This is a genomic window from Cellulomonas sp. HD19AZ1 (assembly GCF_004535805.1).
GTDB lineage: Bacteria > Actinomycetota > Actinomycetes > Actinomycetales > Cellulomonadaceae > Cellulomonas > Cellulomonas iranensis.
Map to the genome: position 1 here is coordinate 230,686 of NZ_SPHX01000002.1, position 114,632 is coordinate 345,317.

At 75.5% G+C, this 114,632-nt stretch carries 103 protein-coding genes and 6 tRNA genes (2 of these 109 only partly in view); 56 read left to right on the forward strand and 53 right to left on the reverse strand.

Annotated features, from left to right (window positions below; translation table 11 throughout):
* The 8 genes from E4A51_RS04575 to E4A51_RS04610 all read left to right on the forward strand — a co-directional run.
* Positions 1–1,117: the 3' portion of an aminotransferase class I/II-fold pyridoxal phosphate-dependent enzyme gene (locus E4A51_RS04575; protein ID WP_134850995.1), read on the forward strand. 224 nt of this gene lie to the left of the window's left edge; 1,117 of the gene's 1,341 nt are visible here — the last part of the coding sequence; its start codon lies beyond the left edge, outside the window; its stop codon occupies positions 1,115–1,117.
* Positions 1,118–1,322: 205 nt separating this feature from the next.
* The gene (locus E4A51_RS04580) at positions 1,323–2,360 is read left to right on the forward strand and encodes a putative F420-0 ABC transporter substrate-binding protein (protein ID WP_134850996.1); all 1,038 of its coding nucleotides are present in this window, start codon (positions 1,323–1,325) and stop codon (positions 2,358–2,360) included.
* Positions 2,341–3,408, forward strand: coding sequence for a putative F420-0 ABC transporter permease subunit (locus E4A51_RS04585; protein ID WP_206119946.1), 1,068 nt, complete (start codon positions 2,341–2,343; stop codon positions 3,406–3,408). Before E4A51_RS04580 ends, E4A51_RS04585 begins: the two co-directional genes overlap by 20 nt.
* Positions 3,399–4,193, forward strand: a complete 795-nt coding sequence (locus E4A51_RS04590) for a putative F420-0 ABC transporter ATP-binding protein (protein WP_134850997.1) — start codon at positions 3,399–3,401, stop codon at positions 4,191–4,193. The genes E4A51_RS04585 and E4A51_RS04590 overlap by 10 nt, the downstream gene beginning before the upstream one ends.
* A gap of 50 nt (positions 4,194–4,243) precedes the next feature.
* Positions 4,244–5,227: a 2-phospho-L-lactate transferase gene (gene cofD / locus E4A51_RS04595; protein ID WP_134850998.1), complete on the forward strand. Its 984-nt coding sequence runs from the start codon at positions 4,244–4,246 to the stop codon at positions 5,225–5,227.
* On the forward strand, positions 5,224–5,898 hold the full coding sequence (gene cofC, locus E4A51_RS04600) for a 2-phospho-L-lactate guanylyltransferase (RefSeq protein WP_167748822.1): 675 nt from the start codon (positions 5,224–5,226) through the stop codon (positions 5,896–5,898). Before cofD ends, cofC begins: the two co-directional genes overlap by 4 nt.
* Before the next feature lie 48 nt (positions 5,899–5,946).
* A complete protein-coding gene (locus tag E4A51_RS04605; protein WP_070320971.1) occupies positions 5,947–6,516 on the forward strand; it encodes an HhH-GPD-type base excision DNA repair protein in 570 nt (189 codons plus the stop codon).
* A gap of 106 nt (positions 6,517–6,622) precedes the next feature.
* Positions 6,623–7,912 (forward strand): DUF418 domain-containing protein, encoded by a 1,290-nt coding sequence (locus tag E4A51_RS04610; protein ID WP_134851000.1) that lies wholly within the window; start codon positions 6,623–6,625, stop codon positions 7,910–7,912.
* Between the two features lie 19 nt (positions 7,913–7,931).
* Here the strand turns inward: E4A51_RS04610 and E4A51_RS04615 are convergent, their stop codons facing one another.
* The 6 genes from E4A51_RS04615 to E4A51_RS04640 all read right to left on the reverse strand — a co-directional run bounded on the left by E4A51_RS04615 (position 7,932) and on the right by E4A51_RS04640 (position 13,582).
* Positions 7,932–8,786: a dienelactone hydrolase family protein gene (locus tag E4A51_RS04615; RefSeq protein ID WP_240696378.1), complete on the reverse strand. Its 855-nt coding sequence runs from the start codon at positions 8,784–8,786 to the stop codon at positions 7,932–7,934.
* A gap of 131 nt (positions 8,787–8,917) precedes the next feature.
* The gene (locus E4A51_RS04620) at positions 8,918–9,427 is read right to left on the reverse strand and encodes a hypothetical protein (RefSeq protein ID WP_240696379.1); all 510 of its coding nucleotides are present in this window, start codon (positions 9,425–9,427) and stop codon (positions 8,918–8,920) included.
* On the reverse strand, positions 9,424–10,863 hold the full coding sequence (locus tag E4A51_RS04625) for an MFS transporter (protein ID WP_240696380.1): 1,440 nt from the start codon (positions 10,861–10,863) through the stop codon (positions 9,424–9,426). The genes E4A51_RS04620 and E4A51_RS04625 overlap by 4 nt, the downstream gene beginning before the upstream one ends.
* A gap of 94 nt (positions 10,864–10,957) precedes the next feature.
* On the reverse strand, positions 10,958–11,761 hold the full coding sequence (locus E4A51_RS04630) for a coenzyme F420-0:L-glutamate ligase (RefSeq protein WP_134851002.1): 804 nt from the start codon (positions 11,759–11,761) through the stop codon (positions 10,958–10,960).
* Positions 11,758–12,774: a TIGR03557 family F420-dependent LLM class oxidoreductase gene (locus tag E4A51_RS04635; protein ID WP_046528055.1), complete on the reverse strand. Its 1,017-nt coding sequence runs from the start codon at positions 12,772–12,774 to the stop codon at positions 11,758–11,760. The genes E4A51_RS04630 and E4A51_RS04635 overlap by 4 nt, the downstream gene beginning before the upstream one ends.
* Before the next feature lie 196 nt (positions 12,775–12,970).
* Positions 12,971–13,582: a uridine kinase gene (locus E4A51_RS04640; RefSeq protein WP_070319845.1), complete on the reverse strand. Its 612-nt coding sequence runs from the start codon at positions 13,580–13,582 to the stop codon at positions 12,971–12,973.
* Between the two features lie 99 nt (positions 13,583–13,681).
* Here E4A51_RS04640 and valS point away from each other — a divergent pair, with 99 nt between their 5' ends.
* From valS to E4A51_RS18675, 7 genes are all read left to right on the forward strand, one after another.
* Entirely contained in the window at positions 13,682–16,342 is a 2,661-nt protein-coding gene (valS, locus tag E4A51_RS04645) for a valine--tRNA ligase (protein ID WP_134851003.1), read from the forward strand.
* Between the two features lie 130 nt (positions 16,343–16,472).
* Positions 16,473–17,273, forward strand: a complete 801-nt coding sequence (locus tag E4A51_RS04650; RefSeq protein WP_134851004.1) for a basic amino acid ABC transporter substrate-binding protein — start codon at positions 16,473–16,475, stop codon at positions 17,271–17,273.
* Between the two features lie 70 nt (positions 17,274–17,343).
* A complete protein-coding gene (locus E4A51_RS04655; RefSeq protein ID WP_082131323.1) occupies positions 17,344–18,183 on the forward strand; it encodes an amino acid ABC transporter permease in 840 nt (279 codons plus the stop codon).
* Positions 18,180–18,956 carry an amino acid ABC transporter ATP-binding protein gene (locus E4A51_RS04660; protein WP_046528053.1) on the forward strand — a complete coding sequence of 259 codons (777 nt, stop codon included), beginning with the start codon at positions 18,180–18,182 and terminating at the stop codon, positions 18,954–18,956. Before E4A51_RS04655 ends, E4A51_RS04660 begins: the two co-directional genes overlap by 4 nt.
* 67 nt (positions 18,957–19,023) lie before the next feature.
* Positions 19,024–20,844, forward strand: coding sequence for a long-chain fatty acid--CoA ligase (locus E4A51_RS04665; RefSeq protein WP_046528052.1), 1,821 nt, complete (start codon positions 19,024–19,026; stop codon positions 20,842–20,844).
* A gap of 8 nt (positions 20,845–20,852) precedes the next feature.
* On the forward strand, positions 20,853–23,168 hold the full coding sequence (locus E4A51_RS04670; RefSeq protein WP_240696381.1) for a glycoside hydrolase family 2 TIM barrel-domain containing protein: 2,316 nt from the start codon (positions 20,853–20,855) through the stop codon (positions 23,166–23,168).
* Positions 23,060–23,836 (forward strand): hypothetical protein, encoded by a 777-nt coding sequence (locus tag E4A51_RS18675; protein ID WP_240696382.1) that lies wholly within the window; start codon positions 23,060–23,062, stop codon positions 23,834–23,836. Before E4A51_RS04670 ends, E4A51_RS18675 begins: the two co-directional genes overlap by 109 nt.
* A gap of 59 nt (positions 23,837–23,895) precedes the next feature.
* On the opposite strand, the gene E4A51_RS04675 is transcribed toward E4A51_RS18675, so the two are convergent.
* The 6 genes from E4A51_RS04675 to tig form a co-directional block, all read right to left on the reverse strand.
* A complete protein-coding gene (locus tag E4A51_RS04675; protein ID WP_134851005.1) occupies positions 23,896–25,092 on the reverse strand; it encodes a Vms1/Ankzf1 family peptidyl-tRNA hydrolase in 1,197 nt (398 codons plus the stop codon).
* A gap of 128 nt (positions 25,093–25,220) precedes the next feature.
* The gene (locus E4A51_RS04680; RefSeq protein WP_070319836.1) at positions 25,221–25,535 is read right to left on the reverse strand and encodes a chorismate mutase; all 315 of its coding nucleotides are present in this window, start codon (positions 25,533–25,535) and stop codon (positions 25,221–25,223) included.
* Entirely contained in the window at positions 25,532–26,809 is a 1,278-nt protein-coding gene (gene clpX, locus E4A51_RS04685; protein WP_134851006.1) for an ATP-dependent Clp protease ATP-binding subunit ClpX, read from the reverse strand. The genes E4A51_RS04680 and clpX overlap by 4 nt, the downstream gene beginning before the upstream one ends.
* Before the next feature lie 260 nt (positions 26,810–27,069).
* Complete coding sequence (locus E4A51_RS04690) at positions 27,070–27,768, reverse strand: ATP-dependent Clp protease proteolytic subunit (protein WP_046528048.1); 699 nt, start codon at positions 27,766–27,768, stop codon at positions 27,070–27,072.
* 41 nt (positions 27,769–27,809) lie between these two features.
* Positions 27,810–28,430, reverse strand: a complete 621-nt coding sequence (locus E4A51_RS04695; protein WP_046528047.1) for an ATP-dependent Clp protease proteolytic subunit — start codon at positions 28,428–28,430, stop codon at positions 27,810–27,812.
* Positions 28,431–28,709: 279 nt separating this feature from the next.
* Positions 28,710–30,062 carry a trigger factor gene (tig, locus tag E4A51_RS04700; RefSeq protein WP_070319835.1) on the reverse strand — a complete coding sequence of 451 codons (1,353 nt, stop codon included), beginning with the start codon at positions 30,060–30,062 and terminating at the stop codon, positions 28,710–28,712.
* Positions 30,063–30,370: 308 nt separating this feature from the next.
* On the opposite strand from tig, the gene E4A51_RS04705 reads away from it, so the two are divergent.
* Positions 30,371–30,441 (forward strand) — tRNA-Gly (locus E4A51_RS04705).
* 800 nt (positions 30,442–31,241) lie between these two features.
* Here the strand turns inward: E4A51_RS04705 and E4A51_RS04710 are convergent.
* From E4A51_RS04710 to E4A51_RS04725, 4 genes are all read right to left on the reverse strand, one after another.
* Entirely contained in the window at positions 31,242–33,746 is a 2,505-nt protein-coding gene (locus E4A51_RS04710) for a class I SAM-dependent DNA methyltransferase (protein WP_167748823.1), read from the reverse strand.
* 19 nt (positions 33,747–33,765) lie between these two features.
* The gene (locus tag E4A51_RS04715) at positions 33,766–35,352 is read right to left on the reverse strand and encodes a hypothetical protein (RefSeq protein WP_134851008.1); all 1,587 of its coding nucleotides are present in this window, start codon (positions 35,350–35,352) and stop codon (positions 33,766–33,768) included.
* Positions 35,353–35,607: 255 nt separating this feature from the next.
* A complete protein-coding gene (locus tag E4A51_RS04720) occupies positions 35,608–36,063 on the reverse strand; it encodes an iron chaperone (protein ID WP_134851009.1) in 456 nt (151 codons plus the stop codon).
* Between the two features lie 136 nt (positions 36,064–36,199).
* Positions 36,200–36,273: transfer RNA gene (locus tag E4A51_RS04725), tRNA-Pro, on the reverse strand.
* A gap of 270 nt (positions 36,274–36,543) precedes the next feature.
* Between E4A51_RS04725 and E4A51_RS04730 the strand changes: the two genes are divergently transcribed.
* From E4A51_RS04730 to E4A51_RS04790, 13 genes are all read left to right on the forward strand, one after another.
* The gene (locus E4A51_RS04730; RefSeq protein WP_179210921.1) at positions 36,544–37,197 is read left to right on the forward strand and encodes an SGNH/GDSL hydrolase family protein; all 654 of its coding nucleotides are present in this window, start codon (positions 36,544–36,546) and stop codon (positions 37,195–37,197) included.
* A 515-nt stretch (positions 37,198–37,712) separates the two neighbouring features.
* Positions 37,713–38,648, forward strand: a complete 936-nt coding sequence (gene cysK / locus E4A51_RS04735; protein WP_046528043.1) for a cysteine synthase A — start codon at positions 37,713–37,715, stop codon at positions 38,646–38,648.
* An 88-nt stretch (positions 38,649–38,736) separates the two neighbouring features.
* Positions 38,737–39,321, forward strand: a complete 585-nt coding sequence (epsC, locus tag E4A51_RS04740) for a serine O-acetyltransferase EpsC (RefSeq protein WP_046528042.1) — start codon at positions 38,737–38,739, stop codon at positions 39,319–39,321.
* A gap of 96 nt (positions 39,322–39,417) precedes the next feature.
* Entirely contained in the window at positions 39,418–39,771 is a 354-nt protein-coding gene (locus E4A51_RS04745; RefSeq protein ID WP_070319831.1) for a GntR family transcriptional regulator, read from the forward strand.
* Positions 39,768–40,760 carry a DUF1648 domain-containing protein gene (locus E4A51_RS04750; RefSeq protein WP_134851010.1) on the forward strand — a complete coding sequence of 331 codons (993 nt, stop codon included), beginning with the start codon at positions 39,768–39,770 and terminating at the stop codon, positions 40,758–40,760. Before E4A51_RS04745 ends, E4A51_RS04750 begins: the two co-directional genes overlap by 4 nt.
* A gap of 91 nt (positions 40,761–40,851) precedes the next feature.
* Positions 40,852–41,937: an LLM class F420-dependent oxidoreductase gene (locus tag E4A51_RS04755; RefSeq protein WP_070319829.1), complete on the forward strand. Its 1,086-nt coding sequence runs from the start codon at positions 40,852–40,854 to the stop codon at positions 41,935–41,937.
* Positions 41,938–42,003: 66 nt separating this feature from the next.
* The gene (locus tag E4A51_RS04760) at positions 42,004–43,929 is read left to right on the forward strand and encodes an acyltransferase family protein (RefSeq protein ID WP_134851011.1); all 1,926 of its coding nucleotides are present in this window, start codon (positions 42,004–42,006) and stop codon (positions 43,927–43,929) included.
* 311 nt (positions 43,930–44,240) lie between these two features.
* On the forward strand, positions 44,241–45,089 hold the full coding sequence (locus tag E4A51_RS04765; protein WP_134851012.1) for an ABC transporter ATP-binding protein: 849 nt from the start codon (positions 44,241–44,243) through the stop codon (positions 45,087–45,089).
* A gap of 69 nt (positions 45,090–45,158) precedes the next feature.
* The gene (locus E4A51_RS04770; protein WP_134851013.1) at positions 45,159–46,199 is read left to right on the forward strand and encodes an aliphatic sulfonate ABC transporter substrate-binding protein; all 1,041 of its coding nucleotides are present in this window, start codon (positions 45,159–45,161) and stop codon (positions 46,197–46,199) included.
* 78 nt (positions 46,200–46,277) lie between these two features.
* Positions 46,278–47,180, forward strand: coding sequence for an ABC transporter permease (locus E4A51_RS04775; RefSeq protein ID WP_134851014.1), 903 nt, complete (start codon positions 46,278–46,280; stop codon positions 47,178–47,180).
* Positions 47,177–49,210 carry an acetate--CoA ligase gene (acs, locus tag E4A51_RS04780; protein WP_134851015.1) on the forward strand — a complete coding sequence of 678 codons (2,034 nt, stop codon included), beginning with the start codon at positions 47,177–47,179 and terminating at the stop codon, positions 49,208–49,210. Before E4A51_RS04775 ends, acs begins: the two co-directional genes overlap by 4 nt.
* Before the next feature lie 61 nt (positions 49,211–49,271).
* On the forward strand, positions 49,272–50,630 hold the full coding sequence (locus E4A51_RS04785; protein WP_134851016.1) for an O-acetylhomoserine aminocarboxypropyltransferase/cysteine synthase family protein: 1,359 nt from the start codon (positions 49,272–49,274) through the stop codon (positions 50,628–50,630).
* On the forward strand, positions 50,627–51,112 hold the full coding sequence (locus E4A51_RS04790; protein ID WP_134851017.1) for a CoA-binding protein: 486 nt from the start codon (positions 50,627–50,629) through the stop codon (positions 51,110–51,112). Before E4A51_RS04785 ends, E4A51_RS04790 begins: the two co-directional genes overlap by 4 nt.
* Before the next feature lie 44 nt (positions 51,113–51,156).
* Here the strand turns inward: E4A51_RS04790 and E4A51_RS04795 are convergent, their stop codons facing one another.
* Positions 51,157–51,522: an MGMT family protein gene (locus tag E4A51_RS04795; protein WP_134851018.1), complete on the reverse strand. Its 366-nt coding sequence runs from the start codon at positions 51,520–51,522 to the stop codon at positions 51,157–51,159.
* Positions 51,519–52,667, reverse strand: a complete 1,149-nt coding sequence (locus tag E4A51_RS04800) for a PP2C family protein-serine/threonine phosphatase (protein ID WP_134851019.1) — start codon at positions 52,665–52,667, stop codon at positions 51,519–51,521. The genes E4A51_RS04795 and E4A51_RS04800 overlap by 4 nt, the downstream gene beginning before the upstream one ends.
* 79 nt (positions 52,668–52,746) lie before the next feature.
* Between E4A51_RS04800 and E4A51_RS04805 the strand changes: the two genes are divergently transcribed.
* A complete protein-coding gene (locus tag E4A51_RS04805) occupies positions 52,747–53,991 on the forward strand; it encodes a GNAT family N-acetyltransferase (protein WP_134851020.1) in 1,245 nt (414 codons plus the stop codon).
* Positions 53,992–54,099: 108 nt separating this feature from the next.
* On the opposite strand, the gene E4A51_RS04810 is transcribed toward E4A51_RS04805, so the two are convergent.
* On the reverse strand, positions 54,100–54,552 hold the full coding sequence (locus tag E4A51_RS04810) for a ribose-5-phosphate isomerase (protein WP_070319944.1): 453 nt from the start codon (positions 54,550–54,552) through the stop codon (positions 54,100–54,102).
* A gap of 60 nt (positions 54,553–54,612) precedes the next feature.
* Here E4A51_RS04810 and E4A51_RS04815 point away from each other — a divergent pair, with 60 nt between their 5' ends.
* Positions 54,613–56,607, forward strand: a complete 1,995-nt coding sequence (locus E4A51_RS04815; protein WP_070319945.1) for a M13 family metallopeptidase — start codon at positions 54,613–54,615, stop codon at positions 56,605–56,607.
* Between the two features lie 162 nt (positions 56,608–56,769).
* Entirely contained in the window at positions 56,770–58,410 is a 1,641-nt protein-coding gene (locus E4A51_RS04820) for a diguanylate cyclase (protein ID WP_070319946.1), read from the forward strand.
* A 28-nt stretch (positions 58,411–58,438) separates the two neighbouring features.
* On the opposite strand, the gene E4A51_RS04825 is transcribed toward E4A51_RS04820, so the two are convergent.
* Positions 58,439–58,933: a DUF6636 domain-containing protein gene (locus tag E4A51_RS04825; RefSeq protein WP_070319947.1), complete on the reverse strand. Its 495-nt coding sequence runs from the start codon at positions 58,931–58,933 to the stop codon at positions 58,439–58,441.
* A 35-nt stretch (positions 58,934–58,968) separates the two neighbouring features.
* The gene (locus E4A51_RS04830; RefSeq protein WP_046528026.1) at positions 58,969–59,583 is read right to left on the reverse strand and encodes a DsbA family protein; all 615 of its coding nucleotides are present in this window, start codon (positions 59,581–59,583) and stop codon (positions 58,969–58,971) included.
* Positions 59,584–59,854: 271 nt separating this feature from the next.
* Between E4A51_RS04830 and pepN the strand changes: the two genes are divergently transcribed.
* Positions 59,855–62,461 (forward strand): aminopeptidase N, encoded by a 2,607-nt coding sequence (pepN, locus tag E4A51_RS04835; RefSeq protein WP_134851021.1) that lies wholly within the window; start codon positions 59,855–59,857, stop codon positions 62,459–62,461.
* Between the two features lie 52 nt (positions 62,462–62,513).
* Here the strand turns inward: pepN and E4A51_RS04840 are convergent, their stop codons facing one another.
* Positions 62,514–63,065: a toxin gene (locus E4A51_RS04840; RefSeq protein WP_070319950.1), complete on the reverse strand. Its 552-nt coding sequence runs from the start codon at positions 63,063–63,065 to the stop codon at positions 62,514–62,516.
* Positions 63,062–65,188 (reverse strand): 4-alpha-glucanotransferase, encoded by a 2,127-nt coding sequence (gene malQ, locus E4A51_RS04845; protein WP_070319951.1) that lies wholly within the window; start codon positions 65,186–65,188, stop codon positions 63,062–63,064. The genes E4A51_RS04840 and malQ overlap by 4 nt, the downstream gene beginning before the upstream one ends.
* Positions 65,189–65,435: 247 nt before the next feature.
* Here malQ and E4A51_RS04850 point away from each other — a divergent pair, with 247 nt between their 5' ends.
* Positions 65,436–67,616 carry a prolyl oligopeptidase family protein gene (locus E4A51_RS04850; RefSeq protein WP_134851022.1) on the forward strand — a complete coding sequence of 727 codons (2,181 nt, stop codon included), beginning with the start codon at positions 65,436–65,438 and terminating at the stop codon, positions 67,614–67,616.
* Positions 67,613–68,791 carry a mechanosensitive ion channel family protein gene (locus E4A51_RS04855; RefSeq protein WP_240696383.1) on the forward strand — a complete coding sequence of 393 codons (1,179 nt, stop codon included), beginning with the start codon at positions 67,613–67,615 and terminating at the stop codon, positions 68,789–68,791. The genes E4A51_RS04850 and E4A51_RS04855 overlap by 4 nt, the downstream gene beginning before the upstream one ends.
* 67 nt (positions 68,792–68,858) lie before the next feature.
* On the opposite strand, the gene E4A51_RS04860 is transcribed toward E4A51_RS04855, so the two are convergent.
* Both E4A51_RS04860 and E4A51_RS04865 read right to left on the reverse strand, forming a co-directional pair.
* Positions 68,859–69,326 (reverse strand): PTS glucose transporter subunit IIA, encoded by a 468-nt coding sequence (locus E4A51_RS04860; protein ID WP_134851023.1) that lies wholly within the window; start codon positions 69,324–69,326, stop codon positions 68,859–68,861.
* Between the two features lie 13 nt (positions 69,327–69,339).
* A complete protein-coding gene (locus E4A51_RS04865) occupies positions 69,340–69,570 on the reverse strand; it encodes a glucose PTS transporter subunit EIIB (protein ID WP_046528022.1) in 231 nt (76 codons plus the stop codon).
* Positions 69,571–69,878: 308 nt separating this feature from the next.
* Here E4A51_RS04865 and ptsP point away from each other — a divergent pair, with 308 nt between their 5' ends.
* From ptsP to E4A51_RS04890, 5 genes are all read left to right on the forward strand, one after another.
* Positions 69,879–71,564: a phosphoenolpyruvate--protein phosphotransferase gene (gene ptsP / locus E4A51_RS04870; RefSeq protein ID WP_134851024.1), complete on the forward strand. Its 1,686-nt coding sequence runs from the start codon at positions 69,879–69,881 to the stop codon at positions 71,562–71,564.
* A gap of 99 nt (positions 71,565–71,663) precedes the next feature.
* Entirely contained in the window at positions 71,664–72,047 is a 384-nt protein-coding gene (locus E4A51_RS04875) for a globin (protein WP_070319954.1), read from the forward strand.
* 1 nt (position 72,048) lies between these two features.
* Positions 72,049–72,948 carry an acyl-CoA thioesterase II gene (locus E4A51_RS04880; RefSeq protein WP_070319955.1) on the forward strand — a complete coding sequence of 300 codons (900 nt, stop codon included), beginning with the start codon at positions 72,049–72,051 and terminating at the stop codon, positions 72,946–72,948.
* A gap of 79 nt (positions 72,949–73,027) precedes the next feature.
* On the forward strand, positions 73,028–74,020 hold the full coding sequence (locus E4A51_RS04885; protein ID WP_070319956.1) for a DNA topoisomerase IB: 993 nt from the start codon (positions 73,028–73,030) through the stop codon (positions 74,018–74,020).
* 64 nt (positions 74,021–74,084) lie between these two features.
* Positions 74,085–75,785: an SDR family oxidoreductase gene (locus tag E4A51_RS04890; RefSeq protein WP_134851025.1), complete on the forward strand. Its 1,701-nt coding sequence runs from the start codon at positions 74,085–74,087 to the stop codon at positions 75,783–75,785.
* On the opposite strand, the gene E4A51_RS04895 is transcribed toward E4A51_RS04890, so the two are convergent.
* The gene (locus E4A51_RS04895; RefSeq protein ID WP_046528017.1) at positions 75,766–76,260 is read right to left on the reverse strand and encodes a thioesterase family protein; all 495 of its coding nucleotides are present in this window, start codon (positions 76,258–76,260) and stop codon (positions 75,766–75,768) included. The genes E4A51_RS04890 and E4A51_RS04895 overlap by 20 nt on opposite strands.
* 126 nt (positions 76,261–76,386) lie before the next feature.
* Between E4A51_RS04895 and E4A51_RS04900 the strand changes: the two genes are divergently transcribed.
* Positions 76,387–77,508, forward strand: a complete 1,122-nt coding sequence (locus E4A51_RS04900; protein ID WP_134851026.1) for a GNAT family N-acetyltransferase — start codon at positions 76,387–76,389, stop codon at positions 77,506–77,508.
* Positions 77,509–77,529: 21 nt separating this feature from the next.
* On the opposite strand, the gene E4A51_RS04905 is transcribed toward E4A51_RS04900, so the two are convergent.
* The 6 genes from E4A51_RS04905 to E4A51_RS04930 all read right to left on the reverse strand — a co-directional run bounded on the left by E4A51_RS04905 (position 77,530) and on the right by E4A51_RS04930 (position 87,299).
* The gene (locus E4A51_RS04905; protein WP_134851027.1) at positions 77,530–79,122 is read right to left on the reverse strand and encodes a GTPase family protein; all 1,593 of its coding nucleotides are present in this window, start codon (positions 79,120–79,122) and stop codon (positions 77,530–77,532) included.
* Positions 79,119–81,239 carry a GTPase domain-containing protein gene (locus E4A51_RS04910; protein WP_134851028.1) on the reverse strand — a complete coding sequence of 707 codons (2,121 nt, stop codon included), beginning with the start codon at positions 81,237–81,239 and terminating at the stop codon, positions 79,119–79,121. The genes E4A51_RS04905 and E4A51_RS04910 overlap by 4 nt, the downstream gene beginning before the upstream one ends.
* A gap of 146 nt (positions 81,240–81,385) precedes the next feature.
* Positions 81,386–83,068, reverse strand: a complete 1,683-nt coding sequence (gene ettA / locus E4A51_RS04915) for an energy-dependent translational throttle protein EttA (protein ID WP_046528014.1) — start codon at positions 83,066–83,068, stop codon at positions 81,386–81,388.
* A gap of 141 nt (positions 83,069–83,209) precedes the next feature.
* A complete protein-coding gene (locus E4A51_RS04920; RefSeq protein WP_134851029.1) occupies positions 83,210–83,803 on the reverse strand; it encodes a single-stranded DNA-binding protein in 594 nt (197 codons plus the stop codon).
* Positions 83,804–83,991: 188 nt separating this feature from the next.
* A complete protein-coding gene (locus E4A51_RS04925) occupies positions 83,992–85,581 on the reverse strand; it encodes a GTPase (RefSeq protein WP_070320851.1) in 1,590 nt (529 codons plus the stop codon).
* Positions 85,578–87,299: a GTPase domain-containing protein gene (locus tag E4A51_RS04930; RefSeq protein ID WP_134851030.1), complete on the reverse strand. Its 1,722-nt coding sequence runs from the start codon at positions 87,297–87,299 to the stop codon at positions 85,578–85,580. The genes E4A51_RS04925 and E4A51_RS04930 overlap by 4 nt, the downstream gene beginning before the upstream one ends.
* Positions 87,300–87,446: 147 nt before the next feature.
* Between E4A51_RS04930 and E4A51_RS04935 the strand changes: the two genes are divergently transcribed.
* A tRNA-Arg gene (locus E4A51_RS04935) sits at positions 87,447–87,519 on the forward strand.
* Between the two features lie 19 nt (positions 87,520–87,538).
* On the opposite strand, the gene E4A51_RS04940 is transcribed toward E4A51_RS04935, so the two are convergent.
* Positions 87,539–89,020 (reverse strand): DUF2079 domain-containing protein, encoded by a 1,482-nt coding sequence (locus tag E4A51_RS04940; RefSeq protein ID WP_134851031.1) that lies wholly within the window; start codon positions 89,018–89,020, stop codon positions 87,539–87,541.
* A 185-nt stretch (positions 89,021–89,205) separates the two neighbouring features.
* Between E4A51_RS04940 and E4A51_RS04945 the strand changes: the two genes are divergently transcribed.
* The 3 genes from E4A51_RS04945 to orn are packed head-to-tail and all read left to right on the forward strand — an operon-like array spanning position 89,206 to position 90,491.
* On the forward strand, positions 89,206–89,412 hold the full coding sequence (locus tag E4A51_RS04945; protein WP_134851032.1) for a hypothetical protein: 207 nt from the start codon (positions 89,206–89,208) through the stop codon (positions 89,410–89,412).
* A gap of 54 nt (positions 89,413–89,466) precedes the next feature.
* On the forward strand, positions 89,467–89,766 hold the full coding sequence (locus E4A51_RS04950; protein ID WP_134851033.1) for a hypothetical protein: 300 nt from the start codon (positions 89,467–89,469) through the stop codon (positions 89,764–89,766).
* A gap of 47 nt (positions 89,767–89,813) precedes the next feature.
* Complete coding sequence (gene orn / locus E4A51_RS04955) at positions 89,814–90,491, forward strand: oligoribonuclease (protein ID WP_255430542.1); 678 nt, start codon at positions 89,814–89,816, stop codon at positions 90,489–90,491.
* A gap of 61 nt (positions 90,492–90,552) precedes the next feature.
* Here orn and E4A51_RS04960 read toward each other — a convergent pair.
* From E4A51_RS04960 to E4A51_RS04970, 3 genes are all read right to left on the reverse strand, one after another.
* Positions 90,553–90,628: transfer RNA gene (locus tag E4A51_RS04960), tRNA-His, on the reverse strand.
* A 150-nt stretch (positions 90,629–90,778) separates the two neighbouring features.
* The gene (locus E4A51_RS04965) at positions 90,779–91,702 is read right to left on the reverse strand and encodes a RimK family alpha-L-glutamate ligase (protein WP_167748825.1); all 924 of its coding nucleotides are present in this window, start codon (positions 91,700–91,702) and stop codon (positions 90,779–90,781) included.
* Positions 91,703–91,795: 93 nt separating this feature from the next.
* Positions 91,796–92,809, reverse strand: coding sequence for an ABC transporter ATP-binding protein (locus E4A51_RS04970; RefSeq protein ID WP_046528008.1), 1,014 nt, complete (start codon positions 92,807–92,809; stop codon positions 91,796–91,798).
* Between the two features lie 124 nt (positions 92,810–92,933).
* Here E4A51_RS04970 and E4A51_RS04975 point away from each other — a divergent pair, with 124 nt between their 5' ends.
* The 3 genes from E4A51_RS04975 (at position 92,934) to E4A51_RS04985 (ending at position 95,571) form a co-directional block, all read left to right on the forward strand.
* Positions 92,934–93,689: an ABC transporter permease gene (locus tag E4A51_RS04975; RefSeq protein ID WP_134851035.1), complete on the forward strand. Its 756-nt coding sequence runs from the start codon at positions 92,934–92,936 to the stop codon at positions 93,687–93,689.
* Positions 93,677–94,474, forward strand: coding sequence for an ABC transporter permease (locus E4A51_RS04980; protein ID WP_134851036.1), 798 nt, complete (start codon positions 93,677–93,679; stop codon positions 94,472–94,474). The genes E4A51_RS04975 and E4A51_RS04980 overlap by 13 nt, the downstream gene beginning before the upstream one ends.
* An 86-nt stretch (positions 94,475–94,560) precedes the next feature.
* A complete protein-coding gene (locus E4A51_RS04985) occupies positions 94,561–95,571 on the forward strand; it encodes a glycine betaine ABC transporter substrate-binding protein (protein ID WP_046528005.1) in 1,011 nt (336 codons plus the stop codon).
* A gap of 84 nt (positions 95,572–95,655) precedes the next feature.
* On the opposite strand, the gene E4A51_RS04990 is transcribed toward E4A51_RS04985, so the two are convergent.
* A complete protein-coding gene (locus E4A51_RS04990; RefSeq protein ID WP_134851179.1) occupies positions 95,656–97,200 on the reverse strand; it encodes an NAD(P)/FAD-dependent oxidoreductase in 1,545 nt (514 codons plus the stop codon).
* A 91-nt stretch (positions 97,201–97,291) separates the two neighbouring features.
* On the opposite strand from E4A51_RS04990, the gene E4A51_RS04995 reads away from it, so the two are divergent.
* Complete coding sequence (locus E4A51_RS04995) at positions 97,292–97,783, forward strand: DinB family protein (RefSeq protein WP_070320438.1); 492 nt, start codon at positions 97,292–97,294, stop codon at positions 97,781–97,783.
* A gap of 107 nt (positions 97,784–97,890) precedes the next feature.
* Here the strand turns inward: E4A51_RS04995 and E4A51_RS05000 are convergent.
* From E4A51_RS05000 to E4A51_RS05010, 3 genes are all read right to left on the reverse strand, one after another.
* Positions 97,891–97,966: transfer RNA gene (locus tag E4A51_RS05000), tRNA-Lys, on the reverse strand.
* Positions 97,967–98,044: 78 nt separating this feature from the next.
* The gene (locus E4A51_RS05005) at positions 98,045–98,299 is read right to left on the reverse strand and encodes a hypothetical protein (protein ID WP_046528003.1); all 255 of its coding nucleotides are present in this window, start codon (positions 98,297–98,299) and stop codon (positions 98,045–98,047) included.
* 183 nt (positions 98,300–98,482) lie between these two features.
* Complete coding sequence (locus E4A51_RS05010; protein ID WP_070320444.1) at positions 98,483–98,779, reverse strand: co-chaperone GroES; 297 nt, start codon at positions 98,777–98,779, stop codon at positions 98,483–98,485.
* Positions 98,780–98,905: 126 nt separating this feature from the next.
* Between E4A51_RS05010 and bcp the strand changes: the two genes are divergently transcribed.
* The gene (gene bcp / locus E4A51_RS05015; RefSeq protein WP_070320437.1) at positions 98,906–99,379 is read left to right on the forward strand and encodes a thioredoxin-dependent thiol peroxidase; all 474 of its coding nucleotides are present in this window, start codon (positions 98,906–98,908) and stop codon (positions 99,377–99,379) included.
* Between the two features lie 39 nt (positions 99,380–99,418).
* Positions 99,419–99,501 (forward strand) — tRNA-Leu (locus E4A51_RS05020).
* A gap of 43 nt (positions 99,502–99,544) precedes the next feature.
* Here the strand turns inward: E4A51_RS05020 and E4A51_RS05025 are convergent.
* Positions 99,545–99,913 (reverse strand): hypothetical protein, encoded by a 369-nt coding sequence (locus E4A51_RS05025; RefSeq protein WP_134851037.1) that lies wholly within the window; start codon positions 99,911–99,913, stop codon positions 99,545–99,547.
* Between the two features lie 394 nt (positions 99,914–100,307).
* Between E4A51_RS05025 and E4A51_RS05030 the strand changes: the two genes are divergently transcribed.
* Complete coding sequence (locus E4A51_RS05030) at positions 100,308–100,922, forward strand: hypothetical protein (RefSeq protein ID WP_134851038.1); 615 nt, start codon at positions 100,308–100,310, stop codon at positions 100,920–100,922.
* Between the two features lie 104 nt (positions 100,923–101,026).
* Here E4A51_RS05030 and trxA read toward each other — a convergent pair whose 3' ends face one another.
* On the reverse strand, positions 101,027–101,395 hold the full coding sequence (trxA, locus tag E4A51_RS05035; protein WP_062103346.1) for a thioredoxin: 369 nt from the start codon (positions 101,393–101,395) through the stop codon (positions 101,027–101,029).
* Positions 101,396–101,505: 110 nt separating this feature from the next.
* Here trxA and E4A51_RS05040 point away from each other — a divergent pair, with 110 nt between their 5' ends.
* Positions 101,506–102,060 carry an NUDIX hydrolase family protein gene (locus tag E4A51_RS05040; RefSeq protein WP_046527999.1) on the forward strand — a complete coding sequence of 185 codons (555 nt, stop codon included), beginning with the start codon at positions 101,506–101,508 and terminating at the stop codon, positions 102,058–102,060.
* On the forward strand, positions 102,057–102,701 hold the full coding sequence (locus tag E4A51_RS05045) for a Pr6Pr family membrane protein (protein ID WP_134851039.1): 645 nt from the start codon (positions 102,057–102,059) through the stop codon (positions 102,699–102,701). Before E4A51_RS05040 ends, E4A51_RS05045 begins: the two co-directional genes overlap by 4 nt.
* Positions 102,702–102,757: 56 nt before the next feature.
* On the opposite strand, the gene E4A51_RS05050 is transcribed toward E4A51_RS05045, so the two are convergent.
* The 8 genes from E4A51_RS05050 to clpS form a co-directional block, all read right to left on the reverse strand.
* A complete protein-coding gene (locus tag E4A51_RS05050) occupies positions 102,758–104,386 on the reverse strand; it encodes an ATP-binding cassette domain-containing protein (protein ID WP_167748837.1) in 1,629 nt (542 codons plus the stop codon).
* Between the two features lie 29 nt (positions 104,387–104,415).
* Positions 104,416–105,057 (reverse strand): RdgB/HAM1 family non-canonical purine NTP pyrophosphatase, encoded by a 642-nt coding sequence (gene rdgB, locus E4A51_RS05055; RefSeq protein WP_240696386.1) that lies wholly within the window; start codon positions 105,055–105,057, stop codon positions 104,416–104,418.
* A complete protein-coding gene (gene rph, locus E4A51_RS05060) occupies positions 105,054–105,869 on the reverse strand; it encodes a ribonuclease PH (protein WP_134851180.1) in 816 nt (271 codons plus the stop codon). The genes rdgB and rph overlap by 4 nt, the downstream gene beginning before the upstream one ends.
* Positions 105,870–106,005: 136 nt before the next feature.
* The gene (locus E4A51_RS18230; RefSeq protein ID WP_167748826.1) at positions 106,006–107,079 is read right to left on the reverse strand and encodes a hypothetical protein; all 1,074 of its coding nucleotides are present in this window, start codon (positions 107,077–107,079) and stop codon (positions 106,006–106,008) included.
* A 10-nt stretch (positions 107,080–107,089) separates the two neighbouring features.
* A complete protein-coding gene (locus E4A51_RS05070) occupies positions 107,090–107,878 on the reverse strand; it encodes an MBL fold metallo-hydrolase (protein WP_134851042.1) in 789 nt (262 codons plus the stop codon).
* On the reverse strand, positions 107,875–108,687 hold the full coding sequence (murI, locus tag E4A51_RS05075; RefSeq protein WP_070320431.1) for a glutamate racemase: 813 nt from the start codon (positions 108,685–108,687) through the stop codon (positions 107,875–107,877). The genes E4A51_RS05070 and murI overlap by 4 nt, the downstream gene beginning before the upstream one ends.
* 10 nt (positions 108,688–108,697) lie before the next feature.
* On the reverse strand, positions 108,698–109,360 hold the full coding sequence (locus tag E4A51_RS05080) for a DUF2017 domain-containing protein (RefSeq protein WP_134851043.1): 663 nt from the start codon (positions 109,358–109,360) through the stop codon (positions 108,698–108,700).
* Entirely contained in the window at positions 109,360–109,653 is a 294-nt protein-coding gene (clpS, locus tag E4A51_RS05085) for an ATP-dependent Clp protease adapter ClpS (protein ID WP_046530418.1), read from the reverse strand. Before clpS ends, E4A51_RS05080 begins: the two co-directional genes overlap by 1 nt.
* 72 nt (positions 109,654–109,725) lie before the next feature.
* On the opposite strand from clpS, the gene E4A51_RS05090 reads away from it, so the two are divergent.
* The gene (locus E4A51_RS05090) at positions 109,726–111,126 is read left to right on the forward strand and encodes a nicotinate phosphoribosyltransferase (protein ID WP_134851044.1); all 1,401 of its coding nucleotides are present in this window, start codon (positions 109,726–109,728) and stop codon (positions 111,124–111,126) included.
* Between the two features lie 133 nt (positions 111,127–111,259).
* Here the strand turns inward: E4A51_RS05090 and E4A51_RS18235 are convergent, their stop codons facing one another.
* The 3 genes from E4A51_RS18235 to E4A51_RS05100 all read right to left on the reverse strand — a co-directional run bounded on the left by E4A51_RS18235 (position 111,260) and on the right by E4A51_RS05100 (position 113,845).
* Positions 111,260–111,415, reverse strand: a complete 156-nt coding sequence (locus E4A51_RS18235; protein ID WP_156442182.1) for a hypothetical protein — start codon at positions 111,413–111,415, stop codon at positions 111,260–111,262.
* A gap of 250 nt (positions 111,416–111,665) precedes the next feature.
* On the reverse strand, positions 111,666–113,477 hold the full coding sequence (locus E4A51_RS05095) for a DEAD/DEAH box helicase (protein WP_134851045.1): 1,812 nt from the start codon (positions 113,475–113,477) through the stop codon (positions 111,666–111,668).
* On the reverse strand, positions 113,474–113,845 hold the full coding sequence (locus E4A51_RS05100) for a DUF3039 domain-containing protein (protein WP_046527993.1): 372 nt from the start codon (positions 113,843–113,845) through the stop codon (positions 113,474–113,476). The genes E4A51_RS05095 and E4A51_RS05100 overlap by 4 nt, the downstream gene beginning before the upstream one ends.
* Before the next feature lie 119 nt (positions 113,846–113,964).
* On the opposite strand from E4A51_RS05100, the gene E4A51_RS05105 reads away from it, so the two are divergent.
* Positions 113,965–114,632 carry the 5' portion of a hypothetical protein gene (locus tag E4A51_RS05105; protein ID WP_134851046.1) on the forward strand. 262 nt of this gene lie beyond the right edge of the window, so only the first 668 of its 930 coding nucleotides appear in the window; it begins with the start codon at positions 113,965–113,967; the stop codon falls past the right edge of the window.

A 114,632-nucleotide genomic window follows, 5' to 3' on the forward strand; every position in this document is an offset into this window, starting at 1 on the left:
GTCCGTGCTGCCCGGCCCCGCGAGCCGGCTGCCCCGCCGGTACCGCGAGCTCGCGCGGGTGCCCGCCGCGTGCCTGGACCTCGGCGGCGGCGGACCCGACGCCGCGCTGCTGCCCGACCTGCGGCCCGCGCTCGCGCGCGTCGCGGCACGCACGCGCGCCGCGCGACCGCCCGACTACCTCGACGACCCGGTGGTGCCCGAGCTCGAGCGTCTGCTGCGCGCGTCGTGGCCGTTCGCCGCGCAGCGGCTCACGGTCGTCGACGGCGCGGTCGACGCGCTGGGCCGCGTGCTCGAGCAGGTCGTCGGGTTCGGCGACCGGGTCGCGGTCGAGGACCCCGGCGCGCCGCCGCTCCTCGACCTCCTCGACCACCTGGGGCTCGAGCGCGTCGCGGTGCCGCTCGACGCGCACGGCCCGCGCCCGGACGCGCTGGCGCACGCGCTGCGCGTCGGTGCGCGGGCCGTGCTGCTGCAGCCCCGCGCCCACAACCCGACGGGCGTCAGCACCACGCCCGCACGGCTGCGGTCGCTGGCCGCCGTGCTGCGCCGCGCGGCAGCCCCGCCGTGGGTCGTCGAGGACGACCACGCGGGCGACGTCGCGTCGTCGCCCGCCACGAGCCTCGGGGCGCTGCTGCCCGGTCGCGTCGTGCACGTGCGGTCGTACTCGGCGTCGCACGGGCCGGACCTGCGCATCGCCGCGGTCGGCGGGCCCGCGGCCGTGCTCGACGCGCTCGTCGCGCGGCGGCTGCTCGGGCCCGGGTGGACGAGCCGTCTGCTGCAGCGCGTGCTGGCCGACCTGCTGGCCGACGCGCGCGCGGTCGCGGCGGTCGCGCACGCCCGTGACGCGTACCGCGCGCGGCGCGAGAGCCTCGCGACGGCGCTCGCGCGGCACGGCGTGGCAGTCCCGCCGGGCGACGGTCTGCACGTGTGGCTGCGCGTGCGCGACGAGGACGCGGCCCTGGCACGGCTCGAGGCCGCCGGGGTGCGGGTCGCGCGCGGGCGGGCGTTCCTCGCGGAGCCGCCGCCGCGCGGCGGGTTCGTGCGCGTGACCACGGGCGTGCTGCCGGACGCCGACGCCGAGCGCGTCGCCGCCGCGCTGGCCGCCGCGGTCCGCGCGTGAGCCACCGCGACGCACGCCACGTCCGCCCGGCTTGCCCGGCACCCGGGGGCTGCGCCTAGGGTGACGGGTCGGAACCCGGCCCCCTCTCTGGCCGGGTCGCACCGCCCTGGCCTGGGACGGTCCTCCGTGGCGCGACGTGCGCCCCACCCCCGACGTCCGCGTCCGACGACGTGCGCGGCAGCAGCCCCCGCCGGAGAGAGACCCCATGCCCCGCGCCGTCCACCGTCCGTCGTCCGTCCGCGCCCGCACGCGGCTGGTCCCGCTCGCCGCGCTGGCCGCGCTCGCGCTGGCCGGGTGCGCGTCGGGGGCGCCGGCCGCGTCCCCCTCGACCGACGGCGCGGCCGCGTCGACGGCGTCGTCGGGCGCCTACCGGCCCGTGACGGTCGACAACTGCGGCACCGAGGTCACGTTCGACGCGCCGCCGCGACGCGTCGTGACCATCAAGTCGTCCACCACCGAGATGGTGCTCGCGCTCGGTGCCGCCGACCGTCTGGTCGGCACGGCGTTCGCCGACGGCCCCGTGCCCGAGCGCTGGGCGGCCGACGTGGCCGACGTCCCCGTCCTGTCCGACAAGGTCCCGGGCCCCGAGGCGCTGCTCGGGTCGGAGCCCGACCTCGTGTACGCCGGGTGGGAGTCGAACCTCACGGCCGACGGCGCGGGCGACCGCGCGTCGCTCGCGGCGCTCGGCATCGCCACGTACGTGTCCCCCGCGGCCTGCAAGGAGCCCGGCTACCAGCCGGACCCGCTGACGTTCGACGACGTGTTCGGCGAGGTCCGCGAGGTCGGCGCGGTGCTGGGCGTGCCCGACGCGGCCGAGGCCGTGGTCGCCGAGCAGCAAGGCGTGCTCGACGCGATCGCGCCGGTCGACGGCACCACGGCCCTGTGGTGGTCGTCGGGCGGCGACACCCCGTACGTGGGCGCCGGGATCGGCGCACCGCAGATGATCATGGCCGCCGCGGGGCTCACCAACGTGTTCGCCGACGTGCGCGACACGTGGACGTCGGTCGGCTGGGAGCAGGTCGTGGCCGCCGACCCCGACGTGATCGTGCTGGTCGACGCCGCCTGGAACACCGCCGAGAGCAAGAAGGCCGCGCTCGCCGCGAACCCGGCGACGTCGCAGCTCGACGCCGTGCGCGAGCAGCGCTACGTCGTGGTCCCGTTCGCCGCGACCGAGGCCGGCGTGCGCAACGCGCAGGCCGCCGCGGACGTCGCCGAGGCCGTGCGTGCGCTCGACGCGGGCTGACGCACCGGCGGTCGCCGCGGGCGGACGCGCACCGCTGCGCCCGCCGCTCGCGGTGCTGCTCGCCGTGGGCGCCGCGGCGCTGGTGACGACCCTGCTCGTCGCCGTGACGATCGGTCCCGCCGACCTGGGCGTGGGCGAGGTCGTGCGGTCGGTCGGCGCGCACCTGGGCCTGCGCGCACCCGACGTGCCGCGCCTGCACGACGCGATCGTGTGGGAGCTGCGCTTGCCGCGCGTGCTCACCGCCGCGGCGGTCGGGGCGGGCCTGGCCGTCGCGGGCGCCGTCATGCAGTCGCTCACGCGCAACCCGCTCGCCGACCCGTACCTGCTGGGGCTGTCGTCGGGTGCGTCGCTCGGGGCGGTCGCGGTGCTGCTGCTGGGGGTCGCGCTGCTGCTGCCCGTCGCGGCGTTCGTCGGTGCGCTCGCGGCGCTCGCGGCGACGCTCGCGCTCGCGCGCACGGGCGGCACGCTGACGCCCACGCGTGCGGTGCTCGCGGGGCTTGCGATCTCGCAGCTCGCGGCGGCGGCGACGTCGTTCGTGGTGTTCTGGACGGCGACCGGCGACTCGTACCGCGAGATCCTGTCGTGGCTCATGGGGTCGCTCGCGGGCGCGACGTGGGCGTCGGTCGCCATCGCGGGCGGTGCGCTCGTGGTGGTCGGGTCGGTCGTGCTGGCGGGGGCGGGGCGGCTCGACGCGTTCGCGTTCGGCGACACCGCCGCCGCGGCGCTGGGCGTCCACGTGGACCGCACGCGCTGGGTGACGATGACGCTGGTCGCGCTGCTCACGGGCGCGATGGTCGCGGTGTCCGGCGCGATCGGGTTCGTCGGGCTCGTGCTGCCGCACGCGGTGTCCGTGGTGACGGGCCCCGCGCACCGACGCCTGCTGCCCGTGGCGGGCCTCGCGGGCGCGGTGCTGCTGGTGTGGGCGGACACGCTCGCGCGCACGGTGTTCGACCCGCGCGAGCTGCCCGTCGGGATCGTCACGGCGCTGCTCGGGGTGCCGGTCTTCGCGGTGCTGCTGCGGCGCGGGCGGGGGGCGTCGTGGAGCTGAGCATCGCCGGGGCGGGCGCACGGCTGGGCGGCCGGTGGGTGGTCGACGGCGTCGACGCGACGCCCCCGCCGGGTGCGCTGACCGGGCTGCTGGGCCCCAACGGCGCGGGCAAGACGACGCTGCTGCGCCTGGTCGCCGGGCTGCTGGAGCCGCACGCGGGCGCCGTGCTCGTGAGCGACCCGGCGGCGTCGGACCCGCGGCCCGCGGTGCCCGTGCACACGCTGCCGCGCCGCGAGCGCGCACGACGGGTCGCGCTGCTCGAGCAGGCGTCGGACGCGGCCGTGCCGCTGAGCGTGCGCGAGGTCGTCGCGCTCGGTCGCACGCCCTACCGCTCGGTGTGGGGCACGGACCCCGACCCCGGCGCGGTGGACCGCGCGCTCGAGGCCGCGGCCGCGGCGCACCTCGCGGACCGCGCGTGGGGGACGCTGTCGGGCGGCGAGCGGCAGCGCGTGCACGTCGCGCGCGCCCTCGCGCAGGAGCCCGCGCTGCTGCTGCTCGACGAGCCGACCAACCACCTCGACGTGAGCGCGCAGCTCGCGCTCCTCGGGTTCGTGCGGCGCCTGGGCGTCACGACCGTCGCGGCGCTGCACGACCTCAACCTCGCGGCCGCGTACTGCGAGCACGTGCTCGTGCTGTCGGCCGGGCGGCTGGTCGCGGCGGGGCCGCCCGTCGAGGTGCTGACGCCCGCACTCGTGCACGACGTGTACGGCGTGGCCGCGCACGTGCTGACCCACCCGGTGACGGGCCGCCCCGTCATCGCGTACGGGCCCGTGGAGGACGGATGAGCGACGCACGAGGTGCGACGCGTGAGGATCGGACGCATGAGGGTCGACGGATGAAGGTCACGGTGCTCTCGGGCGGGGTCGGTGGCGCACGGTTCACGCGCGGGCTGCTGGCGCTGCTGCGCGACCGGCTGCCGGACGGCGCGGGCGGCACGACCGCGCAGGTCACGGTCGTCGCCAACACGGGCGACGACCTGTGGCTGCACGGCGTGCGCGTCTGCCCGGACCTCGACACGCTGATGTACACGCTCGGCGGTGCGGTGCACGAGGGGCAGGGCTGGGGGCGGCGCGAGGAGTCGACGCGCACCGCGACCGACCTGGCGGCGTACGGGCTGGGCTGGGAGTGGTTCACGCTCGGCGACCTCGACCTCGCGACGCACCTGGCCCGCACGTCGTTGCTGCGCGCCGGGGAGCCGCTGTCGCGCGTGACGGCGCGGCTCGCCGAGCGCTGGCGTCCCGGCGTGCGGCTGCTGCCGATGTCGGACGACGAGGTCGAGACGCACGTCGTGACCGACGACGGCACGATCCACTTCGAGGAGTGGTGGGTGCGGCACCGCGCGGCCGTGCCTGCGCGCGGGTTCGTGCAGGTCGGCGTCGAGCGCGCGACGCCCGCGCCGGGCGTGCTGGAGGCGCTGACGGAGGCCGACGTCGTGGTGCTGCCGCCGTCGAACCCGGTGGTGTCGGTCGGCACGATCCTCGGCGTCCCCGGGGTCCGCGACGCGCTGCGCGCGACCGCGGCGCCGGTCGTGGGCGTCAGCCCCGTGGTCGGCGGTGCGCCCGTGCGCGGCATGGCCGACGCGTGCCTCGCGGCGATCGGCGTCACGACGCAGGCGGGCGCGGTCGCGCGGCACCTCGGCCTGCGCGCGGACGGCGGCGTGCTCGACGCGTGGCTCGTCGACGACGCCGACGCGGACGCCGTGCCGGTGCTGGTCGCCGAGGGCTGGCGCGCCGCCGCTGCGCCGACCCTCATGACCGACGTGCCGACGACCGCGCACATCGCGGCCGCCGCGCTCGCGCTGGTGGACCGCGCGCCGTGAGCGCGTGGTGGGCCGTGGTGCCCGTCAAGGACCCGCGGCACGGCAAGTCCCGGCTGACCGGCGCCCTCGACGACGACGCGCGCGCCGAGCTCGTGCGCACCATGGCGACGGCGACCGTGCAGGCGCTGCTCGGAGCGTCCGACGTCGCCGGCGTGGTCGTCGTCTCCCCCGCGCCCGAGCCGCTCGACGTCGCCGACCCGCGCGTCGTGCTGCTGCCCGAGCCGGTCGCGTCCGACGGCGCGCACGTCGGTGGGGATGCCGGTGGGGACGCCGGTCGGGAGGCCGGAGGGGCCCGACCCGACGTGCCCGCCGCCGGGCTGGACGCCGCCGTCTCCGCGGGCGTCGAGCACGTGCGCGCGACGGCCCCGGGCGCGCACGTCGTGGTGGTGCTCGGCGACCTGCCGCACCTCCTGCCCGCCGAGGTCGACGACGTGCTGCGGCGCGCGGCCGACGTGCCGCGCGCGCACGTCCCCGACGCCGCGGGCACCGGCACGACCATGCTCACCGCGACCTGGCCGCACCGCCCGCACCCGCGCTTCGGGCCCGGGTCCTCGGCCCGGCACGCCGCCGCGGGGCACGTGCCGCTCGACGTCCCCGCGGCGTCCGGCGCGCGCCGTGACGTCGACGAGCCGGCCGACCTCGCGTCCCCCGGCACACCGTCCGGCGTCTGACCGCGGGCCCTCGGGCGCGTCGTGCGGCACGTGCGCGACCATGGGGGCATGACGCTCTGGATGACCGGTGACGAGGCCGCCGACCGCCTGCTCGACTCGGACCCGTTCGCGCTGCTGGTCGGCATGCTGCTCGACCAGCAGGTCGCGATGGAGACCGCGTTCGCGGGCCCGGCGAAGATCGCGGACCGCATGGGCGGGTGGGACGTGCGGCGCATCGCCGACGCCGACCCCGACGAGTTCACGGCGCTGTGCGCGACGCCGCCGGCCGTGCACCGCTACCCCGGGTCGATGGCCGGGCGCATCCAGGCGGTCGCGCGCGAGGTCGTCGACGCGTACGACGGTGACGTCACGCGGCTGTGGACCGACGGCGACCCCGACGGGCGCACGGTGCTGCGCCGGCTGAAGGCGCTGCCCGGGTTCGGCGACCAGAAGGCCCGCATCTTCCTCGCGCTGCTCGGCAAGCAGCGCGGCGTGCAGCCGGCCGGCTGGCGCGAGGCCGCGGGCGCGTACGGCGACGACCACCCGCGCTCGATCGCCGACGTGGTCGACGCCGACTCGCTCGCGCGCGTGCGGGAGACCAAGCGCGCCGCCAAGGCGGCCGCGAAGGCCGCACGCTGACGCCCGCCGGGCGGATCACGACGTCGCTCGCCTCGGCCGCGGGACGGAGCGCAGGACCCGTCGCGCGGCCGACGCGCACCGTCCGCGCGGCCGCCACGATGAGGGCATGACGACGCCGTTCCCCTCCCCCGGTGCTCCCGCCGGCCCGCCGGCAGCGCCGCCCGTCCCCGCCGCAGCTCCCGCCCCTGGCGCAGCGTCCGCCCCGGCCGCGCCGCCCGCGCACGTCGGCCCCGTCCCGGCGTCGGCGCGCGCCGTCGCGCCGGACGTCGCGCGCGGGCTCGCGCTGCTGGGCATCGCGATCGCCAACGCGACCGCACACGTCGTCGGCGGAGCCGTCGGGATCGGCTCGCGGCCCGTGGACGGGTCGACGCTCGACCGCGTGGTCGACGGCGTCGTGTCGTTGTTCGTCGACCGGCGCACCATGCCGATGTTCGCGCTGCTGTACGGGTACGGCATCGGCGTCGTCGTCCGCCGCCGCGCCGCCGCGTGGGTGCCGTGGGACGCGTGCCGGTCCGACCTGCTGCGGCGCGCGGGCGTGCTGCTGGCGTTCGGCGCCGCGCACGTGCTGCTGCTGTTCGGCGGCGACATCCTCACGGCGTACGGGGTCGCCGGGCTGCTCGCGGTCACGCTCGTGCGCGCGTCCGACCGCACGCTCCTGGTCGTCGCGGGCGTGAGCCTGATCGCCGCCGGGCTCGTCAACGGGGCGATGGAGAGCCTGGTCGTCATGGCCGCGTCGTGGGACGGCGGCGAGGCCATCGCCATGCCCGTCGACCAGACCGTGCTCGCGGGTGTGCTCACGCGCGTCTCGGCGGGCGTCGTCGCGGCACCCATCGGCGCGCTCGTCGCGCTGCCGCTGCTGCTGCTGGGCCTGTGGGCCGCGCGCCGTGAGGTCCTCGAGCGGCCCGCCGACCACCTGCCGCTGCTGCGCCGCACCGTCGTCGTCGGGCTCGCGGTGAGCGTGCTCGGCGCGGTGCCGCACGCGTCGTCCGTCGCGGGCCTGCGGGACCCGTCGGCGCTCGACGTGCTCGGCACGGGGACGCTGCACCTGATCACGGGTGCGGCGGGTGGCGTCGCGTTCGCGGCGCTCGTCGGGTGGGTCGTCGCGGCGCGCGGGCTGACGCTCGCGACGCTGGGTCCGGCGGGCCGCGCGCTGCGGGCCGTCGGCACGCGGTCGCTCACGTGCTACCTGCTGCAGTCCGTGCTGTTCGTGCTGCCGCTCGCGCCGTGGGCCGGCGGGCTCGGCGTCGGCATGGGCAGCGCCCAGGTCGTCGCGTGGGGCGTCGGCGTGTGGCTCGTGACCGTCGTCGTCGCGGTGTCGCTCGAGGCCGCGGGCCGGCGGGGCCCGGCCGAGGCGCTCTACCGCCGCCTCGTGTACCGGGCCGCGCCGGCCGCATGACCCGCCGGGGCGGGTGCCGTCAGAACGGGCAGCTCGTCCGCACGTCGGACAGCGCCGTGTCCGCGGGCGCCGGGCACAGGAACTGCGTGTAGCGCTGGTCGTCGTCGACGAACCGCTTGAGCCACGCGATCGAGTACTTCGCGATCGTGGTGTTCGACAGGTTCGGCGCGAAGTGCGACGCGCCGCGCAGCTCGAGGTAGCTGCGCGGCGTCGTCGCCGGCAGGGTCTGGTAGAACGGCCGCGCGTGCGTGACCACCGAGGCCACCGAGTCGTTCTGCGCGCCGAAGATCAGCGTGGGCGTCGTGATCTCGGGCCACGTCTTGTCGAGGTTCCACGGCGTCAGCGGGATGATCGCCTTGAGGCCGGGCCGGCTCTTGGCCGCCTCGAGCGTCCCGCCGCCGCCCATCGAGTGCCCCATGACCGCGAGGCGGGCGGGGTCGACGCGGTCGGCGACGTCGCTGCGCTGCGTGAGGTAGTCGGCCGCGGCGAGCAGCTGGCGCCCGCGCGACGCGGGCTGGTCGACGCGCGTGAGCGTGTCGATCGTGAAGACCACGAAGCCCTGCGACGCCAGGCGCGGGCCGAGCCACGCGATGCTCGACTCGCCCGCGGTGTACCCGGGGGCGATGACGACGCCCCCGAAGCGCCCCTGCGACGTGTCGATCGGGTAGTAGATCGTCCCGCCGCCGAACCCGGACACGAACGACGACACGCGCGACGTCGAGGTCGCGAACGGCCCGCGCGCGGCCTCGATGCTCTGGACGGTCGGGTCGGCGCCGCGCTGGTCGGCTGCCTGCGCGGGCAGGCTCCCGGTGAGGGTGAGGGCGAGCCCCAGGATCACGGCGGCCAGGGGACGCCGGGCGGTGCGAGCGGTCACGTCATCGTCCTCTCGGTCGGCGCCCGGCCTTCTGCGGGCGCGCCACAGGGGCGGTCCCGCCCCTGGTCACGACCCTAGAGGCCGACGGACGCTGTTGTCACGCACCGTCGTGACACGTTGCGCCCGCCCTGTCACTGACCGGGTTCGGGGTCGCCGTCGAGCACCGCGTGCAGCCAGCCGGGTCCGACCGCCTCGACCCCGGGCAGCCGAGCCCGCAGGCCCCGGTCGGCCGTCACCACCACGAGCCCCGGCCCGGCCTCCGCGGCGCGCTCGACGACCTCGGCGTCACCGTCCCGCGGCGCACGGTGCACGCGCAGCCCGTCGTCCTGCGGCGCGACGGCGTCGCGCGCGCGGCCCTCCAGCACCACGTCGACCCGCCCGACCCGCCACGGCTCCCCCGCCGACCCCGCAACGACGCGCCCCGGCAGCGCCGCCAGCCGCGCGAGCAGGCGCGTCGCCGCGCCCGCGCGGTCGCGCCACCAGCCGTCGGGCCGCGCGCCGACGACGTTCGCGGCGTCGACGAGCAGGACGACGTCCCGCACCGGTGCCGGCTCGTCGTCCCCGGCGGTGGCGCCTACGGCCGTGTCGGGTCGCGCCGCGTCGCCTCCCGCCACGCCCGGCCCGATCACGTCGCCGGTCACGACGCCGGACGGTCCGCGCCGGTCCGCGCCCGGCGCGCCGAGCGCACCAGGTCGGCGACGCCGATCACGAGCGCGACCGCCACGAGCGCGACCGTCGCCCGCAGGCCGTGCGCGGCGCCGACGCCCGCGTCACCCCCGGCCGCACCGGCGAAGTAGAGGCTCCCGACGACCGCGATCCCGGTCGCGGCCCCCAGCCGCTGCCCCGTCTGCAGCACGCCGCCCGCGGCGCCGGCCTGCTCGACCGGCACCTGCGACAGGGTCACGGTCTGGTTGGGCGCGATGACCAGCCCCGAGCCGACGCCCGCGACGAGCAGCGGCGGCGCGATCCACCACGCGATGCCCGGCGACACGCCCCGCACGGCCAGCAGCACGTCGGTCGCTGTCACCCCGACGAGCACGAGCACGAGCCCCGCCACGACGACGTGCCGCCCGCGGCTGCCGACCAGCCGCCCGCCGACGGCGGACGACACCGCCGAGCCGAGCGCGAACGGCGTGATCGCGGCGCCCGCCTCGAGCGGCGAGTAACCCGCCCCGTTCTGCAGGAAGAGCGCGAGGACGAAGAAGATCGCCGTGAACCCCGAGAAGTACGTGAGCGCGAGCAGCGCGCCCGGGGTGAAGCCGGGCCGGCGGAACAGCGACGGCTGCACCATCGGCGTCCGGCCGCGCGCCGTCACGCGGTGCTCCCACGCCACGAACCCGACGAGCGCGACCACACCCGCGGCCGCGAGCGCGAGGTCGCCCGGCGCCCAGGCGCGCGACACCGTCGGCCACAGCACGCCGACCACGCCGACGCCCAGCAGGACGGCACCGACCGCGTCGAGGTCGGCGGCGCGCTCGCGCCGCCCGGGCGGGTCGAGGTAGCGCAGCGCGAGGACGACCGCGAGCACCGCGACCGGCAGGTTGACGAGGAACACCCACCGCCACCCCTGCTCGGGCCCGGCGACCGCGAGGATCACGCCGCCGAGCAGCGGCCCGACGGCGGTCGAGATGCCGATGGTCGTGCCGAGGCGCCCGAACGCACGCCCGCGCTCGGCGCCGCGGAACAGCTGCTGGATGAGCCCGGACACCTGCGGGTTGACGATGCCGCCGCCCACGCCCTGCACGAGCCGCGCGACCACCAGCCACGTGCCGTCCTGCGCGGTGCCGGCCAGCAGGCTGCCGAGCGCGAACACGCCGATCCCGGCGATGAGGACGTCGCGCCGCCCGAACGCGTCGCCGAGCCGGCCCGCGCCGACGAGCACGAGCCCGAACGCCAGCGCGTACCCCGACACGACCCACTGCAGCGCAGCCTCGGACGCACCGAGCGCGTCACGGACCGACGGCAGCGCGACGTTGACGATGCTCACGTCGAGCAGGGTCATGAACCCCACCGCGAGGCACACGGACAGCGCCCGCCACCGGCGCGGGTCGGGCTCGTACGCGTCGTCGGCGCTCACGTCGGCGAATCTACGGGCGCCGGCGCGCGTCGGCGCGTCGGCCCGGGCCGCGGCGCGGGCCCCGGTGCCGTGGCGGCCCGGGCGCGGGCGGGCGTCAGCGCGACGCGCCGGGCGCGCCGTCGCCCGCGAGCGCGTCCTTCCAGCCCTGCGCGTAGGCCTCGTCCGAGCCCTGGTGGAACATGTCGTCGGGCCCTGTCCGCACGAGGACGCGCGCCCCCGGCCCGTCGTCGTCGGTCACGAGGTGCCCGACCCCGCGCACGACCGCGACCGGTCGCCCGGACGCCTTGCCCTTGACGAGCTCGGCCGCGCTCGCGACCTCGTCGGCGACGGCCGCCACCGTCATGGTGAGCGCGCGCCCGAACGTGTCGACCTGCCCGCGCAGGTCGTCGAGCACCTGCACGCCGGCCGCGCCGATCGTGAGGTCGGTGACGCCCTGGCGCCACGGCCGGCCGGCGGTGTCGGTCACGAGCACGCCGACGCGCACGCCGAAGGCCGCCCGCAGCCCCGCGCGCAGCGCGCGGGCCGACGCGTCGGGGTCGACCGGCAGCAGCAGCACGGTGCCCTCGGGCGTGTTGGACGCGTCGACGCCCGCGGCCGCCATGACGAGGCCGAGCCGGTTCTCGACGATGCGCGTCACGCCGCCGGGGTGCTCGCGCGTCGCGACGACGCGCACGGTCTCGTCGGTGATGGCCTGCTCGCGGTCGTCGGCGGCGACCACGCGGCCCTCGGCCTTCGAGACGACCTTGCTGGTGACGACCACGACGTCGCCGTCCACGAGCGCGTGCGACGGCTCGGGGTCGGCGCGCAGCGCGGCGACGACGAGCGCGACGAGGTCGTCGCCCGGGACGACCTCGGGCAGGCCGTCGGGCGCCCAGGCGCGCAGCTCGTGCGCGGTCACCGGCTCAGCTTCGGCAGCACGTCGCGACCGAAGACCTCGATCCACTCGCGCTGGTTGCGGCCGACGTTGTGCAGGTAGATGCGGTCGAACCCGAGGTCGACGTACTTCTGGATCTCGGCGCGGTGCACGTCGGGGTCGGACGAGATGACCATGCGGCCCTCGAAGTCCTCGGGGCGCACGAGCTTGGCCATCTGCTCGAAGTCGAACGGCGAGCGGATGTCGGCCTTGGGGAACTTCATGCCGCCGTTGGGCCACTCGTGCATCGCGTTCGCGAGCGCCTCCTCGTCGGTCGGCGCCCACGACAGGTGCAGCTGCAGCACCTTGGGCATGGCGTCGGGGTCCTTGCCCGCCTCGCGCGCGCCCTCGGCGAACTTGCCGAACAGGCCGGTGATCTTCTCGAGCGGTGCGCCGACCGTGATGATGCCGTCGGCGTGGCGGCCGGTGCGCTTGGCGGTCACGGGCCCCGCGGTCGCGACGAGGATCTCGGGCGCGACCTCCGGCATGGTCCACAGGCGCGTCGACTCGAGCTTGTAGAACGGCCCGGCGTGCTTGACGTCCTTGCCCGCGAGCGACGCCGAGAACAGCTTCTTGATGATGTCGATGGCCTCGAACATGCGGTTGATGCGCTCGGGCGCCTCGGGCCAGTACCCGGCCACGACGTGCTCGTTGAGCGCCTCGCCCGAGCCAAGGCCCAGCCAGTGCCGCCCCGGGTACATCGCGGCGAGCGTCGCGGACGCCTGCGCGACCATCGCGGGGTGCCACCGGAACGTGGGCGCGGTGACGCCCGGGCCCAGGTCGCCCGTGGTGCGCTCGCCGACGGCCGTCAGCACGTTCCACACGAACGACGACTGCCCCTGCGCGGGCACCCACGGCGCGAAGTGGTCGGCGGCCATCACCCCCGAGAACCCGTGCTGCTCGGCGTACGCCGAGAGCTCGACCGCCTCGCGGGGGTGGAACTGCTCGAGCATCGCCGCGTACCCGACCGTCAGACCTGCCACGTCGTGCGCCTCCATGCCGTTCGTCGCCGTGCTGACCGCGCGTGCGGGGTCGCCCGCGGTCGCCCCGTCGAGCCTAGTCCGGTGCGCGCGGACGGCAGGTCGGGCGGCCGATCGTCGGCGCGCGCGGTCCGGTCCTGCGCGAGCCGGTCCTGCGCGGTCCGGGCAGGCGCCGTCCACCCGGCCCGGACGGGCGCTCCGGCGGGCCGCGCCGTCACCGCTCGACGAGCGCGGGCCGCCGCGGGTCGTCGACGCGCACGACGACGTCGGCGACGTCCTGCGGCGTGGCCTCCTGCTCGTAGCGCGCGAACGCGGGCAGCTGCCACGCGTCGTCGCCGAGGCGGCGCGCGAGCGTCGCGGGCCGGGCCGTGAGGTGCACGGCGAGGTCGGCGTCGAGCCACCGGCCCAGCAGCAGCTCGCCGTCGACGAGCAGCACGGCGCCGGCGGGCGCGTGCTGCCGGTCGGCGCGCGTCGCGCGGTCCCGCGCGGCGTCCCACAGCGACGGCAGCCACGTGCCGTCGACGGCGAACGGGTCGAGCACCTCGCGCGCGAGCGCACCGGCGTCGAGCCGGTCCTCGAGGTACGCGTCGGGGTCGCGGCGGCCGTGCTCGTACCGCAGCGACGCGGGCCGCAGGAAGTCGTCGGCGTGCACGCGCACGACGGCACGCCCGGCCGCGCGCAGGGGGTCGACGAGCGCGTCGGCGAGGCCGGCGGGTCGCAGGGGCGCGGCGCCGTCGACGAGCACGCGCCGTCGCCCCGGCACCGCGACGACCGCGTCGAGGACGTGCCGGACCACCGCGTCGGGGCTGAGGGGTCGCACGCGCACGGCGCCCACCCCATCACGCCGCGGCCCGCCCCGCGTGGCGTCGGCGCCCGGCCGGGCGCGTGCGCGACGGCGGGTGACGATCTGGGAGGATGTGTGCCCATGAGCGACCTGACCTCCCGTCCCGACGTCCCGACGGCCGCACGCGACGCCCGCCAGGTACCGGACAAGGTCACGGTCGACGGTCTCGAGGACCGCTGGTCGGGCGCCTGGAGCGAGGCCGGCACGTACGCGTTCGACCGCACGGCGACGCGCGAGCAGGTGTACTCGATCGACACGCCGCCGCCCACGGTGTCCGGCTCGCTGCACGTCGGCCACGTGTTCTCCTACACGCACACCGACGTCGTGGCGCGGTTCTGGCGCATGCGCGGCCGCGAGGTGTTCTACCCGATGGGCTGGGACGACAACGGCCTGCCCACCGAGCGCCGCGTGCAGAACTACTACGGCGTGCGCTGCGACCCGTCGCTCCCGTACGTCGAGGGCTTCGAGCCGCCGCACGAGGGTACCGACGGCAAGGCCGTCAAGCCCGGCGACCAGGTCCCGGTGTCGCGACGCAACTTCATCGAGCTGTGCGAGCGGCTGTCCGCGCAGGACGAGCTGCAGTTCGAGGCGCTGTGGCGCCGCCTCGGCCTGTCGGTCGACTGGTCGATGACCTACCAGACCATCGGTGCGACGGCCCGCGCGGTCTCGCAGCGCGCGTTCCTGCGCAACCTCGAGCGCGGCGAGGCGTACCAGGCCGAGGCGCCGGGCCTGTGGGACGTGACGTTCCAGACGGCGGTCGCGCAGGCCGAGCTCGAGGCGCGCGACTACCCCGGCGCGTTCCACAAGGTCGCGTTCCACCGCCCCGACGGCGAGGCCGTCGTCATCGAGACGACGCGCCCCGAGCTGCTGCCCGCGTGCGTCGCGCTCATCGCGCACCCCGACGACGAGCGCTACCGGCACCTGTTCGGCACGACCGTGACGTCGCCGCTGTTCGGCGTCGAGGTGCCCGTGCTGGCGCACCCCGCGGCCGAGCCCGACAAGGGCGCGGGCATCGCGATGTGCTGCACGTTCGGCGACCTCACCGACGTGCAGTGGTGGCGCGAGCTGCGCCTGCCGACGCGCTCGGTGGTGGGCCGCGACGGTCGCGTGCTGCGCGAGACCCCGGACTGGATCACGTCGGAGGCCGGCCGCGCGACGTACGGCGAGCTCGCGGGCAAGACGACGTTCAGCGCGCGCGAGGCCGTCGTCGCCGGGCTGCGCGCGTCGGGCGACCTGCTCGGCGAGCCGGTCGCGACGCAGCGCAAGGCGAACTTCTACGAGAAGGGCGACAAGCCCCTCGAGATCGTCACGAGCCGGCAGTGGTACCTGCGCAACGGCGGCCGCGACGAGGAGCTGCGCGACGCGCTGCTCGCGCGCGGCGGCGAGCTCGCGTTCCACCCGGACTTCATGCGCGTGCGCTACGACAACTGGGTCGGCGGCCTCAACGGCGACTGGCTCGTGTCGCGGCAGCGGTTCTTCGGCGTGCCGTTCCCGGTCTGGTACCCGCTCGACGAGCAGGGCGAGCCGCGCTACGACGCCCCGATCGTGCCCGACGAGGCCGCGCTGCCGGTCGACCCGACGAGCGACGTGCCCCCGGGCTACACCGAGGCGCAGCGCGGGCAGGCCGGCGGGTTCGTCGCCGACCCCGACGTCATGGACACGTGGGCGACGTCGTCGCTGACGCCGCAGATCGTATGCGGCTGGCTCGACGACCCCGACCTGTTCGCCCGCACGTTCCCGATGGACCTGCGCCCGCAGGGCCAGGACATCATCCGCACGTGGCTGTTCTCGACGGTCGTGCGCGCGCACCTCGAGAACGGGTCGCTGCCGTGGTCGCACGCCGCGATCAGCGGCTGGATCCTCGACCCGGACCGCAAGAAGATGAGCAAGTCCAAGGGCAACGTCGTCACGCCCATGGGGCTGCTCGAGGAGCACGGCTCGGACGCGGTGCGCTACTGGGCGGCGAGCGCGCGCCTGGGCACCGACGCGGCGTTCGAGGTCGGGCAGATGAAGATCGGCCGTCGCCTGGCCATCAAGATCCTCAACGCGAGCAAGTTCGTGCTGTCGTTCGGCCCGGCCGACGAGCCGGTGTCGCTCGACCCGTCGCTCGTGACGCAGCCGCTGGACCGCGCGATGCTCGCGGGCCTGGCGGACGTCGTGGACCAGGCGACCGCGGCGCTCGAGGCGTACGACCACACGCGCGCGCTCGAGCTGTCGGAGACGTTCTTCTGGACGTTCTGCGACGACTACCTCGAGCTCGTCAAGGACCGCGCGTACGGCGCGGGGGCCTCGGCGGCGGACGTGACGGACGCCACGGCCTCGGCGCGCGCCGCGCTGGGCCTCGCGCTCGACACGCTGCTGCGGCTGTTCGCACCGGTGCTGCCGTTCGCGACCGAGGAGGTCTGGTCGTGGTGGCGCGAGGGCACGGTGCACCGCGCGCCGTGGCCGACGAGCGACGCGCTGCGTGCCGCCGCGGGCGGCACGGACCCGGGTCTGGTGGCCGGCGCGGGTGCCGCGCTGGCGGCGCTGCGCAAGGTGAAGTCCGAGGCCAAGGTCTCGATGCGCACGCCCGTGGAGCACGCGGTGCTCGACGTGCCGGCCGCGCTGCGCGCGGGTGTCGAGGCCGCGATCGACGACGTCCGCAACGCGGGCCGCGCGACCGGGACGCTCGAGATCGTGACCGGCGAGGGCGAGACCGTCGTCGCACGGGACGCGCGCCTGGGCGAGGCCGTCGCGCGCTGACCGTCGCCGTCGGGTGCGCACCGAGGCGGTGCGCACCCGACGGGACGGAGGTCCCTGGCGACCTCGGCGCGAATAGGGATGATGAGTGCCGTATAGTTATGCGCGCTCTGCCCCGCCAGGAAGGACCACCATGCGTCACACCCTCCCCGTCGGCGCGCTCGCCGCGGCCGCCCTGCTCGCCCTGTCCGCCTGCGCGTCCGACACCGGCTCGAGCCCGTCGGGCGAGGCGTCCGGCGGCTCCGAGATCGCGCTCGTCAAGGACGGCGTGCTCACGGTCTGCTCGAACCCGCCGTTCGAGCCCTTCGAGTTCGAGGACGCCAGCGGCGAGATCGTCGGCCTCGACATCGACCTCAACCGCGAGGTCGCGAAGGACCTCGGCGTCGACGTCCAGGTCGTCGCCACGCCGTTCGACACGATCCAGTCCGGCGCCGCGCTCACCACCGGCGCGTGCGACGTCGTCGCCTCGGGCATCACCATCACCGACGACCGCAAGGAGAAGTTCGACTTCTCCGAGCCGTACTTCGACGCCGACCAGGGCCTGCTCGTGCCGGCCGGGTCGGACCTCCAGGACGTCGCGGACCTCGCCGGCAAGAAGGTCGCCGTGCAGATGGCCACGACCGGTGAGATGTGGGCGCAGGAGAACGACCTGACCACCGTGCAGTTCGAGGACCTCGGCCTGCAGATCCAGGCGCTCGAGACCGGCCAGGTCGACGCGGTCGTCAACGACATCGCCGTGCTCGGTGCCTACACGTCCGAGGGCTACGAGGTCGCGAACACGTTCCCGACCGGCGAGCAGTACGGCCTGGGCGTCAAGAAGGGCAACACCGCGCTGCTCGACGCCGTGAACGCGACGCTCGACCGCATCCACGAGGACGGCACGTACGACGCGATCTACACCGAGCGCGTCGGCACGGCACCCGTCAGCAAGTGACGTCCGGTGCGGGGTCGGCCCCGGCCGACCCCGCACCCCCGTCCCGCCCCGCGCCCCCACCGGAGCCCGCATGACCACCGCACCGCAGACCCTGCAGATGCCGCCCGGCCGTCGCCGCACGAGCCCGCGCACGCGCGCGCGCCTCACGCGCGCCGTCCAGTACGTCGTGCTCGCCGCGGCGCTGCTCGCGGTCGCGTTCCTCACCGACTGGTCGAAGGTCGGCGAGCAGCTCTTCGACCCGACCGTGGCGGCCGACCTCGCGTCGCGCATGCCGCGCGGGCTGTGGAACACGGTGCGTTACACGCTCGGCGCGTTCGCGGTCGGCCTGCCGCTCGGCGCGGTGCTCGCGCTCATGAAGCTGTCGTCGGTCGCGCCCTACCGCTGGATCGCGACCGCGTACATCGAGTTCTTCCGCGGCATCCCCGCGCTGCTCGTCGTGCTGTCGGTCGGCTTCGCGGTGCCGATCGCGTTCGGCGTCAACATCCCCTCGATGCTCGCGAAGGCGTCCATCGCGCTGGGCGTCGTCTCGGCCGCGTACATCGCCGAGACGCTGCGCGCCGGCATCGAGGCCGTGCCGAAGGGCCAGGTCGAGGCGGCACGCTCGCTCGGCATGTCGCACGGCCGCACGCTCGCGCAGGTCGTGGTGCCGCAGGCGTTCCGCATCGTGCTGCCGCCGATGACCAACGAGATCATCCTGCTCACCAAGGACACGTCGCTCGTCTTCCTGCTCGGCATGCTCGTCACCGAGTACGACCTCACCAAGATCGGCCGCGACGCGCTGAACTCCGCGCAGGGCGGCCTCACCGCGCTGTTCGTCGCCGGCGCCTGCTACCTGCTCATCACCCTGCCGCTCGGCCAGCTCACGCGCTGGCTCGAGCGCCGGACCTCGACGAAGGGACGCGGCAAGTGAGCGCGACCTCCCCCGCCCCGACCGTCGTCTCCGTCACCGGGCTCCGCAAGTCCTTCGGCGAGCGCGAGGTGCTGCGCGGCATCGACCTCGACGTCGCCGCCGGCGAGGTCGTGTGCGTCATCGGCCCGTCCGGCTCGGGCAAGTCCACGCTGCTGCGGTGCGTCAACCTGCTGGAGCAGCCGACGTCGGGCCGCATCGACCTGCTCGGCGTCGAGGTCACCGACCCCGACGTCGACATCGACCGCGTGCGCACGCACGTCGGCATGGTGTTCCAGCAGTTCAACCTGTTCGCGCACCGCACGGTGCTCGACAACTGCACGATCGCGCAGCGCGGCGTGCTGCGCCGCTCGCGTGCCGAGGCCGAGCGCGTCGCGCTCGCGAACCTCGAGCGCGTCGGCCTCGCCGACCGGGCGCAGGCCATGCCCGCGCAGCTCTCAGGCGGCCAGCAGCAGCGCGTCGCGATCGCCCGCGCGCTGTCGATGGACCCGATGCTCATGCTGTTCGACGAGCCGACCTCGGCGCTCGACCCCGAGCTCGTCGGCGACGTGCTCGGCGTCATGCGCGACCTCGCGGACGCCGGCATGACGATGATCGTCGTGACGCACGAGATGGCCTTCGCGCGCGAGGTCGGCGACCGCGTCGTGTTCATGGACGACGGCGTCGTGGTCGAGTCCGGCCCGGCCGACCGGGTGATCGGTGCGCCGACCGAGGAGCGCACGCGCGCGTTCCTGCAGCGCGTGCTCGACCCCACGCACCAGCACCCGGGGGCGTGAGGTCCTCTCAGGGCCCGCGACGCGGGCACTAGGGTCGTCCCGTCCCCCGCCTCCAGGAGTTCCGCGCATGCCCGAGTCCACCTCGCCCACCCTCGCCACGCCGATGCCCGACGCGTCGATCTGCACGATGCTCGCGGACCGGCTCGCGCGCGACCCCGACGGCGTGTTCGTCGAGCGCCAGACCGCGCTCGGCGGCGCGTGGCAGCAGGTCACGGTCGCGTCGTTCGTCGCCGAGGTGCGTGCGGTCGCCAAGGGCCTGGTCGCCGCGGGCGTCGAGCCCGGCGACCGCGTCGGCATCATGTCGCGCACGCGGTACGAGTGGACGCTCGTCGACTTCGCGGTGTGGGCTGCGGGCGCCGTGGGCGTGCCGGTCTACGAGACGTCGTCGGCCGAGCAGGTGCGGTGGATCGCGTCCGACGCCGGCATCCGGCTCGCGGTCGTCGAGACCGCGGCGCACGCGGCCGTCGTCGCGCAGGTCCGCGACGACCTGCCCGGCCTGACCGAGGTGCTCGTCCTCGACGAGGACGCGATCGGCACGCTCGTGACGCGCGGCGCCGACGTCGCTGACGTCGAGATCGACCGCCGCAGCACGCACGCGCGCGGCGCCGACCTCGCGACGATCATCTACACGTCCGGCACCACGGGCCGCCCCAAGGGCGTCGAGCTCACGCACGGCAACTTCGTCGAGCTGACCCGCAACGGCGTCGAGGGCCTCGGGGAGATCTGCGCGCAGCCGCACTCGCGCACGCTGCTGTTCATGCCGCTCGCGCACGTGTTCGCGCGGTTCATCCAGGTGCTGTGCGTGCCGTCGGGCGCCGTGCTGGGCCACACGCCCGACACGCGCAACCTGCTGCCCGACCTCGCGTCGTTCCGGCCGACGTTCGTGCTGGCCGTGCCGCGCGTGTTCGAGAAGGTCTACAACTCGGCCGAGCAGAAGGCCGGGGCCGGCGCGAAGCTCAAGCTGTTCCGCTGGGCGGCCAAGGTCGCGATCCAGTACTCGCGCGCGCTCGACACGCCCGCGGGCCCCTCGGCGGGGCTCACCGCGCAGCACCGCGTCGCGGGCCGGCTCGTGCACGCCAAGCTGCGCGCGGCGCTGGGCGGCCGCGCCGAGTTCGCGATCTCGGGCGGTGCGCCGCTCGGCGAGCGGCTGGGGCACTTCTACCGCGGCATCGGCGTGCGCATCCTCGAGGGCTACGGCCTCACCGAGACCACCGCGCCGACGTCGGTCAACCGCCCCGGCCTGACGAAGGTCGGGACCGTCGGTCCGCCGTTCCCCGGCACGTCGCTGCGCGTCGACGACGAGGGCCAGATCTGGGTCAAGGGCCCGCACGTGTTCCGCGGCTACCGTCACATGCCGGAGGAGACGGCCGAGGTGCTGGTCGACGGCTGGTTCCGCACGGGCGACCTCGGCACGCTCGACGACGACGGCTACCTGCGCATCACGGGGCGCAGCAAGGAGATCATCGTCACCGCGGGCGGCAAGAACGTCGCCCCCGCGGTGCTCGAGGACCGGCTGCGCGGGCACCCCCTGGTCAGCCAGGTCGTCGCGGTCGGCGACCAGCGCCCGTTCATCGGCGCGCTCGTCACGCTCGACGCCGAGATGCTGCCCGGGTGGCTGTCGATGCACGGGCTGCCCGCGATGGACGTCACGACGGCGTCGACGCACCCGCAGGTGCTCGAAGCGCTCGACCGGGCCGTCGAGCGCGCCAACGAGGCAGTCTCGCGCGCCGAGTCGATCCGCAAGATCCGCGTGCTCACGACCGACTTCACCGAGGCCAACGGCTACCTCACGCCGTCGCTCAAGGTGAAGCGCGCCGCGGTGCTCAAGGACTTCGCACCCGTGATCGACGAGCTGTACGTCGACACGCGCCCCGGGCACGGCGACTGAGCGCGGTCGTGCCGGACACCGTCGTCCCCGACCCGACGCCCACGCACGAGTCGCTCACGCCGCCCACCGGCGTGCGCGACGCGCGCTTCCGCCCCGCCGACGGCGCGAGCGACGCGCCCGAGCAGCGCCTCGAGGGCACGTGGCGCTTCCGCCTGAGCCCCACCGCGGACACCGGGCTCGACCCCGCCGACGACGGCGCCGGACCCGGCTGGGCCGACCTCGAGGTGCCGGGTCACTGGCAGCTCGCCGAGGCCCCCGACGCGTGGCCGTACGGGCGGCCGGCGTACACCAACGTGCTGTACCCGATCCCCGTCGACCCGCCGCGCGTGCCGCACGAGAACCCCACGGGCGAGTACCGCCGCACGGTCGACGTCCCGGCGGCGTGGCTCGCGGGCGGGCGGGTCGTGCTGCGGTTCGAGGGCGTCGACTCGTGGTTCGAGGTCGCGGTTAACGGTCGCGTGCTCGCGCAGTCGCACGGCTCGCGCCTGCCCACCGAGGTCGACGTGACGGACGCCGTGCACGCCGGGGCCAACCTGCTCGCGGTGCGCGTCACGCAGTGGTCGGCGCACACGTACGTCGAGGACCAGGACCAGTGGTGGCTCTCGGGCATCTTCCGCGACGTCACGCTCGCGCACCGCCCCGCGGGCGGCGTCGAGCACGTGACGCTGCGCGCCGACTACGACCACATGACCGGCACGGGCACGCTGCGCGTCGACGTCGAGGGCGGCTCGGACGCGCGCGTCCGCGTCCCCGAGCTGGGCCTCGAGGTCGCGGCGGGGGCGACGGTCGACGTGGGCGTGGTCGAGCCGTGGAGCGCCGAGCACCCGCGCCTGTACGACGTCGTCGTGTCCACCGGCGGCGAGACGGTCACGCTGCGCGCGGGCTTCCGCACGGTCGCGGTCGCGGACGGCGTGCTCACCGTCAACGGCGCGCCCGTGAAGCTCTACGGCGTCAACCGGCACGAGTTCGAGCCGACGCGCGGGCGCGCGGTCACGCGCGCGACCATGCTCGAGGACGTGCTGCTCATGAAGCGGCACCACGTCAACGCGGTGCGCACGAGCCACGCACCCCCGCACCCGCACTTCCTCGACCTGTGCGACGAGCACGGGCTGTACGTGGTCGACGAGAACGACCTCGAGACCCACGGCTTCGAGGTGCTCGGCTGGCGCGGCAACCCCACCGACGACCCCGCGTGGGAGCCGCTGCTGGTCGACCGCGTGCAGCGCATGGTGCGGCGCGACGCCCACCACGCGAGCGTGGTGATGTGGTCGCTCGGCAACGAGGCCGGCGCGGGCGTCAACGTCGGCGCCATGGCCGCCGCCGTCCGCGCGCTCGACCCCACCCGGCCGGTGCACTACGAGGGCGACTGGTCCAGCGCGCACGTCGACGTGTACTCGCGCATGTACGCGGCGACCGAGGAGGTCGCGCTCATCGGGCGCGGCGACGAGCCCGCCTGGCCCGACGCGGCGGCCGACGCCCGGCGGCGCACGCTGCCGTTCGTGCTGTGCGAGTACGCGCACGCGATGGGCAACGGCCCCGGCGGGCTCACGGAGTACGTCGACCTGGTCGATGCGCACCCCCGGGTCCTGGGTGCGTTCGTGTGGGAGTGGATCGACCACGGGATCGCGACCCGGACGCCCGACGGCACGCCGTTCCACGCGTACGGCGGCGACTTCGGCGAGGAGCTGCACGACGGCACGTTCATCGCCGACGGGCTCCTGCTGCCCGACCGCACGCCCTCGCCCGGTCTCCTGGAGCTCGCGGCGGTCTACGCGCCCGTCGGCGTGCGCCCGGTGCCCGGCCGGCCCGGGGCGCTGGTGGTCCGCAACCGGTACGCGTTCACCAGCACCGCGCACGCGCGACTGGTGTGGGAGGTGGTCGCGGACGGCGACGTCGCCGCGACCGGTGAGGTCGAGACGGTCCTCGCCCCCGGCGGCTCGACCGAGGTGCGCGTCGACGACGTCGCGCCCGACGTCCTGACGGACCTGTCCCCGCCGCGACCGCGTGGTTCGTGGTGCGCGCGGTGCCGCGCGACGGGCGGGACGTGGCCGCCGGGCACCTCGGTGCGGGCCACGTGCAGCTGCGTCGGGGCGTCGCGCCCGCGACGACCGGCACGGGGGCCACGACCGCCACCGCGACCTCCGCAGGCGGCCACCGCGTCGGGCCCGTCGAGCTCGACGCCGCCGGGCGCGTCGTGCGGCTCGGCGGCACGCGGGTGCGGCTGGCGCGCGTCGACGCGTGGCGCGCCCCCACCGACAACGACCGCGCCCGGGCGTGGACCGCCGAACTGGGCGACGGCGACGCCTGGGAGCGCGCCGGGCTGACGCGCCTGCACGAGCGGCTCGACACGGTCGGGCGCGACGGCGACGCGCTCGTCGTCACCGGTCGCACCGCGGGCGCGGCGACGGACTGCGCGCTGCGCGTCCGCTACGAGTGGCGCGCGGTCGACGACCGCACGGTCGACCTCACGCTGCGCATCGCACCCGAGGGACGTTGGCCCGGGTCGGTCGCGCGGCTCGGGTGGCTGCTGGCGCTCGAGCAGCCCGGCGCGGGCGACGTCGTCGTCGACTGGACGGGCCTCGGCCCGCACGAGTCGTACGCCGACTCGGCGCGCGCGGCACTTCCCGGCCGGTGGCGGCACACCGTGGACGCGCTCGGCACGCGGTACACGCACCCGCAGGAGAACGGCGCGCGCCGCGGCGTCACGCACACCCGGCTCGACCTGGCGGCGGGCCCCCTGACCGTCACCGCGCTCGACGTCCGGCACGGCACGCACGCCGCGCCCGGCGTCGAGCTCACGGCCCGCCCGTGGTCCGACACGGCGCTCGCCGCGGCCGGGCACCCGCACGAGCTCGCGCCCGACGGCCTGCTGTGGCTGCACCTCGACGCCGCGCAGCACGGCCTCGGGTCCGCCGCCTGCGGACCGGGCGTCCTGCCCGACGCGGTCCTGCACCCGGCCACGGCGACGCTGCACCTGCGCCTGCACGCCTGACGGTCACGGCCGCACCCCCGGGTGCGGCCGTGACCGTCCGCGTCAGGACCTGCGCCGTGTCACGGCACGTTGTGCACGCGCGCCGCGTCGCCCGACTGCGACAGCACCGACTCGCGCGGCGTCGACCCGTCGCTCCATCGCAGCACCGCCCCGACACCGTCGGCCAGCTCGACGCCGCCCTCGGGCGCGAACGTGAGCCCTGCGTCCTGGCCCACCGCAGCCCGCACGAGCGCCACCGCGGCGGGCATGCGCCGCGGCTCACCCGTCGCACCGATCGCGTCGAGGTCGTCGCGCGACGTCGCGAGCTCGAGCGGACCGTCGCCGACCCACACCTCGTGCTCGTCGAGCGCCCACGACGCCCCCGGTGCGGGCTCCCCCAGCACGAGCTCGGCGACCTGGCCGCGCTGCAGCACCGCGACGACGTCGGCGAGCGACGTCACCGCCTCCTCGCCGCGCCCCAGCTCCTCCCGGAACCGGTCGAGCACCTGCTCCCGCCGGCGCGCGCAGTGCTCGGCGAGCGCCTGCTGGACCCGCTCGTCGAACGCCGCCCGGTTGACGCCCTCGGCCCGGGACCCGCCGGGCACCTCGACCAGCAGGTCGCGGACCGCCTGGCCCACGGCGTCCTTGACGAGCGCGACCGCGCGCACGTCCCCCGTCAGCAGCACCAGCTCGGGACGCCGCTCGGCCACCTGTCGGTCGAGGTCGGCCGCGACGGTCTCGGCGTTGCGCTCCCAGGAGTCCTCGACGCGCGCCTGCATGCGCCGGTGCGACAGGCCGCCCTCGCGCACCTTGTGCAGCACGTCGTGGTCGCCCTCGACGCCCTCCTCGTCGACCGCGCGACGTCCCGTGCCGTCCGACCACGTGAGGTCGGCGCCCTGCCGGTCCACCTCGACCAGCAGGTACGACGTCGACTCGTCGGCCGCGCGCGCCGCGGGCAGCAGCACCGGCACGGGGCCGCACGTCGCGCTCGACTGCGCCGGGGGCTCGGTCAGGACGCGATCGAGCACGACGCCCTCGGCGTCGGCGACCACGACCCGCCCGTGCGGGCCCGGCACGCCGGTCGGGCGGCGCAGCAGGTCGTCGAGCTCGTCCAGCACGGCCGCGGGCGCGCCGTCGCGCTCCAGCTGACGGCGCAGCGCCTTCCAGCGCGCCTGCACGTCAGCCGCTCCGGTCGCGTCGTCACGGGTGGCGTCCAGGTAGACGGTGGTGAAGGGCGCCGGACGGCCGAGCAGCGGCTTGATCCAGTGCAGGTGCATGAGCAGGTCTCCTCGCGCGTCGTGGGTCCCACGGTCGCGCACGGCACGACCCGGGCTGACCGTCCCACCATCGGACATCGCGCGCCCGGGCGCCACCCCGGTCCCTGCCGCGTCCGGACGAGCGTCCGTCAGGAGCGCTGCGCGTGGTCCTGCGCGATGGCCTCGTGGTGCCGGATCACCTCGGCGACGACGAAGGCGAGGAACTTCTCGGCGAACACCGGGTCGAGGTCGGCCTCCCGCGCGAGCTGCCGCAGCCGCTCGACCTGCACGGCCTCCCGGCCGGGGTCGGACGGCGGCAGGCCCAGCTCGGCCTTGAGCACGCCGACGCGCTGCGTCGCCTTGAACCGCTCGGCGAGGATGTGCACGAGCGCCGCGTCGATGTTGTCGATGCTCCCCCGCAGGCGCGCCAGCTCGGCCGGCACCGCGGGACGGTCTGCGGTCACGCGCTCTTCTCGCGCGGCGTGCGCTTGTCCTGCGCGTCGCGCGGCACGAGCGTCGGGTTGACGTTGTCGAGCACGACCTCGCGCGTGATGACGACCCGGGCGACGTCGTCGCGCGACGGCACCTCGAACATCACCTGCTGCAGGACCTCCTCGAGGATGGCGCGCAGACCGCGCGCGCCGGTGCCGCGCAGCAGGGCCTGCTCGGCGACCGCAGCGACCGCGTCGTCCTCGAACTCCAGCTCGACGCCGTCGATCTGGAACATCCGCTGGTACTGCTTGACCAGCGCGTTGCGCGGCTCGGTGAGGATCCGCACGAGCGCGGCGCGGTCGAGCGGCGACACGGTCGTGATGATCGGCACGCGGCCGATGAACTCGGGGATCAGGCCGAACTTCAGCAGGTCCTCGGGCATGACCTCGCCGTAGACGTCGACGTTGTCGGCCGAGTGGATCGGCGAGCCGAAGCCGATGCCGCGGCGCCCGGCGCGGGACGTGATGATCTCGTCCAGGCCCGCGAACGCGCCCGCGACGATGAACAGCACGTTCGTCGTGTCGATCTGGATGAACTCCTGGTGCGGGTGCTTGCGCCCGCCCTGCGGCGGCACCGCCGCCGTCGTGCCCTCGAGGATCTTCAGCAGCGCCTGCTGCACGCCCTCGCCGGACACGTCGCGCGTGATCGACGGGTTCTCGCTCTTGCGGGCGATCTTGTCGATCTCGTCGATGTAGATGATGCCCGTCTCGGCCTTCTTGACGTCGTAGTCGGCGGCCTGGATGAGCTTGAGCAGGATGTTCTCGACGTCCTCGCCGACGTAGCCCGCCTCGGTGAGGGCCGTGGCGTCGGCGATCGCGAACGGCACGTTGAGCATCTTCGCGAGGGTCTGGGCGAGGTACGTCTTGCCGCACCCCGTGGGGCCGATCAGCAGGATGTTGGACTTCGCGATCTCCACGGGCTCCTCGCCCGCCGTGGTCCGCGCGCCCTCACCGGCCTGGATCCGCTTGTAGTGGTTGTACACCGCGACCGCGAGCGACCGCTTGGCGCCCTCCTGGCCCACGATGTACTGCTCGAGGAAGTCGAAGATCTCGCGCGGCTTGGGCAGCTCGACCATGCCGACCTCGGTCGCCTCGGCGAGCTCCTCCTCGATGATCTCGTTGCACAGGTCGATGCACTCGTCGCAGATGTACACGCCCGGCCCGGCGATGAGCTTCTTGACCTGCTTCTGGGACTTCCCGCAGAAGGAGCACTTGAGAAGGTCGGCACCGTCCCCGATCCGCGCCATGTGCGTCCCCTTCCCTCGTGTCGCCCTCCGCCGTTCCGGCGGTGCGCCGTCGTCGTGACCTCGCGGTCCGCGAGTCACGTCCCCCCATTGCACACCACCGGGGGCCGGGTGTCAGCCGAACTCCGCTGGCGGGTCGCGGCGTGTCGCCCCGAACACGCCGCGACGCACGTCCGGTTCGCGCGGATGGCGCAGTCGCGCCGGGTTGCGTCGGCCCCGGTGCCGTCCCGAGCGGACGGGACCGGGGCCGACGCGGTCGGACGTCAGGACGACGGCTGGACGACCGTCGGGTGCACGCCCTTGCGGCTCTCGAGCACCTGGTCGACGATCCCGTACTCCTTGGCCTGCGCCGCGGTGAGGATCTTGTCGCGCTCGATGTCCTGCGCGACCTGCTCGACCGAGCGGCCCGTGTGCTGGGCCAGCGCCTGCTCGAGCCACTCGCGGATGCGGATGAGCTCGTTGGCGTGGATCTCGATGTCGGAGGCCTGCGCGTAGCCGCCGCCCTCCATCGCAGGCTGGTGGATCAGCACGCGCGCGTTCGGCAGCGCCAGGCGCTTGCCGGGCGAGCCGGCCGCGAGCAGCACGGCCGCGGCCGAGGCCGCCTGCCCGAGGCAGACGGTCGCGATGTGCGGCTTGATGTACTGCATCGTGTCGTAGATCGCCGTGAGGGCCGTGAACGAGCCGCCGGGCGAGTTGATGTACAGCGTGATGTCGCGGTCCGGGTCCGTGGACTCGAGCACGAGCAGCTGCGCCATGACGTCGTCCGCGGACGCGTCGTCGACCTGCACGCCGAGGAAGATGATGCGGTCCTCGAACAGCTTGGTGTACGGGTCCTGGCGCTTGAAGCCGTAGGCGGTCCGCTCCTCGAACTGCGGCAGCACGTAGCGGCCGGACGGCGAGGCGGGCGCCGTGCCGCCGGCCAACCGGCCGGCGCGGGCGATGAACTGGGACTCCATGCTCACGAAGGTTCTCCTCGCTGGTTCTGTGCGCGTCGCCGCGGCCGTCAGGCCGCGGTCCCGCCGCCGCCGGCGACCGAGTGGCTGCTGGTGACCACGTGGTCGATGAAGCCGTACTCGAGCGCCTCGGGCGCCGTGAACCAGCGGTCGCGGTCCGAGTCGGCGTTGATCTGCTCGACGGACTTGCCGGTCTGCTCGGCGATCAGCTCGGCCAGCACCTTCTTCATGTGCAGGATCAGCTGGGCGTTGATCCGCACGTCGGTGGCCGTGCCGCCGATGCCGCCCGAGGGCTGGTGCATCATCACGCGGGCGTGGGGCGTCGCGTAGCGCTTGCCCTTGGCGCCCGACGAGAGCAGGAACTGCCCCATCGAGGCGGCCATGCCCATCGCGATGGTCGCGACGTCCGGCTTGATGTACTGCATCGTGTCGTAGATCGCCATGCCGGCCGTGATCGACCCGCCCGGCGAGTTGATGTACAGCCAGATGTCCTTGTCGGGGTCCTCGGCCGCCAGCAGCATCATCTGCGCGCAGATGGCGTTGGCGTTCTCGTCGCGGACCTCCGAGCCGAGCCAGATGATCCGCTCGCGCAGCAGTCGGTTGTAGATGGAATCGTTGAGCCCGAGGCCCGGAGAATCTGCCCGGGCCAGGGCCGGCACCTGCTCGTTCACGAAGGCTCCCTCGTCTGGCTACGTCTGACGCGGCGGCGGGACCCGTCGGGTGCTCCACCGGCCGCGCGTTGCTGTGACCCTAACGCCCGTGCGCACCCGCCCATGTCCTGGCGACGCGCCGTTTCGCTGTCGGCGCAGCGCCGCCGTCCGCGGGTGCGCGCAGGCTGCGCGCCGGTCGCGCCCCGACCCCGCGGCGGGCCGTCGCCGCGGGCGGGGACGGCGACGGCCCCGCGCCACCCGGGGGTGTCGCGGGGCCGTCGGCCGTGCGTGCGCGGAGCGTCAGGCCTGCTCGTCCGCGGAGTCGTCCTGCGCGGCCTCGGCCTGCTCGGCCTGCTCGACGGCGGCGTCCTCCTCGTCGGAGCCGATGAACTCCGAGAGGTCCACCGCGGCACCCGAGCCGTCGACGACCGCGACCTGGCGCAGCGAGAGCGCGAGCGCCTTGGAGCGCGCGACCTCGGCGACCATCGCGGGGATCTGACCCTGCTGGTCGACGGTCTGGATGAACGTGTTCGGGTCCATGCCGTACTGGCGCGACGCGCTCACGAGGTAGTCGAGCAGCTCGCTCTGGCTGACCTTGACGTCGAGCTGCTCGGCGAGCGTGTCGAGCAGGATCTGGTTGCGCAGCGCGGTCTGCGCCTGCTCCGTCACCTCGGCGCGGTGCTCGTCGTCCTCGAGGCGGCCCTCGGACTCGAGGTGACGGTGCACCTCGGCCTCGACGACGCCCGCCGGCACGGGGATCTCGACCTCGGACGTGAGCTTCTCGACCAGCAGGTCGCGGGCCTGCACGGCCTGGTTCGACGCCTTGATGCGCGCGGCCTGCTCGCGCAGGTCCGCCTTGAGCTCGTCGATCGTGTCGAACTCGCTCGCGAGCTGCGCGAACTCGTCGTCGACCTCGGGGAGCTGGCGCTCCTTCACGCCCGTGGCCGTCACGGTCACGGTCGCCTTCTCGCCCTGGCGCTCGCCGCCCACGAGCTCGGTCTCGAACGACGTCGTCTCGCCGGCCGACAGGCCCGTGAGCGCCTCGTCGAGGCCCTCGAGCATGTTGCCCGAGCCGATCTGGTAGCTCGTGCCGGAGACCTGGTCGACCTGCTCGTCGCCGATCGTCGCGGCGAGGTCGATGACGACGAAGTCACCCTCCTGCGCCGGGCGGTCGACACCCACGAGCGAGCCGAAGCGCTCGCGCAGCGCGTCGAGGCGCGCGTCGACGTCCTCGTCGCTGACCTCGACGTCGTCGACCGTGAGGGTCAGGCCGTCGAGCGCGGGCAGCGTGATCTCGGGGCGGACCTCGACCTCGGCCGTGAAGTGCAGCTCGCCCTCGTCGCCCGCGACGAGGCCGGGGACCTTGGTGACCTCGACCTCGGGCTGGCCCATGGGGCGCAGCTCGTTCTCGCGCACCGCGTCGGCGTAGAAGCCCGACAGGCCCTCGTTGACGGCGTGCTCGATGACGGCCGGGCGACCGACCCGCTGGTCGATGATGCGCGGCGGCACCTTGCCCTTGCGGAAGCCCGGCACCGTCACCTGCTCGGCGATGTGCTGGTACGCGTGCTCGATGCTCGGCTTGAGCTCGTCGTACGACACCTCGACGGACAGCTTGACCTTGGTGGGCTCCAGGGTCTCGACGGCGCTCTTCACTTCGATGGTCTCCAACTGGTCATGGCCGGGCGCCGGCTGGTCCGACGGAGTGGCACGATCTGGTCCGCGACGGGTCACGGGGTCCGCGCACGGCGGCCCCCGGCAGCACCGCGACGGCCGCCCGGGGGGCGGCGTCGTGCAGGCACCCGGGAGCGCGGACGCGCGACCCTCGATGCTACGGCACCAGCGGGACGGACCGCCAAAGCGGGCCGCGCCGCACCGATCGTCGGGGCCGCACGTCGTCGCGGGCCGCGGACCCGGCGGGACCCGGTAACCTTGCTGCGCCGCCCGGTCAGCGCCGGGCGCGTGCGGACGTAGCTCAATGGTAGAGCCCCAGTCTTCCAAACTGGCTACGCGGGTTCGATTCCCGTCGTCCGCTCCGCGGGTGGTTCCGGTTTCGAGGCCGATGAGGTTCCGGAAACGAGCCGAGCGTTGCGCCCTGCCCCCCTGCCCCGTCCTGTCGGGTGTCGACGTCTTCTGACCTCCGTCGAGGGTGCCGGTTGCGGTCCGCAGGCCGCTGTCAGGGGCTTCCCGACCATGCAGGAGTACGCCGATCAGCCCCGTGTCGGCGCGGTCCCGCTCGACGGCGACATCACCCTCGCAGCCGTGGACGTCAAGCCCGTGGCACGGCAAACTCTCGACCGACGCCCTGGAATCCGCCGAGCGGCTCTGGACCACGCGACAGCACGCCGACCGGCTCACCGACGAAGAAGCCATCGCAATCACGCGGGCCGCGTTCGACGTCGACTTCGCGTTCCTCGGCCTCGCCGCTGACTGGCCGAGCTCCAACGTCGGGCCGTTCGAGCCTCGGCGCCGGCGTGGAGGTCACCGCCACCGTGGCGCGGGGACTCAGGGGTGGTACACGTCGGCGACCGGCACGAGTTCCTCACAGACCCTGGCGGAATGGCGGCCGACTACCGGTGGTGGATCCCGCGTACGTGCACCTCGATCGAGCTGGCGTAGCGATTGAGGGCCTCTGAGCTGGTCTCCCGACTGCCGAGTACCTCACTCTGGAGTCACCGGCCGGGAGTCGGCGTACGAGCCGTCCGGGTGACGTCTGAGCAAACTCAGGCTGTCGGGCTGCCCGGCTGCATGGGGAGGAGCGACGCGCTGACCGCATGTTGGGACTCCGGCCAGGCGTGGCGGGCTCGACGACGAGTGGTCGGATGAGTCCCGAGCTCACCCAAACGCGAGCTCCCCGAAGTCCGCCCGGAGGCGCTCCACGTCGTCCTGCAGCTCGCTCTCCGATCCGTACTGGTAGCTGACCATCCGCACGCTCGTCCCCTCGGTGCGGTTGTAGAAGTACGTGGTGAAGCGGGCGCTGCTCGGGGCGACACGCAACTGCACGAAGTGTCCGAGGCGCAGCGGCGACTGAGATCCGTCCCGGACGAGGTAGAGCTCATCGTCGATCATGTGCTCTCCCACGGCGAACTCCCGACCTGCAAACGGCGTCCGAGTTCCGAGCGCGACCTCAGCCGTCTGCACGAGTCCGTCGCTGCGGCGCCTGGCGCTGCCAGGACGCACGAGCAAGAGTTGGCACCAGACGTCACCGAGCAGCTCGCGCAGCTCTCGCAGGTCGGACACGAGCGAATCGACCTGCGTCCTCATCTCTTCTTGCGAGGTGTAGCCGGTGTGGCCGGACCACCGGTTGCGCTTGCCGTTCAGCTCGTTGAACTTCTTGACCACATCCTTCGAGACCAGCCGCTCAATCGCGGCACGGCCGAGGTCGGCGAACGCGCGGCGAACGCGAGCCACGTCATCGGCGCCGCCCCTCGCGAGCGCGTCGCGCAGGTTCTTCGACGTCTTCTCGACGATGACCACCCAGGTCCCGAAAGAGGCCCGCTCGATGCCCAGGTGCTGCTCACGGAGGGTCTGACGAATGGCGGCCTCGGTCTCGCTGCTGCTGCCTGGATCGCTGCGGGTCGCGGAGAGCAACACCGTCGCATGGAAGGTCACGATCGCCTCCCAAGCGTGGAGATAGCCGCGCTGCCGTTCGCCCACCGATTGGGCGGACTCCGCGGTCCACAGCGCCGATGCGATCGGGTACGGCAGTTGCTCGAGCCAGGAGGTCAACGAGTCGTCGAAGGCGCCCGCGACCTTGCTCACCACCTCGCCAGCGCTCTCCGGCGACGACCAGATGCTCGCTCGTCGAGTGCGGAGGTCGGCCTGGAACGAGCTGAGCTGTTCGTCGGCAGAGGCGAGGGCCAGCTGGACCCCGAGGTCCGGGACCGGAACGACCAACTCGTCGGCCCACTTCATCAACGAGTTGGCGTCCGACCGCATTGCCTTGAGGTGGTGGCCCGAACTGGCGCTCTCGATCGCGCGAAGCCGGCTGGCGATGCCCTGCTCCGAGTTGAGCCACGCAGCCATGAAGGGCGGGTAGACCGAGTCGTCGTCGAGACGCACGGAGAGGACACGTCCGGCGGCGTTCGTCCTGGACACGTCGGCGGCGGCATACCCACTGGTGGGCACAAAGAGCTGGCTCTCGCCCTGATTCGAATCCGTCGCCGTGTCGGGCTCACGGGCGAGGAGGCTGCTCAGACGTCGGCTGGGCCAGCCCTTCGCGGCGATGTCTCGCAACAGTTCGCGTGCGTCGTCCCTCAAGATGCGGCTGGGATCGAGGTCGAGCGTCTGGCGCGGCTCATCGGCCACCGAGACGCCGGAGTCCGGCCCATACCGGTCCTCCAGGAACTGACCGTCGATCGCTGTGTCGTTGTACGTGGTGACGCGCCAGGAGAGCTGGCGGCCCTCGCTCGTGGCGCGCGACAGCCTGGCGTCCCAGCGCGTGAACTGGCGAATGCTGACGTTGCGGTTTCGCGGGCCCGCCTTCTTCGTCCTTAGCCCGGACTCAAGCTCGTGGAACGCCTCGATCTGGATCGACCTACGGCGGTGCTCTGTGGTGAACATCGTCTGCAGGTCAGCGATCATCGCCTTGCCCTTGCTGACGTCCTCGGCTCTGTTGGAGAAGGTCAGGAGGTACAGGGGGATGGCTGTGTTCGGCGCGAGGCCGTCGGGGAGCCGGGTGACAGACTCCAGCAGTCCGGCGTCGACGATCCGCTGCCGAACGGCACCGGTTGCCCCGCCGGAACTGAGCGCTCCAGGCATCACCAATGCCGCGACACGCCCCCCGCCCTGCTCCGCCGGCCGCAGCTTCTCCAGCGCGAGAGAGACGAACAGCCAGGTGCTATCGGAGCGCTGGGGGAGGCCGAACCTGAACTCGCCGTTGGCCTGCCGTACCTCGACAGCCGGGGTTGAGTGCCGCCAGTCCATCCCCCAGGGCGCGTCGACGATCACCAAGTCGGCGCTGAAGTCCTCGAAGGCGTCGTGCGCCAATGTGTCCGCACAAGCGATCTCGGCGTTGTGGACCGCCTCGAACCGTCGCTTGCACACGGAGACCGCAGGTTCGTAGATGTCCTGGCCGCGGTAGCTGACCTCGACGCCCGACGACCGCAGCGCTTCGACCAGGAGAAGGCCGGCGAACCCCGAACCCGTCGCGGGATCCCAGATCTTGACGGTCGTGAGACCTGGATCCAGGCGACTTAGCCCGCCGATTGCGAGAGCCCGCGCCAAGGACTCGCTCGTCGCGTGCTCCGGGCCGACGAAGTCACGCTCCCGCTCGGAGTACGGCGCCGAGCAAGATCCCTGGAGCGCCGCGCAAATCGCCGGGTGCGGAGCGCTCTTCATGACCACCAACTCGCCGTCTCTACGATCGGGTGTTCGGGACGAGGTAGTGAGGTCCGACGAAGCCGACGTGAACCTTCTTTGTGCTGCCGTCCGTGTCGTCGAAGAAGTACACGCGAGGAGCGAGGTTCCCGCCGCCTTCACTGATCTTCAGGTGCGCGAGCATGACAACGCGACCGCCATCGACGACCTCAGGGTCGATACGGAACGTCCTACTCTGGGTGAACTTAGTCGAGTTCTGAACGGTGTCCGACTCCGTCATCGAGAGCTTCTTCGTGGTCGCGGGCCACGCGAGCGGTTCGCCCCGCTGGCACCACGCCCAGAAGTCCCCCGGGCCGCCTGCCGCACGGGCCCGCGCGTACGCGGCCAGGGCGCGCAGCCCGCGCCACGCCGTGTTTCCCCAGGCGTACGCGTTGGGCGCTGAGTCGATTCCGTCGAGCGCACGGGCAGCACCCTCGGGGACGACCACCCAGTCCGCCAGGTACTCCTGCGCCATCAGAACGGCCTCGGAAACATCCTGCACGTCGTCGGGGATCCCGTCACTCTCGTCCGCGTCCCGTGCCGTCCAGTAGACGTCCTCCATGTCGTGAACAGCCAGTAAGTTCCGTAGCCGCGTCAGGTGACCGTTCGCCTGCGCGAGCTCTCGCTCGACACTGGCCCTCTCCTCCTGCTCACGCATGACCTCGAGTTCCCAGTGCTCCTCGATCCGGCTGACCTCAGCCCGATCGACTCGGCCGTCCTCGTCGACGGCCAGCGACTCGAACGCATCTGGCACACGTCGTCGCGCGGACAACTCCGCAACGCCGTAGACGAGCCGGTCGACGATCGCACCGTCGCCCACCCGCACCCGTTCGCCTGTCACGTACCTGTGCCGCCAGCTCTCGGCCGGCGAAAGTGCCTGACCGGGCGCGTATGTACGGACGGCACCACCCCAGACCGCGAGGTTGCCGAGTTCCGCGCGCAGAGCCGTCACCGCGTCGCGATCGAGCGCCACAACCGTAGCCACACCGGTGGATCTCCGCGCTGTCCGATCGACACGTGCCATCCACTGCGGGTCGACGCGATCCGCCGGCGCCGAGAAGACGATGTAGGGCAGAGTGCGCGCAGGGTCATCGAGCACGTGAATGAGAGCGGCGACCTCGTCGGAGGAGATCCACACAGCGGCACGCAGGATCGGACTCTCGCCGAGCTTCGGCTTGCGAGCGACAGCGAGAAGGTCGTCAACGAGCCGCGGGCGGCCGACCTTGATGTGCACCGTCGGGTCGTCGGTCTCCATCCCGTTCTCAACCATGGCCGTCACCCGCTGCCCGTCGGCAACGATGCGCAGCGAGGTCATCCACACGGCCGGCGCCGGTGCGCCTTCCCTCGGGATGTCGCGGACGCTTGCCTCCGCACCGAACGACCCGTCGCGAACGACTCGCCGGACCGTGACCTCGCGCCGCGCGACTGGACCCGTCGTGCGATCGAGAAAGACCTGCCCGTCATCGAGAACCGCGGCACCCTCGTCGTCGAGAGCCCATCGACTGAAGCAGTCGAGTGCGAGTTCGACCGACAGCTCGGGCTCGTCCAGCGACTCGTCGTGCCAGATCGCGCGATACAGAACCGACATGCCTCTACCTTGTCGGACGACGCTCGTTCGGCGACCGCAGACTCACGCCACGTGCGGGTGAACCGTTTGGTCTGGGGCCCGTCTACGGAGTCGTCGGGTCCCACGGCCCCGACCTTGACGAGCGTGCAGGTCAGAGGGCGTGTGTGGAGGGCGTGACACCCTCCGTGTGGACGACTCCGCTGAGGGTCACGCTCCCCGCAGGTCATCAGGCCTTCCGGAACCACCCTCCGACCGCCCGACGTCCGGGCGACCCGCTCAGCCCGCCGCGCGCCGCACCAGGTCGGTCACGCGCGCCACGACGTCGTCGGTCAGCTCGGCGATCGCGAAGGCCGTCGGCCACATCGCGCCGTCGTCGAGCGCGGCGGACTCGTTGAACCCGAGCGTCGCGTAGCGCGTGCCGAACTTCGACGCCGCCTGGAAGAAGCAGACGACCTGGCCGTCCTTGGCGTACGCGGGCTGGCCGTACCAGGTGCGCGGCGCGAGGTCGGGCGCGTGCTCGCGCACGATCGCGTGCACGCGCTCGGCGACGACGCGGTCCGCCTCGGGCATCTCGGCGATCTTCTCCAGCGCGTCGGCCTCGGCGGCCGCCGCCTTGTCGGCGGCACCACGGCGCCCCTTCTGCGCGCGCAGCTCGGCCGCGCGCTCCTTCATCGCCGCGCGCTCCTCGGCCGTGAAGCCGTCGGCCTCCGCGTCGGTCGCCCTCGTGACCATGTCGCGCTCCTCGCTCGGTGGGTGTCGTCGGCACCGAGGCTAGAGACGACGTGCGAGGGCGCGCTTCTCGGATCCTGACGAGACCCGTGCGCAGCCGACGAGCCGGGGCGACCGGCGTGGCGATCGACGTCGACCGTCGGGGTGGCGGGATTCGAACCCACGACCTTCCGCTCCCAAAGCGGACGCGCTACCAACCTGCGCCACACCCCGCGCTCGTGCGCACGGGGCGGCACGGCACGCACACCCTACCGGCGCCCCTCGCTCCCCCGTCTCCCGACCTTCCCCGGCGGACGCCGCCGCCGACGGACAGCGTGACGGCGCGACGGACAGCGGCGTGCCGGTGTCCGTCGACCGCGCCGCTGTCCGCCGCGGTGAGGAGAGGCGCGCCGGGGGGCACGGGCGGGCGGGTCGGTCGGGCGGGTGGCGTGCAGGGCGGGGTCGCGCTTCCGCGGCGGGCTCGCGACGTGGTGGGATCGCCCGGTGACGACGACGACACTGCTGCGCCGCGGCGACCGCGTGCTCCTGACCGGCGACTCGATCACCGACTGGGGGCGCGACCGCGACCAGCCGGACTCGCCGTGGGGCCTCGGGCACGGGTACGCCGGGATCGTCGCGGCGCTGGCCGGTGCGCGGCGGCCGGACCTGGGGCTGACGTTCCTCAACCGGGGCATCGGCGGCAACACCACGCGGCAGCTGCGCGAGCGCTGGACCGCCGACGCGCTCGACCTGGAGCCGACGGTCGTGTCGATCCTCGTCGGGGTCAACGACACGTGGCGCCGCTACGACGCGGGCACGCCGACGTCGGTCGACGAGTACGAGGAGCACTACCGCGCGATCCTCGACGCGACCCGTGAACGGCTCGACGCGCGGCTCGTGCTGATCGAGCCGTTCCTGCTGCCCGTGCCGCCCGTCGAGCACGCGTGGCGCGAGGACCTCGACCCGCGCATCCACGTCGTGCGGCGGCTCGCGGGTGAGGTCGGCGCCACGCTCGTGCCCGCCGACGGGCTGTTCGCGGCGGCCGCGGCACGCACGTCGCCCGAGCGGTGGGCGTTCGACGGCGTGCACCCGACCCCTGCCGGGCACGGCCTGCTCGCCGAGGCGTGGCTCGACGCCGTGGGGCTCGCCGCCCGCTGAGCGAAGGAACGCGGCCGACGCCGCGAGACCGGACGGCCTGCGGGCGCCGACCGGAGGCGGTCGCGCGCACGCGCGGCGCCGGCCGACGGCCCGTCGTACGGGCGCCGTCGCGCCGTCCGCATCACGGACACACGTCTCACGGGAACCTTTGCGCGGCGTCGCGTGTTGACGCTAGCGTCGGCTCGACCACGGGCCGACGCCCGTGCAGACGGCCCGCCGCACGGCGGGGCCCCGGACGAGGAGAGCGATGCGCGTGCCGACCGCCGCCGTTGCCCCCGTCCAGCGCGCCTGCGTGGCGTGCACGTGTTGTCGCTGTCGGTAGAGCGCTGGCCGCTCGGCGCACGCATGACGTGCGCGCACCGCACCGGTGCACCCTCGCCCAGCGCTCGCCCCGGAGACGTCCCCCGGACCGCTCCCTCTCCAGCACCACCGGTGCGCGGCGACCGCGGCGCACCCGCACCTCATCCCCCGCCCTGCCGGCCCGCGACGGGCCCGGCACCGACCGAAGAGGAACCATGGCACGCATCTACGAGGACGCCACCGCGCTCGTCGGCAGCACCCCGCTGGTCCGCATCAACAAGATCACGGACGGCGCTCCCGCGACCGTCGTCGGCAAGCTCGAGTTCTACAACCCGGCCAACTCGGTGAAGGACCGCATCGGCGTCGCGATCATCGACGCGGCCGAGCGGTCGGGCGAGCTCAAGCCGGGCGGCACGATCGTCGAGGCGACGAGCGGCAACACGGGCATCGCGCTCGCGTTCGTCGGCGCGGCCCGCGGCTACGACGTCGTCCTCACGATGCCCGAGACGATGTCGAAGGAGCGGCGTGCGCTGCTGCGCGCGTTCGGCGCCGAGCTCATCCTCACGCCGGGCTCGGAGGGCATGAAGGGCGCGGTCAACCGCGCCAACGAGATCGTCGCCGAGCGTCCGGGCGCGATCCTCGCGCGGCAGTTCGCCAACGAGGCGAACCCCGAGGTGCACCGCCGCACGACGGCCGAGGAGATCTGGGCCGACACCGACGGCGAGGTCGACATCGTCGTGGCCGGCATCGGCACGGGCGGCACGATCACGGGCGTCGGGCAGGTGCTCAAGGAGCGCAAGCCGGGCGTGCAGATCGTCGGCGTCGAGCCCGCCGAGTCGCCGATCCTCAACGGCGGCGCACCCGGCCCGCACAAGATCCAGGGCATCGGCGCGAACTTCGTGCCCGAGATCCTCGACACGAACGTCTACGACGAGATCATCGACGTCGACGCCGAGACGGCCGTCGCGGTCGCGCGTCGCGCCGCGCGCGAGGAGGGCCTGCTCGTGGGCATCTCGTCGGGCGCCGCGCTGCACGCCGCGACGCTGCTCGCGCAGCGCCCCGAGAACGCGGGCAAGCTGATCGTCGCGATCATCCCGTCGTTCGGCGAGCGCTACCTGTCCTCGGTGCTCTACGCCGACCTGCTCGACTGACACCGGTCCGACGCGCCCGGCCGCCACCGCGGCCGGGCGCGTCGGCGTCGGACCCACCACCCGTCCCCACCGCCCCACGGAGCACCCCATGCGCCCGCTCGCCGACTTCCTGCGCGTCCTGCGCGACGACCTGCAGGCGGCGCACCGGCACGACCCCGCGGCGCGCTCGCTGCTCGAGGTCGCGCTGGCCTACCCGGGCGTGCACGCGATCTGGGTGTACCGGCTGGCCCACCGCATGTGGCAGGTGCCGCCGCTGCGGCTGCCCGCACGGCTGGTGTCGCAGGTCGCCCGTGCGCTCACGGGCGTCGAGATCCACCCCGGCGCACGCCTGGGCGAGCGGCTGTTCATCGACCACGGCATGGGCGTCGTGATCGGCGAGACCGCCGAGGTCGGCGACGACGTCGTGCTGTTCCACGGCTCGACGCTGGGCGGCAAGTCCATGAAGCGCGGCAAGCGCCACCCCACGCTCGGCGACCGGGTCGTGGTCGGCGCGGGCGCGAAGATCCTGGGCCCCGTGTGGGTGGGCGACGACGCGCAGGTCGGCGCGAACGCGGTCGTCATCACCGACGTGCCCGCGGGTGCGGTCGCGGTGGGCGTGCCCGCGAAGGTGCGGCGGCGCCCTGCCGCGGCGCCGTTCGACGCCGAGGTCGACGACCCCGCGATCTACATCTGACCCGACGTCGGCGCCGCCGCTGCGCCGTGCCGCGACACCGTTCGCTGACACCGCCCTTGTTCTAGTTGTTATCAAACTTTGCGCTACGCTGAGTGCGTGCTCCTCCGCATCGACACCGCCTCCGACGAGCCGCTCTACGCGCAGCTCGCGGCCCAGATCCGCGCCGCGGTCGCGCGCGGCGACGCGCCGCCCGGCACGCGCCTGCCCGCCGCGCGCGAGCTCGCGGCGTCGCTCGAGATCAACCTGCACACCGTGCTGCACGCCTACCAGGACCTGCGCGACGAGGGGCTCATCGACCTGCGCCGCGGCCGCGGCGCCGTCGTCACGGGCCACCGCGCCGCCGACCTCACGGAGCTGCACGCCGCGGTCGACGCGCTCGTCGCGACCGCGCGGCGCCTGCACGTCGCGCCCGAGACCGTCACGACCCTCGTCAAGGAGGCCCTGCGATGACCACGCCCCGACCCCGCCCGCCCCACCGGCTCGCGACCACCGTCACCGCGCTGGTCGTGCCGTTCGGCGTGCTCGCGGCGACCGTCCTCGTGGCCCGCGCCTGGGCGCCGCGGCTCCCCGACCCGGTCGCGACCCACTGGTCGGGCGCGGACGTCCCCGACGGGTTCGGGTCGCCCGCGTCGCTGCTCGCGGTCCCCCTGGTGGTCGGCGGGCTGCTCGCCGTCGGCATGTGGGCGCTCGCGTTCTGGCTCGGTCGGGACACGTCGACGCGACGCGTCGCCGCCGGCTTCGCGTGCGGCACGGCCGCGTTCCTGTCGGCGACGACGCTCGGCACGCTGCACGGCCAGCTGGACCTCGCCGACGCCGCGGCCGCGCCCGGCGTCGGCCCGACGATCGGGCTCGCGCTCGGCGTCGCGCTCGCGGTCGGCGTGGTCGTGGCGCTCGTCGTGCCGCGCACGCCGCACCAGCCCACGACCGCGCCCGTCGACCCGACGGCGCCGCGCGCCGACCTCGGTGCGACCGAGCGCGCCGCGTGGTCGAGCACGGTGACGAGCCGTGCGGCGCTCGTCGCGGGCGGCGTCGCGGCGCTGACCACGGCCGGACTCGCGATCGGGCTCCGCACGCCCGCGATGCTGCTCGTGCCCGCCGCGCTGCTCGCGCTCGCCGCGGCCATGTTCGTGCTGCGCGTGAGCGTCGACGGCCGCGGCCTCGTGGCGCGCTCGCCGCTCGGCTGGCCGACGCTGCACGTGCCGCTCGACGAGGTCGTCGCCGCGCGTGCGGTGACCGTCGACCCGTTCGGGGAGTTCGGCGGGTGGGGCTACCGCGTCGGGCCGGACGGGCGCGTCGGGGTCGTGCTGCGCCGTGGCGAGGCGATCGAGGTCGAGCGCACGGGCGGCCGCGTGAACGTCGTGACGGTGGACGACGCCGCACGCGCCGCGAGCCTGCTCAACACGCTCGCCGACCGCGCCCGGAGCGCCGCCGCCGGGTGACGCCCGGCCGGTGACGCCGGGCGGGTACCGCCCGGTAACGTCGGGCGCGCGCCGTACGGCGCGACGTCGACGGCGACGACAGGAGCACCGCATGCGCCTCGGGTACCACACGGGCTACTGGTCGGCCGGGCCGCCCCCGGGCGCCGCGGAGGCCGTGCGCGCGGCCGACGAGCTCGGGCTCGACTCGGTCTGGACCGCCGAGGCGTACGGCTCGGACGCGCTCACGCCGCTCGCGTGGTGGGGCGCCTCGACGCGCCGCGTGCGCCTGGGCACCGCGATCGCGCAGCTCTCGGCGCGCACCCCGACCGCGGCGGCGATGGCCGCGCTCACGCTCGACCACCTCTCCGGCGGGCGGTTCGTGCTGGGGCTCGGGGCGTCGGGGCCGCAGGTCGTCGAGGGCTGGTACGGGCAGCCGTACCCGCGGCCCCTGGCCCGCACGCGCGAGTACGTCGACGTCGTGCGGCAGGTGCTCGCGCGCGAGGCGCCCGTGACGTACGACGGCGCGTTCTACCGACTGCCCCTGCCCGCCGACCAGGGCGCCGGCCTGGGCAAGGCGCTGCGCTCGACCGTGCACCCGCTGCGCGCCGACCTGCCGATCCACCTCGCGGCCGAGGGTCCGAAGAACGTCGCGATGTCGGCCGAGATCGCCGACGGCTGGCTGCCGCTGTTCTACTCGCCCCGCATGGACGCGACGTACCGCGAGCTGCTGGCCGACGGGTTCGCGAAGCGCTCGCCGCGGCTGCGTCCGCCCGAGGAGTTCGAGGTCGTCGCGACCGTCCCGGTCGTGCTCGCACCGAGCGTCGAGGAGGCCGCCGACGCGGTGCGACCGTTCATCGCGCTCTACGCCGGGGGCATGGGCGCCAAGGGCGCGAACTTCCACCGCGACGTGCTCGACCGGCTCGGCTACCGCGAGGCCTGCGACGAGATCCAGGCGCACTACCTCGCGGGCGACCGCGAGCGCGCCGCGGCCGCCGTGCCGACCGAGCTCGTCACCGACGTCGCGCTCGTCGGGACCGAGGACGACGTGCGCGCGCAGCTCCCGGCGTGGCGCGCCACGGCCGTCACGACCGTCCTGGCGCAGACCGACCCGCGTGCCCTGCCGCGGATCGCGGCGCTGTGGGGTGATCCTGGTCACGACGGCGACGCAGGGGGACGTCGCGACGCCGCACCGGCCTAACCTGGCGCGCGGCGCACCCTCCCCCGGGCGCGCCGTGGCAGCGCAGGAACGTCGGACAGGGGTCGCATGGCAGTCGTCGAGCAGGTCGCGCAGCGACCCCCGACCCGGCCCACGCCGACCGGGACGCCACGGCGCCTGCCGCACCTGCCCGGGCTCGACGGGGTCCGCGCGATCGCGGTCGTCGCGGTGCTCCTGTACCACCTGGGGCTGCCGTGGGCGCGCGGCGGGTTCCTCGGCGTCGACGTGTTCCTGGTGCTGTCGGGGTTCCTCGTGGGGACGCTCGTGCTCGACGAGGTCGAGTCGACCGGCGGCTTCCGCACCGGGCGCTTCCTGGTGCGCCGCGTGCGGCGCCTCGTGCCGGCGCTCGCGGTGCTGCTCGTGGCGGTCGCGGGGGCCGGGCTCGTGGTGCGGGACACGCTCACGACGCTGCGGGGCGACCTGCTCGCGGCGCTGACCTACACGACGAACTGGTGGCAGGTCGCCGCCGACCGCACGTACTTCGAGCTCACGGGGCGCCCGCCGCTGCTGCAGCACCTGTGGACCCTCGCGGTCGAGGGGCAGTTCTACCTCGTGATGCCGCTGTTCGCGCTGCTGCTGCTGCGGGTGGGGCGCGTGCGGGCCGGCCGCGTCGCGGCCGTGCTCGCACTCGTGTCGGCCCTGTGGATGGCCGTGCTCGCGCTGCGCGGGGGCATGCCCGTGCCGCAGGACCCCACCCGCGTGTACGTCGGCACGGACACGCGCGCGGCGGGACTCCTGCTGGGCGTGGCCGCGGCGACCGTGTGGCGGCCGTGGCGGACGTGGACGTCGGGGGTGACGTGGCGCACCGAGCGCGGCGACCCCGTCCGGCGCTTCGAGGCAGGCGTGGCGGACGTCCTGGGGGTCACCGCCCTGGTCGGCGTGCTGGCCTGCGTGGTCCTGGTCGACGAGTACTCGACGACGCTCTACCGCGGCGGGTTCCTCGCGTTCGCGGCGCTCGCGCTCGTGCTGGTCGGCGCCGCGGCCGACCCCGCCGGGGTGCTCGGGCGCGCGCTGGGACGCCAGCCGCTGCGCTGGCTGGGCGAGCGGTCGTACGCGATCTACCTGTGGCACTGGCCGGTGCTCACGCTGCTGCGGCCGGAGCAGGACCTGTCGCTCCCGGGTCCGCTCGAGGACGCGCTGCGGGTGGCCGTCACGCTCGTGCTGGCGGAGGCGTCGTACCGCTGGGTGGAGCAGCCGGTGCGCCGCGGCGCGCTCGGGCGCCTGGTGCGGCGCGCCCGGACACCGGGTCCGCAGCGGCGGCGCGTGCTGGTCGGCGCCGTCGGCGGGGTGACGGCCGCGGTGCTGCTCGTCGGCACGCTCGGCGTCGCCGTCGCGCGGACGCCTGCGGCACCGACGGGTGCCGCGTCGGTGATCGGCGCCGCCGTGCCGGCGCAGGACGTGACGCCTCCCCCGGACCCCGCGCAGCAGCCGGCACCCGACGCGACGCCGGCGCCGGACGCGGCGGCGCCTGCCGCCCAGCCGACGGCGCCCGCGCCGCCGCCCGAGGAGGTGGGCACGGTCTCCGCGTACGGCGACTCGGTGATGCTGGGCGCCGCGGCCGAGCTCGCGGCGCACGGCGTCCCCGCCGACGCGGCCGTCTCGCGCCAGATGGGGACGATGACGGACCTCGTCCTCGACGCGGCGGCCGCGGGCACGCTCGGGCACACGGTCGTCGTGCACGGGGGCACCAACGGACCGGTCGCGGAGGACGACCTGCGGCGGCTGCTGGACGCCACGCGGGACCGCCGCGTCTTCGTCGTGAACGTGCGGGTCCCGCGCCCGTGGGAGCAGTACGACAACGAGCTGTTCGCGCGCGTGGTGGCGGAGTACCCGCACGCGCACCTGCTGGACTGGAAGGCGCAGGGCGACGCGCACCCCGAGTGGTTCTACGACGACGGGATCCACCTGCGCGAGAACGGCGGACGCCAGGGGTACGCGGACTGGCTGTGGCAGGAGATCCAGCCGCGCGGATGAGACGCGTTGCCCCCGTGCGAGGGCTGCCGCTACAGTCTGTCTGAAACGTGGTCACCGAGTCTCACTAAATGAGACACCATCGGGACCGCACGACGACGACCAGGAGGCCCGCGATGACCCTCGCCCGCCCCCTCGTCGTCGCGTCGCCGATGTGCCGCTGTTGCCCGTGCTGCGTCATGCAGCCCCGCACCGGCCCTCGCTGACCCCTCAGCCCGCCGACCCGCTCACGGGTCGCCCCGCCGGTGCCCGCCCTCCGTGGCCGCCCGGCACCCCGGCCGGACGTCCACGCCCGAACCCCACGGACGTCCCCCATGAGCCCCACCCCCACGGCCGAGCCCACGGCACGGCGCGGCGCGCACGCCGTCACGCTCGAGACGGTGCGCCGCACGTTCGCCACCCCCGCCGGCACCCGCACGGTGCTGCACGGCCTGGACGTCGAGCTGCGCGCCGGTGAGATCGTCGCGCTCGTCGGCCCCTCGGGGTGCGGCAAGTCGACGCTGCTGCGCCAGGTCAGCGGCCTCGACACCCCCGACGCGGGCCGCATCCTGCTCGACGGCACGCCCGTCACGGGCGTCGACCGCCGCACGGCCGTCGCGTTCCAGGAGCCGCGCCTGCTGCCCTGGCGCAGCCTGACCGGGAACGTCGCGCTCGGGCTCCCCCGCGGGACGCCGAAGGACGCCGGGCGCAAGCGCGTGGCCGAGCTGCTGCGGCTCGTCGGCCTCGAGGAGTCCGCCGGGCTGCGCCCGCGGCAGGTCTCGGGCGGCATGGCGCAGCGCGCGTCGCTCGCCCGGGCCCTGGCCCGCAACCCCGGCGTGCTGCTGCTCGACGAGCCGTTCGGCGCGCTCGACGCCCTCACCCGACTGCGCATGCAGGACCTGCTCCTCGACGTCCACGCGGCCGAGCCCACGACCGTGCTGCTCGTCACGCACGACGTCGAGGAGGCCCTGTACCTCGCCGACCGCGTGCTGCTGCTGCGCAACCTCGCGCGGTGCCCCGAGGGCACGCCGAGCGTCGCGCGCGTCATCGACGTGCCGGGCACGCGACCGCGCGACCGCGCCGACCAGCAGCTCGCCGAGCTGCGCGCCGAGCTGCTCGAGGGCCTCGGCGTCGCGACCCACCACGTCGCGCCGGGCGACCCCGACGCGCACCACTCCATCTGACCCACCACCCCACCGCACCGCCCACCCGGCCGGACCCCGGCCCCGCTCCCCCCGAGATGAGAACCGACGATGAGCATCCGCACCGCCGTCTCCGCCACCGCGCTGGCCCTCGCGACCGCCCTGGCGCTGACCGGCTGCGTCGCCGGTGAGGGCACCGCTCCCGCCGCCGCCGGCACGCCCGCCGAGGGCAGCGCCTGGAGCACCGACACGCTCGACATCGACTTCGCGACCTACAACCCGCTGAGCCTGGTCATCAAGGACCAGGGCTGGCTCGAGGAGACGTTCGGCGACGACGTCACCGTGAACTGGGTGCAGTCGGCGGGGTCGAACAAGGCGAACGAGGCGCTGCGCGCCGGCGCGATCGACGTCGGCTCGACCGCCGGCTCGGCCGCGCTGCTCGCACGCTCCAACGGCTCGCCGATCCGCACGATCGACATCTACTCCCAGCCCGAGTGGGCGGCGATCGTCGTGCCCGCCGACTCCGACATCACGTCAGTGGCCGACCTGGCCGGGAAGTCCGTGGCCGCCACCAAGGGCACCGACCCGTACTTCTTCCTGCTGCAGTCCCTCGAGGCGGCCGGCGTGCCGCTCGACCAGGTCGAGGTGCAGAACCTCCAGCACGCCGACGGCCGCACCGCGCTCGAGCAGGGGTCGGTCGCCGCGTGGTCGGGCCTCGACCCGATCATGGCCGCGAGCGAGGCCGAGTCGGGCACGCGCCTGATCTACCGCAACATCGACTTCAACACCTACGGGTTCCTCAACGCGACGCAGGACTTCCTCGACGCGAGCCCCGACGTCGCGCAGGTCGTGGTCGACGCGTACGAGAAGGCGCGCGCGTGGGCGCAGGAGAACCCCGAGAAGGTCGTCGAGATCCTCGCCGAGGTCGCGGGCATCGACCCGGCCGTGGCGCAGAAGGTCGTCGTGGAGCGCACGAACCTCGCGATCGACCCCGTGCCGGGCGACGCGCAGCGCCGGGTCCTCGAGGTCGTCGGGCCGATCTTCGTCGAGTCGGGTGACGTCGCCGACCAGAAGACCATCGACACCGCGCTCGACGAGCTCTTCGAGCCGACGTTCGCCGAGAAGGCCGACCCCGCGAACGTCGCGGGCTGACGCCCACCCCGGCGCCCGCCCGGTACGCCCGGGCGGGCGCCACCTCCCGTACCGCTCCTCGTCCCCCAGGAGACCCCCATGCCCGACGCACCGACCGCGGCCCCGGTCCTCGTGACCGTCCCCGGCTCCCCCGGCACCGGACCCGTCACCGACGCGGCCGGCCACCCGCACCGCGCGCTGAACCCCCACGACCGCGGGCCCGCGCGCGCCGCGTCGTCGGGGTTCTGGTCGCGGCGCACCACGCGCGTGGTCGGCGGCGCGCTGCTGCCCGCGCTGCTGCTCGCGGCGTGGCAGCACGTGACGACCGCCGGGCTGGTCGCGCCGTACCAGCTGCCGAGCCCGGCGTCGGTGTGGGCGGCGGCGGTCGACCTGCAGCAGCGCGGCGAGCTCGGCACGCACGTCGCCATCTCGGTGCAGCGCGTCGTGATCGGGTTCGCGGTGGGTGCGCTCGTCGCGCTCGTCGTCGCCGCGCTCGTGGGGCTGTCGCGCGCGGGCGACGTGCTGCTCGCCCCGACGCTCGCCGCGCTGCGCGCCGTGCCGTCGCTCGCGTGGGTCCCGCTGCTCATCCTCTGGATGAAGATCGGCGAGGACTCGAAGGTCACGCTCATCGCGATCGGGGCGTTCTTCCCGGTCTACACGACGGTCGCGGCGGCCCTGCGCCACGTCGACCCGCACCTCGTCGAGGCGGGGCGCGCGTTCGGCCTGCGCGGGGCCGGGCTCTTCCGCTCGGTGCAGCTGCCCGCGGTGCTGCCCTCGGTGATGTCCGGGCTACGGCTCGGGCTCGCGCAGGCGTGGCTCTTCCTCGTCGCGGCCGAGCTCATCGCGTCCTCGATGGGTCTGGGCTTCCTGCTCACCGACTCGCAGAACAACGGACGGGTCGACCGGATCCTGCTTGCCATCGTGCTGCTCGCGGTCATCGGCAAGCTCACCGACTCGGTGCTCGCCGTCGCCGAGAAGCAGCTGCTGCGGAGGTTCGCGTGACCACGCTCACCGCGCTGCAGACCGAGACGCGCACCTACCCCGCCCCCGCCGGCCTCGCGGCGACCTCGAACGTGCGGCCCGAGGACTGGGCCCGCGCCGAGGCCGACCCGGTCGCGTTCTGGGAGGAGGCCGCGCGGCGCCTGCGCTGGGACGAGCCGTGGCACACCGCGCACACGTGGGCCCCGCCCGTGCCCGTGCCCGGCGGGGCCGAGGACGAGCTCACGGTCCCGGAGGCGCGCTGGTTCGTCGGCGGCCGCCTCAACGTCGCGGTCAACTGCGTGGACCGGCACGTCGAGGGGGGCCGCGGCGACAAGGTCGCGCTGCACGTCGAGGGCGAGCGCGGCGACCGCCGGTCGATCACCTACGCGCAGCTGCAGCGCGAGGTCGCGCAGGCCGCGCACGCGCTCACCGAGCTCGGCGTCGGCCCCGGCGACCGCGTCGTGGTCTACCTGCCGGTGATCGCCGAGACCGTCGTCGTGACGCTCGCGATCGCGCGGATCGGCGCGGTGCACTCGCTCGTGTTCGGCGGGTTCTCGGCCGAGGCCGTGCGGTTCCGGGTGCAGGACACCGAGGCGAAGGTGCTCGTCACGAGCGACGGGCAGTTCCGCCGCGGCGCCGCCGTCGAGGTCAAGTCCGCCGCCGACGAGGCCGTCGCCGGGCTCGACCACGTCGAGCACGTGCTCGTCGTGCGCCGCACGGGCCAGGACGTCGCGTGGACGCCCGGGCGCGACGTCTGGTGGCACGACGTGGTCGACCGCCAGCCCGACGTCCACGAGGCCGCGTCGTTCGACGCCGAGCACCCGCTGTTCGTCATCTACACCTCGGGCACCACGGGCAGGCCCAAGGGGCTGGTCCACACCTCGGGCGGGTACCTCACGCACGCCGCGTGGTCCCACTGGGCGGTGTTCGACGTCAAGGACGACGACGTGCACTGGTGCACCGCCGACCTCGCGTGGGTCACGGCGCACACGTACGAGATCTACGGGCCGCTCGCCAACGGCGTCACCCAGGTCATCTACGAGGGCACGCCCGACACGCCGCACCGCGAGCGCCACCTCGAGGTCGTCGAGCGCTACGGCGTGACGACGTACTACACGGCCCCGACGCTCATCCGCACGTTCATGACGTGGTTCGGCGACGACCTGCCCGACGGGCACGACCTGTCGAGCATCCGCCTGCTGGGCACCGTCGGCGAGGCGATCAACCCCGAGGCGTGGGTGTGGTTCCGCCGCACGTTCGGCCGCGACGAGGCCCCCGTGGTCGACACGTGGTGGCAGTCGGAGACGGGTGCCGCGATGATCGCGCCGGTCCCCGGCGTCACGACGCTCAAGCCCGGCTCGGCCACGCGCCCGCTGCCCGGCGTCGCGGCGAAGGTCGTCGACGAGGACGGCGCCGAGGTCGCGCCCGGGCAGGGCGGGTTCCTCGTCGTCACGCGCCCCTGGCCCGGCATGGCGCGCACCGTGTGGCGCGACCCGCAGCGCTACCTCGACGCGTACTGGCGGCGGTTCGCCGGGCACGGCGAGCACGGCGGCTACTTCCTCGCGGGCGACGGCGCGTCGTACGACGAGGACCGGTACGTGTGGCTGCTGGGTCGTATCGACGACGTCATCAACGTCTCGGGGCACCGCCTGTCGACCATCGAGGTCGAGTCGGCGCTCGTCGCGCACCCGGCCGTCGGCGAGGCCGGCGTCGCGGGGGTGACGGACCCGGTCACGGGTCAGGCCATCGCGGCGTTCGTCGTTCCGAGCACGCCGCCCGGGCCGGTCGACGACGTCGACGTGTGGCTCGCCGCGACGCACGCGCTGCGCGACGAGCTGCGCGCGCACGTCGCGCACGAGATCGGCCCCGTGGCGCGCCCGCGCCACGTGCTGGTCGTGCCCGAGGTCCCCAAGACCCGCTCGGGCAAGATCATGCGACGCCTGCTCGCGCAGCTCGTCGAGGGCACGACGCTCGGCGACACGACGTCGCTGCAGAACCCGTGGGCGGTCGAGCAGGTCGGCACGCTCGTCGCGGCGGGCCTGCCACGGTGAGCCCGCACCCCCGCGCCCCGCGCGTCCCCCGCACCCCCGTCCCCCACCCGACAGGAGCACCGTGAGCGAGCACCGCTTCGGCTTCCGCACCCGCGCGCTGCACGCCGGCGGCATCCCCGACGCCACCACGGGCGCGCGCGCCGTGCCGATCTACCAGACGACGTCCTTCGTGTTCGACGACACCACGGACGCCGCGAACCTGTTCGCGCTGCAGAAGTACGGCAACATCTACTCGCGCATCGGCAACCCGACGGTCGCGGCGTTCGAGGAGCGCATCGCGTCGCTCGAGGGCGGGATCGGCGCGGTCGCCACCGCGTCCGGCATGGCGGCCGAGTTCCTGGTGTTCGCGGCCCTCGCCGGCGCGGGCGACCACCTCGTCGCCTCGGCGCAGCTGTACGGCGGGACGGTCACGCAGCTCGACGTCACGCTGCGCCGGTTCGGCGTCGAGACGACGTTCGTGCCCGGCACCGACCCGGCCGACTACGCCGCTGCGATCCGACCCGAGACCAAGGCCGTGTACACCGAGGTCGTCGCGAACCCGTCGGGCGAGGTCGCCGACCTCGCCGGGCTCGCCGAGATCGCGCACGCGGCCGGCGTCCCGCTCGTCGTCGACGCCACGCTGTCGACCCCGTACCTGGTGCGGCCCATCGAGCACGGTGCGGACATCGTCATCCACTCGGCGACCAAGTTCCTCGGCGGGCACGGCACGACGCTCGGCGGCGTGATCGTCGAGTCCGGGCGCTTCGACTGGGGCAACGGCCGGTTCCCGACCATGACCGAGCCCGTCGCGTCCTACGGCGGCGTGCGGTGGTGGGAGAACTTCGGCGAGTACGGGTTCCTCACCAAGCTGCGCTCCGAGCAGCTGCGCGACATCGGCCCCGCGCTCTCGCCGCAGTCGGCCTTCCAGCTGCTGCAGGGCGTCGAGACGCTCCCGCAGCGGCTCGACGCGCACCTCGCGAACGCGCGCACGGTCGCGCAGTGGCTCGAGGAGGACCCGCGCATCGCGCACGTGCTGTGGGCGGGGCTGCCGTCGCACCCGCACCACGAGCGAGCCCGGCGGTACCTGCCGCTGGGGCCCGGGTCGGTCTTCGCGTTCCGGGTGGCGCCCGCGGGCGACGTGCCCGGCCGCGAGGTGGGCCGCCGGTTCATCGAGTCGGTGCAGCTCGCGAGCCACCTGGCCAACGTCGGCGACGCCCGCACGCTCGTGATCCACCCGGGCTCGACGACGCACCAGCAGCTGTCGGCCGAGCAGCTCGAGGCCGCGGGCGTGCCGGAAGACCTCGTGCGCGTCAGCGTCGGCATCGAGGACGTCGAGGACATCCTGTGGGACCTCGACCAGGCGCTCACGGCGGCCACGGGCACGACGCGCGAGGGCGCCGCGACCGGCACCGCCACCACCGCGACGGAGGACGCGCGATGACCGCCCGCACCTGGCAGGGCCCGAGCGCGCCCGAGCGGCTGTCGATCCTGCGCGGCACGCGCTCGATCGCGATCGTCGGGGCGTCGGCGAACCCGGCCCGCGCGTCCTACTTCGTCTCGACGTACGTGCTGTCGAGCTCGCCGTACGACGTGTACTTCGTCAACCCGCGCGCCGACGAGATCCTCGGGCGGCCCGTGTACCCGTCGCTCGACGCGCTGCCCGTGGTCCCCGACCTGGTCGACGTGTTCCGCCGCCACGACGACCTGCCGACGGTCCTCGACGAGACCGTCGCGGTCGGCGCCCGGACGCTGTGGCTGCAGCTCGGCTCGTGGCACGAGGACGTCGCGCGCCGCGGCGAGGCCGCCGGGCTGCACGTCGTCATGGACCGCTGCGTGAAGATCGAGCACGCGCGGTTCCACGGCGGTCTGCACCTCGCGGGGTTCGACACGGGCGTCATCTCCTCACGCCGCGCGCTCGGCTGAGCGCCGCCCCGCGCCCCGGCCCGGCCGGGGCGCGGGGCCCGGGCTCACGTCTCCGGGAACCACACCGCCTGACGCACCCGCACGCGCTCGCCGTCCGGCGTGAGCGGCGTGCCCTCGGCGCGCAGGTGCGCGAGCGCACGCGCGAGGTGGTGCGGCGGCGGCTGCCCCGACGCGTTGACGACGCGCCACCACGGCACCTCGCCGCCGTGCGCCATCGCCCGACCGACCTGCCGCGGACCGCCGCGCGGCGTCCGCCCGGCCGCGAGCGCGCGGTCGGCGAGCACCTCCGCGACCAGCCCGTACGTCATGACACGCCCCGCCGGGACGGTCGCGACCAGCGCGTGCACCTCGTCGACGTAGTCCGGCTCGTCGGGCGCACCTCCCCCGTCCCGCGGCCCGCGCGCGCTCATCGGCGTCGCAGCACGACGACCGCGCGGTCGTCGTCGTCGGCCGCACGCACGCCCGCGAGCACCTCCTGCGCGCTGCCCGGCCGCGCCGCGACGGCCGCCTCGACCACGCCGAGCAGCCGGTCGACGCCCTGGTCGATGTCCCGCCCGGGCGCCTCGACGATGCCGTCGGTGTACAGCACGAGCGCGTCGCCGGCCGCCAGGACACCCGTGCTGACGCCCGGCTCCGCGTCCGCGAGCACACCGAGCGCGACGCCGGGTGGCAGGTCGAGCACGTCGATGCGCCCCGAGCCGGCGTGCAGCCGCGCGGGCGGCGGGTGCCCCGCGCTCGCGACGCGGTAGCGGCCCGTCGCGAGGTCGACCCACACGTGCACCGCCGTCGCGAAGCCCTCGTCCCACGCCTGCGCGAGCAGGTAGGCGTTGGCCGCGGGCAGGAACCGCTCGGGCGGCAGCGCGCCCAGCAGGCCGCCGAACGCCCCCTGCAGCTGCAGCGCCCGCACGCCGGCGGCCTGCCCCTTGCCCGAGACGTCGACGAGCACGACCTCGAGCGCGCCGTCGCCCGGCGCGGCGCCGGCGGACCCGCGGTCGGGTGCGTCGCCGGGCGGCGGGTCGCCGGCCGGTCGGTCGTCACGGCGCCGCGCCACGACGAAGTCGCCCGAGAACGCCGCGCCGTGCGCCGAGCGGACGTCGGCGCCCACCTGCCAGCGCGGCGGCAGCGCGGGCAGCCGACCACCCGCGGCGAGGCGGTCACGCAGGTCGACGAGCATCAGCGCGCTGGGCGCGCCCTGCAGGCCGAGCTGCTCGCGCTCGTACCCGAACGTCACGACCGCGCCGCAGGCCAGCAGCACCACGACCACCGGGCCCGGCTCGATCCCCGGCACGGCGGCCAGCACGAGCACGACCGTCAGCGCGAGCACGACCCCCACGAGCGCGAGCAGCGCGCGCCACCGCAGCACGAACGCGCCGACGAGCATGAGCAGCACGAACCCGGACGGCGGGAACCACCCGGGCCGCCACGCGACCGCACCGCCGTACAGCACGCCCAGCAGCACGAGGGCGGCACCGACGACGCGCTGCGGCCCGGCGGCCCAGCCCGCGAGCACGCGCCACGCCCAGCCGCCGCGCGCGCCGAACGGTGAGGCCGTCATGCGCACGAGCGTAGGGCGGGGGTGCGACGTGCAGGAATCCCCGTGCACGACCCGGCGCCGACCCCGCAGGATGGCAGGCATGAGCACTCTCCCCCACGGCTACCGCACCGTCGTCGTCCCGCCCGAGCGGCGCGACGAGTTCCGGGCGGTCGACGACCTGGCGTTCGCCGGGTGGGTCGACCCCGAGATCGCCGAGATCCTGCCGTTCCCCGTACCGGAGGACCGCATGGTCGCCGTCGAGGGGCCGGACGGCCGGCTCGCGGCCGTCCACGGCTCGTACCCGTTCGAGATGCCCGTGCCGGGCGGCACGGTCGCGTGCAGCGGCCTCACGTGGGTCGGCGTGCGCCCCGACCAGCGCCGCCGCGGTCTGCTGCGCTCGATGATCACCACGCACGTCGAGCGGTCGCTCGAGCGCGGCGAGCCCGTGTCGGCGCTGTTCGCCGCGGAGGCCGCGATCTACGGGCGCTTCGGCTACGGCAGCGCCTCCGACTCGGTGAACCTCACGCTGCCGCGCGGTGCCGCGCTGCGGCCGGTCGCGGGCGCGGACGCGCTCGACGTCCGGCTCGAACGGCTCGGCAAGGAGCACGAGGACCTCGCCGAGGAACTGCACCGACGCGCGGGCGCCGGGCGCCCCGGGTGGATGCCCCGGCCCACCGCCGCGCTGCGCGCGCGCCTCGTGGGCGACCCGCCCGCGTGGCGGCAGGGCTTCGAGCCGATGCTGATCGTGACCGTCCGCGACGGCGACGACGTGCGTGCCGCGGCCGCGTTCAGCCGCAAGGAGGGCTGGGGCGAGGGCGGCCCCGAGTACAAGGTCAAGGTCCGCTGGGCGTTCGCGCTGGACCCGGCCGCGACGCACCGGCTGTGGTCGTTCCTGCTGGACCTCGACCTCACCTCGACGGTCGAGACGCCCATGCTGCCGGTCGACGACGCGCTCCTGCACCTGCTGGTCGACCCGCGCCCCATCCAGCGGCGCACGGGCGACAACGTGTGGGTCCGCGTGCTCGACCTGCCGGCCGCGCTGCAGGGCCGGCGCTACGCGGCGCCGCTCGACGTCGTGCTCGACGTGAGCGACGCGCTCGTGCCCGCCAACGCGGGCCGGTGGCGCGTGGCGGTGGGCGCCGACGGCGCGGCCACGGTCACGCGGACCGAGGCGGACGCCGACGTGCGGCTCGACGTGCGCGAGCTCGGCGCGCTGTACCTGGGCGGCCGGTCGGCGACCGCGCTCGCGTCCGCGGGCCTCGTGACGGGCGCGCCCGACGCGCTCGCACGCGTCACCGCGGCGTTCACCTCACCCCTCGCGCCCGTGTGCCCCTGGGTGTTCTGACGCCGGGGCCGTCCCGTCGGTGCGCCGGCGCCGGCGGGACGGCCGGGACGCACCGACGGGCCGGTGCCGCACGTGCGGCACCGGCCCGTCGGCCTGCGTGAGGACGGGTCAGTCGCGCGCGGCCTCGTACGCCGCGAGCTGGTCGATGCGGCGCTGGTGCCGCGGGTTGCCGCTGAACGGCTCCGCGACGAACGCGTCGACGAGCGCGACCGCCTCGTCGACCGCGTGCTGGCGCGCGCCGATCGCGACGACGTTGGCGTCGTTGTGCTGCCGCCCCAGCCGCGCGGTCTCGAGGTTCCACGCGAGGGCCGCGCGCACGCCCGTGACCTTGTTCGCGGCGATCTGCTCGCCGTTGCCCGAGCCGCCGATCACGACGCCGAGCGAGCCCGGGTCGGCGACGACGGCCTCCCCTGCCGCGAAGCAGAACGACGGGTAGTCGTCCTGCTCGTCGTACTCGAAGGCACCGTGGTCGACGACCTCGTGGTCGGCGGCGCGCAGGTGCTCGACGAGCGCGACCTTGAGCTCGTACCCGGCATGGTCGGCGGCGACGTGGATGCGCATGGGGCCATCCTGCCGCAGGTGGCGGGGCCGGTGTCACCTCCACCTCCTAGGCTGTCGCCCATGACGCGCAGCGGAGTGCCCCTCGACGACCTCGACCCCACGGTGCGACCCCAGGACGACCTCGACGCGTACGTCAACGGCCGGTGGCGCGCGTCGTACGAGATCCCGCCGGACCGCTCGACGGACGGGCCGTTCCGCGCGCTGTACGACCAGGCCGAGCGGCAGGTCCTCGACATCATCACGGACGCCGCGCAGGCCGCGACGACCGGTGACGCGGACGGCGTCGAGGCGAAGATCGGCGCGCTGTACGCGAGCTTCATGGACACCGAGGCGGTCGCCGCGGCGGGCGTCGAGCCGCTGCGCGACGACCTCGCGGCGGTCGACGCCGCGACCTCGCCGGCCGAGCTGACGACCGCGCTCGGCGCGCTGCAGCGCACGGGTGCGCTGTCGGCGGTCGACCTGTACGTCGACAACGACGCCAAGGACCCCGACACGTACGTCGTGCACCTCGTGCAGGGCGGCCTGGGCCTGCCCGACGAGGCGTACTACCGCGAGGACCAGCACGCCGAGGTGCGCGAGCAGTACCTGCCCCACGTCGCGCGGATGCTGCGGCTCGCGGCGCCCGTCTCCGGCGTGGTCGCCGCGGGCGACCCCGACGACCTCGCGGCGCGCGTCGTCGCGCTCGAGTCGCGGCTCGCGGCGCACCACTGGGACGTCGTGAAGGACCGCGACGCCGAGCTCACCTACAACGCGCTGACGCTGGCCGAGCTGGTCGAGCGCGCGCCCGGCTTCGACTGGCGCGCGTGGGCCGTCGCGCTGGGCGCGCCCGCGGGTGCGCTCGACCGGCTCGTCGTGCGCGAGCCGTCGTTCGCCGAGGGCTTCGCGCAGCTCTGGGCGGAGGTCCCGCTCGCGGACTGGCAGGCGTGGGCCACGTACCACGTGGTCTCCGCGCGCGCGCCGTACCTCACGGACGAGGTCGTCGAGGCGAACTTCGACTTCTACGGCCGCACGCTCTCGGGCGCGCAGGAGGTCCGCGACCGCTGGAAGCGCGGCGTCGGCCTGGTGCAGGGCGCGCTGGGCGAGGCCGTCGGCAAGGTGTACGTCGAGCGGCACTTCCCGCCGTCGCACAAGGAGCGCATGGACACACTCGTGGCCCACCTCGTCGAGGCGTACCGCGAGTCGATCACGTCCCTGGAGTGGATGGGCGAGGAGACCCGCCGCCGCGCGCTCGACAAGCTCGAGGCCTTCACGCCGAAGATCGGCTACCCCGCCCGGTGGCGCGACTACTCGGCGCTGACCGTCCGCGCCGACGACCTGCTGGGCAACGTGCGGCGCGCCAACGCGTTCGAGCTCGACCGCGAGCTGCACAAGATCGGCCGGCCCATCGACCGCGACGAGTGGTTCATGACGCCGCAGACCGTCAACGCGTACTACAACCCCGGCATGAACGAGATCGTCTTCCCGGCCGCGATCCTGCAGCCGCCGTTCTTCGACGCCGACGCGGACGACGCCGTGAACTACGGCGGCATCGGCGCGGTCATCGGGCACGAGATCGGCCACGGGTTCGACGACCAGGGCTCGAAGTACGACGGCGACGGCCGGCTCGTCGACTGGTGGACGGCCGAGGACCGCGCCGAGTTCGAGCGACGCACGCGCTCGCTCGTCGACCAGTACGCGCAGTACTCGCCGCGCCAGCTGGACGGCAGCCACCGCGTCAACGGCGAGCTCACGATCGGCGAGAACATCGGCGACCTCGGCGGCCTCGCGATCGCGGTCCGTGCGTACGAGATCGCGCTCGGGCACCCGATCGACCAGGCGCCCGTGCTCGACGGGCTCACGGCGCTGCAGCGGCTGTTCGTCGGCTGGGCGCACTCGTGGCGCACCAAGGCCCGCGACGCCGAGATGATCCGCCGGCTCGCGACCGACCCGCACTCGCCCGACGAGTTCCGCTGCAACGGCGTCGTGCGCAACATCGACGAGTTCTACGTCGCGTTCGACGTGCAGCCCACCGATGCGCTGTGGCTCGACCCGCAGGAGCGCGTGCGCATCTGGTGACGGCCCGGGCCGGTGCCGTGCCGCGGGCCCGCCGCGGCACGGCACCGGCCTTTTCACCCGGCTGAGATCCCGCGCTGGACGCGTGTCCACCTCGGTGCGCCTGTCATCGTGGGCCGCCGGGAGGCGACCGCGCGAGCCGCCCCCACCGGGGAGGTCGGCGCCATGCGTGCAGCGCTCGCGGCCGTCGACGTCCTCGTCGCGCTGACGTGCGTCGTGCTCGCGGCCGCCGCCGTTCGCCGCCGTGCCGAGGCGCCCGGCGCCGGTCCGCTGGCGGCGCTGCTGCTCGGCCTCGCCGCGTGGGGCCTGGGTGGCGCATACGTGACCGCCGCCGACGCCGCCGCACCCGGCGTCTTCCTCGCGCGGCACCTTGCCGAGGGCGCGACGCTCGTGGTCGCGGTCGCGCTGTGGTTCGTCGTCGCGTCGGTCGTGGACCCCACCCGGCGTCCCTCGCGCGCCGTGCGCACGCTCGTCCTCATCCCGGCCGGCACGGCGCTCGTGCTGCTCGCGACCGACCCGTGGCACCACCGCTACTTCGAGCTCGCCGGCGACGGCGTCGCGCCCGGACCCGCGTACTGGGTGGGCACGGCGGCCTGCTACCTGACGGCCGGGCTCGCGGTCGCGGGCGGGCTGCTCGCGCTGCCGTCCGCCGGCCCGTTCCGCCGCCGCCAGCTGCGGGTCGTGCTGCTCGGCGTCGTGCCGACCGTCGTGTCGTCGACCGCCGGGCTCGTGTGGGCGCTGAGCGACTCGGACGGCGGCCAGCTCGCACGGCTCGGCTTCGGGCCGACGGCCGTGATCGTCACGGTCGCCGTCTTCCGGCACGAGATGGTGCGCGTCGCCACCGTCGCGCGCGAGCAGGTCTTCGAGCACCTCGCGCAGGCCGTCGTCGTGACCGACCACACGGGCCGCCTCGTCGACCTCAACCCGGAGGGGCGCACGCTCGTCGCGCGCATCGCACCGGGCGCCCGCGGCGACCTCACGCTGACCGACCTCGGCCTGACCCTGCCGGACCCCGAGGACCTCGAGGACGTCCTGCTGCGCGAGGTGCCCGTCGCGCAGGACGCCTGGATCGACGTCCGGGCGCGCGCGCTGCGCGACCCGCACGGGCGGCACGTCGGCTGGGTCCTGCTGGTGTCGGACGCGACCGACGAGGTGCGTCGCGTGCGGCAGCTGCGCGCGTCGACGCTCGAGCTGCTGACCCGCACGACCGACCTGTCCATCGCGAACCAGCGCCTCAACGCCGAGCTCGTCAGCGCCGAGCAGGTGCGGGCCCAGCTCAGCGACGACCTGCAGCACGACGAGCTCACCGGCCTGCACAACCGGCGCGCGCTCGAGCCCTCCGTGGACGCGGCGCTCGACGCGGCGCGCGCGTCGCACGGCCACGCGTCGCTCGTCGCGCTCGACGTCGACCACTTCAAGGACGTGAACGACGCGTACGGGCACGCCGTCGGCGACACCGTGCTGCGTGCGGTCGCCGCGGGGCTCGCCGCGCACGCCCGACCGACCGACACCGTGGTCCGGGTCGGCGGCGAGGAGTTCGTGCTCGTCATGCCGGGCATCGACCACGCCGCGGCGCTGCGGCGGGCGCACGAGCTGCGCGTGCACGCCGGTGCGGCACCGGGCGCCGTCGGCGCACCGCGGGTCACGCTGTCCGCGGGCGTCGCGAGCTTCCCGCAGGACGGCACGACACCCGCGGACGTCCTCGAGGCCGCCGACCGCGCGCTCTACGCCGCGAAGCGGCGCGGGCGCGACCGCGTCGAGAGCGCCACCACCACCGGCCCCGACCCGCAGGTGCGGCCCGCCTGAGCGGGACGTGAGGGCGCGGCGGCACGCGTCAGGGCAGCGTCACCCACTGCGCCCGGGCGAGGCGGAAGCCGACGCCCGCGGCGTCGGTGCACGTCACGCCGTCGGTGCCCGACGAGCACGTGTACCCCCCGACGGTCTGCGTCGCGCCGTACGCGAGCTCGACCGGCGTGCCGAGGTCCGGGACGCCGTCGTCCTCGCACTGGAACGCGAAGCCGTCCGCGTCGAGCCGCACCACGTGCCCGGCGCCCGCGTCGCACCCCGTGACCTGCGGCGGTGCGTACGTGAAGGTCCCGATCGTGCAGACCACGCCGCTCGTGCTCATCTCGCACTCGATGTTGCCGCTGGGCAGCGCGAACGTCACGGGCCGGTCCGCGGCGGCGGCGGCCGTCGGCGACACGGACGCGGACGCGTCGGCCGCCCCCGCGTCGTCGCGGCCGCCGCCCCCACGGCCGGGCAGGGTCACGGCGAGCACGACCACGAGCAGCACCACGAGCAGGGCGTCCACCAGGAGGAACGCCTTCATCCCGCGACTCAGGCCCGCGAACGGGCCGCGCCCGCTCACGCCGGGTCGGGTGCGTCGAACACCGGACCCTGGGTCCGGGTGCGCTTGAGCTCGTAGAAGCCCGGGACGCTCGTGACGAGCGCGAGCCCGTCGAACAGCCGGCCGGCGTCCTCGCCGCGCGGCGCGGGGGTGATGACGGGGCCGAAGAACCCGACGCCGTCGATCGCCACGACGGGCGTCCCGACCTCGTCGCCGACGAGGTCCAGCGCGCGCTGGTGCGACGCGCGCAGCAGGTCGTCGACCTCCTGCGTCGCGGCGACGTCCGCGAGCGCCGCGGGCAGCCCGACCTCGGCGAGCGACTCGGCGACGATCGCGTCGGTGTCGCTGCGACCCCCGGGGTGCCGGCGGGTGCCCATCGCGTCGTAGAGCGGCTTGAGCACCTCGTCGCCGTGGTCGCGCGCCGCCGCGACGAGGACCCGCACGGGGCCCCACGAGGCGTCCATGAGCTCGCGGTACCGCTCGGGCAGGTCGCGTCCCTCGTTGAGGACGGACAGGCTCATCACGTGCCAGCGGACGTCGACGTCGCGCACGCGCGTCACCTCGTCCATCCAGCGGGACGTCATCCACGCCCACGGGCAGGCGGGGTCGAACCAGAAGTCGACGACGGGCACGGCGCTCTCCTCTCGCTGACCAACCTGCCGAGTGTGCCCCGTCGCGCGCCCGTGTGCACAACCGTCCAGGTCGTGCCCGGGCGCGACGCGGCCCGGGGGTGCGTGCGGGCCGGTGCCGCGTCCCGCCTGCGTGGCATGATCGTGCGGTCGCGCACGAGCGACATCGGTTGCGAACCGCGCCCGGCCGCCCGACCCCCGTCGCCGCCGACCGTCCCGGTCCGCCGTCACCGTCCCGCCGCGGCCACCGCCGCCCACCGATCGGAGATCGTCCGTGCCCGGAGAGAACCTCACCCGCGCCGAGGCCGCCGAGCGTGCGGCGCTCGTGCGCACGCACGCGTACGACGTCGAGCTCGACCTCACCACGGGCCCCACGACGTTCGCGTCGCGCACGACCGTGCGTTTCGCCGCGACGCCCGGTGCGAGCACGTTCGTCGACCTCATCGCCCCGGCCGTCCACGAGGTCGTCCTCAACGGGCGACGGCTCGACCCGGCGGAGGTCGTCGCGGACTCGCGCATCCACCTGAGCGACCTCGCCGCGGAGAACGAGCTGACGGTCGTCGCGGACTGCGCCTACATGCACACGGGCGAGGGCCTGCACCGGTTCGTCGACCCGGTCGACGACGAGGTCTACCTCTACAGCCAGTTCGAGGTCGCCGACTCGCGCCGCGTGTTCGCGGTGTTCGAGCAGCCCGACCTCAAGGCGACGTTCACGTTCACGGTCACGGCGCCGGCGCACTGGACGGTCGTGTCGAACTACCCGCAGGTCGGCGAGCCCGAGCCCGTCCCGGGCGGGCGCAACCTCAACGGCGGGCGCGACGCCGGCACCGCGACGTGGCGGTTCGAGACGACGCCGCGCATCTCGTCGTACATCACCGCGGTGGTCGCCGGCCCTTACCACGGCGAGCACGGCGAGCTCACGAGCAGCGACGGCCGCACGATCCCGCTCGGCGTGTACTGCCGTGCGTCGCTCGCGCAGCACCTCGACACCGACGAGATCCTCGACGTCACGCGCGCGGGCTTCGCGTTCTACGAGGAGAAGTTCGGGTTCCCGTACCCGTTCGCCAAGTACGACCAGCTGTTCGTGCCCGAGTTCAACGCGGGCGCCATGGAGAACGCCGGCGCGGTGACGTTCCTCGAGTCCTACGTGTTCCGCTCCAAGGTGCCCGAGGCCACGATCGAGCGGCGCGCCGTGACGATCCTGCACGAGCTCGCGCACATGTGGTTCGGCGACCTGGTCACCATGCGCTGGTGGGACGACCTGTGGCTCAACGAGTCGTTCGCGGAGTACGCGTCGACGCTCGCCGCGGCCGAGGCGACCCGCTGGACGAGCTCGTGGACGACGTTCTCGTCGCTCGAGAAGTCGTGGGCGTACCGCCAGGACCAGCTGCCGTCGACGCACCCGATCGTCGCCGACATGCGCGACCTCGAGGACGTCGAGGTGAACTTCGACGGCATCACGTACGCCAAGGGCGCCTCGGTGCTCAAGCAGCTCGTGTCGTGGGTCGGCCAGGAGCAGTTCTTCGCCGGTGTGCGCGCGTACTTCCAGCAGCACGCGTGGGGCAACACCCAGCTGCGCGACCTGCTCACCGAGCTCGAGGCCACGAGCGGCCGCGACCTGTCCGCGTGGTCGGCGCTGTGGCTCGAGAAGGCCGGCGTCACGCTGCTGCGGCCCGCGGTCGAGGTGGACGCCGACGGCGTGATCACGTCGTTCGCGGTCCTGCAGGAGGTGCCCGCCGAGCACCCCGTGCAGCGCCCGCACCGTCTCGCGGTCGGCGGCTACGAGCTGCAGGGCGACGGCGACGACGCGCGGCTCGTGCGCACCGTGCGCGTCGAGCTCGACGTCGACGGCGCCCGGACCGAGGTCCCCGAGCTCGTCGGCGTGCCGCGGCCCGCGCTGCTGCTCGTGAACGACGACGACCTCGCGTACGCGAAGGTGCGGCTCGACCCGCACTCCCTCGCGACCGCCGTCGCGCACCTCGACAAGTTCACCGACTCGCTGCCCCGCACGCTCGTGTGGGCGGCGGCGTGGGACGCGACGCGCGACGGCGAGACCCCGGCACGCGACTTCGTCGACCTCGTGCTCGGCAACGTCGCGCACGAGACGGACTCGTCGGTCGTGCTCGTGCTGCTGCGGCAGCTCGCGACGACGCTCGACCTGTACGTCGCACCCGAGCACCGCGAGGCGACGTCCGTCGCAGCGGCCGACCGGCTGCACGCGCTCGCGCAGGCCGCACCCGCCGGGTCCGACCTGCAGCTGCAGCTCGTCAAGGCGTTCGCGGCCCGCGCGCGCACGGCCGCGCAGCTCGACGCGGTCGCCGACCTGCTCGACGGACGCGTGACGCTCGACGGCCTGTCGATCGACACGGACCTGCGGTGGGAGCTGCTCACGGCGCTGGTCGCCGGGGGCCGCGCCGGTGAGGCGGACGTCGCCGCGCAGCAGGCCGCCGACCCGACCGCGACGGGGCAGCGCGCCGCTGCCGCCGCGCGCGCGGCGGTGCCCACGCCGGAGGCGAAGGAGGCGGCCTGGGCCGCCGTCGTCACGGGCGACGAGCTGCCGAACGCGCTGCAGGCGGCGACCATCAGCGGGTTCGGCCGCGTGCACGACGCGTCGCTGCTGCTGCCGTTCGTCGAGCGCTACTTCGCCTCGCTCGAGGGCGTGTGGTCCGACAAGACCAACGAGATGGCGCAGAACGTCGTGCTGGGGCTGTACCCGACCGAGCTCGCGGACGACGCCCGGGCCGACGTGCTCGGTGCGACCGACGCCTGGCTCGCGGCGCACCCCGACGCGCCCGCCGCGCTGCGGCGGCTGCTCGCGGAGTCCCGCGACGGCGTGCGGCGCGCGCTCGCCGCGCAGGAGGCGGACCGCCGCCGCGCCTGAGCGCGGCACGACGACGGCCGGGTCCCGCGCGGGGCCCGGCCGTCGTCGTGCGTCAGCGGCGCGGCTGCGGGCGCGACTGCTGCGAGAGCCAGCGCCGCGCGGAGCGCGGGCTCGTGAGCCGCACGACGCGCGGCCCCGGGCCGTCCGCGAGCGCGGCGTACCGTTGCCGCACCCGCGCGTACGAGGTCCACGCCCACAGCACGATGTTGTCCTCGGGGTCGCGCCGCACGAGGTTGCGCAACGACTCGCGGTTGCCGTGCCACAGCTCGCGGCGCGTCAGGCCGCGCCACACCGACCGCCGTACCACGCGTGCCATGACGACGCGGCGCGGGTAGTCGAGCCACACGACGGCCTCCGCGTCGTCGAGCGCGTCGCCGAGGTTCGTGGCCCAGTTGCCGTCGGCGACCCACGCGCCGCCCCCGGTGCGTGCGCGCACGTCGGCACGCGCCTCGTCGGCGTCGCGCATGACCCAGCCCGGCCCCCAGAACACCTCGTCGAGCTCGACGTGCGGCACGCCCAGCGCGTCGGCGAGGCGGCGCGCGAACGTCGTCTTGCCCGACCCGGACGTCCCCACGACCCGCACGCGCCGCAGCGGTGCGGTCACCGCCGCATGACGCGCGCGAGCGACTCGGCGCGCGCGTGCGTGAACAGGTCGTCGAGCAGCACGAGGCGTCCGGTGCCGTCGGCGAGCGGCACCTTCCAGTTCGGGTACTCCTGGTCGGTGCCGGGCTGGTTCTGCGCGCGTCGCTCACCCACCGCGTCGGCCAGCGAGACGCCCAGCAGCACCGCCGGCGTCGCGCGGATCCAGGCGTGCAGGGCCTCCACGACCTCGCGCTCGGACGGGTCGTCCCCGACGAGGCCACGCTCGCGCAGCGCCGCGAGCATGCGGTCCCGCTCCGCCGCGGCCTCGGCGCGCACCTCGCGCGCGGGGCGCGTCAGCAGCCCCAGGCGCTCGCGCAACGCGACGTGCTCACCCGCGAGGTAGCCGGCCGTCGGCGGCAGGTCGTGCGTCGTGACGGTCGCGAGCGCCAGCCGTCGGTAGGACTCGGGCGCGCGCGGGCTCCCGTCGGCCTCCTGCTCGAACCACAGCACCGAGGTGCCCAGCACGCCGCGCTCGGACAGGTAGTCCGCGACCCACGGCTCGACCGTGCCGAGGTCCTCGCCGATGACGACGGCCCCGGCGCGGTGCGCCTCGAGCGCGAGGATGCCGACGAGCGCGTCGTGGTCGTAGCGCACGTACGCGCCGTCGGTCGCGGCGTTGCCCGCGGGCACCCACCACAGCCGGAACAGGCCGATGACGTGGTCGATCCGGATGGCGCCCGCGTGCCGCAGCACGGTGCGCAGCATGTCGCGGTACGGCCGGTAGGCCGCCCGCGCGAGCGCCTCGGGGTGCCACGGCGGCTGCGACCAGTCCTGCCCCTGCTGGTTGTACATGTCGGGCGGCGCGCCGACCGACGCCCCGGTCGCGAGCACGTCGCGCAGCGCCCACGCGTCGGCGCCCTCGGGGTGCACGCCGACCGCGAGGTCGTGCATGATCCCGAGCGCCATGCCGTTCTCGCGTGCGACGCGCTGGGCGTGCTCGAGCTGCTCGTCGGCCACCCACTGCAGCCACGAGTGGAACACCACGCGGTCGTGCAGCTCGACCGCCGCGGCCGCGACCGCGTCGGACAGCGGGTCGTGCAGCTCCGCCGGCCAGCCCGCGGGCGGACCGTGCCGCTCGACGAGCGCGCACCACAGCGCGAACTCGCGCAGCCCCTCGCCCTGCTCCTCGACGAACGCGTCGAACGCCGCCTGCCGCGCGGGCGACCGCGGGTGCGCGAACACCACCTCGAGCGCGGACCTCTTGGCCGCCCACGCGGTGTCGCGGTCGATCGGTCCGGGGTCGGTGTCGAGCGCGAGCACGGGCTCGGCCGCCCACTCGACGAGCGCGCGGTCGGCCGCGGAGAGGTACGCGGTCTCCCGCACGTCCTCGACGCGGACGTACAGCGGGTTGACGAACCGGCGCGTGGTCGGCAGGTAGGGGCTGGGGGTCAGCGGCTCGACGGGCTCGGCCGCGTGCAGCGGGTTGACGAGCAGGAAGTCCGCGCCCCAGCGACGGCCCGCGAGCCACCCGAGCTCGGCGAGGTCCGCGAGGTCGCCGACGCCCCACGACGCGCGCGAGCGCACCGAGTAGAGCTGCGCCATGACGCCCCAGGCACCGCCGTCGCGCAGACGCTGCGGGAGCTCGAGCCGGTCCGGCGTGACGACGACCGGGCTGTGCGCCTGCGCGCTGGGCCCCTCGGCGTGGATCTCGTGCCAGCCGAGCGGCAGGTCCGGCGGCAGCTCGAACGTGGCCCGGCCCACGAGCCGGCCGTCGACGGTGCGCGGCTCGACGACGACGTCGACCTGCGTGACCTCGCGGCGGCCGCCGCCGACCTCGGGGTCGAGCTCGAGCCAGACGTCCACGGGGTCGCCGTGCGTGACGTGCACCGGGACCCGCACGGTCCGGCCCGCGCGCGTCACGACCACCGGCGGCAGCGTGCGCCGCCACGGCGTGTTCTCGACGTGCGCGAGCGCGAGCGCGACCCGCTGCGGGCTCGACGCGTCGACGCCGAGCGCGGCGAGCACCCGCACGACGGTCTCGTCGGTGGCCTCGTGCTCGAGGCCGTCGTGGCCGCGGTAGCCGGGCACGACGTCGTAGGCGGCGGCGAGCCGCCGCAGGTCCTCGTGGATGGTCGCGTCCGGCACGCCTCGATCCTGCCAGAGCGCACGCGGCACGGCGCGTGACGGGGCCCACGGGCCCACCGACGCGCGCGAGGTGGGGCTCCCGGGCCCGTGCGTCGGCCCGTCGAGGCCCGGCAGCGTAGGGCCGGACGTCGGCGTGGAGGGCGTGGACGTCCCCCGGTCGACGCCGGCGCTGGTGGGACCCCGCGCCGGCGTCGACGTCGGGTCGCCGACGCCGGGACCACGGGCCGGCCCCGTACCCTGGTGCGCCGTGACGACCCCACCTCCCGCGTACCCCGCGGCACCCCGGACCGACCTCGTCGAGGACCTGCACGGGCACCGCGTCGCGGACCCGTTCCGCACGCTCGAGGACGCCGACGACGCGCGCACGCAGGCGTGGTCGCGCGCGCAGGACGACCTGTGGGAGGCGTACCGCGCGCGCGCCGAGGACGCCGCGGCGGGGACGCCGTTCGCGGCCGGCGCGCTCACGGCGCGGCTGCGGACGCTGCTCGGTGCGGGCTTCGTCGGCGCACCGGCCTGGCGCGGCGAGCGCCGGTTCTTCTCACGGCGCGCGGGCGACCAGGAGCACGCGGTCGTCGTGGTCGCCGAGCCGGGCCCGGGGGGCACGACGACCGAGCGCGTGCTCGTCGACCCGCTCGCGCTCGACGCGGGCGGCACCACGACGCTCGACGCGTGGCAGCCGTCGAAGGAGGGCCACCTGCTGGCGTACCAGGTGTCGCACGGCGGGACCGAGGAGAGCGTCCTGCACGTGCTGGACGTCGCGAGCGGCGAGCTGGTCGACGGACCCGTCGACCGCGCGCGCTACTCGCCCGTCGCGTGGCTGCCCGGCGGCGACGCGTTCTACTACGTGCGCCGCGTCGCGCCCGACCTCGTGCCGGCCGACGAGCGGCAGTACCACCGCCGGGTCTGGCTGCACCGCGTGGGCACGCCCCCCGAGCAGGACGTCGAGGTGTTCGGCGCCGGGCTCGACCTGACGAGCTACTACGGCGTACAGGTCAGCCTCGACGGCCGCTGGCTCGTCGTGTCGGCGTCGGCGGGCACGGCGCCGCGCACGGACGTGTGGATCGCCGACCTCACGGCGCCCGGCGCGCACGCGGCACCGACCTTCGTGGAGGTCGCGGTCGGGCTGGACGCCGAGGTCGGCGCGTGGGTCGCGCGCGACGGCCGGCTCTACGTGCACACCGACCTCGACGCGCCGCGCGGCCGGCTCGCGGTCACGGACCCGACGACGCCCGGGGTCGCGCACTGGCGCACGCTGCTGCCGCAGGACGACGTCGCGGTGCTCGAGGGCGTCGCGTTCGTCGACGACGGCGACCCCGCACGGCCGACGGGGCTGCTCGCGTCGTGGCGCCGGCACACCGTCAGCGAGGTCACGGTGCACGACCCCGCGACGGGTGACCGCACGGGCGAGGTCCCGCTGCCCGGGCTGGGCTCCGTGCCGGGGCTCGTCACGCGGCCCGAGGGCGGCCCCGAGGTGTGGTTCTCGTACACCGACCACGTGACGGTCCCCCGCGTCCACCGGTACGACGCGCGGACGGGCGCCGTCGACGTGTGGGCCGAGCCCCCCGGCGAGGTCCCCGACGTCCCCGCGGTGCGCACGCAGCAGGTCGAGGTCACGAGCGCCGACGGCACCACGGTGCGGGCGTTCGTCCTGGCGCGCGCCGACCGGCTCGACGCCGACGGGCGCCCGCTCGCGCCCGCACCGACCGTCCTCTACGGCTACGGCGGCTTCCAGATCAGCCTCGACCCGGCGTACTCGGTGACCACGCTCGCGTGGGTCGAGGCGGGCGGCGTGTACGTCGTGGCGCACCTGCGCGGCGGCGGCGAGGAGGGCGAGGAGTGGCACCGCGCCGGCATGCGCGGCGCCAAGCAGAACGTCTTCGACGACTTCCACGCGGTCGCCGAGCACCTCGTGGCCGGCGGGTGGACCACGACCGACGCGCTCGCGTGCTGGGGCGGGTCGAACGGCGGCCTGCTGGTCGGCGCGGCCGTCACGCAGCGGCCCGACCTGTGGGCGGCGGCCGTGTGCTCGGCGCCGCTGCTCGACATGGTGCGCTACCAGCGGTTCGGGCTCGGCGTGACGTGGACCGAGGAGTACGGCGACGCCGACGACCCGGTCGAGCTGGGCTGGCTGCTGGGCTACTCGCCGTACCACCGCGTGGTCGACGGCACCGCCTACCCCGCGGTGCTGCTCACCGTCTTCGAGGGCGACACCCGGGTCGACCCGCTGCACGCGCGCAAGCTCGCGGCGGCCCTGCAGGCCGCGACGTCCTCCGACCCGATCGAGCGGCCGGTGCTGCTGCGGCGCGAGGTCGGCGTCGGGCACGGCGCCCGGGCGCTGTCGCGCACGGTCGTGCTGTCGGCCGAGCAGCTGCGGTTCGTGGCGGACCGCACGGGCCTCCTGGCGACCCTGCGCGGGGGTGCGGCGTGATCGCGGGCGCGGGCGCGGTCGTCTCGACCGCGACCCCCAGCGACGACCCGACCGTGCCGTCCTTCACTCCCGACGGCCTGTCGGTGCCGGAGTGGGCCGCCCAGTGGGGCGACTGGTTCGTGGGCGTCCCGCTGCGGATCGTGCTGATCCTCGTGATCAGCGCGCTCGTGCTCCTCGCGCTGCGCCGCGCGATCTCGACGGTGACGCGCCACGTGGCCGAGGGCGAGCCGGCGATCGAGCGCGGCGTGCTGCGGCCGCTGGGCCGCTCCGAGGTGGGCTCGGTGCTGCTCAAGGCGAACCCGCTCGCCACCGCGCGGCGCGCGCAGCGGGCCCGCACGATCGGCTCGGTGCTGCGCTCGACCGCGTCGATCGTCGTCGGCTCGATCGCCGCGATCCTCGTGCTCGACGCGCTGGGCATCAACCTCGCGCCGTTCATCGCGTCGGCCGGGATCGTCGGCGTGGCCGTCGGCTTCGGCGCGCAGAGCCTCGTGAAGGACTTCCTGTCCGGGCTGTTCATGCTGCTCGAGGACCAGTACGGCGTGGGCGACGTCGTCGACGTCGGGCCCGCGACGGGCACGGTCGAGGCGGTCGGGCTCCGGGTCACCAAGCTCCGCGACGGCGACGGCACGCTCTGGTACGTGCCGAACGGCTCGATGGTGCGCGTCGGCAACAAGACCCAGGGGTGGGCGACCGCGGTCGTCGAGGTCGACGTCGACTACTTCGTCGACGTCGAGGAGGCCCGCGCGCTGCTCGAGGAGGCGGCCGCGACGGTCGCCGCCGACCCCGTCGTGGGTGCGTACCTGCAGGGTGCGCCGAGCGTCACCGGCGCCGAGAAGCTCGCCGCCGACGCCGTGGGGCTGCGGCTGTCGGTACGCACGGCGCCCGCGATGCAGTGGGAGGTGGCCCGGCACCTGCGCGTCGAGGTGCGCCGCGTCCTGGAGCGCGCGGGCGTCCCCCTCGCGGGTCAGCGGGAGGCGTTCGAGGCGTACCAGGAGCGCCTGGCGGGCGGGACGGCGGCCGTGGACGCGACGCCGGCGGACGACGCAGGCCCCCCGGGCGGGGCGGCGACGGCCGCCGACGCGTCGGCGGCCGCTCCCCCGGCGCGCGACCCCCGGGACACGCCGGTCCACGAGGTCGTCGAGCCGCCCGAGCCCCCGGGGCCGACGCGCGCCTGAGCGTCGGTCGACGGTGCTGCAGGTCGACGGCGCGGCAGGTCGCCGGCGCGGCAGTCCGACGGACGGGTCAGCCCGCGGCCCACTCCAGGAGCGGGGCGCCGGCCACGAGGTGCTCGCCGTCGGCGGCGAGCACCGTGACGTCCGTCGCGTCGCCCTGCAGCGCGACCACGGGGCACACGGTGGCAAGGCCCGCGACCGCGACGTCGACCGGCGACCACGTGAGCACGCGCTGCCCCGCGCGCACGCGCTGACCGCGCTCGACGTGCAGGTCGAAGCCCGACCCCCGCAGACTCACGGTGTCGATGCCGACGTGCACGAGCACGCCGCGCCCGTCGTCGAGCTCGAGCGCGAACGCGTGCGGGTGCAGCGCGCCCACGACGCCGTCGCACGGCGCGAGGACGTCCTGGCGGCCCGTCCGGTCGGGCTCGACCGCGACGCCGGGGCCGACCATCTCCTGCGCGAACACGGCGTCGGGCACCGCGGCCAGCGGTCGGACCACGCCGGGCACGGGGCTCGTGAGCCGGAGCGCCGTCACGCGCGGGCGCCGGTCAGCGCAGGTGGTCGAGCTCGGCGGCCAGGTTGTCGGCCTCGGGGCCGACGATGACCTGGACGATCCGGCCCGAGCGCACGACGCCGAACGCGCCGCTCGCCTTGAGCGCGGACTCGTCGACGAGCTGCGCGTCACCGACCTCGACACGCAGCCGCGTGATGCAGGGCTCGAGGTCCACCACGTTGGCCTCGCCGCCGAGTGCGGCCAGGATCTGCTCTGCCTTGCTCAATGGCTCTCCCCGGGATCGTCGTCGCCGCGTGGCGCAGGAGCGGCGCGGGAGAACGGCCTCCCGTGCGCCCTCGGCCCCTGCGTGTCGCGTGCGGTGGGCCCAGGCTACCTCCGTCGGCGCGCGACCCGCCCGTGGCGTCCACGCGGCGGCGTCCGGCACGGCGGCCCGGGCAGCCGGCGCCGCGCGCGCCCGGTGCGTGTCGCCGTTGGACCCGCGCCGGTCGGCGGGCCAGACTGCGAGGGCACGGCGACGACGGCGGGCCCGCACCCGCCACCCCCGCGCCGCCGGCACGCACCGAGGAGGTCCGGGTGGTCAGCACGCAGGTCGTGACGGGTATCGGCGTGAGCCCGGGGCGTGCGGTCGGCCCGGTGGTGCACCTGCCCGACGCGGTCGCGGAACCGCCCGCGGGGCGTCGTCTGCCGCCCGGGGCGGACACCGACGGCGCCGCCGAGGAGGTCGCACGGGCGGCCGCGGCGGTGCGCGACGAGCTCGACGCCGCGGCCGACGCGGCCGACGGCGAGGTCGCTGCGCTGCTCTACGCGACCGCGGCGATGGCCGCCGACCCCTCGCTCGTGGCCGACGCGCAGCACCGCGTGCGCACCGAGCACCTCGTGCCCGAGCGTGCCGTGTGGGAGGCGGCCGACGCGGTCTGCGCGCAGCTCGAGGCGCTGGGCGGCTACATGGCCGAGCGCGTGCGCGACGTGCTCGACGTGCGCGACCGGCTCGTCGCCCGGCTCACGGGCCAGCAGGCCCCGGGCGTCCCGGTGCGGACCTCGCCGTACGTGCTCGTCGCGCACGACCTGGCGCCCGCGCTGACGGCGACCCTCGACCCGGCGCGGGTCGTCGCGGTGGTCACGGCCGCCGGCGGCCCGACCTCGCACACGGCGATCCTCGCGCGGGCGCGCGGCATCCCGGCCGTGGTCGCCGCGGCCGGTGCGCTGGACGTGCCCGAGGGCACCGTCCTGCTCGTGGACGGGGCCGCGGGCACGGCCACGCCCGACCCGTCCGACGAGGCCGTGGCGCGCGTGCGCGCGCTGGCGGGCGCGACCCGCACGTTCGACGGCGACGGGCGCACCGCCGACGGGCACCGCGTCGAGCTGCTCGCGAACGTCGGCGACCCGGCCGAGGCGCAGGCCGCCGCCGACTCGGGCGCGCAGGGCGTCGGCCTGTTCCGCACGGAGTTCGCGTTCCTCGACCGCACGCAGGCGCCCGACGTCGACGAGCAGACCGCCGCGTACGGCCGCGTGCTCGCCGCGTTCGAGGGCCGCAAGGTCGTCGTCCGGACGCTCGACGCGGGGGCCGACAAGCCGCTGCCGTTCCTGCACGCGGCGCCGGAGGCGAACCCCGCGCTCGGCGTGCGCGGCCTGCGCGTCGCGCAGGCGCGCCCCGACGTCCTCGAGGACCAGCTCACGGCGATCGCCCGCGCGGCCGCCGCGCACCCGGGCACGACGACGTGGGTCATGGCCCCGATGGTCGCGACCGTCGACGAGACCGAGCACTTCGTCGCGGCGTGCGCACGCCACGGCCTGCCGACCGCCGGGATCATGGTCGAGGTGCCGAGCGCCGCGCTGCTCGCCGGTCCGCTGCTCGCGCACGCCCGGTTCGCGAGCATCGGCACCAACGACCTGACGCAGTACACGATGGCCGCCGACCGGCTGCTGGGGGACGTCGCGGCGCTCTCGGACGCGTGGCAGCCGGCCGTGCTGCGGCTCGTCGAGGCGACCTGCCAGGGCGGCGCCGCGCAGGCCCGGCCCGTGGGCGTGTGCGGCGAGGCCGCCGCCGACCCCGCGCTCGCGGTCGTGCTGGTGGGGCTCGGCGTGACGTCGCTGTCGATGACGCCGCGCGCGCTGCCCGACGTCGCGGCGGTGCTGGCCGCGACCGACCTCGCGACGTGCCGCGTGCTCGCGCGGCGCGCCGCCGACGCCCCGAGCGCTGCCGACGCGCGCGCCGCCGTGCGCGCGGGCCTGCCCGTGCTCGACGAGCTCGGGCTCTGACCGCCGCGACCCGGACGGTCGCGGACGGGCCCCTGACGTGGCACGACGCACACCTGCGCGCCCACGGGCGCCGGTGGGCCGCATGTGAGGATGGTGCGCGTGAGAGACGACTCGTTCTACGCCGCGATCGGTGGTCACGACACGTTCGTGCGGCTCGTCGACGAGTTCTACCGGGGCGTCGCCGCCGACCCGGTGCTGCGGCCGATGTACCCCGAGGAGGACCTCGGGCCCGCCGCGCGGCGCATGACGATGTTCCTCGAGCAGTACTGGGGCGGTCCGTCCACGTACTCCGAGGAGCGCGGCCACCCGCGCCTGCGCATGCGGCACCAGCCGTTCAAGGTCAACCCCGACGCACGCGACCGGTGGCTCACGCACATGCGGGCCGCCGTCGACGCGCTCGATCTCGCTCCCCTGCACCGGGCGCAGCTCTGGGACTACCTCGAGCGCGCCGCGCACTCGCTGATCAACACCTTCGAGGACTGACATGGGCCGCCCCACGGACGACTTCCCCGACGACGGCGGCGCGACCGCCGCGGTGCTGCAGGCGCTCGACCTGAGCGCCGACCCGACGTACCCGGACCTCTACCAGGGCCCGAACCTCAGCGGGCCCCGCGCGCGCGTCTACGGCGGGCAGGTGCTCGCGCAGGCCACGGTCGCGGCGGGGCGCACGGTCCCGGCCGACCGGCTGCCGCACTCGCTGCACGGCTACTTCCTGCGTGCGGGCGACCCGACGATCCCGATCGAGTTCTCGGTCGAGCGGCTGCGCGACGGCCGCTCGTTCACGGCCCGCCGCGTGCACGCGCTGCAGGAGGGCCGCCCGATCCTGTCGATGATCGCGTCGTTCCAGGAGCACCAGAGCGGCCTCGAGTACGCCGAGGAGATGCCCGCCGACGTGCCCGAGCCGACGCAGGTGCGCTCGGCGCTCGAGGAGCTCGCGGGCATCGACCACCCCGCGGCACGGTTCTGGGCGCAGGAGTCCGCGTTCGACCTGCGGCACGTGGGCCGCTCGCTGTTCCTCGCCCCCGACCCCGACTCGCCGCTGGGCCGCCAGATGGTGTGGATGCGGGCGCGCGCGCCGCTGCCCGACGACCAGCTGCTGCACCGCGCGCTGCTCGCGTACGCGTGCGACCAGGTCATGCTCGAGCCCGTGCTGCGACGCGCGGGTCGCGCGTGGGTCTCGGCGAACCAGTCGATGGCGAGCCTCGACCACGCGATGTGGTGGCACCGCGACGTGCGCGTCGACGAGTGGCTGCTGTTCGTGCAGTCGACGCCGAGCGCGCAGGGCGGGCGCGGCCTGGGCGCGGCACGCGTGTTCGACCGCGCCGGGACGCTCGTCGCGTCCATGGCGCAGGAGGGCATGATCCGGCTCCCCGCCGACGCCTGACGCGACCACGCGCCGCCGGCGCGGCGCACGTCACCCGGTCCGGCATGCGCGCGCGCCCGGGCCGGGTGAGACTGCCCGCATGGTTCGGCTCCGACGGGTGCGCATCGACCAGCCGGGCTGGACGCGGCGACGGTCCGGCTCGGGCTTCGTGTACCTCGACCTGGACCGGCGTCGCATCGCGGACCCCGAGCACCTCGACCGGATCACGACGCTCGCGATCCCGCCTGCGTGGCGCGAGGTGTGGATCTGCCCGCTCCCGCAGGGGCACATCCAGGCCGCCGGCCTCGACGACGCGCAGCGCCGCCAGTACCTGTACCACCAGCAGTGGCACGCGCGGCGGGCGCGGCTCAAGCACGAGCACGTCCTGCAGGTCGCCCGCCGGCTGCCCGCCGCGCGGCGCCGCGTGCGGGCGGACCTCGCGCTCGACGGGTTCCCGAGGGACAAGGCGCTCGCGCTCGCGTTCCGCCTGCTCGACCGCGCGTACCTGCGGGTCGGGACCGAGGGGTACACGCGGCGGCACGGCTCGTTCGGGCTCGCGACGCTGCGCCGCGAGCACGTCCACGTGCTGCCGGACGAGGACGGCCGCCCCGGCGCGGTGCACCTGCGCTTCCCCGCGAAGTCGGGGCAGGTGCGCGACACGGTCGTCGACGACGAGACCGTCGCGGAGCTCGTCCGCACGCTGCTGCGCCGCCGCGACGACAGCCCCGAGCTGCTCGCGTGGCGCGACGACGCGGGCTGGCACGACGTGACGAGCGCGGACGTCGGCGGCTACGTGCGCGACCGGCTGGGCGAGGCGACGCCCAAGGACTTCAGGACGTGGCACGCGACGGTCCTCGCGGCGCGGGGCCTCGCGGACGCCGGTCCCCCGCCGGCCAGCGAGCGAGGCCGACGCCGGGTCGTCACGTCGGTCGTCAAGGCCGTCGCCGAGGAGCTCGGCAACACGCCGACCGTGGCGCGCGCGTCGTACGTCGACCCGCGCGTCGTCGAGCTGTGGGAGCGCGGCGTGACGATCGCGCCCACGCGCTCGCAGGCGGTCGGCGAGCGGCGCACGCTCGAGCTGCTGACGTCCTGAGCACGCGCTGAGCGTCGCGGCCGCCCGGCGTGCGGGGCACCGGTGCGGGCCGCAGACTGCAGCGATGAGCGACGAGCGTCCCGACCTCCCGCCCGGGACCACCCCCGAGGCCGACCTCGCGCCGACGCCCGTCGCGACGACGCTGCCGGGGCTCGTGCCCGGCACGGGCCCCGACGGCCGCCCGCGGCCCGACGCGCCGCTCGTGGCGGTCACGGGCGTCACCGGGTACGTCGGCGGTCGCCTCGTGCCTGAGCTGCTCGCCGCGGGGTACCGCGTGCGCGCGCTCGCGCGTCACCCCGAGCGGCTGCGCGGCCGTCCCTGGTACGACCAGGTCGAGGCCGTGCGCGCCGACGCGTCCGACCCCGAGCAGATCCGCGCCGCGCTCGACGGCGCCGACGTCGCGTACTACCTCATCCACTCGCTGGGCACGGGCCGGTCGTTCGAGCAGCGCGACCGGCACACCGCGCTCGTGTTCGGGCAGGCCGCCCGCGAGGCGGGAGTCGGGCGCATCGTGTACCTCGGCGGGCTGCACCCCGAGGGCGAGGAGCTGTCGCCGCACCTGGCGTCGCGCACCGAGGTGGGCGAGATCCTGCTCGCGTCGGGCGTGCCGACCACCGTGCTGCGCGCCGCGGTGATCCTCGGCTCGGGTTCCGCGTCGTTCGAGATGATGCGGTACCTCACCGAGCGGCTGCCGGCGATGACCGTGCCGAAGTGGGTGTCCAACCGCATCCAGCCCGTCGCGATCCGCGACGTGCTGCGCTACCTCGTCGGCTCGGCGGCGATGCCGGCGGACGTCTCGCGCGCGTTCGACATCGGCGGCCCCGAGGTGCTCACGTACCGCGACATGATGCAGCGGTACGCGCGCATCGCGGGCCTGCCGCCGCGCGTCATCGTGCCCGTGCCCGTGCTGTCGCCGCGGCTGTCGAGCCTGTGGGTCTCGCTGGTCACGCCCGTGCCGGGCGGGCTCGCGCGGCCGCTCGTGGAGTCGCTCGTGCACGAGGTCGTGTGCGACGAGCACGACGTCGCCACGTACGTGCCCGACCCGCCCGAGGGTCTGATCGGCTTCGACCGCGCGGTGCGCCTCGCGCTCGCGCGCGTGCGCGGTGCGAGCGTCGCGACCCGGTGGTCGTCCGCCGCGGCGCCCGGGGCGCCGAGCGACCCGCTGCCGTCCGACCCCGACTGGGCCGGCGGCTCGCTGTACGTCGACGAGCGGCGCGTGCGCGTCGACGCCTCCCCCGCGGCGCTGTGGCGCGTCGTCGAGGCCGTGGGCGGCGAGCGCGGCTGGTACTCGTGGTCGCTCGCGTGGCGCGTGCGCGGCCTGCTCGACCGCGTGGTCGGCGGCCCCGGGCTGCGGCGGGGGCGCCGCGACCCCGCGCGGCTGCTCGTCGACGACGCGGTGGACTTCTGGCGCGTCGAGGAGATCCGGCCGGGGCGGCTGCTGCGGCTGCGCGCCGAGATGCGGCTGCCCGGGCTCGCGTGGCTCGAGCTGCGCGTCGAGCCGGACGACGACGCGGCCGCGGACGACGACGGCGCGGGCGCCTGGGACCCCGAGCAGTGGCGCCGCCCGCCGGTGGTCTTCGCGCAGCGCGCGCTGTTCCACCCGCACGGCCTCGCCGGCCAGCTCTACTGGTGGGCCGTGTACCCGTTCCACGGCGTGGTGTTCGGCGGCATGCAGCGCAACGTCGCGCGGGCCGCCGAGCGCGCCGAGCGCGCGCGCCGCGACCGCGGGGGCGCGGAGCCGGGCGTCACGCGCGACGGCGCATGACCACGGGCTCCTCGAGGTACGGCTCCCAGACGGCACGCTCGTCCGCCGTCAGCCGGCGCGGCGCACCCGTCGCGGTGTCCACCAGCACGATCGTCGTGACGGCCTTCGCGAACACGGTCGCGCCGGGCGTCGTCGTCGGCGCGTCCCGCACCTCGTAGCAGACGTCGAGGCTCGCGCCGCCCAGGTGCCCGATCCACAGCTCGATGACGACGGGCGCGCGCCGGTACGGCAGCGGCCGCACGTACTGGATCTCCTGGCGCGCGACGAGCGTCGACGTGAGCGCACCGGGCCCGGCGTCGAGCACCGCGGTGGGCCGCCCGCCGTCGGCCGGCGTGCCGTCGGGGGCGTCGGGGTGGCGCCAGAACACCTCGATGCGCGCCTCCTCCAGCAGGCGCAGCATCTCGACGTTGTTGACGTGCGCGTACGCGTCCATGTCGGACCAGCGCAGCTGCACCGGCACCTCGATCCTCGCCATGCCCGTCCCCTCGTCGCTCCCACGCCGGCACCACCGCGTGCCCCCGGCCCGGCCATCCTCGCGCGGGACGCGACGCCGCGGGAAATCGGTGGCCGCGCACACCCGGCCCCCGCCAGGGTGGTCGCCATGAGCAGCACCACCACGTGGCGGGTCGAGGACGCCCCGCGCACGCCGAGCGACCCCGCCCACCCCGACGCGTGGGCCGTGCAGGCCCTGTGCGACATCGACCACGCGCGCCAGCACGCGCTGCACGGCTGGACCGACCTGTGGGCGCCGCTCGTGGTGCGCGTGCCGATCCTGCTGTCGGACGACTACGGGACGAAGCTCGTGGCCGTCGCGCTGGCACCCGACGCGCCCGCGAGCCCCGGTGCCGACGACGTCCTCGGCGTGGGTGTCGTCGTGCTGCCGCACGCCGACAACACGCACGTCGCGCACGTCGACGTCGCGGTCCGGCCCGGGCACGAGGGCCAGGGCATCGGCACGGCGCTGCTGCGTCACGTCGAGGAGGTCGCCGCGGCGCACGACCGCACGTCGCTGCTGGCCTGGACGACGCACGCACCCGAGCCGCCGCCCGGACCGGGCGCGCTCGAGGCGCCGACCGGCGAGGGCCGCGTGCCGGCCGACGCGCACGCCGTGCGGTTCGCGCAGCGCCACGGCTACGTGCTCGAGCAGGTCGCCCGGCACTCCGTCCTGACCCTGCCGGGCGACGAGGACGCGCGCGCCGCGCTCCTCGCCGACGCGCGTGCCGCCGCCGGCCCCGACTACCGCACGCACACGTGGTGGGACACCGTGCCCGACGCGTGGCTCCCGGCGCTGGCGGTGCTGTGGACCCGCATGAGCACGGACGCGCCGAACGCGGGCTACGACACCGAGGAGGAGCGCTGGGACGCCGAGCGGGTGCGCCACCACCTGCTGACGCGCGCGCAGCGCCACCAGCGCGTGCTGCTCACGGCCGCCGAGCACGTGCCGACCGGGACGCTCGCGGCGTTCACGGTGCTCGAGGTGCCCGTGCCGGACGTGCCGTTCGGGTTCCAGGAGGACACGCTCGTGCTGCGCGAGCACCGCGGTCGGCGGCTCGGCATGCTCGTCAAGGCCGTCAACCTCGACGCGTACACCGCCTGGCGACCCGGCGAGCGCCGCCTGCACACGTGGAACGCGCAGGAGAACGCCCACATGCTCGCGATCAACGTCGCGCTCGGGTACGCGCCGCAGGCGGTCAGCGCGGGGTGGCAGCGGCGCACGACGTGACGTGCCGGGCGCCGTGAGGTCTCAGGCCGCGGCCCTGAGCGCGGCCCCGCGGCACGCCGCGAGCGCGTCGGTCTCGGCCGCGAGCGGCGCGAGCACGAGCCGCTCCGCGACGTCGGCGACGGCCGCGCGCAGGCGCCGCGCGGCCGCCCCCGCGCGCCGTCGGGCACCGAGACGCGCGCCGATCGACCCGAGCAGCGCGAGCAGCACCCCGCCGACCAGACCGCCCAGCAGCAGCGCGGTCGGGGCGGGCAGCGGACCCCACACGGGCGTGACCGGCTCCGGCAGCCGCAGGTAGGCCAGCAGCGCGAGCCCGCCCAGCCACAGCGCGCCCGCGACCGCCGCGGCGAGCAGCAGCGCGTGCAGCGCGCCCACGGCACGCCACCAGCGGGCCGGTGCGGGCGGGAGCAGCGGCGTGCGCGCCACCGCGTGGTCGAGCGCGTCCGGCAGCGCCGCCACGTCGACGCGGGCGCGCGCCGCGAGCACCCACGCGTCCGGCGCGCCCGCCAGCGCCGCGTCGACGTGGTCCCGCACCGCCGTCGCGGCGGCGGCCCGCTGCGCGGCGCCCGCGGGCGGCAGCGACGTGCGAGACACCTCCGCCTCGGCCGCCGGCCGCGGTTCCAGGTGCAGGCGCCGCAGCGGGTCCGGACGCAGCCGCGCGAGCCACCGCACGGGCGGCCAGCCGACGTGCGCGCCTGCCCTGCGGACCGCGGAGCGCCGCACGGCGTCGACCACGGTGGGGACCCCGGCCGCGGCCGCGAGCGCGTCGACCAGGCCGTCCGCGACGACCGCGCGGGGTCGCCGCGACGCGGTGGGTCCGCACGCGTCGGCGACCTCCCGGGCCGCGGCGCGCAGGTCCGCGCCGAACCGGCGGGTCGTCGACTCCCGACGCTCGGCCGCGACCCGCACGAGGTCGCGCAACGCGTCCACGCCGTCACCCGTGCGTGCCGAGGTCGCGAGCACGCGCGCCCGCGGCAGACCGTCCGCCGCCGCGAGGCGCGCCAGGTCGGCGAGCACCGCGTCCCGCTCGCCCGCCCCCAGCCGGTCGGCCTGGTTGAGCACGAGGACCACGACGTCGTCGCGCCCCGCGAGCGCACGCAGGTAGCCCTCGTGCAGCGCGGCGTCGGCGTACTTCTGCGGGTCGACGACCCACACCAGCAGGTCAGCCCGCGCGACCAGCCGGTCCGCGCGCTCGCGGTGCTCGACGACCACCGAGTCGTGGTCGGGCAGGTCGAGCAGCACGAGCCCGGCGGGCAGGCCCGGCCCCGCCGCGACGGCGTGCCGCCGCGCGACCTCGAGCCAGTCGAGCAGCGGGCCGGGGTCGCCCCCGCCCGGCGGCGACCCGACGACGACGGCGGACGGGTGCGACGTCGTCGGTCGGCGCACGCCCGTGGCGGCGAGGTCGGCGCCCGCGAGCGCGTTGAGCAGGCTCGACTTCCCCGAGCCCGTCGCGCCCGCGAGCGCGACGACCGTGTGCTCGCCCGACAGGCCCGCGCGCTCGCGCACGCGCGAGAGCAGCGCGCGCGGTGCGTCCGTGACGGTCGGCGGCAGCCGGTCGCCCGCGGCGTCGAGGGCGGCGGCGAGCGCGTCCGCGCGCTGCGCGAGGGTCGGGCTCACGCGTCGCCCCCGGGCGTGCCGTCGGACGCGTCGCCGTCGGCGGCGTCGCGGGTCGGGGCGTCGCGGTTCGGGGCGTCGCGCGTCTCGCGCCCGCGGGTGCCGTCGCCGCGAGCCGCGTCGCGCTCGCTCGTGCGACGACCGAGCAGGCGGCGCCAGAAGCCCGCACGCGGTGCGACGTCCGCGGCCACGGCCTCGGTCCGTCGTCCCCCGACCTGGGCACCGCCGCGCGACGGCACGGCGACGGCCGACCCCGCCCCACGCAACGTGCCGCCACCGGTCGCCGGCGCCCCCGCGCCGGGCGCCCGTGCCGCTCGCTCGTCGCGCGCGGCGCGCTCGACCGCCCGCGTGGCGGTGCGCACCGTCGCACCGGACGCGTCACGCGTGCCGAGCGCGTCGAGCTGCGCGGTGTACCGCTCGGCCTCGGCCCGCAGCAGCGCGTCCACGCGCACGTCCAGCCGCTCGCGCGCGAGCGCCGTGAGCCGTCGCACCGCGTCGTCGCCGAACACGGCCTCGAGCAGCTTCTGCGCGACCACGGCCGTACCGCCGGCGATCCCGACCTCGACGCCCGTCAGGCCGCCCGTGGACGCGAACGCGAGCACCATGAGGCTCACGCCCGCCGCGTTGACGCCGAACGACAGGTAGCGGGCCGTGCCGCGCCGTCGCGCGCCCTGCTCCCGGACCAGGTCGAGCACGTCGGCCTGCCAGCCGCGGACCTCGGCGTCGACCTGCGCGCGCAGCGCCGCGGACGCGCGCGACAGGTCGAGGTCCGGCAGCAGCGCGGCACCCGCGGCGTCCCCGCGCCACGCGGCGTGCGCGCGCACCGCTGCCGCGTCGGCGGCGTCGAGGACGACCGCGCCGAGCCCGTGCGCGATCGCCTGCTCGACGCGTGGCGCCGGGGCCGGGCGGCCGCGCAGCACGCGCGCGAGGGCGTCGCGTGCGCGGCCCACGCCGTGCTCGACGGAGCGCAGCAGGTCACCCGTGCCGACGAGCTCCTGCCAGCGGTCGAGCACCTCGCCGCGCAGCATCGCCCCGTCGGAGGTCGCGGCGCGCACCTGCGCGGCCGCGTCGTCGTACGCGCCCGCGACGGCGGCGCGCAGCCGCGCGTCGGTCGCCGCCTGCCGGTCGGCCTCGTCGGCGAGCGCGTCGGCGCGTCGCACGAGGTCGTCGACGACGCCGTCGCGCGTCGCGGTCGCGACGCGGTCGCGCGCGTCGGCGTCCGCACCCAGGTCGGTGAGCCACCGCGCGACCGGGGCCACCGCGGTCTCGGGCAGCAGACCGTCGGGGGTGACCGACTCCGGGACGGCGAACAGGGGCGCCGCGGCGAGGTCGTGCTCGTCCATGAGGCGACGCAGGTCGTCGACGACCTCGTCCGTGCCGGGGTCGAGGCGGGAGACGACGAGCGCGACCTGCGCGTGGCGCTGCGCCGCGCGGTGCAGCAGGTCCCACGGCACGGCGTCGGCGTAGCGCGCACCGGTGGTGACGAACAGCCAGAGGTCCGCCGCGTCGAGCAGCTGCACGGCGAGCCGACGGTTCTCGGCGTCCACCGAGTCGACGTCCGGCGCGTCGAGCAGCGCGAGACCGCGGGGCAGGGTGGCCGACGCCACGAGCCGGAGGGCACGCCCGCCGGCGTCCCGTGCGTCGTCGACGGCTCCCGCGCCCGTGTGCGCGGTCACGCGGGCGAGCCCGGGCAGGACGCGGTCGGTCGAGAACCACCGCGCGTCGAGCGGGTGGTGCACGAGCACGGGTGCGCGCGTCGTGGGGCGCAGGACGCCCGGTGCGGAGACCGGCTCCCCGAGGAGCGAGTTCACCAGCGTGGACTTGCCTGCGCCGGTCGAGCCGCCCACGACGACGAGCAGGGGTGCGTCCTGCGCCCGCAGGCGCGGCAGCAGGTAGTCGTCGAGCTGTGCGAGGACCGCGGCGCGCTCGGCGCGCGCGGCGTCGACTCCCGGTGCGTCGAGCGCGAGGACGAGCGCACCGAGCCGGGTGCGCAGCGTCTCGAGCGCGGCGACGAGCGCCGCCGCCCCGGTCGGTGGCGCGTCGGCGGGCGCGGCCACCCCGGTCGGCGGCGCGTCGGCGGGCGCGGCGCGCCCCGGGCCGCTGACCTCGGGCTCCGTCATGGCGTCAGTCTGCCCGAGGGCGCGACGCGCGGCCCGGTGACGCCGCAGGGCCCGGACGCACGTGGCGTCCGGGCCCTGCGGTCGGTCCGTGAGCGGTCACGACGGCGCCGCGTGAGGCGTCCCCGCGACCGCGCGGCGGCGAGCGGTCAGTCGCGGCGCAGCTTGCGGTACGTCACGCGGTGCGGACGTGCCGCGTCGGCGCCGAGGCGCTGCACCTTGTTCTCCTCGTAGGAGGCGAAGTTGCCCTCGAACCAGTACCAGCTGGCCGGGTTCTCCTCGGTGCCCTCGTAGGCGAGGATGTGCGTCGCGACGCGGTCGAGGAACCACCGGTCGTGCGACACGACCACGGCGCAGCCGGGGAACTCGAGCAGCGCGTTCTCGAGCGAGCCGAGCGTCTCGACGTCGAGGTCGTTGGTGGGCTCGTCGAGCAGCAGGAGGTTGCCGCCCTGCTTGAGGGTGAGCGCGAGGTTGAGGCGGTTGCGCTCACCGCCGGACAGCACGCCCGCGGGCTTCTGCTGGTCCGGGCCCTTGAAGCCGAACGACGCGACGTACGCGCGCGACGGGATCTCGACGTTGCCGACCTTGAGGAAGTCGAGCCCGTCCGAGACGACCTCGAACAGCGTCTTCTTGGGGTCGATGCCGCCGCGCGACTGGTCGACGTACGAGATCTTGACGGTCTCGCCGATCTTCAGGTCGCCCGCGTCGAGCGGCTCGAGGCCGACGATCGTCTTGAACAGCGTCGTCTTGCCGACGCCGTTGGGGCCGATGACGCCGACGATGCCGTTGCGCGGCAGCGTGAAGCTCAGCCCGTCGATGAGCTGCCGCCCGTCGAAGCCCTTCTGCAGGTCGGTCGCCTCGAGGACGACGTTGCCCAGGCGCGGGCCCGGCGGGATCTGGATCTCCTCGAAGTCCAGCTTCCGCGTCCGCTCGGCCTCGGCCGCCATCTCCTCGTACCGCGCGAGACGCGACTTCGACTTGGTCTGGCGTCCCTTGGCGTTCGACCGCACCCACTCCAGCTCCTCCTTGAGGCGCTTGGCGAGCTTGGCGTCCTTCTTGCCCTGGACCTGCAGACGCTCCTGCTTCTTCTCCAGGTACGTCGAGTAGTTGCCCTCGTACGGGTAGAGGCGGCCGCGGTCGACCTCGCAGATCCACTCCGCGACGTGGTCGAGGAAGTACCGGTCGTGCGTGACCGCGAGGATCGCGCCCGGGTACTGCTGCAGGTGCTGCTCGAGCCACAGCACCGACTCGGCGTCGAGGTGGTTGGTGGGCTCGTCGAGCAGCAGCAGGTCGGGCTTCTCGAGCAGGAGCTTGCACAGCGCGACGCGGCGGCGCTCACCACCGGACAGCACGCTCACGTCGGCGTCGGCCGGCGGGCAGCGCAGCGCGTCCATCGCCTGCTCGAGCTGGGCGTCGAGGTCCCACGCGTCGGCCGCGTCGATGGCCTCCTGGAGCTGGCCCATCTCGGCGAGCAGCGCGTCGAAGTCCGCGTCCGGCTCGGCCATGAGCGCCGAGATCTCGTTGTAGCGGTCGAGCTTGCCCTTGATCTCGGCGACGCCCTCCTCGACGTTGCCGAGGACCGTCTTCTCCTCGTTCAGCGGCGGCTCCTGCTGCAGGATGCCGACCGTGTAGCCGGGCGACAGCCGGGCCTCGCCGTTCGACGGCTGGTCGAGGCCCGCCATGATCTTGAGGATCGTCGACTTGCCCGCACCGTTCGGGCCGACGACGCCGATCTTGGCGCCGGGCAGGAAGTTGAGGGAGACGTCGTCGAGGATGACCTTGTCGCCGTGCGCCTTGCGCGCCTTGTACATGCTGTAGATGAACTCAGCCACTGGGTGCTCGTCCGCTCCTGGTGAGTCGTGGTGGCGCCGCGGGCCGGGACGCGCGCGCACCCGCGTGCACGAGGTGCACGGACGTCGGGGTGCGCGGGCGCCGGCCGGCGGCGCCGGATGCCGATCCACCAGCCTAGGCGATCAGGCGCGTCCGGCCAGCGCCGGCACGGCGCGCGTCTCGTCGGACGCCGCGTCGTCGATCCCCACGAGGTCGTCGGCCATGTCCGCCGCCTCGTCCGGCTCGTCGGAGGCCGTCGGCTCCGCCGCCGCGGCCCACGGGTCGTCGGCCAGCACGGCGGGCCGCTCGCCCAGGCCCGTGACGTCGGTCGCGCCCGGCTCGTCGTCGCGCCGCCGGCCGCCGCCCAGGGAGCGCCGGAACTGCGCCGTGCCGAACGTGAGGTCGTGCCCCACGGACAGCGCCTCGAGCACGAGCTCGGAGCGCGGCGCACCGTCCTGCGCGACCCACTCGGACTGCGCCAGCCGGCCCACGACGACCACGGGGTCGCCCTTGCGCAGCGACGCCGCGAGGTTCGTGGCCGCCGTGCGCCAGGCCTTCACCGTGAACCACAGCGTCGGGCCGTCGCGGAAGCCGCCGTTCTCGCGGTCGACCACCCGGCGGGTCGACGCGAGCCGGAACTGCGCGTACGGCACGCCGCCGAGCCCGTCGAGGTGGTAGCTGCGCAGGTCGGACCCGACCCACCCGACGACCGTCACGTCCTGCGTGTGCGTTCCCATGCCTGTCCCCTGTCCGCGAGGCCCCGGGGATCCGGGGCGTGTGCGGCCATCGTGGCCGCGCACGGCGGTGCGCCACGCGTCACGGGGACCGCGCCGCGGACGCCGTCGCACGTGACGGGGCCGTGGTCGGCTGGGTGACGACGCGGGGTCGTCGAGGCGTCACCCGGCGGGGGCGACCGGCCGTGCGCTCAGTCGCCGGCGCCCGCGCGCTGCGCGAGCTCGCGCACCTGGCGGTGCTCCGCGAGGACGTCCTGCGTGGGGGCCAGCAGCCGCACCCGCGCGACCGACTCGAGCGCCGAGCGTCCGTCCGCCACGACCCGCGCGCCACGCCGCACCGCCGCACGTCGCCGCACGAGCGACGACGCGACCAGCAGCACGAGGGCGGCGGCCACCGCGGCGCCGACCAGGACGCCCGTCGGCACCCACGGCACCGCGGCGCCGGCACCGTCCGCGACCAGCAGACCCGCGAGGACGAGCGCGCCGAGCGCCGCCACGGCGGCGACCCCGAGCAGCGCGTCGGCCGCGCGCGAGCGCCGCACAGCGAGCGGCACGTGCGCGAGCGCGTCCGTGACCGCCAGCCGCAGCTCGGCCGTCGTCGCGACCCGCTCGCGCAGGTCCGCCGACCACCGCGACGGCAGACCCTGCGTGATGCCGGACAGCCACGACGCGCGCGCCAGACCGACACCGTCGGCGTGCACGTCACCCAGCCCGGGGGCACGCGTCGCACCGCCGCGCACCGCCGCGGCGACGGCCGCGCCCACGGCCGCCAGACCGGCGGCCGACGCCAGCCGGTCCACGACCACGCCGAGCGCGAGCGCACCCGGCGCGGGGTCCCGCGCCGCGACCTGCGAGCGCACGAGCCGCGCCGCGTCCGCCACCTCGGCGTCCGCGTGCACGGCAGCGCCCGACCGCTGCGCGACCGCCGCGGCGAGCACGTCGCGCAGCTCCGCGACGCCCTCGCCCGTGACGGTCGACACCTCGTGCACGCGCACGTCGGGCAGACCGTCCTCGACGAGCAGGCGCCGCACGTCGGCCACGAGGTCGCCACGCACGTCCGAGGGCACCGTGTCGACCTGGTTGAGCACCACCAGCATCGACGCGTCCCGGCCGGTCATGCGCCGCAGGTAGCCCGAGTGCAGCGCGTCGTCGGCGTACTTCTGCGGGTCGACGACCCACACGAGCAGGTCGACCTGCGGCAGCACGCGGTCGACGACGTCGCGGTGCTCGGGCGCGATCGAGTCGTGGTCCGGCAGGTCGAGCAGCACCAGGCCGCGCAGCGACGCCTCGCGGTCGCCGTCGAGCAGGCTCTCGCGCTCGATGCGGTGCTCGTCGTCGACGCCGATCCAGTCGAGCAGGTCGTCGCCGTCACCGCCCCACACGCAGGCCGTGACGCGCGACGTCGTCGGTCGGCGCACGCCCACGTCGGCGAACCGCAGCCCGCTCACCGCGTTGAAGAGGCTCGACTTGCCCGAGCCCGTGCCGCCCGCGAGCGCGACGACCGTGTGGTCGACGCCCAGCGCGAGGCGCTCCCGGACGCGCTCGACGGTCGCCTCGACCCGCTCGACGACCTCGGGGTCGAGCCGGTCGCCACCCGCCGCGAGCGCGCCGCCGAGCGCGGCGACGCGCTCCTCGAGCTCCGCGGTGACGGCGCCCCGGACGGCGCCGGCCGGTGCGGCGCCCGAGGTCGGCGCGTCCTCCGCCGGCACGGGACGCGCTGCGGTCCGCGACGCGTCGCCGGGCACGGTCGGCACCGTGGTCGTGGTCGGGTCGTCGCTCACGTCAGCCCCTTGAGGACGGCGAGGCGCAGCCGCAGCCGCGACGACGCGTCGGCGGCGAGGTCCTGGTCGTCGAGCGCGGCGTCCGCCGCCGCGCGCTCGACGTCGACCTGCGCGCGGGCGCGCCGCACGAGGTCGTCGCGCAGCGTCACGACGAGCGTGTCGCCGGCCTCGCCGAGGAGCGTGCGGGCGACCTCGGCGGCGTCGTCGACGCCCGCCGCGGCCGCGAGCGCGAGCGCCGCCAGCCCGTCCTCGCCGACGGCCCGGGCGACCTGCTCGCGACGCCGCGCGTCGCCCGTGCCCGCGGCGAGCGTGCTGCGCACGGCGCGCGCCCCCTCGCCCACCCACGCGCGGGCGGCCCGTTCGGCCGCCGCCGCGCGGGTGCCGTCGTGCGCGGGCCACCGCGCCAGGACGGACGCCGCCCCGGCGGGCGCCGCGGGGCCCGTGAGCGCGTGACGCAGGGTCTCCTCGCCGCGCTGCCCGATCGCCGTCAGCACCGCGGTCGCCGACTCGGTGAGGTCGGCCAGCATCGGGGCCGCGGCGGCGGACCGTGCCCGCCCGGCGCGCGCGGAGCCCCGCACGCGGCCCGAGCGGCCGACGAGCCGCGCGAACGGGGCCCGTGCGGCGCGCAGCTCGGCCCACCGCGCGCGCACCGCGCCGTCGGCGACGGCGCCCGCACCGACCGTGTCCGCCGCGGCGTCCGACGGCTCCACGGTCGCGGCGTCGAGCACCTCGGCGATCCGCGCGGCGGCGTCCACCTGGTCCTGCACGGCCTCGGCGAGCTCGTCGACCCACGGGCGCAGCGCGTCCAGGGCCCCGCGCAGCGTGCGCGCGACGACCGTGCGGGCACGGTCCGGGCCGGCCAGCATCGTGAGCCACCGCAGCACGGGTGCGACCGTGCTGGGCACGAGGGGCCCGGCGTGAGGACCCACGTCGGGGATGACGAACAGCGGCGAGCCGGCCAGGCCGTGCACGCGCAGCCGGTCCAGCAGGTCGCCGCGCACGGTCGGCAGCGACGCGGCTGGCACCCGGTTGAGGACCATCGCGACCGACGTCGACCGCTCCACGGCGGCCTCGAGGACCTGCCACGGCAGCGCGTCGCCGTACCGCGCCGCGGTCGTGACGAACAGCCACAGGTCGGCGGCCTCGAGCAGCCGGTGCGCGGTGTCGCGGTTGGAGTCCAGCACCGAGTCGAGGTCGGGCGCGTCGAGGATCGCGATGCCGCGCGGCACGGTGTCGACCGCGACCGCCTCGACCTCCGCGAGCACCGGGTGGTGCGACAGCAGGTCCGTGTCCAGCGGGTGGTGCACCAGCACGGGCTGGCGCGTCGTGGGGCGCAGCACGCCCGCCGCGGTCACCTCCTGGCCGACCAGCGAGTTGACCAGCGTCGACTTGCCGGCGCCGGTCGACCCGGCGACGACCACGACCGCCGGGGCGGACAGCTCCGTCAGACGCGGCACGAGGTGCTCGTCGAGCTGGTCGACGAGCCGTGCACGGGACCCGCGCGCGGCGTCGACGCCCGGGATCTCCAGCGGGAACGTGGTCGCGTCGACGTCGCGGCGCAGGTCGCGCACCGCGTCGAGCAGCGACGTCTGCGCGAGCGGGCGCGCGAGCATCTCGACGGCCGCCGGGGACGCGGCCCAGCCCGGCGAGGAGGGCGCGACGCGGCCCGACGCGGGCGCGGGCGCCCGCGCAGGCTCGGTCCCGGGCTGCGCACTCACGGCACCATTGTCGGTGCCACATCTGACCAGGCCAAACGCGGCACGCGGGTGACACGCCACGGACTCGTCACACCCGCGGGGGCCGAGGCGCGCGCCGCGACCTCACGACGGCCGCCGCGAGCCCCACCACTAGGCTGGGGAGCACCAGCCCCCGTAGCTCAATGGATAGAGCAACGGCCTTCTAATCCGTCGGTTGCAGGTTCGAGTCCTGCCGGGGGCGCCGTGGTCGCCGCGGGCCGTCACCCGACCGCGCGGGCGACCTCGTACCCGTCCTGCACGTGCACGACCTCGAACGTCGCGTCGGGGTGCAGCAGCCGCGCGACCTGCAGGACGTCGCCCCACTCCTGGGGCGTGCCGCCGCCGACGCGGTCGATGACGAGGTAGTCGGGCACGGGGTTGCGGTTGCCGAGGTAGTACACGTCGGTGCGGTCGACGAGGTACGACATGAGGCCGACGTCGGTCTCGACGACCACCCCGTCGGGGACCGCCGCGAGCGTCGCCCGGGCGGCGTCGGCGCGCGGCGCCGCGAAGTGCAGGCCGGGGTTCGTCAGCTGCCACAGGGGCCACTGCGGCAGCAGCACGAGCGTCGCCGTGAGCCCGACCGCCGGCGCGTACCGCGCGTACCGGCGCAACCACCCCACCCGGCCGCGGCGGGCGCGGTCGATCCCGTCGAGCATCGCGAGGTACGCGATCGGCATGAGCACGGCGCTGTAGTGCCAGGTCGGCGCCCAGTAGCCGGGCTCGGCGGACAGGAAGCGCCACGCGAGCGTCGGGCCGGCGACCAGCACGAACGGCGACCGCAGCGCGATCCCGCCCGTCACGACCACCAGCAGCCAGAGCGTGTACGCCTTGGCGGGCGCGTACAGCGCGAGCGGGTCCGACAGGGCCGCCAGCACGTCGAGCCGCGACCCGTAGGCCCACTCGCCGGCGGGGTTGAGCGCGGGCAGCACGACGCGCGTCGCGAGCACGAACGCGCCGACGCCCCACGCCGACAGCCACAGGTACGACGCGCGCCGCGCACGCCAGGCGACCAGCAGGCCCAGCACGGCCGTCGTCAGTCCCAGGTCCTCCTTGACCAGCACGAGCAGCGCACCGGCGACGACGGCCGTGCGCCACCGCTCGCGCAGCACGGCCGCGAGCGCGACGGCCAGCAGCGGCACCGCGAACGCGATCTCGTGGAACTGCGCCTCGACCGCGTACTGCAGCCCCCAGCTCAGCCCGAAGGCGAGCCCGACGAGCCCGCCGACGACCTGCCCGAGCAGCGGCACCGCGGCGCGCGTGACGACCGCGGCCGCGACCCCGAGCAGGACGTTCTGCACGACCAGCAGCGTGAGCGCCGACGGGAACGCGGCGTACACGGGCCCCAGCAGCACCAGCAGCGGGTGGAAGTGGTCGCCCAGCAGGTGGTAGTCGGGTCCCTTGACGTGGACGACGGGCGCCTCGAGGTGGGCGTAGCGGGCCGCGAGCTGCGTGAAGATCCCCAGGTCCCAGGACTTCACGACGAACGCGTCCCACTGCGCGAGCGAGTACACGGTGCACAGCGCGGCGACGAGGGCGCCGACGGCGGTCGGCAGCCCCCACGCCGGAGCGAGGGCCCGCACCCGGCGGGCGAGAGCGACGGCCGTACGGCGCCGCGGTGCCGGCGGGCCGGGCGCGGTGTCGACCGGTGGCGCGCCGACCGGCGCGGGGTCGGACGGTGCGGGGTCGGGTCGCGCCGGCACGTCACCTCTCCCTCGCGCACCGGGCGGGCGGACGCCCGCCGCCGGTCGGCCGCATCCTTCCACGACGCGACCGCGCGGCAAATGCCTCGCCACCGAGGGGCCGCTCCTAGTGCAGTAGGGGCACCCATCCACCACGAGGACACCCCTGACCGGGGTGCGCCTCGGCATGCCCGCAGGAGCACACCATGCATCCCCTGACCGTCTACGACACCGCGCTCGACGAGCACCACGAGCGGCTGCGCCGCACCGCTCTCGCCGACGCCCGCACGCGCCGCACCGGCCTGCGCGACCGCACCGCCCGGTCCGCCGACGGTGCGCGTCGCGCACGTCGCACCGTCGGCGCACCGGCTCGCCGGACCGCGCCCGCCGCGACCGCTCCGATGGCACGATGACCGCGTGCCCACGCCCGCCCGCCGCCTCCCCGCAGCGGGCGGGCGTCGTTCGTGATGGGGCGGCACGCCGGCCGTGACGCGGCCCCTCGCCCGCCCTGGCCGCGACGCCTCGCGGCAGTCGCGCTGCGCTGGGCCGGGCACCTCGCGCTCGGCTGCCTTGCCGGCGGGGTCGCGCTCGGTGCAACGCTCTGGGCCGGCACGTCCGCCGCGTCCGCCCGCCTGACGGGACTCGGCACCGCCGCCGTGGTCACCGCCGCCGCCGCGCTCGCGCGCACCGTGCCGGCCCCGCCGCCCGCCGCAGCACCGCGCACGACCCCCGGGACGCACCGCCCCGACCCGTCCGACGCCGCCTGAGCGCCGCGGGTCCTAGGCTTGCTCACGTGAGCAGCACCGACGACGACGTGACGAGCCCCGCCCCCGCCTCCCCCACCACGACGGGAGGAGGGCACGCCAGCTCCGACCGCATCGTGTGGGTCGACTGCGAGATGACCGGCCTCGACCTCGTGCACGACGCGCTCGTCGAGGTGGCCGCCGTGGTCACGGACTCCGAGCTCACCGTGCTCGGCGAGGGCGTCGACGTCATCGTCAAGCCGCCGCCCGGCGCGCTCGAGCAGATGGGTGACTTCGTGCGGACCATGCACACCACGTCGGGCCTGCTGCCCGAGCTCGAGCACGGCGTGACGCTCGAGGAGGCGCAGGCGCAGGTGCTCGAGTACGTGCGCGCGTGGGTGCCCGACCCGGGCAAGGCCCCGCTCGCCGGCAACTCGGTGGGCACCGACAAGGCCTTCCTCGACCGCGACATGCCCGACCTCGTCGGGCACCTGCACTACCGGATCGTCGACGTGTCGTCGATCAAGGAGCTCGCGCGCCGGTGGTACCCCCGCGTGTACTTCGCGGCGCCGGAGAAGAAGGGCGGCCACCGCGCGCTGGCCGACATCCTCGAGAGCATCGACGAGCTGCGCTACTACCGCGCGGCGCTCCTGCCCGCGCAGCCCGGGCCCGACTCGGCGCAGGCCCGCAAGGTCGCGGCCGAGGTCGTCGCGACGTCCGTCAAGCGGGGCGTGCTGCCGGGCGCCTGAGCCCGCGCCCGACCCCGGGTACGCCGAAGGGCGCCGGTCCTCGGACCGGCGCCCTTCGTGCTGGGGTGGCTAACGGGACTTGAACCCGCGACCCCCTGGACCACAACCAGGTGCTCTACCTACTGAGCTATAGCCACCACGGTGCCCACCGGACCGGGCTCGCGAGCGAGCCGGACAACGGGACCGGACCCGTCGCGCGCGGCGGGCCGACGACGAGTGTAGCGGGTGCGAGCGCCCACGCCGTCATCCGATCCCGCGCGCGGGGCGGCGAGGCGGTGCGGCGCGCGTCACAGCCGCCGCGCGACCGCCTCCGCGAACCGCTCCGCGGCACCCGGCGAGTGCTCGAAGAACAACGACGGCTCGGCGAGCTCGACCTCGAGGACGACGGGCGCGTCCTCGTCGTCGGGGATGAGGTCGACGCGCGTGTACAGCAGCGGCGCCCGGTCCGGGAACACGCGCGCGAGCTCCGCGACGACCCGGTCGCCGACCTCGCGCTCCTCGGGCGTGGCCTCGCGCGCGGCCATGACCTCCTCGCGGAACAGCACGCCCTCCTGGTCCCCCGCGCGGTACGGCCCTTCGAGCAGCGGGCCCTTGCGGACGGAGTGGCTGAACTCGCCGTCGACGTAGACCAGCGCGGTCTCGCCCTGCGTGTCGACGTTCGTGAGGTAGCGCTGCAGCATGACCCGCCGGCCGACCGCGAGGAGGTTCTTCGCGTGCGTGATCGCGAGCGACCGCGACGGCGTGACACCCGCGTCGTACCGGCCGGTGTCGCGCGAGCCCGCGCTGACCGTCGGCTTGATGACGAAGTCGCCGAACGCCGGGAACCGCGTGTGGATCGCCCGGGCGTCGAGGTTGCGCTCGGGGTCGAGCCAGATCGTCGGGACGATCGGGATGCCCCGCTGCTCGAGGTCGCGCAGGTAGGTCTTGTCGATGTTCCACGTCACGACGTCGGCCGGGTTGAGCAGCGTCGAGGTCCGCTCGACGCGCCGCGTCCAGTCCGAGAACTGCGTCGGCCGGTCGGTGTAGTCCCACGTGGAGCGGATCAGCACGTGCGGGTACGCCGCCCAGTCCACGGTCGGGTCGTCCCACACCACGACGTCCGTCGCGACGCCGCGGTCGGCGAGCGCGGCGCGCAGCGGCAGGTCGTCGGGGTCGAGGTCGGGCAGCTCGGCGCAGGTGGCGAGGGCGAGACGTGCGGTGGGTTCGCTCACGTCAGGCACCTTACCCACGGCGTGTGACGCACGTGCTCCCGTCGTGTGACCGCCAGGGGACGTGCACACCGCCCGTCACGAGCGCCGCGCGCCTCAGGCGGTGCGGTCCGCCGGCTCGGGGTCCTGCGCCGTCAGGCGGCGCAGCGCGCGCACCACGGTCGCGGCGCTCGCACGCCCGACGGTGCGACCGTCGTCGTCGACGACGGGCAGGGCGCCGTCCGGCGCGGCCCCGGTCGTCTCGGTGAGCGCGGAGACGAGGTCGCCGAGCTCGCTGCCGAGGCGGACCGGTGCGCCCGCGGCGACGGGCGCGTCGGCGACGTCGTCGAGGTCGGACCGCTCGAGGCGCCCGAGGGCGAGGAGCCGCGCGGTGCGGCCGCGGCCGACGAGGTCGGCCACCGCGGGCGACGCGGGCCGCGCGACGACCTCGAGCGGCGACGCGAGCTGCTCGACGTGCGCGCCGCGGCTGAGCACGACGACCCTGTCCGCCATGCGGACGGCCTCGTCGATGTCGTGCGTGACCATCATCACGGTCGTGCCGAGGTCACGCTGCAGCCGGATGAACTCGTGCTGGAGGCGTGCACGCCCCACGGGGTCGACCGCGCCGAACGGCTCGTCCATGAGCAGCACGGGCGGGTCGGTCGCGAGCGCACGCGCGACGCCGACGCGCTGGCGCTCGCCGCCCGACAGCTCGTGCGGCCAGCGTGCCGCGTACCGCGCCGGGTCGAGGCCCACGAGCGTGAGCAGCTCGTCGACGCGCTCGCGCGTGCGCCGCCGGTCCCACCCCAGGAGCCCGGGCACCGTCGCGACGTTCTGCGCGACCGTGCGGTGCGGGAACAGCCCGACGTTCTGGATGACGTAGCCGATGCGGCGGCGCAGCGCGACGGGGTCGACGTCGGTGACGTCCTCGTCGCCCAGCAGGATGCGGCCCCCCGACGGCTCGACGAGGCGGTTCGCCATGCGCAGCGTCGTCGACTTGCCGCAGCCCGACGGGCCGACCAGCACCAGCAGCTCGCCGCGCCGCACGGACAGCGAGAGGTCGTCGACGGCCACGGCGCCCGCGTACTCCTTGCGGACGGCGTCGAACCGGATGGCCACGTCGGTGCTCACGGCACGTGACGCTAGCGGGCCGCTCCGACAGCCGCGCGGCGGCGGCCTCCGCGCGGGCCGTCCGCACCGGGCCCGCGGTGCGCTCGGCGCGCGGGTGTGGGTGGGGCTCGCTAGGTTCCCACCCATGCACGCCGGACCGGTCGCCGCGGCCGCCAACCCGTGGTTCTCGTGGGACTACCTCGAGCGCAACGGGGGCGACGTGCTGCGCTACACGCAGCAGCACGCGACTCTCACGCTCCAGGCCGTGCTCATCGCGCTGATCGTCGCGCTGCCCCTCGCGGCGCTCGCGCACGTGCGACCCCGCCTCGCGGGCCCGGTGCTCGCGGGCACGGGCGTGCTGTACACGGTGCCCTCGCTCGCGCTGTTCGCGGTGCTCGCGCCGTACACGGGCATCGGGCGCACCACGGTGCTCATCGGGCTCGTCCTCTACGCGCTGCTCGTGCTCGTGCGCAACGTGCTGGTCGGGCTCCAGGGCGTCGACCCCGCGGTGCGGGACGCCGCGCGCGGCATGGGCTACGGACGGTGGCGCCTGCTGCTGGGCGTCGAGCTGCCGCAGGCCGTCCCGGCGATCGTCACCGGGCTGCGGCTCGCGACCGTGAGCACCGTCGCGCTGGTGACCGTGGGCGTCGTCGTCGGGTACGGCGGGCTCGGTCAGCTGATGTTCCGCGGGTTCCGCAGCAACTACCACGCCGAGGTGATGACGGCCACGGTGCTGTGCCTCGTCCTCGCGCTCGTCGCGGACCTGCTGCTCGCGCTCGTCGGGCGCCTGCTCACGCCGTGGCGCCGCACGTCGGCCCGGCGCCGCGGCAGGCCGACGAGCGACGCCGCGGGCCGCCTCGACGGCGCCGGACCGCACGAGGAGGCCGCGTGGACATCCTGAGCGAGGCCTTCCGCTGGCTCAACGACCCCCTCAACTGGACCGGGCGCCGCGGCGTGCTCGAGCTGGCGAGCGCGCACCTGCTCGTCTCCGCCGCCGCGGTCGGGCTCGCGCTGCTCGTCGCGCTGCCCGCCGGCCTGTGGCTCGGGCACCGCCGCCGTGGCGCGACCGTCGGCGTCGTCGTGGCCAACACGACGCGCGCGCTGCCCACGCTCGCGCTGCTGACGCTGCTCGCCGCGAGCGGCTGGTTCGGCAACGTCGCCACCGCGATCGCGTGCGCCGTGTTCGCGGTGCCGCCGATCCTCGCCAACGCGGTGACCGGCGTGGGCGGCGTGGACGACGACGTGCGCGACGCCGCGCGGGGCCTGGGCATGTCGGGCGCGCGCGTGCTGTGGAGCGTGGAGATGCCGCTCGCGACGCCCCTGATCGCGGCCGGGATCCGCACGGGAGCCGTGCAGGTGCTCGCCACCGTGCCGCTCGCGGCCCTCGTCGGCGGCACCAGCCTGGGCACGATCGTGGTGACCGGCTTCGCGACGCAGCGCTACGGGCAGGCGCTCGCGGGCGGCATCCTCGTGGCCGGGCTCTGCCTCGCCGTCGAGGGGCTGCTCGCGCTCGCCGAGCGCGGCGTCGCGCCGTGCGGCCTGCGCGCGCTGGACCGCGCCGCGGCGGCCGACTCCCGCGCCGCCGCCCGCACCTCCGCGCCCCGGCGGCGCCGCGCTCCGGTTGCCGCGCCCCCGGCCACCGGATCGAATGGTGCCGCGTCGAACGGTGCGGCACCCGCGCCATGACCAGCCCACCGGACCGGGTCCCCGCACCCGGCCGACCACCGCACGGGCCATCCCCTGCGGTCGCACCGCCACGACAGGAGAACCCCATGCGCATCAGCCAGCGCACCCGCACGCTCGGCGTCCTCGCCGTCGCGACCCTCGCGCTCGGCGCGTGCGGCACGCCCGGATCGGGCGGCGGCCAGGCGGCCAGCCAGCCCACCAGCAGCTCCGGCCTCGCCACCTGCGAACCCGTCGCGGGCGAGAGCCTCGTCGTGCTGAAGGACGACAAGGGCCTGCAGAACGCCGACAACGTCATCCCGGCCGTCAACGCGCAGGTCGCGGCCGACCACCCGCAGGTCCTCGAGCTGCTCGACAAGGTCTCGGCGTCGATGGACACCGACGGGCTCATCGCCCTGAACAAGGCCGTCGACGTGGACCGCCGCACGTCGAGCGAGGTCGCGACCGAGTACGTCGCCGACAACGGGCTCGCCGCGACCGACACGTCCGTGGGCACGGGCACGAGCCTCACGGTCGGTGCCGCGAACTTCTCCGAGAGCATCACGCTCGCCGAGATCTACGCGGCCGTGCTGCGCAGCGCCGGGTTCGACGCGCAGGCGCAGACCATCGGCGCGCGCGAGACGTACCTGCCCGCGCTGCAGTCCGGCGAGCTCGCGGTCGTGCCCGAGTACGCCGCGACGCTCGCGACGTTCCTGAACGGCCAGGTCAACGGCGCCGACGCGCCGTCGGTCGCGTCGAGCGACGTCGACGAGACGGTCGCGGCGCTCACGCCGCTCGCCGAGCAGAGCGGGCTCGTCGTCGGCGAGGCGTCCGCCGCGCAGGACCAGAACGCGTTCGCCGTCACGGCCGAGTTCGCGCAGGAGCACGACCTCACGACCCTGTCCGACCTCGCGGCGGCGTGCGGCGGCATCGTCCTCGCGGGCCCGCCCGAGTGCCCCGAGCGCCCGTTCTGCCAGATCGGCCTCGAGGACACCTACGGCCTCGAGATCGGCGAGTTCAAGTCGTTCGACTTCGCCCTCATCGGCCAGGCCGTGCGCCAGGGCGACGCGACGCTCGGGCTCGTGACCTCGTCGGACGGGTCGCTCGCGTCGGACGCCTGACACCGAGCACGCCCGACGGCGCAGCACCGCTCACCGCGGTGCCGCGCCGTCGGCGTCTCCGGACCCCGGCGGGGGCGGAGCGCGTCAGCGGCCCGCGGTCTCCAGCAGGCGCAGCCACACCTCGCTGAGGGTCGGGTAGGACGGCACCGCGTGCCACAGCCGCGACAGCGGCACCTCCCCCACGACCGCGACGGTCGCGGCGTGCAGCATGTCCGCGACGTCCGGCCCCACGAACGTGGCCCCGACGACCACGTCGCGCGCGCGGTCCACGACGATCTGCGCCCGCCCGCGGTAGTCGGCCGCCGTCACCGTCGCGCCCGCAAGGTCGCCGAGCTCGTAGCCGACGACGGCGACGTCGAGCCCGGCGTCCCGCGCCTGCGCCTGCGTGCGCCCGACCCACGCCACCTGCGGCCGGGTGAAGACCACCTGCGGGACGGCGGCGTGGTCGGCGGTCGCGCGGTACCGGCTCCAGTCGCCCGCCTCGGCCTCCGCCGCGCGGGACAGCGGCTCACCGCCGGCGACCGCGGCGTCGTCGACGTCCGTGGTGGGCCGCGGGTCGAACCGTGCCGCCACGACGTCGCCGACGACCCGCGCGTCGTACTTGCCCTGGTGGGTGGTGGCCGTGCGGCCCGTGACGTCGCCGGCCGCGAACAGCCACCCGCCGTCGACGCCCCGCACCGCGAGCGCGTCGTCGACAGGAAGCGCGTCACCGGGCCGCAGCCCGAGAGCCTCCAGGCCCAGGTCCTCCGTCGCGGGGCGTCGGCCCGTGGCCGCCAGCACCTCGTCGACCGTGAGGGTCTCGGGCGCGGCGGCGCCGACCCCGTCGTCGTCGCCGGTCACTCGCTCGACCACGAGGTGCACGCCGTCGTCGTCGCGCGACGCGGACGTCACCTGCGCGCCGAGGGACACCCGCACACCGCGGTCGACGAGGCTGCGCAGCACGGCCTCGCCCGCGAACGGCTCGGCGGACGGCAGCAGCCGGTCGCCGCGCACGAGCACCGTCACCTCGGCGCCGAGGTCGGCGAACGCCGTGGCCATCTCGGTCGCCACGACACCGCCGCCGACCACCGCGAGCCGCCGCGGCACGACGTGCGCGGACGTGGCCTCGCGGCTCGTCCAGGGCCGGACGTCGCGCAGCGCCGCGGGCACCGCGGCGACCGAGCCCGTCGCCACCACGACCGCGCGCCGGGCGGTCACGGTGACGTCGCCGTCGGACGTCGTGACGACGAGCCGACGCGGCCCGGCGAACCGCGCGTGCCCGCGCAGCAGCGTGAGCCCGGCGCCCTCGACCCACGCGACCTGCCCGGCGTCGTCCCAGTGCGCGGCGACCTCGTCACGCCGCGCGAGGACGGCGCTCACGTCGACGGGCCCGGTCACGGCGGTGTCGGCACCCGGCACGGCCCGGGCGGCCGCGAGCGCGTCACCGGGCCGCAGCAGCGCCTTCGACGGCATGCACGCCCAGTAGGAGCACTCGCCGCCCACCAGGGCGCCCTCGACCACCGCCACGTCCAGCCCGGTCCGCGACGCGCGGTCGGCGACGTTCTCGCCCACCGCCCCCGCACCCAGCACCACCACGTCGAACTCACGCGCGTCGTCCACGGTTCCTCCGTCCCTCGCGACCGAGCCCATCGTGGCGCGTGCGAGGCCGGGCCGCCCGGTGAGCCCGGTCGGGGCCGCCGCCGGACGCGCGCCGACGCACGCCCGCTGCCAGGGTGGACGCATGGCACGTGCACCCGAACCCACCGACGGCCCTCTCGACGCCCTCCTGCTCGGCTGGCTCGCGTTCCACCGCGACGCGCTGGCCGCGAAGTGCGCCGGGCTCGACGACGACGCGCTCGTGCGACGCTCCGCCGCACCGTCCGCGCTGAGCCTGCTGGGGCTGGTCCGGCACCTCACCGAGATGGAGCGGCACTACCTCGTCGGCGCACTGAGCGGGTCACCCGTCCCGCTCCTGTACTGCACGGAGGAGTCGCCCGACGGCGACGTGGACGACCTCACGCCCACCATGGTCGGCGAGTCGATGGCGCAGTGGCACGAGCACCGCGTCCTCGCCGACCGGCTGCTGGCCGAGAACGCGGACCTCGCCGCGCCGGTGCCCGGCGGCAGCCGCAGCGTGGGCTGGCACGTCGCGAAGGTCGTGCAGGAGTACGCGCGGCACAACGGGCACGCGGACCTGCTGCGCGAGCGGATCGACGGCGCCGTCGGCGAGTGACGAGCGTCACGCGCAGCGGCGGTCGGTCCCGCGGGGCCTCGACCCGCGGCGCGCGACCCGCAGGAACGACTCAGCCCCGTCGGACGACGTCCGACGGGGCTGAGTGCTGGTACGCCCCCAGGGACTTGAACCCTGAACCCGCTGATTAAGAGTCAGCTGCTCTGCCAATTGAGCTAGAGGCGCGCGGCTCGTAGAGATTAGCAGGACCGGGGCCGTGCGAGCGAACCGGAACCGCCTCCACGGGCCGTCGTGTGACGACCCTCACGCGTGCGACGCGCCGCCGCCCTCGCGCTCGTCCCACCAGGCGTCCTCCGGCAGCCCCTCGGACGCGAGGATCTCGGCCGAGGTGTCGCCCGTCGGCGTCAGCAGGTCGGCGATGAGCGCGAGCGGCACGTGCTCGGCCAACAGCTCCTGCGCGTGCCTCGCGGCGTCCACGCCGGCCACCACGACCGGCTCGTCGCCGTCGGGCAGCTCCGTCGCCCCGGTGCCCGAGGCACCGCCGTCACGTCCGTCCATCCGTCCACCTCGTCCTGTCCCCGCCGTGGATGCCCCCTTCCCATGGTGCGGTATCGGAACGTCCGACACGTGAGGAAAGACCCCCAGGGCGCGTTCTCACGAACGTTTCACACGTCGCGCAGGTCACGTCCACGCGGACGGGTCTGGCGAGCGGCGGCCGGACGGTCCGTCAGCGACCCGTCGTCACAGGTACAGCCCCGTGCCCTCGGCGCCCGCCCGCGGGTCGGCGACCCCGTGGACGTCCTTCTCGCGCAGCAGCAGGTACGTGCGCCCCGTGAGCTCCACCTCGGCGCGGTCCTCGGGGTCGAACAGCACGCGGTCCCCCACCTCGACCTGCCGCACGTGCTGGCCGGCGGCGACGACCGTCGCCCACGCGAGGCGCTTGCCCATCGCCGCGGTCGACGGGATGAGGATGCCGGCGCCCGTGCGCCGCTCGGCCGCCTCGTCGTCGAGCTCGACCAGGAGCCGGTCGTTGAGCATCCGCAGCGGGAGCTCGCCCGCGCTCGTGGGCCGGGAGGTGTCGCGCGCAGTCACGCCGCCGACGCTACCCCGCACGCGCCGTAGGCTGGCGCACGTCGTCCCCAGCCCCGACCCGCAGGAGTGACAGTGCCTCGTCTCGCCGTCGGTGACACCGCGCCCGACCTCACCCTCCCCAGCGCGACGGGCGGCACCGTCTCGCTCGCCGACCTGCGCGGACGCTCGGTCGTCGTGTACTTCTACCCCGCCGCGGCCACGCCGGGCTGCACGACGCAGGCGTGCGACTTCCGTGACTCGCTCGCGTCGCTGCAGGGCGCCGGGTACGAGGTCGTCGGCGTCTCACCCGACCCGGTCGAGAAGCTCGCGCAGTTCGCGCAGGACGAGTCGCTGACGTTCCCCCTGCTGTCGGACACCGAGCACACGACGCTCGAGGCGTGGGGCGCGTGGGGCGAGAAGAAGAACTACGGCCGCACGTACACCGGCGTGATCCGGTCGACCGTCGTCGTCGACCCCGACGGCAAGGTCGCGCTCGCGCAGTACAACGTGCGCGCCACCGGGCACGTCGCGAAGCTGCGGCGCGACCTCGGCATCGACGCGGCCTGACGCCACGCGGCGGGTCGGCGCGTGCCAGACTCGCAGCGCGCGGGAGTGGTGAAACGGCAGCCACGCCAGGTTTAGGTCCTGGTGCCCGGAAGGGCGTGCGGGTTCGACTCCCGTCTCCCGCACGACCTGTCCGAGACGCTGACCAGCGCGCCCACGAGGCGTTCGCTATCGATCACGCAACGCGAGCAGTGCGGACCGACTCATGTCGGGCTCCAGCTCGACCGGATCGGCCGACCAGTCGGTCATCATGACAGTGCCCCTCTGCCGGACCGGGTCGAGCCGCGTCAGCCACGCGAGAACGTCGACAGCGAGCTCGTCATCCCCCTCGACACCCAGCCCGGCCCCACCCGCGAGGACCACGATCCTGATGCTCTGGACGCCGCGCCGGATCTCGATCTGACCGACCGAGGACTGCGCGAGCTCCCCGGTGGACGGGGAGAAGCCGACCCCGCTCCACTGCGCCCGCGCGGCGCGCCCCAGGCTCGTGGCGTCGAATCGTCGGCCATCGAGGACCGCCAGGAGGACGTCAGCCACCACACACTCCTCTCCACTCTCACGTCACCCGGACGTCGCCCTGCGGACCGTGAGCCCGCATCAGCCTGTCGATGACGTCGGCAGCGGCAGGTCAGGCCGTCGTGGTCGGGACGACACCGCCACCATCCATCACCCGGTCGGCAGCGAGCTGGAGCCGACGCAGCGTGTCGCCTGTCCTCGTGGCCCGATCTCCCGGAGCCGGGGAAACGGGAGCGGCGACAGGACGCCCTAGATGTTCACGTCCTTCGTGATGTGCTCGCGTCGCCCCCCACGGTGCGCCGTTCGTCGACCGGGACCGCCTCGTCGGGAGCACCCCGTGCGGAGCCGACTCCCCGTGTCCCCGCACCCCCGTCGTACGTGGCGCACGTCCCTCGCACGCGGCTACCGTCGACGCGTGCACGACCTGTCCCGTCTCGACGCCGCGATCCTCACGACCCTCCGGGTCGGGATCGCCCACCTCCGGGAGGCCGACGAGTCCCTCGCGCTCGTGGCGTGCGGGATGGTCGAGGACCTCACCGGGTTCTTCGTGGCCGGGGCCGGGACGACGTGGCTCGCGGCGCTGCCCGGTCCGAGCGAGGACCGCGCGGCGTACGCGTGGTCGGCCTCGGAGTGGCCGCTGACCGCCGAGGACCCCGACGACGTCGCACCCGGGCGCGTGACGAGCGCGCTGTGGGAGCTCTCGGGCACGCGCGCGGCCCTCGACGGCACCGGCGCCGAGCTCGACGACGACGCGTACGCGCAGCTCGGCCACGACTACGAGGACCGGGTCGTGACGGCGCTGCGTCGACTCCGGGACGAGGGCGAGCTGCGCGACGCCGCGGGGCGCGAGCTGTGGGTGTGGCTGCACTCCGCCGACGACGCCGACCCGGAGCTCGACGACCGCACCTTCGCGCAGCTGCAGGACGCCGACGTCGCCAGCGACTTCGCGGACCGGTACGGCGCGGGAGGTGAGCGCCTGCTCGCACGGCTCGCGGCCCGCTCGTCAGCGCCGCGCGACGCCGCGCCCTGAGGCCGGCGGTCGCCTCGGCGGCGCAGCCGGCGGGCGAGGTCGTCCGACGCACGACGGGGCGCCCACCGGTCGGTGGGCGCCCCGTCGACGCTGCGGCGTGCGGCTCAGGCCTGGGCCTGGCGCTCCGCGATCTTGCTGCGCACGTCGTCCATGTCGAGCTCCTTGACGGCGGCGACGACCTGCTCGAGCGCGGGCGCGGGCAGCGCACCGGCCTGGTTGAACACCAGGACGCCGTCGCGGAACGCCATGAGCGTCGGGATCGACGTGATCTGGAGCTCGGCGGCGAGCTGCTGCTCGGCCTCGGTGTCGATCTTCGCGTGCACGATGTCGGGGTGCGTCTCGCTCGACGCCTCGAACACGGGCGCGAACTGGCGGCACGGGCCGCACCAGGACGCCCAGAAGTCGACCAGGACGATCTCGTTGTCCTTGATCGTGTCGGCGATCGTGTTCGCGGTCAGCGTGGTGGTGGCCATCGGGTCTGTCTCCATCCTGACGGGGTTCGCCCGGTTCAGCGCCGCACGGACCGCCGGTATTCCCGCGGGGCGATGCGGCCGACCGGGCGACGACGGGGTACAACTGCACGGTGACCGCGTCCGCCGAGTTCCCCCCTGGTCCCGAGCGCCCCGCCGGGTGGCTGTCCCGCGACGAGATCGCGACGGCCCGCGCCCAGCTGCCGATCCTCTACGTCGACGCGGTGCCCGTGCGCGTCGACGAGTCGGGCGACGTCGTCGCGGTCGGTCTGCTGCTGCGCGTGACCCCCGAGGGCGTGATGTCGCGTGCGCTCGTCTCGGGTCGCGTCATGTACCACGAGCGGGTGCGCGACGCGCTGCTGCGGCACATCGAGAAGGACCTCGGACCCGTCGCCCTGCCGCACGTGCCCGCGTCGCCGCAACCCTTCACGGTCGCGGAGTACTTCCCGACGCCGGGCGTGACGCCGTACCACGACCCGCGCCAGCACGCGGTGTCCCTCGCGTACGTCGTGCCCGTCGCCGGCGACTGTCGTCCGCAGCAGGACGCGCTCGACCTCGCGTGGCTCACGCCCGAGGAGGCGTGCACCGAGGCCGTGCAGGTCGAGATGAACGGCGGCCAGGGCCTGCTGCTGCGGCAGGCGATGGCCTGGGTCGGCCGGCTGCCGTGACGCACGACCCCGCGCAGGCGGCGTGGGGGGTCGGCACCACGACGGCCCGCGTGCTGCACGCGCTGGTGGCGGCGTGCGCGCTCGCCGGCGTCGGCCTCGAGGTGGGCCGTGCGCTGACCTCCCCCGACGGCGACCTCGTCCTGCTGTTCAGCTACTTCACGATCTGGTCGAACGTGCTCGTGCTCGGGGTGTCGGCGCTGCTCGCGGTCCGCCCGCGGCACGACGGCCCGTGGTTCCGCGCGCTGCGGCTCGACTCGGTGCTGTTCATCGTCGTGACGTTCGCGATCTACCACGCGCTGCTCAGCGGCTACGCGCCGATCACCGCGGCCGGGCAGGCCGCGAACCTGCTGCTGCACACCGTCGTGCCCGTCGGGGCCGTGCTCGCGTGGCTCGTGGCCGGGCCGCGGCCGCGCGTGCGGCTCGTGACGTGCGCGGCCGCGCTCGTGCTGCCCGCCGTCTGGTTGGTCTACACGTTCGTGCACGGGGCCGTCACGGGCTGGTACCCCTACCCGTTCCTCGACGCGTCGGCGCTCGGCACGGGCCGGGCGTTGCTCGCGGCGCTCGCCGTGATGGTCGGCGGTGCGCTGCTCGGCCCCGCGCTGTGGGCGCTCGAGCGCCGGCTGCCGCCCGCGCCGCGCTGACGGCGACGCCGGACGCCGCGTGACCTCCCGCCGGGGCGGCGCACCCGTGCGGCGCGTCAGCCGGCCAGGTCGAGGTGCGGCCAGTCCGCGAGGTCGGCGCGCAGCTGCCGGTCGTGCGTCGCGACGACGACGGCCGCCGACGTCGCCCGCAGCGCGACCGTGAGCTCGTCGACCAGCCCGACCGACAGGTGGTTGGTCGGCTCGTCGAGCACCAGCACGTGCGGGGCCGCGAGCAGCGCGCACGCGAGGTCGAACCGGCGGCGCTGCCCCACGGACAGCTCGCGCAGCGGGCGGTCGAGGTCTGCCTCGGTGAGCAGGCCCAGCGCGGCGACGGGCACGAGCGCGTCGGGGTCGAGCGCACCGGCGTCGAGCAGGTCGAGCGCGTGCCGCGCGTACGCGTCGAAGGCCGTGGGCGGTGCGCCGTCGGGAGTCGCGAGCCGCTCCCCCGGCCCCTCCTGCGCGAGGACCCCCAGCCGGACGCCCGGGGCGATCGTGCGCGTGCCGCGGTCGAGCCCGAGGCGCCCCGTGAGCGCGGCGAGCAGCGTCGACTTCCCGGCGCCGTTCGCGCCGGTGACGAGCAGCCGACCCGCGGGCATGACGTCGACGCGCCGCCCGGGCAGGTCGAGCCGGCCGTCGACGCGCGGCGCACGTACCTCCAGCAGCGGGCCGCCCGCGTAGTCGGCGGGGACCGACGGCAGGTCGGGGAAGCTCAGCGCGGGCGGCGGCACCGGCACCTCGACGGCCTGCGCCTCGAGCCGCTCGATCAGCCGGTCGGCGGCCTTGACGTGCTGCCGCGCGCGCGTGCCGCGGCGGTGCTTCTGCGACCCCTTCGGCGGCCGCCACTCGTCCGACAGGCCCTCGTACGACGCGTCGAGGCGCTGCGCGAGCTGCAGCGCGCGCTTGCGCTCGCCGCGGTAGCGGGCACGCCACCGGCGCAGCATCTGGTCGCGGGCGAACCGGTAGTCCGCGTACCGCGCGGCGCCGTACAGCACGGGGCGGCCGTCCATCGACGGGTCCATGTCGAGGATCGCGGTCATGACGTCGTCGAGGAGTCGTCGGTCGTGCGTGACGATGACGAGGCCGCCCGTCCACGTGCGCAGCTGCGCCGTGAGGTGGTCGACGCCCGCGGCGTCGAGGTGGTTCGTGGGCTCGTCGAGCAGCAGCAGGTCGGCGCGCTCGGCGAGCCGGCACGCGAGCCGCACGCGGTAGCGCTCGCCGACGCTGAGCTCCGCGAGCGGCCGGTCGCGGTCACGGGGCGCGTGCAGGCGCGACAGCCCTTCGTCGACGCGCCGGTCGACGTCCCAGGCCGCGAGGTGCTCGTACCGCGCGATCGCCTCCGACAGCGCCGCGACGTCGCCGCCGTCGTGGTCGAACGCGTCGATGACGGTCTGCAGGCCAGCGGCCGCCGCACGCGTCGCCGCGGCCGTGGCGTCGATCAGCGTGCCGACGGTGTCGCCGGGCGCGACCGCGAGGTCCTGCTCGACCACCGCGAGCGTCCCCCGGCGGCGCACGTCGCCCGACTGCGGCACGAGCCGCCCGGCGAGCACGCCCAGCAGCGTGGACTTGCCCGCGCCGTTCTCGCCGACGAGCCCGATGCGGTCCCCCGCGGACACCGTGAGGTCGAGCGCGTCGAGAACGGGCCGGCCGGGGTAGCCGAACGTGACGGCGTCGGCGACGAGCTGCACGGCGCCGACCTGCGGGGCGGCCGGTGCGCTCACGAGCCCAGCGCGGCCACCACGTGCGGCACGAGCGCGCGGAACGCCTGCCCGCGGTGGCTGATCGCGTTCTTCTCGTCGGGGGTGAGCTCGGCGCACGTGCGCGTGTCGCCCAGCGGCACCAGCACGGGGTCGTAGCCGAACCCGTGAGCGCCGCGCGGCGCCGCCGCGAGCGTGCCCTCGAGCGTGCCGACCTCGACGTGCTCGACGCCGTCGGGCGTCACGAGCGCCGCCGCGCACACGAACCGCGCGGCCCGGTGCTCGGGTGCGATGTCCGCGAGCTGCGCGAGCAGCAGCGCGAGGTTGGCCGCGTCGTCGCCGTGCCGCCCCGCCCAGCGCGCCGAGAAGATCCCGGGTGCGCCGCCCAGCACGTCGACGCTGAGGCCCGAGTCGTCGGCGACCGCGGGCAGCCCCGTGGCGGCCGCGAGCGCGCGCGCCTTGATGAGGGCGTTCTGCTCGAACGTCACGCCGTCCTCGACGGGCTCGGGCGCGTGCACGTCGCGCGCGCCGACCACGGCGGCCGGGTCCAGGCCGGGCAGCGCGGGCGCGAGGATCGCGCGCAGCTCGCCGACCTTGTGCGCGTTGTGGGTCGCGAGCACGAGCCGCGCACCGGCGGGCACGTGCACGCCGGGCGGGGTCACGGGGCGTCCGTCCCGGGCACCGGCACCCGGGTCGCGCTGCCGTCGCCGGCCGGCGCGCCGAGCACGGCGGCCTGCAGCGCGGCGAGCTGCGCGGTGCCCGCGAGCGCGAGGTCGAGCAGCGCGTCGAGCTCGGCGCGGTCGAACGGCGCGTGCTCCGCCGTGCCCTGCACCTCGACGAACGTCCCCGAGCCGGTGGTGACGACGTTCATGTCGGTCTGCGCGCGCACGTCCTCCTCGTAGGGCAGGTCGAGCATGGGCACGCCGTCGATGACGCCGACGCTGACGGCCGCGACCGAGTCGCGCAGCACCTGGCGCCCCGGCTTGACGAGGCGCTGCGACGTCGCCCACGCGACCGCGTCGGCGAGCGCGACGTACGCGCCGGTGATCGCGGCCGTGCGCGTGCCGCCGTCGGCCTGCAGCACGTCGCAGTCGAGCACGACCGTGTTCTCGCCGAGCGCGGCGACGTCGATGACGGCCCGCAGCGAGCGCCCGATCAGGCGCGAGATCTCGTGCGTGCGCCCGCCGACCTTGCCTCGCACGGACTCGCGGTCCGAGCGGCTGTTGGTCGCGCGCGGCAGCATCGCGTACTCGGCGGTCACCCAGCCCTCGCCCGAGCCCTTGCGCCAGCGCGGCACGCCCTCGGTGAACGACGCGACGCACAGCACCTTGGTGCCGCCGAACTCCACGAGGACCGAGCCCTCGCCCGCGTCGAGGAACCGCCGCGTGATCGTCACGGGCCGCAGCTCGTCGACCCGTCGCCCGTCGGCCCGCGTCCCGCCTGCGCCCGCGCCTGTTCCCGTGCCTGCACCCATCGCGCTCACCATGCCCCGACCCTACGTGTGCACGCCCACGCCCTCCGAACTCGTTCCGAGTGCGCCGGCACGCGGCCGAGCGCGCCTGCTGCGTCACCCGCACTCGGTGGCGTGCCGTCGCACTCGGTCGACGGGGTCAGCGGACGCCGGCGGAACGCAGGAGCTGGAGCATCGGATCGCGGTCCCACGCATCACGCCACGTCCAGCGCACGACGCGGGCGCCTGACGCGCGGAGCCGATCCTCCCTGAGCTTCTCCCGCCACACGGCGTCCGCTGCGGCGGTCCCGGTCGCTCCGTACTTCGAGCGGCCGTCGAACTCCCCCACGACACCGTGCTCGGGCCACCAGAAGTCGACCCTTCCCACGAACCCGGCACGGTCGTGCACCTCGTGCTGCAGAATCGGCAGGGGGATCCCTGCCTCGTCCATCCGGACGCGGCTCAGCGACTCGCCGGGCGACTCGCTGCGGCCGTCGAGGAGGCGCAGCACGTCACGCGCACGACGCCGCCCGCGGGCACCCGGCCGGAGCCGTTCGACCTCGGCGGCGACCGCGTCGCGCGTCGTCACCCGCAGCCGGAGAGCGTGGTCGCCGGCCACGACTCCGGCGACGATCCCGTCTGCGCGTGCCAGGTCCACGATCGTCCTGGCGACGTCCGTGACGAGGAGCCCGCCCGCCGTCACGGGCTCGGGCACGTCCTCGACGGTGTGCCGCACGACGTCACCGCGAGACCGTCCACCGTCGGCGGCACCGCGGACGACGTGGACACGGTCGTCACGTCGTCCCACGAGCGGCAGCCCGTGGACGACGGCCGCGGACCTGTGGGACAGGACCGGTGGAGTCCGGGCCGCGCCGGTCACCGCAAGCGCGCGGACGAGGTGCCGCCGGTCCTCGTCCGACGTCGCCCATGCCACCGCATCGGTGTAGGCACCACGCCTGACGCGCTGAAGCCGGCGGTCCCGCCACGGCGGTGACGGCCCGTCACGGCTCCACGCCCGGCGGCTCTCCCCCGGCACACCGGTACGCACCAGCGCGGGCTCGTCCTCGGACCGGTCGCCGCCCGGAGCGGGCGATGTCGTCGAGTCTTCCACCGCGGCACGGTCCCACCCGCGGGCTGCGCGCCGCTGCGCACATCCACAGCCTGCACCGAATGCGCCAGCACGCCACCGAGTGCTGCCGAAGGAGCCGGCGCACTCGGCCGCGTGCTGGTGCACTCGGCGGAGGCTAGAGCGTGTACGTGGCGCCCGGGGCCGCGAGGGAGGTGGGGCCGGCGTAGACGGTGGCCGCCTCGGTGAGCGCCGCGCGCGGGTCGTTCCACGCGGGGACGTGCGTGAGCACGAGCCGGCGGGCACCGCCCCGCGCGGCGGCCTCGGCGGCGCGGCGGCCCGTGAGGTGGACGCCGCGGACGTGGTCGTCGCGGCCCTCGACGAACGCCGCCTCGGCGAGCAGCAGGTCGGCGTCGACCGCGAGCGCGTCGAGCCCGTCGCACGCGTCGGTGTCGCCGCTGTACGCGAGCGTCACGCGGCGCCCGGGGTCCGCCTCCGACGGCCCCGTGACGCGGATGCCGAACGCGGGCACGGGGTGCTCGACGGGCACGGCCTCGAGCGTCAGCGGACCCACCCGCACGGGCTCGCCGGCGCGCCACTCGCGCACGTCGAACTGCTCCTGCGTGTCGGTCGCGGGGTCGTGGCCGGACAGGTGCGCGAGGCGCTCGCGCGTGCCCGCGGGGCCGAGCACCGGCAGCGGCGGCAGCGCACCCGTGGGCCGGTAGCGCCGGTAGACGCCCAGCACGGCCATGTCGGCGACGTGGTCGGCGTGCAGGTGCGACAGCGCGACGACGTCGACCGCAGCCGGGTCGCCCCAGCGCTGCAGCGGGCCCAGGGCGCCGCTGCCCAGGTCGAGCACGGCCGACCACGTGCGCCCGTCGGCGTCCCGCGCCTGCACGAGGTACGACGACGCGGCCGAGTCCGGACCGGGGAACGACCCGGCGCAGCCCAGCACGACGAGCCTCACCGCAGCGCCTCGCGCGGCTCGACCGACTCGACCTCGGGGCCGAGGAACCGGCGCGCGAGCGTCGCGAAGCCCTCGGGGTCGCCGGTCGCGAGGAACCGGTGCGTCGCCGGACCCGCGGCGGGGTCCCGCTCGAGGTCGTGCGCGACGAGCGTGCGGTACACGTCCTTGGCCGTCTCCTCGGCGCTCGACACGAGCGTCACCTGGTCCCCCATGACGTACGAGATGACCCCCGTGAGCAGGGGGTAGTGCGTGCAGCCGAGCACGAGCGTGTCGACGCCCGCGTCGCGGACCGGCTCGAGGTACTCGCGCGCCGTCGCGAGCGCGTCGGGCCCCGACGTCACACCGGCCTCGACCAGCTCGACGAAGCGCGGGCACGCACGTGACGTGAGCTCGACGCCCGCGACCGCGAACGCGTCGTCGTAGGCCCGTGAGTCGATGGTCGCGCGCGTGCCGATGACGCCGATGCGACCGTTGCGCGTCGCGGCGACGGCGCGCCGCGCGGCGGGGAGCACGACCTCGACGACGGGCAGGCCGCGTCGCTGCGTGTACCGCTCGCGCGCGTCGCGCAGCACGGCCGCCGACGCGCTGTTGCACGCGATGACGAGCATCTTGACGCCCGCGTCGACGAGGTCGTCCATGATCTCGAGCGCGTGCGCGCGCACCGCCGCGAGCGGCTTGGGGCCGTACGGACCGTTGAGGGTGTCGCCGATGTACAGCGTCGACTCGTGCGGCAGCTGGTCGAGGATCGACCGGGCCACCGTGAGACCCCCGACGCCGGAGTCGAAGATCCCGATGGGGGCGTCGTTCACCCGGCCGAGCCTAGCCGTCGTCGCCGGTGCGCCCACCCGGGGACGGGTCGGGTGCGTCGAGCATCACAGCGAGGAGCGACTCCTGCAGCCAGGACAGCGCGCCGTACACGGACGCCAGGTACGCGCGGACGTCGTCCTCGTCGCCGTCGCCGAGCCCGTCGTACAGCGCCTCGGAGTCCTCGTCGGTGCGCAGGTCGAGCCGTTCGCCGAGCACGAGCCGCAGGTCGGTGAGGCAGGCCGCGACGTCGTCGGCGGACCGCGGGTGCACGACCAGCGCGTGCTCGGGCCAGCCCGGCTCGCCGTGCACGAGCGACGTCCACAGGCAGCGCAGCCGCGCGATCTTGCGGGCCCGCAGGTCGTCCTCGGTGAGCCGGCGGAACTCGCCGGCGACCTCGGGGTCGTCGCGCGACGCGTCGGGCAGGAGCCGCCGCACGGCCGGGTCCTGCGGCGGCGGCAGGGGCGCGGTGCGCACCTGCCACGCCCCCACGTCGGGCGCGCCGCCCGGGCTCCCGTCGGGTCCCGCGTCGGGCCCGGCCGCCGGCGGCGGGCCGTCCTCGAAGCGGCCCGCGCCGAGCAGCTCGGCGACGTCGGCGACGACCGACGCGACGACGGCGCGCTCGCCCGCGTCGAGCCGCGCGACGTAGCGCCCCTTCTGGCGGCGGAACGCCCGCATCACTGCCCTCCGCGCTGCAGGGTCGCCCACAGCCCGTACCCGTGCATGGCCTGCACGTCGACCTCCATGGCCTCGCGGTTGCCGGTCGAGACGACCGCGCGCCCCTCCTCGTGGACCTGCCGCATGAGCCGCTCGGCCTTCTCGCGGGGGTGCCGGAAGTACGTCTGGAACACGTAGGTGACGTACGACATGAGGTTCACGGGGTCGTTCCAGACGATCGTCACCCACGCGTCCGCGGTGGACGACGCCTCGTCCACCTGCTCACGTGTGTCGGGGGCGGTCGTCGCAGGCACGGCGTCCACTGTAGGTGCGGCGCACCGCGGCGGCGGATGTCGCTCCGACCTGCGGACGTCTACGTTGGCGGCATGGACGACTCGCGCCCCGGCACGCCCCCGCACGTCACCCCGGCCGTCGCGGCCGTCGGGTCGGGCAGCACCGCGCTGCTCACGGACCGGTACGAGCTGACGATGCTGCAGGCGGCGCTGGCCGACGGCACGGCGCACCGGCGCTGCGTGTTCGAGGTGTTCACGCGCCGGCTGCCCGCGGGGCGCCGGTACGGCGTGCTCGCCGGGACGGGACGCGTCCTGGAGCAGCTCGCGTCGTTCCGGTTCGGGACGCCGGAGCTCGACTGGCTCGCCGACGAGCGCGTCGTCGACGACGCGACCCTCGAGTTCCTCGCGGGGTACCGGTTCGGCGGCTCGGTCGTCGGGTACGCCGAGGGCGAGGTGTTCTTCCCGCAGTCGCCCGTGTGGGTGGTCGAGGGCACGTTCGCGGAGGCGGTGCTGCTCGAGACGCTCGTGCTCTCGGTGCTCAACCACGACTCGGCGATCGCGTCGGCGGCGTCCCGCATGACGAGCGCGGCCGTGGACCGCCCGTGCCTCGAGATGGGCGCGCGGCGCGCGCACGAGGACGCGGCGGTCGCGGCCGCACGGGCCGCCGCGGTGGCGGGTTTCGCGGCGACGTCGAACCTCGAGGCGGGCCGCCGGTACGGCCTGCGGACGATCGGCACCGCGGCGCACGCGTTCACGCTGCTGCACGACGACGAGGAGGCGGCGTTCGCGTCGCAGGTCCGGTCGCAGGGCCCCGGGACGACGCTGCTGGTGGACACGTACGACGTGCACCGCGGGGTCGAGCGCGCGCTGGCCGCCGCGGGCACGGGTCTGGGCGCCGTGCGCCTCGACTCGGGCGACCTGGGCTCGCTCGCGCAGGAGGTGCGCGCACAGCTCGACGCCGCCGGTGCGCACGGCACGCAGATCGTCGTGACGAGCGACCTCGACGAGTACGCGATCGCGTCGCTCGCGGCCGCACCGGTCGACTCGTACGGCGTGGGGACCAGCCTCGTCACGGGGTCGGGGGCGCCGACGTGCGGCATGGTCTACAAGCTCGTCGCGCGCGAGGGCGCGAGCGGCGAGCTCGAGCCGGTCGCGAAGGCGTCGCGGTCGAAGGTGAGCGTCGGGGGGCGCAAGGCCGCGGCGCGGCGGCTCGGGCCGGACGGCCGCGCGGTCGAGGAGGTCCTCGTGGTGGGCCCCGACGAGGCCGTGGCGGGGTGGACGGCTGCGCGGTCCGCGGGCGGTGACCCGTCGTTGCGCCCGCTGCACGTGCCGCTCGTCGTCGAGGGCGAGGTGCAGCCGGGGCTGACCGCCGCGGCGGGCGTGCGGGCCGCGACGGAGCGGCACCACGCGTCGCGCGACGAGCTGCCGCGCGGTGCGCGCCGGTTGTCGGCCGACGAGGCGGCGGTGCCGACCGTCGAGCTCCGGCTGGGCTGAGCGCCCGGGCCCCCCGCCCGGTCGGCAGGGCGGGTCGACCGACCCCGGACGTGCGACCGGGCCGGGACGCGTCGCGTCCCGGCCCGGTGTGCGGACGACCGGCGGAGGGGGTGCCGGCCGTGCGCGGCGGCTCTTAGACCCTCGAACGACCGCGGCCGACGAGCCCCAGGATCAGGCTGACGACGAGCACGGCGACGCCGATCCAGATGAGGAACTGACCGATGCCGGTCGCGACGCCGAGGACGACGAGGACGACACCGACGAGGATGAGGATGAGCCATGCGGGCATGTGGACACCTCTTTCACACGAGCTCCGGCGGCGGACCGCCGGGCTCTCTCCGAGTGCGGCACCGGGGGGACCCGGGCCGGGTTTGTCACGGAAAGAGCGTGACACCGCGGGCCGCGGTCAGCACGTCGAACGGTCGACTTGCGCCGTCAAGACCCGCTGCTATGTGAGCACGCGTCCAGTGCGCTGACCTGCGGTTTCATGCTGCTCTCATAGTCCACATCGTGAGATCAGCACCGAGGTCAGGGTGAGCTCAGCGCTTGCCCACGAACCAGCCGCGCAGCATCGCGATCCGGGCGGACAGCTCGTCGGGCGCCGCGAGCGCGACCTCGGGGCCGCCGCAGCGCCGCCGCAGCTCGGCGTGCACGGTCGCGTGCGGCTGCCCGCTGCGACGCGCCCACGCGCCGACGAGCTGCGCGAGCTCCTTGCGCAGCTCGGCCTGCTTGCGGTGGTCGACGACCTCCGGCGCGGGCGCCTCGCGCGTGCGCCGCGCGCCCTGCTGCGCGGCCTGCCGCTGCCGGAGCAGCGTCGTGACCTGGTCGGCGTCGAGCAGACCCGGCAGGCCGAGGAAGTCCAGCTCCTCGTCCGAGCCGACCTCCGCGCCCGTCCCGAACTCGCCGCCGTCGAACAGCACGCGGTCGAACGACGCCTGCGCCTCGAGCGCCTGGAACGCGCCCACGACGCCGTCGCTGCCGACCGCGTCCTCGCTCTTCTGCTCGCGCTCGGCGAGCGCGAGCAGGTCGGCCTCGGGGTCCTCGTCGCCGGTGGTCGGCTTGTCGAGCGCGTGGTCGCGCTCGACCTCGAGGCTCGCGGCGAGCTCGAGCAGCTGCGGCACGCTCGGCAGGAACACCGACGCGGTCTCGCCGCGCTTGCGCGCACGCACGAACCGCCCGACCGCCTGCGCGAAGAACAACGGCGTCGCGGTGCTCGTGGCGTACACGCCCACCGCGAGGCGCGGCACGTCGACACCCTCGGACACCATGCGGACCGCGACGAGCCAGCGCGAGTCGCTCGCGGCGAACTCCTCGATGCGGTCGCTCGCGCCGTCGTCGTCCGAGAGGACGATCGTGGGCGACTCCCCCGTGATCCGGGCGATGTGGCCGGCGTAGGCGCGCGCGTCGGTCTGGTCGGTCGCGATGATCATGGCGCCCGCGTCGGGCACCGCGCGCCGCACCTCGGTCAGGCGCCGGTCGGCCGCGGCGATCACCGAGGGGATCCACTCGCCGTCGGGGTCGAGCGCGGTGCGCCACGCCTGCGACGTCATGTCCTTGGTGAGCGGCTCGCCGAGGCGTGCCGAGATCTCGTCGCCCGCCTTGGTGCGCCAGCGCATCGAGCCCGAGTACGACAGGAAGATGACGGGCCGCACGACGTGGTCGCGCAGCGCGTCGCCGTACGCGTACGTGTAGTCGGCGACCGAGCGGCGGATGCCCTGCGCGTCGGGCGCGTACTGCACGAACGGGATCGCCGCGGTGTCGGAGCGGAACGGCGTGCCGGTCAGCGCGAGCCGGCGCGTCGCGCCCTCGAACGCCTCGCGGACGGCGTCGCCCCACGACAGCGCGTCGCCGCCGTGGTGCACCTCGTCGAGGATGACGAGCGTGCGGTCGGCGGTCGTGCGGGCGGCGTGCAGGGCGGGCTTGCTCGCGACCTGCGCGTACGTGACGGCGACGCCGTCGTACCCCGCGCCGTGCCGCCCCTGCGCGTTCGAGAACCGCGGGTCGAGCCGGATGCCGACGCGCGCGGCGGCGTCGGCCCACTGCTTCTTGAGGTGCTCGGTCGGTGCGACGACCGTCACGCGGCGCACGGTCCGCGACTCCAGGAGCTCGGTGGCGATGCGCAGCGCGAACGTCGTCTTGCCGGCGCCGGGGGTGGCGACGGCGAGGAAGTCCCGCGGGTTGCGCTCGCGGTACAGGTCGATGGCCTCCGCCTGCCAGGCGCGCAGGCTCCCGGCGGCACCCCACGGCGCACGCGCCGGGAACGCCGGCGGCAGCTGCGACGCTGCCGACGACGAGGGGTGCTGCGGGGTACTGGCGGGACCGGTGGCGACGGGGCGGCGTGCCGCGCTCACGCGCCGCCCGACCCGGAGCCCTTGCCCCGTCCGAAGCCGAAGAACCCGCGGCCGCCCCCGCCGCCGCCGGAGCCCTGGTCGTCACCGTCCTGCGGCTCGCGCAGCCCCTCGTAGATCTCCTTGCAGACCGGGCAGACCGGGAACTTGTTGGGGTCGCGGCCGGGGACCCACACCTTGCCGCACAGCGCGACGACCGGCTTGCCGGACATCGCGGACTCCATGATCTTCTCCTTGCGCACGTAGTGCGCGAAGCGCTCGTGGTCCCCCGGCTCGACCTGCTCCTGGGACTCGGTGCGCTCGAGGACCGACGTGCCGCCCTGGGTGCCGAACGGGTCGTCGGGTCCGGACGGCGTGGTCGGCTCGCTCATGGGCCCATCGTACGTCGGGGGTCCGACGTCCCGGCCGCGCGCGGCGCGTCGGTGCCGCTGGACGGCGCGCGCCACTTTGTGTCAATGTGCTGATACATCGGTTCACTGATCGGAGCCCCGTGCGCCTCATCGCCCTGCTGCCCGTCGTCGTCCTCGTGGCGCTCCTCGCCGCCCTCGTCGCCGCGCTCGCGCCACACCGGCAGCCCGCGACCGACCTCACCGACGTCGTGACCTCGCCCGCCGCCCACGCACGCGCGCGTCGGCACGCCCGCGCCGTCGCGGCGATCGCCTGGGGCGCGCTCGCGGTCGTCGCCGCGGCCCTGCCCGCAGCGGCCCCCGCGGGCGTCGCGGGCGGCGTGCTGCTCGGCTGCGTCCCGGCCGCCGCCGGGACCGCGTTCCTGCTCGCCGCAGCCGTGGGCGAGCGCACCTGGCCGCGGCCGTCCGGCGCCCGGCGGCGCGCCTCGCTCGTGCCCCGCACGGCGCGCGACGTCGCGCCGCGCGCGCTGCGCGTCGCGCTCGCGACGTGGACCGCCACGCTGCTCCTCGTCCTGCTCGGCACGGGCCTGACCGCCACGGCCGACGGCCGCACGGTCAGCCGCAGGCTCGACGCACAGCTGACCGCGGGGGCAGGCCCCTACCCCGGCCCGCCCTACGCGGTCCCGCTCGCGCTGGGCGCGCTGCTCGTGGCCGCGGGCGCCGTAGGCGTGCTGCACCTGGTCGCGCGCCGCCCGGCGGTCGAGGGCGTGTCCACCGCCGACGACGACGCGCTGCGGGTCGCGGCCGGCGG

What these genes read in the sequence shown, in the direction of transcription:
- E4A51_RS04995 (WP_070320438.1), top strand. Translation starts at nt 97,292, where the DNA reads ATGGCACGTGCACCCGAACCCACCGACGGCCCTCTCGACGCCCTCCTG.
- trxA (WP_062103346.1), bottom strand. Translation starts at nt 101,395, where the DNA reads ATGGCCACCACCACGCTGACCGCGAACACGATCGCCGACACGATCAAG.
- E4A51_RS04950 (WP_134851033.1), top strand. Translation starts at nt 89,467, where the DNA reads ATGGGGCGGCACGCCGGCCGTGACGCGGCCCCTCGCCCGCCCTGGCCG.
- E4A51_RS04580 (WP_134850996.1), top strand. Translation starts at nt 1,323, where the DNA reads ATGCCCCGCGCCGTCCACCGTCCGTCGTCCGTCCGCGCCCGCACGCGG.
- E4A51_RS04895 (WP_046528017.1), bottom strand. Translation starts at nt 76,260, where the DNA reads ATGGCGAGGATCGAGGTGCCGGTGCAGCTGCGCTGGTCCGACATGGAC.
- E4A51_RS04715 (WP_134851008.1), bottom strand. Translation starts at nt 35,352, where the DNA reads ATGTCGGTTCTGTATCGCGCGATCTGGCACGACGAGTCGCTGGACGAG.
- clpX (WP_134851006.1), bottom strand. Translation starts at nt 26,809, where the DNA reads ATGGCGCGGATCGGGGACGGTGCCGACCTTCTCAAGTGCTCCTTCTGC.
- E4A51_RS04710 (WP_167748823.1), bottom strand. Translation starts at nt 33,746, where the DNA reads ATGAAGAGCGCTCCGCACCCGGCGATTTGCGCGGCGCTCCAGGGATCT.
- E4A51_RS04635 (WP_046528055.1), bottom strand. Translation starts at nt 12,774, where the DNA reads ATGGAGGCGCACGACGTGGCAGGTCTGACGGTCGGGTACGCGGCGATG.
- E4A51_RS04655 (WP_082131323.1), top strand. Translation starts at nt 17,344, where the DNA reads ATGACCACCGCACCGCAGACCCTGCAGATGCCGCCCGGCCGTCGCCGC.
- E4A51_RS04880 (WP_070319955.1), top strand. Translation starts at nt 72,049, where the DNA reads ATGGGCCGCCCCACGGACGACTTCCCCGACGACGGCGGCGCGACCGCC.
- E4A51_RS04755 (WP_070319829.1), top strand. Translation starts at nt 40,852, where the DNA reads ATGCGCCTCGGGTACCACACGGGCTACTGGTCGGCCGGGCCGCCCCCG.
- E4A51_RS04990 (WP_134851179.1), bottom strand. Translation starts at nt 97,200, where the DNA reads ATGGGCTCGGTCGCGAGGGACGGAGGAACCGTGGACGACGCGCGTGAG.
- E4A51_RS04825 (WP_070319947.1), bottom strand. Translation starts at nt 58,933, where the DNA reads ATGAAGGCGTTCCTCCTGGTGGACGCCCTGCTCGTGGTGCTGCTCGTG.
- E4A51_RS04985 (WP_046528005.1), top strand. Translation starts at nt 94,561, where the DNA reads ATGCGCATCAGCCAGCGCACCCGCACGCTCGGCGTCCTCGCCGTCGCG.
- E4A51_RS04750 (WP_134851010.1), top strand. Translation starts at nt 39,768, where the DNA reads ATGACCACGCCCCGACCCCGCCCGCCCCACCGGCTCGCGACCACCGTC.
- E4A51_RS05010 (WP_070320444.1), bottom strand. Translation starts at nt 98,779, where the DNA reads ATGCTCAACGACCGGCTCCTGGTCGAGCTCGACGACGAGGCGGCCGAG.
- cysK (WP_046528043.1), top strand. Translation starts at nt 37,713, where the DNA reads ATGGCACGCATCTACGAGGACGCCACCGCGCTCGTCGGCAGCACCCCG.
- E4A51_RS05005 (WP_046528003.1), bottom strand. Translation starts at nt 98,299, where the DNA reads ATGGACGGACGTGACGGCGGTGCCTCGGGCACCGGGGCGACGGAGCTG.
- E4A51_RS04910 (WP_134851028.1), bottom strand. Translation starts at nt 81,239, where the DNA reads ATGACGGAGCCCGAGGTCAGCGGCCCGGGGCGCGCCGCGCCCGCCGAC.
- E4A51_RS04885 (WP_070319956.1), top strand. Translation starts at nt 73,028, where the DNA reads ATGGTTCGGCTCCGACGGGTGCGCATCGACCAGCCGGGCTGGACGCGG.
- E4A51_RS18235 (WP_156442182.1), bottom strand. Translation starts at nt 111,415, where the DNA reads ATGCCCGCATGGCTCATCCTCATCCTCGTCGGTGTCGTCCTCGTCGTC.
- E4A51_RS04765 (WP_134851012.1), top strand. Translation starts at nt 44,241, where the DNA reads ATGAGCCCCACCCCCACGGCCGAGCCCACGGCACGGCGCGGCGCGCAC.
- E4A51_RS05100 (WP_046527993.1), bottom strand. Translation starts at nt 113,845, where the DNA reads ATGAGCGAGCCGACCACGCCGTCCGGACCCGACGACCCGTTCGGCACC.
- E4A51_RS04650 (WP_134851004.1), top strand. Translation starts at nt 16,473, where the DNA reads ATGCGTCACACCCTCCCCGTCGGCGCGCTCGCCGCGGCCGCCCTGCTC.
- E4A51_RS04920 (WP_134851029.1), bottom strand. Translation starts at nt 83,803, where the DNA reads ATGGGAACGCACACGCAGGACGTGACGGTCGTCGGGTGGGTCGGGTCC.
- E4A51_RS04810 (WP_070319944.1), bottom strand. Translation starts at nt 54,552, where the DNA reads ATGCGCATCCACGTCGCCGCCGACCATGCCGGGTACGAGCTCAAGGTC.
- E4A51_RS04815 (WP_070319945.1), top strand. Translation starts at nt 54,613, where the DNA reads ATGACGCGCAGCGGAGTGCCCCTCGACGACCTCGACCCCACGGTGCGA.
- E4A51_RS04945 (WP_134851032.1), top strand. Translation starts at nt 89,206, where the DNA reads ATGCATCCCCTGACCGTCTACGACACCGCGCTCGACGAGCACCACGAG.
- cofD (WP_134850998.1), top strand. Translation starts at nt 4,244, where the DNA reads ATGAAGGTCACGGTGCTCTCGGGCGGGGTCGGTGGCGCACGGTTCACG.
- E4A51_RS04790 (WP_134851017.1), top strand. Translation starts at nt 50,627, where the DNA reads ATGACCGCCCGCACCTGGCAGGGCCCGAGCGCGCCCGAGCGGCTGTCG.
- rph (WP_134851180.1), bottom strand. Translation starts at nt 105,869, where the DNA reads ATGGGTGCAGGCACGGGAACAGGCGCGGGCGCAGGCGGGACGCGGGCC.
- E4A51_RS04675 (WP_134851005.1), bottom strand. Translation starts at nt 25,092, where the DNA reads ATGCACCTGCACTGGATCAAGCCGCTGCTCGGCCGTCCGGCGCCCTTC.
- E4A51_RS04800 (WP_134851019.1), bottom strand. Translation starts at nt 52,667, where the DNA reads ATGACGGCCTCACCGTTCGGCGCGCGCGGCGGCTGGGCGTGGCGCGTG.
- valS (WP_134851003.1), top strand. Translation starts at nt 13,682, where the DNA reads ATGAGCGACCTGACCTCCCGTCCCGACGTCCCGACGGCCGCACGCGAC.
- E4A51_RS04775 (WP_134851014.1), top strand. Translation starts at nt 46,278, where the DNA reads ATGCCCGACGCACCGACCGCGGCCCCGGTCCTCGTGACCGTCCCCGGC.
- E4A51_RS04900 (WP_134851026.1), top strand. Translation starts at nt 76,387, where the DNA reads ATGAGCAGCACCACCACGTGGCGGGTCGAGGACGCCCCGCGCACGCCG.
- E4A51_RS04665 (WP_046528052.1), top strand. Translation starts at nt 19,024, where the DNA reads ATGCCCGAGTCCACCTCGCCCACCCTCGCCACGCCGATGCCCGACGCG.
- E4A51_RS04720 (WP_134851009.1), bottom strand. Translation starts at nt 36,063, where the DNA reads ATGGTCACGAGGGCGACCGACGCGGAGGCCGACGGCTTCACGGCCGAG.
- E4A51_RS04805 (WP_134851020.1), top strand. Translation starts at nt 52,747, where the DNA reads ATGAGCACTCTCCCCCACGGCTACCGCACCGTCGTCGTCCCGCCCGAG.
- E4A51_RS04795 (WP_134851018.1), bottom strand. Translation starts at nt 51,522, where the DNA reads ATGAGCGCGCGCGGGCCGCGGGACGGGGGAGGTGCGCCCGACGAGCCG.
- E4A51_RS04890 (WP_134851025.1), top strand. Translation starts at nt 74,085, where the DNA reads ATGAGCGACGAGCGTCCCGACCTCCCGCCCGGGACCACCCCCGAGGCC.
- E4A51_RS04605 (WP_070320971.1), top strand. Translation starts at nt 5,947, where the DNA reads ATGACGCTCTGGATGACCGGTGACGAGGCCGCCGACCGCCTGCTCGAC.
- E4A51_RS04760 (WP_134851011.1), top strand. Translation starts at nt 42,004, where the DNA reads ATGGCAGTCGTCGAGCAGGTCGCGCAGCGACCCCCGACCCGGCCCACG.
- E4A51_RS04770 (WP_134851013.1), top strand. Translation starts at nt 45,159, where the DNA reads ATGAGCATCCGCACCGCCGTCTCCGCCACCGCGCTGGCCCTCGCGACC.
- E4A51_RS05090 (WP_134851044.1), top strand. Translation starts at nt 109,726, where the DNA reads ATGGACGACTCGCGCCCCGGCACGCCCCCGCACGTCACCCCGGCCGTC.
- epsC (WP_046528042.1), top strand. Translation starts at nt 38,737, where the DNA reads ATGCGCCCGCTCGCCGACTTCCTGCGCGTCCTGCGCGACGACCTGCAG.
- E4A51_RS04975 (WP_134851035.1), top strand. Translation starts at nt 92,934, where the DNA reads ATGCACGCCGGACCGGTCGCCGCGGCCGCCAACCCGTGGTTCTCGTGG.
- E4A51_RS04610 (WP_134851000.1), top strand. Translation starts at nt 6,623, where the DNA reads ATGACGACGCCGTTCCCCTCCCCCGGTGCTCCCGCCGGCCCGCCGGCA.
- E4A51_RS05080 (WP_134851043.1), bottom strand. Translation starts at nt 109,360, where the DNA reads ATGCGGGCGTTCCGCCGCCAGAAGGGGCGCTACGTCGCGCGGCTCGAC.
- E4A51_RS04820 (WP_070319946.1), top strand. Translation starts at nt 56,770, where the DNA reads ATGCGTGCAGCGCTCGCGGCCGTCGACGTCCTCGTCGCGCTGACGTGC.